Raw genomic sequence first — 115343 nt, forward strand, 5'->3', positions numbered from 1 at the left:
TCCACTCACCAAGGTGTCGGTAACCACAACCAACTGGTGATTGGCAGGCACATTCAAAACCGCACCATCATCACCAATACCAAGCTCATTGGCTTGCAACCCTTTGGACAAAGGCAGAAAACAACTGTTTATTAATTCAAATTCTGAAGCCATCTATCCATACTTCTTCTAGTTACCACAAGACCTTTTCATAAAATCAATAACGGATATGCAGTCAAGATTTCTCTGAACCTCGTTCAAAACACTCTCAATCACACTAATACCATTGAACAATTTAAAGGCCTAAATAAAAAAAGCCCCGCACCGAATGCGAGGCTTTGAAAACAAGGCGAAAGCCAAACTGTTTTAACATCTAAAAATCTACGTCAGTTAAGCGAATTCTGCGGCACGCAACTGTTTAGCCGCCTTATCCAAGATTCCGTTAACATACTTGTGACTTTCTTCAGCGCCAAAACGTTTGGCAAGCTCAACACTTTCGTTGATGACGACTTTATACGGAATTTCAATCTTAGACTGCAACTCATACACACCCATACGCATAATCGCACGCTCAACAGGGTCGATACGCGCTACCGATCTATCAAGATAATCAGCATACAGAGCATCAAGAGCTTCAGAACTTTGAGAGACTTCTGAAATAAGCTCTTTGAAGAAATCAAACTCTAAACCTTCTAGAAGCCCGTCCTCATTGAACTGCTTAATGATTTGAGGAATTTCTTCATTCGTCATTTGCCATTGGTATAAGGCCTGCAAAGCTACACGACGTGATTGAGTTCGCGGAGCGACCTGACCTTCATTCTCAACCACTTCTTCGCCTTGACCAGGCTGGATATCCTTAATTGTCTTCATTAAAGCTTCTTCAATACGTTAACCATTTCAATTGCCGAAAGCGTTGCTTCCTCACCTTTATTGCCCATTTTGGTACCGGCACGTTCAATTGCTTGTTCAATTGAGTTCACCGTCAAAATACCAAATGCAACAGGAATACCATGCTTAAGCATCACACTGCTAATTCCTTTAGTCGCTTCACCAGCCACATAATCAAAGTGTGGCGTACCACCCTGAATAACAGCACCTAACGCAACAATCGCATCATATTTACCAGAAGCAGCCATTTTCTCAACGGCCAAAGGAACTTCAAAAGCCCCTGGAACCATAACTTGAGTGATGTTATCCGAAGAACCACCGTGTCTTTCAATGGTTTCAATGGAACCCTTTACCAAGTGATCAACGACAAAACTATTCCATCTCGTTACGACAAACCCGATTTTCATACCATCGGCGTTTAGGTTTCCTTCTACCATTTTCATATTTTTTCTCTTAATCTATTTTATATTAGCGATTTAATCCGCTATTTTGCCACATTTCCCGGAATTAAAAAACCGAATCAATTCAACATTCCAATCCAACCATGTCAGCAGAGTTCCGTTAATCTTTTTTCTCAACCACTTCGGTAATCTCAAGGCCGAAACCGCTTAAAGCCGTCATACGCCAAGCTGAACCGATGATTTTCAACTTCTTAATTCCAAGATCAGCGATGATTTGCGCTCCTAAACCATAGGTTTTGGTGTCATCTTCTGCGATTCTGTCAGGTGATTTCACGCCTAAATCCTTCATCTGATATTGTTGAATCTTATCCAACAACTCTGCGGCTTCCTCATGCTTACGTAAAACCACAATGGCGCCACAACCCTCTTCCGCCACCTGCTTCATAGCCTTATCTAAAGACCAACCACACTCTTGACGCTGAGAGCCAAACACATCACATAAAGTATCCAGCATATGCACACGTACTGCCGTCGGTTTTTCACTATCGATAGTGCCGTAAACTAAAGCGAAATGCGCTTTCTGCTCAAGTACATCCTGATAACCGATCAGCTTAAAATCACCAAACTGTGTTGGCAATTTACATTCAGAAACACGTTCAATGGTTTTCTCATTTTGCAAACGGTACTCAATCAAATCGGCAATCGTACCAATCTTCAAATCGTGTTCGGCAGCATAACTTTCCAAATCTTCACGACGCGCCATTGAACCATCTTCATTCATGATTTCAACAATGACAGAAGCCGGCTCGAAGCCCGCTAAACGTGCCAAATCGCAACCTGCTTCGGTATGGCCTGCACGGGTCAAAACCCCACCTGGTTGAGCCATCAATGGGAAAATATGTCCTGGAGTGACAATATCCGCCGGTCCCGCACCTGGAGCAACCGCCGTCTGTACCGTAACCGCTCTATCGCCAGCAGAAATCCCGGTTGTCACCCCTTCAGCTGCTTCGATGGAAACCGTAAAATTAGTACCGTTTTGATCGGTATTATTCGTCACCATCAAAGGCAAATGCAGTTGGTTACAACGCTCTTTGGTTAAAGTTAGGCAAATTAAACCTCTACCGTATTTCGCCATAAAGTTAATATCAGCGGCATTGCAAGTGCTTGCCGGAACCAAAAGGTCACCCTCATTCTCACGGTCTTCATCATCCATTAGAATGACCATTTTGCCTTGTTTGTAATCCGCGATAAGTTCTTCTATTGTATTCAATGGCATTTTTATTTAAATCCGTTTTCTGCTAAAAATTGTTCGGTTATTGTACCCGTTTGTTTGGCTTGTGGCGCAGTCATCATGCGCTCTAAATAACGAGCCAACAAATCCACTTCCAAATTGACGCTTGAACCTACTTGCAGATGTTTGATTGTGGTTTCTTGGCGGGTATGCGGCACAATATTCACCCCAAAAACGCAACCCTCCACCTGATTCACCGTCAAACTGATTCCGTTGATGCAAATCGAGCCTTTAGCGGCAATATACTTGCAAATTTCAATAGGTGCTTCAACCTCATAACGCCATGAACGTGCATCTTGAGAAATTGACTTCACATGCCCTACACCATCAACGTGGCCGCTAACCAAGTGGCCGCCCAATCTATCCTGCAACGTCAGCGCCTTTTCCAAATTCACAGGCGTACCCACTGACCAATCACCGGCGTTCGTCACCGTTAAGGTTTCTCCAGAAACATCGGCGACATAGTAGTTGTCGCCAAACTCAATTGCCGTTAAACAAATACCATTGGCGGCGATACTATCGCCAATCTGCACATCACTCATATCAAGCTTACCCACTTGAATTGTGATACGCCAATCTCCATCACGAGGTTCTATCTTAGAAATCGAACCCTCTGCTTGAATAATTCCTGTAAACATGAATTCAGTCCTTTAATGCCAAAACGATTCGAGCATCATCACCAAAACGATCGATGGATTGGATACGTAAATTGATTTTATCGGCCATCGTTTCAATACCAGGCAGAACAAACATCGGTTTAGCCATATTCCCCATTAATGAAGGAGCAATAAAACAGTGCAACTCATTCACCAAGCCCGACTGTATAAATGCGCCGGCAACAATCGCACCCGACTCAACCATAACATCATTAATCTGCTCTACTTCAGCCAAATAACGCAAAATAGATTCGATATCCAAACGATCATCCTCTGCGGCAACCGCGACCATATCAACACCTTTAGCATCAATCGCTTCTACGATTTCCGGACTGCGTTCAGCGGTTTCACGCGAAGTCATTAAAATCGTCCTACCTGGTAAACCTAACATCTTGGCATCTAACGGCATGCTTAAATTAGGATCCAACACCACCCGAATTGGATGACAATTATCTTGGGTTAAATTTAACTTAGCCAGTTCTTCATCGCTTAAACGCACCGTTAAACTCGGGTTATCGGCCAATACGGTCCCAATTCCGGTAATGAGGGCGCCACAACGAGCACGCATTCTATGCACCTCTAATCGAGACTCTTCGCCAGTAATCCAGTGGCTTTCGCCATTTTCCATGGCGGTACGGCCATCTAAACTACTGGCCATTTTCAATCTAACAAAAGGTAGCTGCTTTTCCATCTTTCTAATAAACCCTAAATTAATTTGTTTAGCCTCCGCTTCCAAAACTCCGACCAATACCTCAATACCGGCGTTTCTAATGCGTTCTATGCCTTGCCCCGCGACCATAGGATTAGGATCTTGCATCGCCACAACCACACGAGCCACTTCAGCCTCAATCAAACCGTCGGCGCAAGGTGGTGTTCTTCCAAAATGGGAACAAGGCTCTAAAGTGACATAAGCGGTTGCGCCTTTGGCATTAACACCTGCTTGAGCAAGCGCCACCCTTTCCGCATGAGGCTGACCTGCCCGCTGATGCCAACCCTCTCCCACAACCTGTCCATCTTTGACCAAGACACATCCGACAGCCGGATTCGGTTTGGTCGAATACAAACCTTTTTTCGCCAAATCGATAGCTTGCTGCATATAGCGCAAATCGGAAGAGGTTGTGGCAGACACGTTTAATCCTTGATAAGTTTGATTGGAGTTTTTACTTTGCGGTAGTCATCTTAACTAAACGCTCAATCTCTTCCCTAAAGGCGTTTACATCCTGAAAAGAGCGGTAGACTGAAGCAAAACGGACATAAGCGACTTGATCCAAATCGCGTAAAGCATCCATAACCCATTCACCTAGTTGTGAAGATGGAATCTCCCGAACCCCTTCTGACATCAAACGTTTGGTCATTTGACTGGCTACCTGGTCAATGGCGTCGCTCGATACCGGACGTTTTTCCAAGGCCTTAATCAACCCACGACGGATTTTATCCTCATCAAATTTCTCGCGATTACCATCACTTTTCACTACACGAGGTAAAGACAATTCCGCAGACTCATAAGTCGTAAAACGTTCCGAGCACTCGATACACTCTCTACGACGTCGAACCTGCACCCCTTCCGTTGCCAAGCGTGAATCAATCACCTTAGTATCAGATGCATTACAAAAAGGACAGTGCATAAAAACTCCCTGAGTTTGTCTTATCACATTTAATTTAACGCTAATTGATTACCCATTCAACGCGAAATTAAATCTAATAATTTTTTATCAATTCTTCTATAAATTTCTTTATATTTTTTGAAAAAATTCTAAATTTTAAAAACTAAAAAACCACCAGGCCTGGTGGTTTTTTATATTCTGTTTAGGCGATAATCAACCTATATTCGATTTTATAAAATGAATCGAAATCAGCCGACATTATCTGTAAACAGGCTTGGCTTCACATAAAGCAGAAACTTTTGCGCGAACATCCGCAACAACCGTTTCATCCCAAGTTTCATTTGCTTGGTCACAAGCATCAATCACATCACACATCCAAGTCGCTAAGTTTGTGCAATCTTCTTCATTGAAACCACGAGTGGTTGCCGCTGCCGTACCCACACGAATACCAGACGTCACAAATGGTGACATAGGGTCATTTGGTACAGAGTTTTTATTGATTGTAATATGCGCCGCATCTAATGCCGCATCAACCAACTTACCTGTCAAACCTTTTTCAATTAAGCTAACCAAGAACAGGTGGTTCTCTGTCCCGCCTGAAACCACATCACAACCACGAGCCATAAACACTTTTGCCATCGCCTTAGCGTTAGCAATGACATCTGCACAGTAAGTTTTCCACTCAGGCTCTAGACACTCTTTGAATGCCACCGCTTTTGCCGCCATAACGTGAACCAAAGGACCACCTTGACCACCAGGGAAAATAGCAGAGTTTAGCTTTTTCTCTAACTCAGGATTCGACTTACAAAGAATCAAACCACCACGAGGTCCACGTAATGTTTTATGGGTAGTCGTCGTTACCACATCCGCGAATGGAACAGGGTTTGGATATTTACCACCTGCAATCAAACCTGCAACGTGAGCCATATCCACGAATAAGTAGGCACCAACCGAATCGGCGATTTCACGGAATTTAGACCAGTCGATTACTTGAGAATAAGCAGAGAAACCAGCGATGATCATCTTAGGCTTATGCTCGTTCGCTAATGCCTGAACTTCATCATAATCAATCTGACCAGAAACTGGGTCAATTCCGTATTGAACCGCGTTATAAATTTTTCCAGAGAAACTTACGTGAGAACCGTGAGTTAAGTGGCCACCGTGTGCCAAACTCATCCCTAAAACCGTATCACCTGGGTTTAACAACGCCATATAAACTGCGGCATTTGCTTGAGAACCCGAGTGTGGCTGTACGTTTGCATAGTCAGCGCCGAATAGTTCTTTTGCACGATCAATCGCAGCTTGTTCAACTACATCAGCAAATTCACAACCACCGTAATAACGCTTGCCAGGGTAACCTTCAGCGTACTTATTTGTGAAATAAGAGCCTTGGGCTTCCATTACACGTGGACTTGTGTAGTTTTCAGATGCAATTAACTCAATATGAGATTCTTGGCGATTTTCTTCATTTTTAATCGCATCAGCAATTAAGTCATCATAGCCAGCGATGGTCATTGATTTTGTGAACATTTTTACGGTTCTCCGTTTCAAAAAGATCGAATATTTTCAAAGAAGACGATTTTACCTGTTTTACTCCAAATAGCCAAATGTATTCTTAATTTGACCACTATATGTAGTGTTTTTATAACATCGTCGTTGATTTAAAGCTTTATATAATGGCTTTTTTTAGGTAAAGTTTCTTAAATTAAATTTATACATATCATTAACAAATCATATATAGAAAAATAATTAGGAAATCACATGGCTCAGTTTGTTTACACCATGAACCGCGTGGGAAAAGTTGTCCCGCCTAACCGTCACATCCTTAAAGATATCTCCCTATCGTTTTTTCCAGGCGCCAAGATCGGTGTTTTAGGTCTAAACGGTTCTGGTAAATCAACCCTACTAAAAATCATGGCAGGCCTGGATACCGACATCGTAGGTGAAGCAAGACCGCAGCCAGGGATTAAAATCGGTTATCTCGCACAAGAACCGCAACTGGATGAAACCAAAACCGTTCGTGGAAACATTGAAGAAGCGGTTTCTGAAGTGAAAAATGCCTTGGCTGAGCTGGATGCGGTGTATGCCGCATACGCTGAACCGGATGCGGACTTCGATGCCCTGGCAAAAAAACAGGCTGAAATCGAAGACATCATTCAAGCCAAAGATGGACACAATATCGACCGCACTCTAGAAATTGCCGCTGACGCTCTTCGCCTACCCGACTGGGATACGGATGTTTCTGTGCTTTCTGGTGGTGAGAAGCGTCGTGTTGCTCTGTGCAAACTTCTGCTTGAAAAGCCTGACATGTTATTACTGGATGAACCAACCAACCACTTGGATGCGGAATCCATCGCTTGGCTGGAACGTTTCTTACTGGATTTCCCAGGTACGGTGGTCGCCATCACGCACGATAGATACTTCCTAGATAACGCCGCGCAGTGGATTTTAGAATTGGACCGCGGTGAGGGAATCCCTTATGAAGGCAACTACTCTTCTTGGCTTGAACAAAAAGAGAAACGTTTAGAGCAGGAATCCAAGTCTGAAGCGGCACGCATGAAAACCATCAAGAATGAACTTGAGTGGGTTCGTTCTAACGCCAAAGGCCGTCACGCCAAATCTAAGGCACGTATGGCTCGCTTTGAAGAATTAAGCAGTCAAGAAAACCAGAAACGTAATGAAACCAGTGAAATCTTTATTCCGGTTGCGGAGCGTCTGGGTGAAAAAGTCATCGAAGTGAATCATATATCCAAAGGTTTTGGTGACCGCCTATTGATCGACGATTTGAACTTCCGTTTACCGCAAGGTGGAATTGTCGGTATTATCGGTGCTAACGGTGCGGGTAAATCGACACTATTCAAAATGTTAACAGGCCAGGAAAAACCAGATAGCGGTTCTATCGAATTTGGGGAAACGGTCAAACTTTCTTACGTTGACCAGAGCCGTGATGCCCTGGATGATAACAAATCAGTTTGGGAAGAGATTTCTGAAGGTGATGAAATCTTTATGGTCGGCAATACCGAGGTGAACTCACGTGCATACTGCAGTCGTTTTAACTTCAAAGGTGGCGACCAACAAAAGAAAATCGGTCAACTTTCAGGTGGTGAACGTAACCGTGTGCATCTAGCCAAAACATTGAGAAGTGGCGGTAATTTACTATTATTGGATGAACCAACCAACGATTTAGACGTAGAAACCTTACGAGCGCTTGAAGAAGCTTTACTAGAGTTTGCCGGTTGTGCGGTGGTCATCTCCCACGACCGTTGGTTCTTGGACCGTATTGCCACACATATGCTTGCATTCGAGGGTGATTCCCATGTAGAGTGGTTTGAAGGTAACTTCTCAGACTATGAAGAAGACTTAAAACGCCGCAAAGGGGCTGATGCCGCGCAACCTCACCGAATCAAATACAAGCCGATTTCAAAGGATTAAAGCATGACTGAAATTCATACTACTGCATCACATTTAGAAGCCATTGCCAACGCGATGCCCGACCCTATCTTTGTGATGGGTCAAGACGGTACCTATTTAGATATCGTTGGTGGTCAAGCACGCAACCTTTATGCGGATGGCTCAGGATTGATTGGGAAAAAATACCATGAAGTATTGCCCGAGCAAATGGCCAACCGTTTTTTAAAAGTGGTGCAGAGAGCGATTGCCTCAGGTCAACTACAAGAAATTGAATATCAATTGGCCAATGATGAGGTTGAAGGCATTCAAGAAGGCCCTAAAGGTGGTCAATGGTATGAAGCACGCGTCTATCCTGTAACCGATGGTACTTATGAGCAACCTGCCGCTATCTGGCTTGCTATCAATATTACCAGCCGTAAACACATGGAAGAGCAGATTGAACATCTCTCTTCTACCGACCCTCTTACGGAACTGTTCAACCGCGACTTCTTTTTAGGTCTTGTTGATGAAGAATTGAATAAAGCCCGCTTGAACAACAAATCACTCTCTCTGATTAAAATCAACTTAGACTGTTTTAAACGTGTCACCGATGGTTATGGTCATGAAATCGGCGATAAAGCAATCCTGACTGCCGCGCATGCGATTAAAAACGTGGTCAAGGAACTCGGTTATATTGGTCGCTTGAGTTGTGATCAATTTATGGTGGTGTTGCCTGAAGTGAAAGCGGTTGATGCTTTCCGTATCGCCAAACTTGCCCAAGAAACCATCGCTGCGCAAAAAATCAAGCTGGACGATGGACAGACTACCTGTTTAACCAGCCATGCAGGTGTGACAGAACTGCGTGCTAAAGAAGAGGACAGCCAAGTCTTGTTTCAACGTGTGAATGCGGCAATTCAGGCTGCGGAAGGTACTCGTGATATTACACGTATAATGTAATATCAAAAATTTGACTGCTTGTTTATTGTTAGGAGAAATATCATGTTCAGAACAATCACTAAACTTATCGGCGCTTTCGGATTAAGCCTGTTAATGGCATTTTCGACAACCGCAAATGCTGCGGATGACGGTGCCAAGGTCGTCTACCATGTCGACTTTAAGGATCCAACGCGTTATTCCGCTACCTTGACCTCCATTAACAATATCATGAACTTTTATGAGTCTGAATTGATGGAGGCGGATGTACACTTGGTGTTTGTAGGCTACGGTTTACGTTTTACAACGGATGATGCTCTAAAAGGAACTCCCTATGAAGCAGATGAAGCACTCTTGAAGCGCCGAGATGAACTTAAAGGCCGTCTAGATGCATTGATTAATACTCGTGGCGTTAAAGTGCATTTATGTGATAAAACCCGTGATGAAGTCGGGTTACCACAAGACAAGGTTTACAAAGGTATTCAGTTTGCGCCCTCTGGTGTAGCCAAAATCGCTATTCTACAAAGCGAAGGTTACTCTTACCTTAAAGTACAATAATGCATCAACCAGCTTAGATAGCTAACCCATCAATATGAAAACTAGCAAGACCATTATAAAACCGATAACGATAAACTTATTAATGGTCTTCTTTCTTTTTGGCTGCTCGAGTACAACGACACAACCTCCTCAACAACTCCCTCCTCTTGTAAAGCCTGATTATGATGTTGAAAACCCCAGCAAAAGCAACAGTTACAATTTAATCAATACACTCAATCGACTGTTAAACAACCAATTCAATGGTGACAGAATAGAAGGGATTGAACGGGTTTCGACCATCCAGAAAAACCGACAAATCATCATTCAAGTCATCCACGACCCGGAAATTTGTTACAGCAACCTTATAAAAGAGATTGCACAATCTGCCGGCCGAGTGAATGGCATCAACTTTCAAAACAGCATGACTTTAAATATTGTTGATCGCTTTTGCGATACAAATCTGTTCTACATCATGCGAAACCAAGCCCTAAAAGAAGAAATCATAGTTCAATATAAAGACCTCAATGGTAATCAAGTTGCGACACATACAATCAATCAACAACTCTGCAAAATTTAATTGAACTTACCAGGCCTGGTTAACTTTAAGTTATATATCTCAAGCCCGATAAACGCTCCATACAAATTTCCAGCTAAACCTCCCTTATTGCTATATTTCTAAGACTAGATGCATTTAAATACTCGTGGTTTTAAGTAATAGCTGCAGTTTTTAACAAATAGCTAGGTTTGTCAAAATTGGATTTAGACCGCTTTTATTAAGCCGACCAAGCCAAATCCCGTCTGGCTAATTCAAGCCAACTCCACCAGGTTCTCTCAATCATAAAAAGATACTCATTCACTAAGCCGGTTAAATGAAGTGACCCCAAAAAGTTGGACATTTTAGTTAAGCGGCACTTAAGGCCTGATTTCGATATTCTATCGGAGTCAGGCCTTTTAGTTTCACCTTGATTCGTTTTGTATTGTAATACTCAATATAATCTTTAATCTCTTCCATCAGATGCTCAGCACTATTGAATTTCTTGCGATGGTACATCTCTGTTTTTAAAATCCCAAAAAAGTTCTCAGCAACTGCATTATCTAAGCAGTTCCCTTTTCTTGACATACTCTGAGTTAATCCATTTTCTTTCAGTAGCTTCTGTACATCACTATGCTGATACTGCCAGCCTTGATCACTGTGGAATATGGGTTTGACTTTGCCTGTTAACTTATTGATTGCTTCTTTAAGCATGTCGGTCACCAGTGGTAGCCGTGCACTCTTAGCCACTCGATAACTAATCACTTCTTGGTTAAACAGGTCAATCACCGGGGATAAGTAAACTCGCTGTTCTCCGACTTTAAACTCCGTGACATCGGTGACCCATTTTTTATCCGGTGCATCAACATGGAAGTTTCTTTGAAGCACATTCTCGGCAATTCGGCCTACTTGACCTCTATAGGATCGGTAACGCTTTGGCCTGACGAATGACTTCAAGTTCAGTTCTTGCATTAAACGTTGAACGGCCTTCTTGTTTAAAAAGTGACCTAAGCGTCTTAACGCATAGGTCATGCGTCGATACCCATAACGACCTTTATGTTCATTAAAGAGTTGTTGAATCGCTCTTTTAACGTCCGCATAACGATCAGGCAGCGCACTGCGCGCCTGATGGTAATAAAACACACTTCGTGCAAGCCCTGCGGCCTTGAGAAGATGTTTAAGTGGATAGAACTTTCTAAGCTTATCTATGAGCCCTGCTTTTTCTTGCTTTGGCGTTCTTTTTCCTGAAGCAGGGCATCGAGCTTTTTTAAATAGGCATTCTCCGCTCGACGGTATTCGAGTTCTTCTCGTAACTCTTCTAGGCTCATTTGTTCGGTTGGTTTAATGGTTTCTTGCTTTTGGTTTTTTTTCATTTTTCTACCCTGCTTTTTAGGTTGTAAGCCTGAAAGGCCGAACCGTTCGAATTGAGTGAGCCAAGTAGAAATCGTACCCGCAGAACTCATGTTATAGACAATACTGGTATAACTAATAGACCAGTGATTTTCACGCATGTGTTTTAGGATACGATATTTGTCTTCAAAAGAGTATGGTGTGTTACGTTTGATAAACGCATTTTGACCATGGAAACGATAGACTTGTGTCCAGTAACGGATATAGCGATCTGGAATACCGAGTCGCTTGGAAATGGACAGACTGGATTCATGAGAAAGGCATTGCTTAGCAATCGCCAGTTTAAATTCTCGATTGTATTTGGACATGAAAAACCCCCAAAGTTGGTGTCCAACATTTGGGGGTCACTTCAAAACACCAAATTTCAGACATAAAAAAACCGGCATATAGCCGGCTTTTTATTGCGTGTTAAACAACTTAAAGAATTAAGCCATTTCACCTGGGTATGCTTCGATACCTGGATTGTTTTTAACACCCTTAAGCTTAGGATGGTTAACTTTCTTAAGCTTAGTCGAACCTTTATGGTTACGTAGGTAATCAGCTGCAACATCCCACATTAGGCGACCTTGACCAACTGCTTCAACCTGCGCCCAACCAGCAACAGTGTATGTTTTGTTCGCTTCTAAAGGAGTTCCATCATCTAGACGCATTTCAGAGATACGGCTACCGAACTTACCGTTTGGCTCACAAGTATAGTCCATACCACCTAGACGAACCATATCACCACCTGACTGTAGGTATGGGTCTTTTTGGAATAGGTTCTCACAGATACCTTCAAGGATATCCTTCATTTGCGCACCAGTCACTTCTGATTTGTAAGTCTCACCATAAGTCATAGATGTTTCATCCATAACACGTTCCATAGTGATCATTTCGCCAGCTAGTACAGAAGTACCCCAACGAACACCTGCAGACATAGCGATTTGAGTATCGTGCTCTTCACGTAGAGAGTTTACGATGATCTGATCCCAAGTCCCCATGAAGTTACCACGACGATATAGAGTATCTTCTGCCACAGCTAGTTCTTCACCAAGAATCTCACCATAAGTTTTACCTAGACGGTCTTTGTTTACAGCGCGATCTGGGTTACGTGATTCAACGATGTTTTCATCATACTTTTTAGTGTACAAATGATCGATGAAAGTTTGTACTTCAGCATCTGCAGCAAGAACATTAGAGAATACAGGAAGTAATTTGTAGTCAACACCACGTAATTTACCATTCTGGATATCTAAATCCATGCAACCTACGAACTTACCGTTAGAACCCGCGTTAGTTACGTGACATACACCACCTTCTGGAGTCTTAACAGGAGTTGTCTTAGGAATACCATCGTGTGTGTGACCACCAAAGATAGCGTCGATACCGCTAACACGTGATGCCATCTTGATATCAACATCCATACCGTTGTGAGAAATCATAACGATAGCCGCTACTTTTTCTTTTTCACGGATCTTGTCAACTAGCTCTTGTAAAGCATCTTCACGAAGACCGAAAGACCAATCTGGGAAGTTTGACTGAGGGTTAGCGTTAGCAGTACGAGGGAACGCTTGACCAACAACCGCAATACGCTCACCGTTTACAATTTTAATAGTATAAGGCTTGAATGCACGAGCTTCGTCTTCATCATAAAGACCAACACCATTGTGTGCCGCTACCATTTCACGGTAATCATCACCGAATAAAGAATCTTCTTTGATACGTACGTTTTGCGCTAAGAACTCACCTTTGAATGCGTTAAGGTTTTTAAGAACCTCTGCTTCACCGTATGTGAATTCCCAGTGACCAGTCATAATGTCCACACCTAAAAGGTTAGAGGCTTCAACCATGTCCATACCACGTGTGAATAACGCAGTACCTGAACCGTGCCATAAATCACCACCATCCATAGTTAAAGTGTTATCACGTCCACCAGCTTGTTCACGTAACTTATCTAATAAAGTCTTAACGTGGGCAAAACCACCAACTTTACCATACTGCTCAGAAGCATCTTGGAAGTTCATGTAAGTGAAAGCATGCGCTAAAGGCGTATTTTCCTTAACACCGATCTCTTTTAATAATTTTGTACCAACAACGTGTGGTAATTTACCAAAAGCAGGACCAGTTCCTAAGTTAACGTTAGGCTCACGGAAATAAATTGGCTTTAACTGAGCATGTGTATCAGTAATGTGTAATAGACGAACCTTACCTTTCATAGGCTGGTTATAAATCTCATCTGATGCCTTCAGAGCAGCAGCTTTATCAGCTCCACCAGACATTGCACTAGCTGTACCAGGTAACATCCCTGCTGCTGCAGCCATTGACATTACATGAAGAAATTCGCGGCGATTTAAAGACATAGGTCTCTCCGTTTTTATGAAAAATACGCCCTTTTTCAAGGGCATTAAAATTTTAGTCAGACAAATTTAAGGGCAAGCCCATATAAAGTCAAATAAATGTAAGTTATCCGCTATTAGAAAATTCTTATTAGCATTTACTAATAAAGTAACTTTTGAAAATTTTCTTTAAATTCTAGAACTTAAAGAATATACGCTATTTATCCTACCCACTTACGTGCATTTCTGAATAGACGCATCCAAGGTGCATCTTCCAACCAGTCATCAGGATGCCATGAGTTTTGTACGGTTCTAAATACACGCTCCGGGTGTGGCATCATGATCGTCACACGCCCATCAGGCGTGGTCAAACCAGTCATACCAGCTTCTGAACCGTTAGGGTTAAATGGATAAGCTTCCGTCGGCTGACCGATGGCATCAACATAACGCAGACCAACCAAACCATCCACATCACTTGCAGAACCCGAACCAAAGTCCATTCGCCCCTCTCCATGAGCAACCGCTACCGGAATTCGAGTCCCTTCCATGCCTTTCAAAAGGATAGAAGGAGATTCTTGAATTTCAACTTGTGAGAAACGGGCTTCAAACTGCTCAGATTCATTACGAACGAATGCAGGCCAACTTTCAGCTCCAGGAATGATGTCTTTTAGATTCGAAAGCATCTGACAACCGTTACAAACCCCTAAAGTGAAGGTATCGTCGCGATTAAAGAACGCTTCAAATTCCGCGCGAGCTGTTTCATTGAATAGGATTGAGTTTGCCCAACCTCTACCCGCACCCAACACATCTCCATAAGAGAATCCACCGCAAGCGACCAGCCCTTTATAGTCTGCAAACTTGACTTCACCCGATAGGACATCCGTCATATGTACATCGATGGCATCAAAACCGGCTTTAGTGAATGCCGCTGCCATCTCTTGCTGCCCGTTTACACCCTGTTCACGCAGGATAGCGACCATTGGTCTTGGCTTACCGGCAAATTCAGCGGTAATATCCTCGTTAATATCAAAGGTGACGACTGGTGAAATCTCGGTGTTTTCACAATTCTGAATCGCATCAAACTCTTGTTTCGCACAGTTCTCATTATCACGCAAAGCCTGCATACGATAAGAGGTTTCCGACCACCAGGCCTGGAGCTTTTTACGTGGCATATCAAGCATGATTTTACCATGCGCAGCAATCTGAACTTGATCATCCGTAGAGGTTGAACCGATCCAGTGTGACATTGAAGATAACGCATATTTATTCAGGATTGCTTCAACCGCTGATTTATCAACACTCTTAACCTGAATTGCAACCCCGACCTCTTCAGCGCATAATGCAGCAATGGCTTCAGAACCAAGAGCGCTAACATCAACGTTCAAACCACAATGACCTGCGAACGCCATCTCTAATAACGTGACCAATAAACCACCATCAGCACGGTCATGATAAGCCAGCATTAAGCCATCTTCCAACATATCTTGTGTGGCATTGAATAGGTTCAACAAATCTTCTGAGTTATCTAAATCTGCAGCAACATCACCAATCTGGTTGTAAACCTGCGCTAAACAGCTTGCTCCAACACGATTCTGTCCTTTACCTAAATCGATAACCAATAATTCAGTTTCACCCAAATCGGTACGTAATTGCGGCGTTACCGTTTTACGCACATCTTGCACAGGTGCAAAAGTCGTGATGTTCAAAGATACCGGAGAGATAACCGCTTTGGATTCATCCCCCTCTTGCCAAACGGTTTTCATCGACATCGAGTCTTTACCGACCGGAACTGCAATCCCCAACTCTGGACACAATTCCAAACCTACCGCTTCAACCGCATCATAAAGCGCGGAATCCTCACCAGGGTGACCCGCTGCAGCCATCCAGTTAGCAGAGATTTTAATATCACTCATTTTTTCAATTTTCGCACAAGCGATATTGGTAATCGCTTCGGCAATCGAAAGGCGTGCAGAAGCCTTAGGGTTAATCAATGCAACAGGAGGACGCTCACCCGAAGCCATAGCTTCACCAGTATAACCATTATAATCCGCACAAGTTACCGCAGCATCGGCCACCGGAACCTGCCAAGGACCGACCATTTGATCTCGCGTTACCATACCCGTAATACTTCTATCACCAATGGTGATTAGGAAGTTTTTGCTGGCGACCGTCGGTAACTTTAACAAACGCTCGGTCACATCATTAAAATCTAAATTGGCGGTTTCAAAACCTGCTTGAGGAATATTACGGGTTTCCGCCGTTCTATGCATTTTAGGTGGTTTACCTAACAACACATTCAAAGGCATATCAACCGGATTATTATCAAATACGGTATCATTTACGATCAACTCTTGTTCCTTAGTCGCTTCACCAACAATCGCGTACAAACAACGCTCACGTTTACAAATCGCTTCAAACTGTTCGATTTTATCCGCATGAACCGCAATGACATAACGCTCTTGAGATTCGTTGCTCCAAATTTCCATTGGTGACATACCAGGTTCGTCATTTGGTACCGAACGCAAATCAATTTTTCCACCTTTACCCGCGTCATTAACCAACTCAGGGAAAGCATTGGAAATACCACCCGCTCCTACATCATGAATCGATGCGATTGGCGTGTCCTCTCCTAAATAAGTACAACGGTCGATAACCTCTTGGGCGCGACGCTCCATTTCTGGGTTCTCACGCTGAACCGAAGCGAAATCCAAAGCCTCAGAACCTGCTCCGGTATCGACAGAAGAAGCCGCACCACCACCAAGACCGATCAACATCGCTGGCCCACCCAGGATAACCAGTTTTGCACCGACAGGGATATCGCCTTTTTGTACATGCTCTTCACGGATACTACCTAAACCACCTGCAAGCATAATCGGCTTGTGGTATCCGCGAATTTCTTCACCTTCATGGGTAACATAGGCATTTTCATAAGTACGGAAATAACCGTTAATTGCCGGACGACCAAACTCATTGTTAAATCCAGCAGCACCCAACGGCCCTTCAATCATAATCTCAAATGGCGTTACGATTCGGGCAGGCTTACCATAATCACGCTCCCAAGGCTGCTTAAAGCCAGGAATATTCAAGTTAGACACGGTGAATCCGGTTAAACCAACCTTAGGTTTGGAGCCTTTACCCGTTGCACCTTCATCACGGATTTCACCACCAGAACCGGTTGCCGCACCTGGCCAAGGTGAAATAGCGGTTGGGTGGTTATGGGTTTCCACCTTAATCTGGAAATGAACATTTTCTTCATTAAATTCATATTGGCGGGTTTGCGGATTCGGGAAGAAACGTGATGCCGGATAGCCTTTAATGACCGCGGCATTATCACTATAGGCCGACAAAACCCCTTCCGGACTCTTCTGATAGGTATTGCGAATCATACCGAACAATGAATTCGGCTTATCTTCACCATCAATAGTCCAATCGGCATTGAAGATTTTATGACGACAATGCTCTGAGTTTGCCTGTGCAAACATCATTAATTCAGCATCCACAGGGTTTCGATTCAACCCTGTAAAAGCGTTGATCAAGTAATCGATTTCATCATCACTTAAGGCCAACCCCATTTCGGCATTAGCATCAACCAAAGCCTGGCGACCACCACCCAAAATATCGACCGTTGAATAAGGTTTTGGCGATTGATGAGAGAACAAACCTTCAAGGGTTTCAAAATCGTAGGAAACCTGTTCAACCATTCGGTCATGCACAACCGCAAGCATAGCGGCTTTATCGTCAGCATTGACACCCTCAAAGGTATAGACTACGCCGCGTTCAATTCTGTGCACACGTCCAATACCGCAAGTATGGGTGATATCGGTCGCTTTTGAAGACCAAGGAGAAATCGTACCCAAACGCGGGGTCACAATACAGCTGTCGGCTGAAAGAGCTGAACTTTTATCTTCTTCAGAATTATTTAACAGCACCTTCAAGTGCGCTAATTCAGTACTGGTTAACTCTCCCTCCAAATCTACAAAGTAGACATATTGAGATTGAACATTTTGAATAGTTCCAACTTCTTTTAACTTAGTTAAAAGTTGATTTAAACGATAAGCTGAATGAGCTGGATTTCCCCAGATAACTTGCATACTTTTGACCCTTACTGCAGAGACCTAAAATTTATTAAGACTCATAAAAAACAAAGCCCTCTTGAAATGAGGGCAAAATAATATGTGATTATTGTGTTAACAATCCAAGACTTTCAAAAACATAACGTCTCTGCTTCTCATTAAGTGGAGAAGAGCCTTCTGGAGCAGAAACGGTAAGAATAACCTTTTCAGTCTCTTTTTCGGATTGGGTTAACTTCAATTTAAGCAGATCCGGCAAGGCTTTTTTACCTGAATCACGCCAAAACGCTAAACTTGAAAGGAAAGAATCATCTTCTTTAACTGATTTAGGAACTTGAACCCATAGTTCATTATGTGAAGCCTTGACCTTGTCAATTGACCAACTTGCACGATAAATCATCGCTTGCAAATAACTCCAACTCTTATCCATACTGGCTCTGAAAGCTAAACCTTCTAACTCTTCACCTTCAACCACTTCAACCATTTGTTCTGTTACTTTTAATTGGGCGAGTGCTTTTTCGCTACTAGATCCAAAGAACACCATGGCTTGATACAACGCTTGAGCTTCCATAACCGGATTATAAGGCTTGATACGCCATTGACGATTTATCTCACGTGCTTCATTGGCATCCGGCGAATAAAGTTCACTATGATTGATATACACTCTAACAACACCTGATGCTGGATCAGTTTCAACACGCGCCGTGTATTTATCATAGACACCATCGGCCAACTCTGGACGCCAGCTATTCAACAGTTTGGTGATTGGACCAACGTCATCCAACGGTACCAATTCGGTACGCGCTTGATAATCGGTTTTCATCACACCAATATCTTTACGCTCCTCAGCTATAGCGAAACCTGTAGAGATGAAAAAACGTTTTAAACTTGACCAAACTTGCTCGCTATTAGTTGACTCTATCTCCATCCAACGCTCAGACAAGTTGTTTTTAATTGCCAGCCCTTTAGCCTTGAAATTCGGAATATAGTCATAGGTATCTTGTTCTGCCAATGCATCTTGCTCTGCTTTTTTCAAAGCTAAAGACATCTCCGTTTGTGGCTTAGCGGGGTTAAATAAATTTGGTGGCATCTCGAGTGTTTTCACCAACTTACCTTCACTATCACGATAACTTCCATCCGAACCAAACATATTTGAAATTGTTGAACAGCCACTTAAACTCAAAGTCGCTAAAGATGTAGTTAACACAAACGTTTTTGCATAAAGACGCATAAAACTTTTACCTTTAATTGGAGACATTATTTTTTTATCTCGATAATATGAAACATGAATTATTTTAGTGTGACGCCAGCCTCTAAAAGAGCTTTACGCACAACCGGCTGACAAGCAGGAGATAATGGAGTAAGAGGTAAACGAAGAGCCCCGCCCATCAATCCCATCTCAGCGACAGCCCACTTCACAGGAATTGGATTAGATTCAATAAAGATATCTCTATGAATGGCTTGTAAAGGTGCATCTAGTTCTCGCGCCTTCTGTTCATCACCTGCCAATGCCGCTGCATACACATCATGCAACTGTTTAGGCACGACGTTAGCGGTTACCGAAATCCCCCCATGACCACCAGCTAAAATAAAATCTACCGCAGTAGCATCATCGCCAGTGTACAAATCAAAATCATCCGGTACACCCGCTTTAATTGTCGCTACACGACTGATATCTCCAGTCGCTTCTTTGATACCAATAATATTTTTCACCTTAGCCAAACGAATCACCGTTTCTGGCAACAAGTCACACGCGGTACGACCAGGAACGTTATACAAAATCTGCGGGATATCGACTGTTTCAGCAATTTTCTTATAATGTTGATATAAGCCTTCTTGAGTTGGCTTATTGTAATAAGGCGTGACTAGCAGGCAAGCATCCGCTCCAGCCTCTTTAGCACATTGAGTCAAAGCGATTGCTTCACTTGTTGAGTTTGCACCGGTTCCGGCAATTACTGGAATACGGCCATTGACCTTTTCAACAACGAAACGAACTACTTCACAATGCTCATCAAAATCCAATGTTGCTGATTCACCGGTTGTACCCATTGCGACAATGGCATCGGTTTCTTCAGCTATATGAAATTCCACCAATTTCTGCAAGGCGTCAAAATCTACAGATTCATCTTCTAACATAGGTGTGACTAATGCCACCATACTGCCTCTAAACACGGTGAAGTTCTCCAATCATTTTACAGTAATATAAAAAGTGTAATATTAACCTTTCCACCCTGACACTTCAACCAAATAATAGCCTTATTCAATTCCTCTTTAAAGCCCTTCTCCAGCTTTCAGCTTTGTTACAAAATTTTCATATTATTTGCGGTTGCTTAGGTTCGTAAAAGTCGGCATACTTAAAGCGTATATTTAGAACTAGGATATTTTAATGAGCATAAAAATTGGTGAAAAACTCCCTCCTTTCTCTGTAGTAGCAACATCAAATAAAACCCTTACCGAAAACGACCTGTTAAACCATTACACCGTCATCTATTTCTACCCAAAAGACAGCACACCTGGATGCACTACCGAAGGGTTAGACTTTACCGCCCTATCACCGGAATTCACTAAATTAAATACACAAATCTACGGCGCATCACTTGACTCAATGAAGCGTCATGACAACTTTATCGCCAAACAAAACTTTAGCTTTGATTTGATCTCAGATCCAGAAGGTGAGTTTTGCGACCTGTTTGGTGTTTACCAGATGAAAAAGAATTTCGGTAAAGAATATATGGGTATCGTTCGTAGCACCTTTATTTTTAACGAATCAGGAGAACTTATCAAAGAGTGGCGCAACGTCAAAGTGAAAGGCCACGCACAAGAAGTACTGGACACTATCAATAGCTTACAAAACAATTAACTAAAGCTTGCAAGGATCTCTGATGACGAATGAATCTAAAAGACTATTTATTCTCGATACCAATGTGCTGATGCATGATCCGATGGCACTCTTCAACTTTGAAGAGCATGACATCTTTTTGTCGATGACGGTTCTTGAAGAACTGGATGCGGGCAAAAAAGGCATGTCCGAAGTGTCACGAAATGTGCGTGAAACAAACCGCTTAATTGACCAAATCATTAGTGATGCAAGCTTTGAAGAGATTAAGGCCGGCCTATCCTTAGAGCGCATCCACCCTAACCCTAGCCAAGACACCCTTCATCTTGGAAAACTGTTTTTTGAAACTGAACCTCTGGCGGTTGACCTACCGGACTACCTACCAAGCCACAAAGCGGACAACCATATCCTGCAAACAGGTCTTGCTTTAAAAGAGAAATACAGCAATCGCAATGTCACCTTGGTAACCAAAGACATCAACATGCGAATCAAGTCTTCCGCAGTAGGCTTGCATTCTGAAGACTATTTTAATGACCGCGTTTTAGAAGATGCTGATCTACTTTATACCGGCTGGGAGCATCTAGAAGATAATTTCTTCGAAACTCATGGTAAAAACATGAAATCCTGGCAGGAAGGCAGTCGCACATTTTATGAACTCGAGATTGATAGCAAATGCAGATGGTTTCCAAACCAAGGACTTATCAGTCAAAACGATGCCGGTTTTAACGCCATTGTCAGAAAAATCGGACACGGTAAAGCCACTTTGGAATACATGGAAGATTTTGAGAACCCTCACCACTCCATCTGGGGAATTAACGCAAGGAATACAGAACAAAACATTGCCCTCAACTACCTAATGGATCCAGAGATTGATTTTGTATCTTTACTCGGAACCGCAGGTACCGGTAAAACATTACTTACCCTAGCCGCAGCTCTCGAACAAACCTTAGATCAAAACATCTATAACGAAATCATCATGACTCGTGCCACCATACCAGTAGGTGAAGACATAGGCTTCTTACCTGGGACTGAAGAAGAAAAAATGACCCCTTGGATGGGTGCGTTAATGGATAATTTGGAAGTCTTAACGGATTCTGATGGTTATACCGACTGGGAAAAGGAGAGTACTCAACAACTTCTCAGCAAACGTATCAAAATAAAATCCATGAACTTCATGCGTGGACGAACGTTCCAGAAAAAATTCATCATCTTAGATGAAGCACAGAACCTAACCCCGAAACAGATGAAAACGTTGATTACTCGTGCCGGGGAAGGAACCAAAGTGGTTTGCCTGGGTAACATTGGTCAGATTGACTCACCTTACCTTACAGAAACCACAACGGGACTGACCTATGTGGTAGACCGCTTCAAACAATGGGAACATAGCGCCCACATCACACTTCAACAAGGTGAAAGATCAAGGCTTGCTGAGTTTGCTTCTGACAACCTTTAAACCTATCTTGTAAAACCATCAAAAACAAAAAAGGCCCTTTCGGGCCTTTTTCATATCTTTGACAACAACCGCTATTCACAAACCGTTATCACCAACTCATATCAAAATCTACTACTTAGAACGGCCTAATGACTGTTCATCATCCGTAGGAATTCTAAAACCAAGCTCTGTAGCTCTTTCACGGCAATAAGTTACCGCAAACTCTAGCAACTCTCCAACCGCTCTATGACGGAACTTATGCTTTTGACGAACATGAGAGAATGGGCGCAGGATAGGTGGATCCAACGGAATCGCTTTCAAAGTTCCAAGACGAAGTTCTTTAGACAGGGTCGTACGGGAAACCACCGCTAAACCAACTTCTGATTCCACCGCCATCTTCACCGCTTCAGGACTACCAAGCTCCATAACCACATTAAGATCGCTGTAGCTAAAACCTTGCTCACGGATATAAGAATCTATTACCGCTCTAGAACCAGAACCCTCTTCACGAGAGATATAGCCAAATTTACGGAAATCTTCAACCGTCACCTTATCGCGTTTTGCCAAAGGGTGATCTAAAGGACAAATTAGCTGCATTTCATCAATACGACAAACATCAACTTCCAAGTTCTTGTTTTGGACAGGCGCTTCTACCAAACCAAGGTCAATCATATTATTCTCGACCATGGATACAATCGCATCAGTATTACCAACCTGAAGACGAATGTTTACATCTTGAAATTGTTTTTTAAATGCACCCAGCAAACTCGGCAACATATATTCAGCAATAGTGGTACTTGCACCAATAACCAACGTACCCGTTACTTCACCAGTCAATTCACGAACTTCACTATTCATCTTTTCATAATGTTCAAGAATTTGATCTGCGTAGTCATAAACCACTTTACCAGCTTCTGTTAAGGTAATCTTGTTATGAGTACGGTCAAAAAGACGAGTATTAAAGAAGTCTTCTAATTGTTTAACCTGGAAAGTCACCGCCGGCTGAGTCATATGAAGGGTTTCTGCTGCTTTAGTGAAACTCATTACCTTTGCAACAGTGTGGAACACCTGAAGACATCTATCTGCCATCCGTTATTTCCTTTATGGACTATAAATTTATTTTGGTGCAGTGAATATAGGACTTTACCCCCTAAAAGTCAAATAACTTAATTGCACTATAAGTCATTTTTGTTCTTTTCATTACTTTATAGGTAAAACCACTTACCAATTAAGACTTAAAATTAAATAAAATCCAACCCCATCAAAGGATCAAGATTCATTCTTTTCATCAACATCACTGGAAACGGTTTGCTGATGTAACAACTTTATTTCACGACGCAACTGTTCGATTTCAGCACTCATATGAACAATTATCCGGTCGACATGCTCGTCATTTAAGGTCTGCTGTTCGGCCAATCTTTTCTCAGTCGCCTTCATATAAGAAAGGATATCGTCTTCAACTTTTCTTTGGTCCGAACCAATCAGAAACGCCGAAATATTTGCCGTGACCAGTGAGAAGAAAACCACGCCGAATAAAATCAGCATCACACCAAAAATTCTACCGGCATCTGAAACCGGTACTACATCACCGTAGCCTACCGTGGTGATAGTAACCAGCGCATACCAAATCCCATCCCAAATCTTTCTATCTTCAATATAAGCAAATAATGCCCCTGCTCCAATAATAATAAAAGCGAAAATAGATAAGATTTGACCAAAACGATTGCGCCCTAAAACGGTAATGACGTCTTTAAAAAACCCGTTAAAAAACCGTATGAAAAGCACGAGACGAAGAGAACGAACAATAACCGCCCAATCATTACCCCAATCAATGGCTGGAAAGGCAATCAATACAATCAGGACATTTAGCCAGTTTTCTTTTAGGTAACGTAATCTATTCTCCACATTGTATAAATTAACAACCAACTCGAGTAAAAACACCAACCAAATCGCACTGGTTATCCAATCTGTTTTGACAACACCTTCATTGTAAAAAGTCAGCAAGCGTGCAAACACCACTAAAAGCGCGATTAAAACCAAAAACTCAAAAACACGCCCAATCTGCCGCGCCTTAACGCTCTCAGCCGCATTGACGCCAGCCACACCTAAAAAAGCGTTTATTCTGTGTGTATTAATGATCATTAAACCCTACTCAAATCCAGAAACAATTGCCAAGCTTTAAACCAACCTTAAAACCAACTTAATTCTTCACCAGCGTTTTAGCCAGCTTAGGCAGAGCTTCACGACCATTGAGCGCCTGCCCCATCAACCAGTTTTTCACCCATGTCAACTTGTTCGCCAAAGGTAAAAGAGGTTTACGAATGATCGCCTTCAGAGAAGCGTCTTGTTTGAAAAGCCAATCAAAACCTTCCATAGATCTTTGTACTAAAGCGTTGTCGCCACGACGCCAACGCTCATACTTCCTCAAAACCGAAAAACTTCCCCAAGCCTTATCAGCCTGCTTGGCGTTTAGCACCGTTTCAACCAAAGCGGCGGCATCCAACAAACCTAGATTAACCCCTTGACCGGCTTGAGGATGAATCGTATGTGCCGCATCCCCCACCAAGGCTAAATTTGGCTTAACATAGTGCTCGGCATGCCTTCTTACTAAAGGAAATGCACCACGTTCGGCAACCTCAACCACCTGGCCTAATCGGTAATCAGAGGCTTTAGCTATTTCTTTAGCGAACTCTTCATCAGATAAATTTAACGCCCACTGCTGTTTATCCGTCGGTAAATACCAGGCGATTGAACTCACATTATTCCCCATCGACAAGTATGCAAACGGGCCGTTACTTGTATAACGCTGCCAACAAGTATCTTGATGGGAAAGTTCGGTTTTAACACAACCTACAACCGCACTTTGCTCATAATCATGGGTATCTAAACCGATATTCGCTAACTGTCTTATTTTAGAGAATGCGCCGTCAGCCCCTACCACTAACTGTGTTTTCAGAATCCCAATACCCTCTATCGATAACCAGGCCTGGTCATCTTCAAACGCCAACCCTTCTATTTTCGAATCAACCAATGTCGTAATGTTTTCACAGGCGATGGCTTGCTCCCATAAGGCCGCCTGAATGACATTGTTTTCAACCGTATACCCTAAATTCGGCTCCTGCATATCTTGGGCGGAAAAATGAACTTCACCAGGCGTAATTTCATCCCAAACATGCATTGCAACAAAAGGATGTAAACGCCGATCTTCAATCCCTTGCCAAGCACCAAGATTCTTAAGGATTTTTTCTGAAGCTCTGGTTAAGGCGCTGACCCGAACCTGGTAAGGAGAATCTGCTTGCCAGGAAATATCGACTGCTTGTTTTTCCAGCAGAAGAACCCGCATCCCATTTTGAGCCAAACCTAAAGCAGTGGCGGATCCGACCATTCCACCACCGACAACAATCACATCCCAAATGGTGTTCGTTAAATTGGCGTTACTCATGCACGACTCCCTCGCATAGCAAACTTTGAAAAACGGCGCTTCACACCTGGCATGGCTTGCATCGCCATCAGTCCAAGACCTCGTAAATGCCCGACCAAAGGTGAGGTATGTTGGAATATTTGAATCAAGCTATCCGTCAATCCCATGACCTTTTGATGGTCAGGCTCACGACTTTTGGCATATTCATGTAACCAGGCCTGGTCACCTAAATCAGTCGTCGTATCGTTATTTTTCAAAAATACTTCTATATCCCTAATCCCTAAATTTAAACCTTGCGCAGCAACCGGATGCTGGGTGTGGGAAGCATTGCCCATCAATACAGCTCGACCTTTAGTCATTTGCGGCACATAAGTTTCTTTAAGTGGATAGACAATTCTCGGACTCACTTTGGTAAATCGTCCCAAACGCTCGCCCATCTTGGCGGCAAACAAATCCATATATTCGACATCATTCAAAGCTTTAATCGCATCAACTTCTTCAGAAGAACACACCATAACCGCCTTATGCGCATGGCCATGCATCGGTAGCAACGCAACCGGGCCATCCTGCGTAAAACGCTCATAGGCCCAACCATGCGGATGCTGCTCGGTTTCAATCTGAGCCAGCACCCCAAAGGCATCATAGGACTTTTCTTCGATGGGTAATTCCAGAATCTCACGCACTTTCGATTGTGTGCCATCGGCACCCACAATCAATTGCGCATGGATGGTCTGCATCCCCCCTTTTGATTCCCCTTCCAAAGAGACTTCAACCTTTACGCCTGTTGCAAACTCGGTAAAGCTTTCCAATTGCGCGGGACACAATAAGCTAAGGTTATTCTCTTGCTCGGCAATACCCCAAAGAACCTGCCCCAAATCACTCGACTGCACACTAAAGCCTAAAGCATCGACATCCACCTCTTCCGCATGCAAAGTAGTAATACCTAAATAGCCTTTTTGGGAAACGTGGATATGTTCTATCGCTGTGGTATAGGGTTTCAGTTGAGACCAAACACCGATTTGCTCTAGAAAGCTTTGCGATCCCTTTGAGAGAGCCAGTACACGACCATCAAATGAGTTTTGCACACTCTCAAGCTGATTCGTTTTAGGGGCAAAACGTTCTGCGATGACCACCTTTTTACCCAAACGAGATAAACCGATTGCCAGCATCAAACCGACAGGCCCACCACCGGAGATAAATACATCACAAGAAAGATCATCGTTCAGCTTATCGATATTTGGTTTTGCCGTTGTCATGGTTAAAAAATACTCTTTATGAATTTATTAAGGTTTGTAAAATGACCAAACTTTCGATGCGGTCATCTCATCACAAACAAGAGGAGCCTACTTAATCAACGATGTGTAGCCATCCAAGACTCAATCTCTGCAACCGTTCTAGGCAAGCCAAACGTTAAGACCTCATTACCGTTTTCGGTTACCAAAACATCATCCTCAATTCTTATGCCGATATTATGCCATTTTGCATCAACATCCCGATGTTCAGCCGAAATATACAAGCCAGGCTCGACGGTCACCACCATACCTGGCTCAAAATCACGCCATTGTTGGTTGATTTTATACTCACCGACATCATGCACATCCATACCCAACCAGTGCCCGGTACCGTGCATAAAAAACGCTTTGTAAGCTTCAGCAGCAATCAATTCATCCACCGAACCCTGCAAAATCCCCAACTCAACCAAGCCGGTAGTCAAAACCTTTAAAGTCGCTTGATGCGCTGAATCATAAGAGACACCGGGTTTAATCACTTTTATTGCGGCTTGTTGAGCCTTGAGCACCAACGAATACAGACTGGCCTGTTCATCAGAAAAGGTTCCGCTGGCGGGAAATGTGGTTGTAATATCTCCAGCGTAACCGTCCACTTCCGCGCCAGCATCAACCAGCACCAAAGCATTTCTGTCAATTTTGCTGCGGTTTTCCGTGTAATGCAGGATACAAGCATTCTCTGCAGAGGCCACTATAGAATTGAAAGCAACCCGCGGTGAGCCTTGTTGCATAAATTCAGCCTCTAAAGCGGCTTGTACCTGATACTCATAATCAGAGGATAAAACAGCTCGCATGGCCGCCAAATGACCTTTGACAGAAATCTGAGCGGCACGACGCATACGCTTAATTTCTTCTGCCGATTTGAACACTCGCATCTCATGCAACAGTTTATCCAAATCCCTAATTTGAGATGGTGCGGAGATTCCTTTACGCACCTTTTGTTTCAACTGGGCAATCCAACTATTTATGGATTCACTCCATTGAGGTAGATGTGCAAAACTCACAAAAACAGAATCGATGTTCTCTAATAAGACCACCGCTTGTTCGTCTAATTCCTCAATTGACCAGGCCTGGTCAACCTGTAACGTTTTACATGCCGATTCCACCCCTAAACGCCTTCCCTGCCAAGTTTCTTGCTCAGGGTCTTTAGGTCGCAAGAACAACGCCGCTCGATTCTGCTGCTGTTTTATTAAAAACAGAACCGAATCGGGTTCACTGAAGCCCGTTAAATAAAAAAAATCACTCTCAGCTCTAAAGGCAAATTCGACATCGCGGTTGCGAATATGCTCCTCACCCGAAGCGATGATAGCCAGGCTATTATCTGGCAGTTGATTAAAGAGTTTGTCTCGGTTCTTAGAGTAAAATGAACTCATCAATTTCTCGTTTCAATATTCGTCTAAAGGGATTAAAAATCAGTGCAAGGTATCCGTTTCTGGCGAGGCATCCATAATAGGAGGCGCTTGAGTAGGGTTAAGCTCTTCGTTGATCGTCAAAATCCCCACTCGCACAAATTCAACCAACTCCATAAAATCGGACTCTTCAACATCCGTTAAAGATTCAGAATCACTTAAATCGCCGATATCAATACGTGCAATTTGTCCCAAATCTTCAACCAACTCTTGAACTTCACGCGGAATCTCCCTTTCAGCGTCATTTAAAGCGCCAATCAAACCTAAACCGTACAGAATCCCTTCGCATAGCTGACCCAACATAGCCGCCCTAAACACCAAAGATTCACTGTCATCCGGAATGCATAAATTCAGCTCAAAACCGGAACCGTTCATTCCCTTATTGGTTTCTTGAAAAACCTCATCTAAAACCTTTAAAAACGACTCTTTTACCGATTTGATTTGAGCCTCTTCAATCAACTTTTTCACCCAAACGGCTTCTTGGATATCATTGTCGCCACAGAGCAGCCCAATTAACATTCCTTGAATAAAAGCGGGTGATTCCAATTCCGGAAAAGGCGCAATCGCCTCATTGACTTGTTCAAAATCCATTACAACTATCTCTTGTTAAACGTGTATGATTGGGGAATAATATCACAATTGAAATGGATACTGCCGAATCAAGCTCGGCTCTTGATTGAAGATAAATTATTTTCGCTGAAAATTCATTCAAACTTCATAAAGACGACTTAAAAAACTTTAAGAAACAACTCAAGACCAGGAGTACCACTGTGCTAACGCTAACCTTAATGAATCACACGTTTGAAATTCCCTGTGAAGCCCATGAGCGTGACAAGTTAATAGAAGCGGCCACCCTGCTTGAAGACAAGCTTGATCAACTTCCTGGTTTAAAAGGTGAAAGCAAAGTTTTGATGGTTGCACTCAACCTCTGTTTTGACTACCTTCAACTAAAAGACGACACCACACAATACAGCCTTCGCCTAGAAGACCAACTTGATAATGTGATCAATCAAGTTGCAAATGAAGCCTCTACAGAAAACACAACAAACTAAACCCGCCCCACCTAAACAACCTTAAGCTATTACTCTAAACCACTAAGCAGTATCACTACTTTAGTGTGTTTTTTAGCTTTATTTATTAAAAAAATTGATCAAAAAACCTCAACTCATTGCATTTTCTCGAGCAGCCTTTTGTTATAATGAAGTCGGCACATGGTTACCAGGCATAAACCCCGTTCCGATAATTACAATATTGGGGTCAGATACTTGAAATGGTGCGCATCTCGTTAGCTTTGCTAACCCGAGAAGCCTAAATTTCTTGAGGAGACTGCCACCTGGACTCTCTCGGTCTAGGGCTTTTAGTCTGGTAGCTTGTGCTCCTTATTATTTGCGAGGCGAACAAATAGCCAAACTCAAGGGTTTAAATCAAGCATGACACCTTCCGAAATTCGCAAACATCTCCGTGTACAACGCAACAATCTCAGCAATTCAGATCAAACCTTACACGCAAAACAAGCTTTCAACCATTTCAAGCAGCTGCTTCAAACAGAAACTGCTTTTCAAACCCCACAAAAAATCGCATTATTTTTGTCGCAAGATGGCGAATTGAGCACTCAAGAAACCATTGAATATCTTTGGCAAAAAACACATCATCAAGTCTATCTTCCTGTATTAGAAACACGTGACGAATGGCATATGGCATTTGTGCACTACACCGCACAAAGCACCATGATAAAAAATCAATTTGGTATTTTAGAACCGGCCGCACCTCATGAAGACCATTTGAGCGGTGAAAAAATAGACTGGGTGTTCATGCCATTAGTCGGTTTTGATTTAAAAGGAAATCGTCTTGGCATGGGCGGTGGATACTATGATCGAACCTTTGCCTTCAAGCTGAATAACCCAATAGAAACAACAAAGCTTATTGGTTGGGCGCATCAGTGTCAACAAGTTGAAAACCTACCTGCAGAAGATTGGGATGTGCCACTTGATGGCATTTTGACAGAACAAGGGTATCGCGAATTCTAATCATCCATCTTCAGTGGAGACTTTCTTCTCCCGTCAGATAAAGAGCCTAATTCAATCAAGAGCTTTTACGCATACCGACAAATACTTCAAATACCAAAAAGGCGCTTAAAAGCGCCTTTTTAACAATCAATGTATTATTTAAACAGTTCAAAGTCCGGCAACCAACTTCTCAGAAACAGGTATTTTCAACTTCTTACCGACATAAAGTGAATTGGCATTTTTAATACCATTTAACTTCTTAAGCGTTTGCGTCGAAACCTCATAATTCTCTGCAATCTGTGAAAGGGTATCACCTCTTTGTACTTTGTACTGCACATAAAGCGTTTCGCCCCAACGAGGTTTTTTCGTATTCTGTTCAACATACTTAGCCAACCCATCCACTATGGCACTCGCCATTTTAGTCTGGAATTTCCGGCTCATTAGATTACGCGCTTCATGAGGATTTGAAATAAAGGCCGTTTCAATCAATAACGATGGCATATCAATCGACTTCAATACAGCAAAACCAGCTGACTGTACCGAATGTTTATGCATTTTGACTTTTTTCTGCATTTCACCCAAAACCGTTTTAGCCAGTTTACGACTCTCCTTAACGGTTGCAGCTCGAGATAAATCACTCAAAGCAAACGCAACATCGTCATCCAAACCTTTCAAGCTAACCTCATCCAAAGATGCATTTTCACTTCTTGCCAGAAGTTTAGCCATAGTACTACTCGCACCACGCTCAGAAAGGATATAAACCGAACCCCCTCTTACCGAGTTATCATGAAACGCATCCGCATGAATCGAGATAAAAAGATCCGCATCTTTCTCTTTGGCAATCTGCACACGCTGCGATAAAGGAATAAAAACATCTTTATCACGTGTTAATACCGCGTGCATACCTGGCTGACGATCGATAATCTCTTTTAACGCCTTAGCCATATTCAGAGTGGCCTCTTTCTCGTAGATATGATTATGGCCTATCGCACCGGTATCCTTACCACCATGCCCTGCATCGATAGCCACGACAAAATCATGTTTCACTGCAAAAACGGAACTCTCTTGGTCCAATAAACTTTGTGTCGCTTTGTTGGCTGTTGAGTTTTTATCTTCCGATGCTTTACTCAACTGCACCAATGGCGTTACTTTACTAGACTCTTTAACCAGTGATTTAGCCACAGTCGTTTTATGCTCTAGGGTTTTTCTCTCGGCTGTATTGCCACTAGCCTGTTGGCTGGCGACGTTTTTTTCTACAGCAGGTTTTGCATTGACAAGCTGTTTTTTCGACTCTTTTACCACAGTTTCTGGTTTAGATAGAGACAGACTCTTAGAGGAAGGTTTTTTAGCCATCGTTGCAGGCTTATCGGTGATATCCAACACAAGACGTTGGTTACCCTTGGTATTAAGAATAAAGGTTTTATAACTAGGGGTTTTATGGAGATCTAAAACAACACGTACACGTTTAGAGTTGTCGGAAACACGAATTTTGAATAAGCGGGAATCGGTGATATGTTTGCTTTTAAAGGAAAGTCCATTTTTTGCATCCGTGAAATCGACAACCAATCTTGAAGGGTTGCTCAATTCAACAATCTTATAATCCTGATAATCCTGAGTTTGCTTTAAGTCAAAAACAACCCGAGTTTTATCGGCAGCCTGCCCGATGCGCATACTAGACAACTGCCCATTTGCAAATACCGTTTCCATCCAAAGCAGTAATAGAACACCCAAGGTTGCAGAGATTGTTTTACGAGTTAAATCTAGCGATTTCATTAGGTTAGCCTTTAATAACGTTTTTTATAACTTTACTTTCGCTTACTTTATTACCAAAAACCGTGCCAAATAAAACGTCAATTTAACGTCAACTCAAAGTTAAACGCCCTTTTGTTCGATTTTACGACGATGTTTTTGACATGATTTGCTCTACAAGAGATTTACCTTTTTGTGAAACGGATTGAATCTTAACGGTTCGTCCACAATCAGCATAAACAAACTCAAACTCAATATCCGCGCTCGGTAAAATCGGCACCCCTTTTTGCGGCCATTCGATTAATGCCACAAAATTTTCATTGAATAAATCCCTTATGGCTAAATACTCTAACTCTTCTGGATCGCAAAGTCTATATAAATCAAGGTGATGTATCGTATTTATAGAAAAATTGTAACTTTCTACTATAGTATAGGTTGGACTTTTAACTTTTTGCCCCGGTATGAAGTGTTGAATAAATGCTCGAGAAAAGAAGGACTTACCGGCACCCAAATCACCGTATAGGTAGAAAATCAGCCCTTTTTCAAAACCACCGTTCTCAGCCACCAAATTTGCAATCAAACCAGCAAATTCAATACTTTCAGCCTCGTCCAGCAATTGTATTTCGGTATGTAATTGAGACATTTTCACCCTTAAACACTATCTAATAACTATGTTATATCTACCAACCCTACAAGATAAACCATAGGGAAACCCAGCCAATTCTAGATCAAGCAACGACACACTTAAATGCCGGCTCATCCAGAATCGAGTTCTTTTATCCAAGTTTTACTAATTTGATACACTATGCGACATGAATCAAGCCTCCAACCCTTCTCAGCCAAAACTTTCTGGCAAAACTCTTGCAGACCAAATCAAGATTTGGGGTCAAGAACTTGGCTTTGCCGACATCGGTATTTCCGATACCGACCTATCAAACTACGAAGTGCAGTATTTTAACTGGATAGGTGAAAATTTTCATGGCGAAATGGATTACATGCAGCGTCACGGCACCAAACGCACCCGCCCTAACGAACTTGAACCCGGCACTTCAAGCATTATCAGCGTTCGTTTAAACTACTTTGACAATGATGCCGAACAGGCCACCCAACAACTACACAACCCTGAAAAAGCCTATGTTTCCAGATATGCATTAGGTAAGGACTATCACAAATTAATCCGTAAACGCCTACAGGCATTGGCCGACAAAATCCATGCTGTTTGTGATAACTTTCATTACCGGGCTTTTACGGATAGCGCTCCGGTGCTAGAACGTCCAATCGCTGAAAAAGCAGGCTTAGGGTTTATTGGCAAAAACAGCTTAATCATCCACCCACGAGCAGGTTCATGGTTTTTTCTAGGGGAAATCTATACCAACCTGCAACTTCCGGCCGATGAAACCTTTCATAAACAGGGTTGCGGACCTTGCACCGCCTGCATGGATGAATGCCCCACTCAAGCTATTGTTGCCAATACCGTAATTGATGCTAGGCGTTGCATCTCTTATCTAACCATTGAATATAAAGGCTCTATTCCGACAGAACTGCGTCCTTTGATGGGTAACCGCATTTATGGTTGTGACGACTGCCAACTGGTGTGTCCTTGGAATAGATTCACTCAACCTACTGCAGAGACGGCTTTTAAAGACCAACAACATTTAGACTCTGCCAGCTTAATTGACTTATGGTCATGGAGCGAACCGCAATTCATGAAAAACCTAGAAGGCTCTCCAATCCGCAGAATTGGTTATGCACAGTGGAATCGTAACTTAGCCATTGCCATGGGTAATGCAAAAGCGGAAAACCTTCTTTTGGAAACATTTATAACGCATTTAAAATCCAAGCTTGGCAAAATCAGTCTTTTAGTGGATGAACATATTGAATGGGCCATAATGCAGCTAACCACCAGAGTAGCCGCCAATTCAAGCCAAACAGAAACGACCAGGCCTGGTCACATTGAAAAAGATTCAAATATCTCAATCAAACCATATGTTGTAAAGAAATACTATTTACCAAAATAGGTTTATAAATTTGATCGTCTAAACAGCCATCAACCAAGCTGACAGGCCGTTAGCTTGGTTAGTTTTATAGAGCAATGCTTTATAAACGATCGAAAATAGAGCCTTGGGTTGGGGTGAACAACTTGGCATATAACCTGGATGCATAGGTATTGGTCATGCCCGCGATGTAATCTGAAATCACACGTTGTTGCGCTTGTTCATCCGCGGCTTTTTGGTATTTTTCATAGGAGCTTGAAGGCAGTAAAGCACCAGGGTTTGCACGTAAAGACTTAAACAATTCAAGCACGATAAGCTGGCCTTTATATTCCATCTGTTTTACCTCTGGAATGGTAATGACATTTTTGAAGACAAACCTTTTCAACAGCTCTAACACTGCTGCCTCGCCCTCTTTTAAAGCGGCTTGATAACGTAATAAAGGATGTTCGAAATCGGTATTCTCATCCATGTAAATGGATTCGACCATAATCCCCACCATTTTACTGACGGCATGTTTACGCCCTTTCGAGGAATTACTGAAGAGTAAATCCGTCATGTCATCATCCCAAAGCGCATACTGTTTAAAAACCGGATTCTCCATCACCTCTGCTTGCCAGAGATCGCGAGCGACCATTTTCATCGCCACGGCGTCTTCTAAATCATGAATCCCATAGGCGATATCATCCGCCAATTCCATGATGGTGGTATCCAGCGCCTTGTATTGAGTCTGGCGATGACACCCTTTGCAGTCCACCAATTGGGTAAAACGCAATTTATCCTCGGTAGAAAACGGTGCCAACACCCAATCAAACAACGCTTTTTCTTCAAGGTATAAACTTTTTGGCGGAGACCAGCGGTTCATTTGCAAGGTTCTAAAATCATCCACCTGGGATTCTTGCAACTGCGCCAAATAGGTTGTATTGGCGGCAATCACATCGTTATAAATGGCCGGATATTTCATCACCCCCAAAGCGGTTCTGCGTGATAAATCCAAGCCATTGCTCGCAGTATATTCACCCAACTTCGCCAATATTCTCAAAGTCTGTGCATTGCCTTCAAAACCACCGTAATGACGCATCATGTAATTCAACGCCACTTCACCACCATGGCCATATGGAGGATGCCCCAAGTCGTGCGCTAAACAAATCGCTTCAATCAGGTAAAAAGAAGGCAGCCACTCTAAATAATCGGCGTCCTTGCCGTTTTCATTCATACCGACGGTAATCAACTGCTCGACCAGACCTGAGCCAATCTGCGCCACTTCCATAGAATGGGTTAGGCGAGTCCGATAAAAATCCGATTCACTGAGGCCAAAAATCTGTGTTTTGGCTTGCAAACGTCTAAACGAGGCGGAATGAATCACTCGGGCTCGATCTCGCTGATAAACGATACGGGCCGGTCTTGACGGTAATGACTGTAAATAATCAGAATATCGTTGTGTCCACTGTTGCGTTTCGATGGAATCCATATTGGCTCTTTAAATAAGTGTTTGAAATAATCAATCACTATAATACTGAAAAAAAACCCAATAGGGTTACTGAAAACATCAAATTCCTTTGCAAAACACCTGTTTGTATCCTCTAGCAAATAGACCTTTTAAAATTTAAGCGTTATGCTTATTCTAAGAAAAAGTTTGGTTAAGGTGATATTCATTGGTTCTGAATAGATTCAAAACCGATCAGGCTTGAATCTTAAGTTAATTGACGAGGGTATTAAAGAGGGTATTTATATGCAAAGGATTTCAGGTTACCTATCTAGCAAAACAGCTTTACAGTTTTTTTCGGGCATTAAGTTAGCATTTATGCCTTTAATGTTGCTCATGATGATGAGTACTGCATTAACAGGTTGTGAAAAATCTGCGGTTGAAAAGTGTATTGATAAACAAAGCTATCTTTGGGATAACAAAACCAATGACAAAAATGCCAATAAAGCGTATTGGGATGCGGTAGCCAAATGCAAACAACAAAACTAATTTCACCAAGCCGGGCAAGCACCACCTTTTATTTGTTAGCTCCCACCTAAAATGGCCAATGATTAAGAGGGGGCATCCTATACAAATGAAATGGTTAAAACGTTTTGGTCTCACGCTGCTTATAGTATTGATTATGGCAATCAGTTTATTCATGTTTGCACGCCTATGGATTGATAACAGCCTTAAAGAACAGCATATCACCGATATCAAATGGCAAGTCGGTTCCATAGGGATTAAAAACACCCATATCACCGCCTTGGAGTTCACCTTACAAGACCGTTTCAAGTTTCAAATCCAAAACCTGGATATTCTATGGTCTTTTAGCCAAACGCCAGCAGATGGCTATCGTCAATTTATTGATGCCCTTTCAATACAGGCTCTCACAATCAATAACCGTTCCAACGACCAACCCAATCAAGCGATGTTCAGAGATACCGCTAGCAATATCTCAGGCAATACCCCGCTTGTTGAGCATCTGAATTTAATCATTGCAGTAATCAAACAAAGCTCACAACCGAGTGAACCTCTTGCCCACAACCTCGCAACAAACTTAGCACTTACGGACACTGAGTACTTGGCCTATGTTCCCAAAATCGTAAACATTGATAAAATCCAATACTCACAACCATGCATTCCATCCAGTACTGGAACATCGAGTGCACAACCTCCCACAACAAAAAGTTGTACGGCAATCGGAAATTTAAAATGGGTTAATCAAATAACAGAGCCGGAAATTTCCAGCAAGCTGACTTTCAAACTACAAGATGCCTCCCAGCAAAACTTGCTTATCGATACACAACTGAATTTAACCGCCAAACTTGAAGACCGCAAATTGATGCAAACACGGTTAAATGCTGCGCTCAACTTAATCGATAAAAATTTATCCGCTGAACAATCGGTACTTAAACTCCAATGGCACAACCAGACCTCAAACCTTGCAAAAAACCAGTTACACACGAATTTTCAGATTCAAACCCAACCAGGCCTGGTCACAGAGGATTTTGCGACTCGTTGGCAGGAAGTTAACTCGATTTATCGCAACTGGTCTGGCAAAGATTTAGCTTTTTCACCCAAGGTCCAACCGCAACTCGATTTGGCGATTGAAGCGCATTTTGATTTAAGCCAGCTGAATGGGCCTGATGAATCGAATCCTCCTCAAGCTTTGCAAGCTTTATTAAATAACCTAATGAAACACTCCGATTTCAACCTGCACTTTGCTGCGTCCAGCAAACAACCTTTGGAAATCAAAAACCAGGCTGAAATCAACGGCAATCTACAAGCAGAACTGACGGCCAAACACGGTGAAATAAAACAATATCAACTCCAAGGTAGCGGCAAACTTGCCTTCATTAACGATTCAGCCGCTGACAACTGGCTCAACAACCATAAAATCAGCCTTCCAGAAATGGCGTTTGAGATTAAAAGCCAAAATCAGCTGGCACTTAAGTTAGACCAGCTGGACAATTTAAACGCAACACAAAGCCAATTTCCTTTTAGCGTGTTGCTAAACAGTATCAACAACCAAACCACGCCCTCTCAAAAAGTCAACGGTTTCAAGCTGGATTTACAAGGCCGTCTACAGCTAAAACAGCAACCAACCATTGAGATAACCAGCGGAAAACTGCTTGCTGAGTTGCCGTACATACAATTCAACCCATCCAATCAATCCGAACACAACCGTGCCGAACTGGAATTTACCGCTCAGGCTAATCTGGATTCTTGGAAAATCCTTTCTAAAACAGGTTCTTTAAAAAGCAACTTAACAACCCAGTTAACGACCAACTCAACAACCGCTGACAAAAAGCGAGCGGATAAACTAGATATCCGCCAAGCAACCCTGGTTTGGCAAGATCTTGAGCTAACCGCAAACAAAAAACCAATTAACCCAAAAATCAACCTCACCCAAACCTCAGGGGTTTTCAATAGCACAATTGAATCCATGGCATTGCAAGCCAATATTTCACACCCGCTTGTGCAAGCGGAAAAACTCCAACTCAATATAAAACAATTCGCCTTAACGCCGGTTATTGCCAACCAAAAGACCGCCAATCCGAACCTGGGTGGCTATCAAATAGACGCTCAATATCAATTAGCCAGCAGTAAGGTTGTTGAACCACATCTGTTAACACAATCATGGAAAGGATTCGGCAAAACGAAGGTGAACTACCAATTTGAAGACCGTGAAATAAGCCAAATCCAGTTACAAGGTAGCATTTCAAATAAAGCAGGCCTGGTTGTTTTTCATAATGCCTTTTACACCCCTTCTCAAATCTACAGTGATTGGTTTATCCCCCCCATCTATTTTTTAGCGGGTAATAGCTTGCAAAAAACCTTTAAAGACTGGCCAAAACTGGTTAACGTCGGGAGCGGAAAAATCCAGGCCAAAGGTACAACAAAACTCCGTTTTACCGATGCCGATGCGACAAAACCACTGCTTGATAATCTCTATAGCCAAGGTGAGGTTTCAGCGCAAAGTCTCAGCGGGATACTCTCTGAAACCACCTTTAATCAGATATCGACAGATATGACTTTTGAACTCAATAAGAATGCGCTGTCTTTGAATGTCAAAAAACTCGAGGCCTTACAGATTAACCATGGTGTCATCCTAGGCCCACTGGAGTTTGCCGCGGATTATCAGGCCAGTCTTCAAGCTTTATCCAAAGGCAAACTTAAAATCAAACAAGCGACCAGCCAAATCTTCAGTGGACAGGCCTGGTTGGATTCTCAAGACATTAACTTAGCCGAGCCTTTTGCAAGCCAACTGCACATCAATGCGCTTGATATTACCGCTTTGCTGAAACAATACCCGTCAGCTGAAATCAATGGCACCGGTACGCTTTACGGCGAGCTGCCTTTTAAAGTCAACCTGCTTAAAAAACCGTATATCACGATACAAAAAGGGTTTTTGAAAGCCAAATCACCGGGTGGCTTACTCAAATACCAACCTGCTTCAGGCGGATTGAAACAAACCCATCAGAGCATGCAACTGGTTATGAGTGTGTTAGAAGATTTTCACTATAATCTTTTGGAAAGCCAGGTCACTTATGAAAACGACAATAAGTTGCATTTGAAACTTAAATTACAAGGTAAAAATCCTGCGGTTGAATCGGGTAGGCAAGTTAACTTCAACATCCAACTGGAAGAAGATTTACCCGCTTTGATAACCAGCATGCAAATCAGCAACCAAGTGAGTGAGACCATCAAAAAACGGATTCAGAGCAAGTTGGAAAACAGTGAAAACAACGGAGATAGCCGTTGATATCCTGCTTCTATCAGTAGTTTTTAAACACAGGAAGCAGAATATTAAAAGACTATGAATTCATTCTTAAGCATCCAAGTTTAGCGATGCTTTCTCATGGACTTCTGCTAAACTGATTACTCAAAACCGATTACTAAGAACTAAAGTCCCATACTGGAGTTTATTATGCTCTCACAAAATATTTTTCATAATGTCAGGCTACCCCAAAAATCATTCATCGCCTTTAGCCTGGTGTTTACCATGGCTGGCATATCGGCGTGCACACCATCTGTTCAAGTGGCATTACCCAATGAACCGATCAATATCAATTTAAACGTCAAGATTCAGCATGAAATACTGATTAAAATTGATAAACAACTCGATAATATGTTTAGTTCATCCAGCGGATTATTTTAAGGAGAGTCATTATGAGAATTTTAAAACCCATCAACATATTGATTATCAGTTTATTACTCACCCTCTCGTCTTATGCTTGGTCAATGGATTTGTCTGCAGCTATGGCTCAGCTCAGCACGGTAAAAAGCCAAGGTCTGGTAGGAGAACAGCAAAATGGCTATTTGGGAGTGGTCAAGAATCAAAACAATGCACAAAGCGTAGTGCAGTTAATTAACCAGGCTCGTAACGAACAGTATCAAAAAATGGCGCAAACCCACAATGTGAACTTGTCTGAGATTGAAGCTTTAGCCGGGAAAAAAGCCATCGAAAAAACCCCTTCAGGGCAATACATCAATATTGATGGAAAATGGATGAAAAAACCTTAAATCATTCACTCTGATTAAAACATGCAACTGCTTGACACAGCTTTGCATGTTTACCTAAACACCAGCTCCTGTCGCTAATCAAGTTTTCTGCTTTTTTACTTAAAATCCCCAAACTAAATATTGATTCACCCCATCCATCTGTTAACATTAATTCTGTGTGTTCGCATAATTACGGTGGAGTCTAACAATGAAAGCTTTTGGTCTTATTCTAAAAATATTATTGGGTTTAATTACGATCGTCGTGATTGCGATAGGTGTGGTGATTGCAACCGTTGATCCGAATGATTATCGTGATGAGATTACCGGCCTGGTCAAAAAAGAAACCGGGCGAGACTTAACCGTCGAAACCATGAGTTTGTCATTTTTTCCGCATCTATCTATCGATTTAGAATCCGCCTCATTAAGTAATGCACCAGGTTTCAGCGACTCCCCATTTGTTAGCATCGATAAAGTTCAAGTGGGTGCAGCGATATTACCGCTACTTAGTCAAAAACTGGAAGTAGACACTCTTACCCTGCATGGTTTGTCCTTGAATTTAGAACGCAATAAAGATGGCCAAAGCAACTGGGATGATTTAGTCAAAGCCAAAGACGAAAACGATCACCACGAAGATAAAAAAGATGATGAAGAGCACAGCAATCCAATGGATAAGCTTGCGGCTTTGAACTTTGGCGGGATTGACATTCAAAACGGTAAAGTCGTTTGGGATGACCAGCAAAGCCAACAAAAAGTGACACTTGAAAATCTAGACTTCACCAGTGGTGCGATTACCTTTGGCGAGTTCTTCTCTATCGCGTTATCTGCCGATAGTAGTGTTAGCCAGCCTCAAATCAACAGTAATTTTGCCATCAACTTAGAAGCCAAACTTGAAAAAGATGGCCAGTATGCCATTCGTAATTTACATGTTAGCAATACGACGTCAGGCCAAGGCATTCCGGTCAAGCAAGCCACCACTAAAATAGACTTGCCGAGTTTCGCCTTGGAAAACAACACCCTATCCCTTCCGAGCCTCGCTGTCGATTACGACATTATTGGTGGAAAAGATTTCCCTTTGGATACCATTAAAGGCCAGTTAACCTTAAGTGAATTTACCGGTAATCTCGACACCCAAGCATTCAAAGCGAATCAAATTGTATTAAATTCCGACGTAACCGGTGAAACCATTCCAAATGGTAAAGCCACCATTGGTTTGAATACTTCAGCCGATATTGATTTAAAAGCACAAACGGCTAAACTGCCAAAACTGACTGTTAAGGTATTAGACTTAACCGCTAACGGTGATGTGCACGCAAGTCAAATCACTGGCGACGCACTGGTCAATGCCAATATCAATATCGCACAAACCAACCTAAGAGCCCTGTTAAATCAATTGAAAATCACCCTGCCTGAAATGGCTGATAAATCAAGTTTAACCAAGTTTGCCGCTTCATTTGGTGTTGTCTTTGCCAGCAAAAACCAAGCGCTTAAAGTCAATGACCTCAAGTTGGCTTTGGACGACAGTTCATTAACCGGTAATGCCGCGGTAAGCCAGTTCAGCACCCCAAATATTCGCTATGATTTAACACTAAACCAAATTGATGTGAACCGTTATCTTCCTCCTAAAAAAGAGCAGCCTGCCAACACCCCAGAACCACAAGCCGATGCCGACGCTAAAATTGAATTGCCGGTTGAATTACTACGTAAGCTGACTATCGACGGCACAATCAAGGTAGGCAAAGCTTCTTTTGACAAGCTAAAACCACAAAATATTGTGATGACCACCAAAGGCTCTAAAGGCAAGTTACAAGTTAATCCATTAAAAGCCGACATTTTCAAAACACAAGTATTAGTTAATGCTGGTCTAGATGTCACAGGCAAAATGCCAAAATACAGCGTTAAAACCAATACCAATAACCTACCAATAGGTGAAGTCTTGCTCGCCTTTGCCGATAGCGACAAACTCTCTGGTACCGGAACAATGAAGGCTGATATCACCACGGCTGGCGAACGTGTTTCCGAGTTCAAGAAAAACCTGAATGGTACAGCCTACGTTGACTTGAAAGATGGCGCCATCAAAGGCTTTAACCTAGCACAATCCATTCGTGAAGCCAAAGCCAAACTCAGCGGAAAAACCCTGCCTAAAACCGATGAAATCCCACAAACCGATTTCAGTTCTTTAGTTGCCGATGTCACGATCAAAAACGGTGTGGTAAACACCAATAGGCTGTCAGCTCAAGCTCCTTTCATGCGTGTCAATGGAAGTGGTACGGTTGACTTACCTAAAGAGACTTTAGACTATTTAGTTAAAACTAAAATCGTTGCCAGCGATAAAGGTCAAGGCAGCGAAGACTTCAAAGACTTGGATGGACTGACCATTCCGGTAAAACTAAAAGGTGCTTTAACCAGCCCTGGTATTTCTTTAGATTTAGAGTCATTAATGTCACAAAAGGCTCAAGCGGAAATAGAGAAGAAAAAAGACGAAGTGGTCAAAGACGTTCAAAAGAATGTCGAAGACAAGTTGAAAGATGTATTTAAAGGCTTCAAGTTCTAAATGCAACGTGGGAGAGCGAATCCATGGGATTAGTAAAGACACTTGTCAGTAAAAGTTTCGCTCGCCCTTTTATCTATAGCATCATCATAACGAGCCTAACCGCTTGTGGTGGTGGCGGTGGGAGTACAACACCTGTTATCCCGGAAGATGATGGACCTGTTGTCATTTATGTTGACGATAATCCATTAGTTCCGGTTCAATATGCTCCTTTTGGAACCTCTACGATAGCGGGAACCTTAGAACAGCAATCGGTTACCAATGCCACTGTGGCTTGGGATGCCGGTTTTAAAGGCCAAGGAATAACAATTGGCGTAGTTGACTCTGGAGTCAATCCAAACCATATTGAATTTTATGATGATAATGGTATTTCCAGAATCAACTGGACTGATGCCAGAAGCATTGAATACAATCTTGCTTCAGATACCCTTATCTACACTAACGATTATAGAGATATCGATAATCCAGACTATCATGGAACTCATGTTTCATCTATTGCCTTAGGGCGTGAATATGGCGTAGCACCCGAAGCAACACTTTTGCCCGTAAATGTGTTTCTAGATAATTCAACGGCCTACAATATCGCTATTTACGAGGCTGTCGACTACATCGCCTCAAAAGCTCCCATTGTAAATTCCTCTATTAGTGGAATGGTTAACCTATCTACATTAGGTGGAGCCAATAGTGAACTTAACGATTACTTAACCACTTTAACAAACAACACTACAGCCCTTGTTGTAGCTGCTGGAAATGAAGGCAATGCTGTTGGTGCTGAACATTTCATTCACTACAATTCAGCGCAAAACCTGGCAATTCAACCCGGCATTGAAAACCAAGTTTTATCTGTAATCGCTTTAGACGATAGCGGTAGCCTTGCCAGCTTCTCTAACTATCCTGGTAGCTGTAGTGATGTAACAGGAACTCCTGACATCGCTTGCGATGGAACTGTGATGTCAGCTATACAAAACAGCTTTATATCGGTTCCAGGCGTGACGATTGAAGCGGCTTATGGTGGCGATACGACAAGCACCATTGAGTACAGCGGAACTTCTATGGCCACCCCGATTGTCAGCGGTGGTTTAGCGCTACTGCTTTCTTCTTGGGACCAATTAACCATTCAGCAAGCCGTGCAGATTTTAAAAGATACCGCCAATGATACTGGAGCCTATGCCGATGCCTCTTTGTATGGTGTTGGACTTATGGATATCGCAGCGGCTTTAACCCCAGTTGGCGACCTAAAATCAAGCGCACTAAGCTCAACCACCACTTCTTACACCCTTGGAGAATCTTCTGTCTCAATCCCCGCTTCCCTGAGTGGTTTAGCCAGTTTAGCAGGACTTAAGAATGTAGCTTTTTTTGATGACTATAGCCGAGAATTTTTAGTCGATATCACTCCCGCGATTCAAATTGAACAAACACCGCTTGACTGGAATGCATTCTGGTCTAACTCTCAACCTTACCAAATAAACCAAATTGAGCTGGGCGACTATCGACTATCAATGAGTTTTGATAACCTTAAATCGTCTTCCCCTTTGAAAAATTTCAGCTTGCAGAATGACCGATCTCGTTTTGACTATATGCAAAACAGCTCTGATGATTTAATGCAAAGCCAGCTCAATCCGTTGATGAACCTTTTCTACTCCAGCAACCAAAAGGAGTTTGGTAATACCTTAGCCATGCAACAAGCTTTGGGTGCAAATTTATCGCTTTTTAGCTCAATGCAAGAGCAAGATAAAAACTTTGCCAAAGTGGTCAATAATCAAAATGATATTCTGGCGCAAGTACAGACCATCGGTTTAAGTTATCAACCTTCAAAAAACTGGTCAGTGGCGCTTTCCACACAACTTCGCAAAGAACAAGATGGTTTAATGGGGCTACAAGGTAGCGGAACCTTTTCTTTTGGTGAAAGCAATCTCTCGCAAATTAATAGTTTAGCGGTTCAATATTCACAAAATGGCACCCGGATATACAGTCAGCTTCAACAAGGTGAACTGCTGAACTCGCAACATGCCGCAGGCAGTTATATTCAGGTAGATAAGGCACAAATCGGTCAATTCAAAGTCGGAATCATGCATAAAACCTCAGCACAATCAGCTTGGGGTTTGCAAGCCTATAACTACAACCCATTGATTGATTCAGAACTGCGTCTTACCGTTCCAACAGGCATGAGTGCTAATGGAGAGATTGAGAGCCAAACATTTAGCTATCAACAAAAAGGCAGTTTACAACCTGACACAATTGAACTGTTTTATAAAAAAGGCTTGAACAACACGCTTCAGTATCAGTTCAATGCAATCAAATCACCGGAAGATTCCGGCTTTGGTTTAAGACTCAGCCGAATCTTTTAAAGATTTACACTGCCAATCATGTCTGACAACACCCCACTAAAAAGAAGTCTTTCACTACCGCAAATGGTTCTCTATGGTTTGGGAACCACGGTTGGCGCTGGGATTTATGCGCTCGTTGGTGAACTTGCTGGCATCTCAGGTTATCTGGCGCCGATTGCGTTTTTATTTGCGGCGTTTTTAGCCGGTTTAACCGCTTTTTCCTTTGCCGAATTGTCTTGCCGTTATCCTAGAGCCGCTGGCGCCGCTTTATACACCCAGAATGGTTTTCACTCACATAGACTGACGGTTACCATCGGCTTGCTGGTGGTTGTCGCGGGCTTAGTCTCTTCAGCCGCTTTGATAAGCGCTTTTTCAGGTTATTTAAATCAAATCACCCCTTTAGACACATCGACCTCTATTATTTTATTGTGTGCATTCCTCACCGCTGTCGCCTCTTATGGAATAACCGAATCGATCATACTCGCTTCACTGATAACCGTCGTCGAGGTAGGCGGTTTAGTATGGATCATATACATTAGCCATGGTGCTTTAACAGAGCTACCAGGCCTGGTTGATTTAATGATTCCAGAGTTGAACTCAACTAGCTTTAACCTGGTTTTCGCTGGTGCTTTGTTGGCCTTTTATGCCTTTATCGGTTTTGAGGATATGGTGGATGTCGCCGAAGAGGTTAAGGATGTGCAACGCACCTTACCGCTAGCAATTTTGCTTACCTTAGGCATCACCACCCTGCTTTATATGAGCATTATGGTGATAGCACTGCTATCCATTCCGCCACAAGAATTGGCCAAAAGCGATGCGCCACTCGCCACCCTATTCAGTTTCCATACTGGACAGTCGCCTCATGTCATTTCACTCATCGGCATGTTTGCGATTATTAACGGCGCATTGATCCAAATCATTATGGCATCTAGAGTCCTTTATGGCTTGAGCTGTCGTCACCAACTTCCCGCCTTACTCAGTTATGTTCAACCGCAAACCAAAACGCCTATTGTGGCAACCTTTTTAGTCGGCCTGAACGTGACGATATTGGCATTAATCGGCAATCTATCCTCTTTAGCAGAACTCACCTCTTTTATTATGTTGATAGTGTTTTCTGTGGTTAATTTAGCCTTATGGCGAATTAAAAAACTTGAACCCAAGGTTGAAAACTGCCTGTGTTTCCCCCGTTGGATGGCGCTAATGGCATTTTTGGTCAGTTCAGGTTTTGTGATATTAGAAATCAGCAAAGCTCTTTTTTGATGTAATTCAAGCAAATAAACCGAAACAGCCGAGATGAATTCTATTGAGAAACTTGCGACTTTTTTAGAGCTCTCTACAATAAACACCATAAAAATTATCCGGAAACGCCCCCAATGAAAAATCAAGTTGCTTTAATTACCGGCGCCTCAACAGGAATAGGCAAAGCCACCGCGCAAAAACTGGCTTTGGAAGGGGTAAAACTGATTCTACTTGCCCGCAGAGAACCCCTGTTAAAAACCTTGCAAGCAGAATTATCCGAGCTAACGGATTGCCATATTATCGCTTGTGACATCAATGACCACAAAACACTCCTGACTGAATTGAACCAGCTTCCGGAAAACTTTCGGAACATTGACATCTTAATCAACAACGCGGGTTTGGCTTTGGGGCTGAATCCGGCTCATGAAACCGATTGGTTAGACTGGCAAACGATGATTAACACCAACTGCCTTTCTTTGGCCTTTTTGACCCGTCAAATCTTACCAGGCCTGGTAGAACGCAATCATGGCCATATTATCAACATTGGTTCTATTGCCGGCAGTTACGCTTATAAAGGCGCCAATGTGTACGGCGCAACCAAGGCGTTTGTCGAACAGTTTTCAAGCAATTTACGTTCGGATTTATTAGGTACGGCGATTAGGGTGACCAACCTAGAACCTGGCATGTTGAATGAGAGTGAATTCTCTTTGGTGCGTTTTAAAGGTGATGAAAGCCGAGCCGACGATGTTTATGCCGGGTTAACCCCTCTCAATGCGGAAGACGTCGCCGAAACCATTCGCTGGATTTTAACCCAGCCAGCCCATGTTAATATTAACCGCATAGAAATCATGCCCGTACATCAAGCTTTAGCGGGCCCGACCACAATCAAAAACCTTTAATTAATTACATTATCAATCGAAAGGTTATTTATTAGGCTATTCTGATATACTTGTCAAATGATTCGATACCTTAAACTCAAAATGCACAAAATTGGCCGAGCCACCAAGCGCTCGGTTTTTTTGAACAAGTATTTTCCCAAATTCAATGACCGCATCTATTGGGCTGGCGATAGGTTTTCATTTGCGCGTGCGGGCTTTATCGGTTCATTTAGCATGATGCTACCCATTCCATTTCAAATGGTATTAGGATCCGTTTTAGCCTACTATTTTAGAGCCAACATTCCACTGGCGACTGCCTTGGCCTGGATTACCAATCCATTAACCATGTGGCCAATCTGGTATGGTGGTTATGTGTTCGGTACTTGGATTTTAGGAACTCCCGATCTTTTTGAAGCCTCGGCACACATCACGATCGGTTCACAACTTTGGTTTGATGAAATCTTTCCGCTTATCTGGAAACCGTTTTATATCGGTAATATGCTTTTGGGCACCATTATCGGTAGTTTCATGTATATCTCTATCGCCCATTTCCACTGGGCAAGTATTATTGGCCTGCTACGTCGACCTTTTATCAAAAACTAGGCTAAGCGGCTCAATTGCTATTGGCTCACAGGCAATCCAAGCAAAAGCCACCAGGCCTGGTAATAGCAAATTCAATCAAAACCCCCTTTACTTAAAACAGATTACAGCAATCACCTTATTTTCAAAACTCAAACCACTTTAGCGTGCTAAAATACGCGCAAATTAATGCATCCAAAATTCAAGGTAATATCCAATCATGAGAACCTCAAATTTACTTATCTCAACCACACGTGAAACCCCTTCTGATGCGGTTGTCATCAGTCACCAATTAATGTTAAGAGCCGGTATTATCCGTCCTTTAGCGGGTGGCTTATATAACTGGTTGCCATTAGGGGTACGTGTTTTAAGAAAAGTAGAAGCCATTATTCGTGAAGAGATGAACCGTTCCGGCGCACAAGAAGTCTTAATGCCAGTGGTTCAGCCAATGGAATTATGGGAAGAATCAGGCCGTGCGCAAGATTATGGCCCAGAACTGTTACGTTTCAAAGACCGTCACCAACGCGATTTTGCCTTAGGCCCAACCCATGAAGAAATCATTACCGATTTAGTGCGTAAAGAGATTCGTAGCTATAAACAGCTACCTGCCAACTTCTTTCAAATTCAGACCAAATTCCGTGATGAAATCCGTCCGCGTTTCGGGGTAATGCGTTCTCGTGAATTCATCATGAAAGACGCCTACTCTTTCCATATGGATCGTGAGAGTTTGCAACAAACTTACGATGAAATGTTTGACGCTTATAACCGTATTTTCACACGTTTAGGTTTGGATTTCCGTCCTGTTCAAGCAGACACCGGTTCAATCGGTGGTGATGGTTCACATGAGTTCCACGTTTTGGCGGAATCAGGTGAAGATGATATCGCTTTTTCAACCGCTTCAGATTTTGCGGCCAACGTGGAGTTAGCCGAAGCGGTTGCACCAAAAGGCGAACGTGCAGCAGCAACCGAAGCGTTGACTGAGGTAGCCACACCAAACAAACACAGCATTGAAGAAGTGTGCGATTTCTTGCAACTTAAGAAAAAGAAAATCGTTAAAACCTTATTGGTTAAGGGTGCTGATGAAAAACATCCTGTAGTGGCTTTGGTTGTGCGTGGTGACCATGAACTCAATGAAATCAAAGCGGAAAAATTGGATTTAGTTGCCGAACCGTTTGAAATGGCCAGCGACGAAGAGATTCTTGCCGCGGCCGGTTGTAATGCTGGCTCAATTGGCCCAGTGGGTTTAAACATTCCGGTGATTGTAGACCGCACTGCGGCTCACATGAGCGACTTTGTGTGTGGTGCCAATAAAGATGGTTTCCATGTCACTGGCGCAAACTGGGATCGCGATGCGACAGCGACATTAGTGGCCGACATCCGTAATGTGGTAAAAGGTGATCCAAGCCCTTGCGGTAACGGAAAAATCGAAATCCGTCGCGGTATCGAAGTGGGCCATATCTTCCAACTAGGAAATAAATACTCGACTGCCTTAAACGCCACCGTGCAGAACGAAAATAGCCGTTCGCAAATACTTGAGATGGGTTGCTACGGAATTGGGGTAACACGTGTGGTCGCGGCCGCAATCGAGCAGAACTTTGATGACAAAGGGATTATCTGGCCAGAGTCCATCACCCCTTTCCAGGTGTGTATTGTGCCAATGCAAATGCACAAGTCACCACGCGTTAAAGAAGCGGCTGAAGCGATGTATCAAGAGTTGACCGCAAAAGGTATTGAAGTACTGTTTGATGACCGTTCTGAGCGCCCTGGTGTAATGTTCTCTGATATGGATTTGATCGGTATACCACACCGTATCGTTATCGGTGAACGTGGTTTGGATAACGGTCAAATCGAATATAAATATCGTCGTGATGAACAGGCTCAAGACGTCGCTACGGAAGGTTTTATGGACTTCTTAATGGCCAAACTGGAAAAGTAGTTCACCCTATAGTCTAGCCATCAAAAAAGCGCTACGGTTTTATTACCCTAGCGCTTTTTTTGTATATGCAACATTTAAGCTAGCCGCAATAGTTTTCTACACCGCGCCCTCACTGAAACTCTAATCAAACTGGCATCGACAACTAGCGATGGCCGCCAAACGCATTCATTATTCAAAATCAAAAAAAATGCCGATTTTGTATGCTAACCGTTCATACCAATTTACTTATTGAACCGACTGATTTATCCTTGAGATTAACGGATAAAACACTGTTTTCGATTATAAAGGAATTTGTTTTATGCAACTCCCTATTCCAAATCGCTGTGTCGCCGGTCAATGGTTGGCAGAACTATTACAACAAGAACCCCAGATTGAAAACCCAGTGGTACTTGCTTTACCTAGAGGTGGTGTTCCAGTGGCTTATGAAATAGCCTCGGCCTTTAAGGCACCACTTGACCTTATCTTGGTTCGCAAATTGGGTGCACCACACTTTCCGGAACTTGCGATGGGAGCGATTGCAACCGGCAATATCAAATTCATCAACCCGAATGTCGTTAACGCATACCAAATCAGCGAAGATGATATTGCCGAAGTAGAAGCCCATGAACGTCAAGAACTAGAAAGAAGAGAGATTGCCTACAGAGGAAATCGCCCCCACGTCAATTTAACAGGGCGTAATGTCATTATCGTTGACGATGGCTTAGCGACAGGAGCGACTATGCATGTAGCCATTGATGCGGTGCGTCTGAAATTGCCCAACTCCATCACTGTGGCCGTTCCTGTCGCATCTCCAGACACTGTCGCGGCAATTTCAAAAACGGTCGACAATATCATCTGCCCTTTCCAACCTTACAATTTGTCATCTATCGGCCAATGGTATAGTGATTTTTCACAAGTGAGCGATAGCCAAGTCAAACAACAATTAGACCAGGCCTGGCAGCAATGAAGAATGTTGCCGACACCCGTTCAGTAAAAGAGTTAGCGGTACAAATATCGGCTGGCGACGCATTGCTTTCCGGGCAACTGCAAATACCAAACAATCCAAAAGGTTTAATCCTCTTTGTGCATGGCAGTGGCAGCAGTCGTTTCAGCCCTCGTAACCAATATGTCGCTGAACTGTTCAACCAAGCGGGTTTGGCAACCATACTCTTCGACTTACTCACTGCAGAAGAAAGTCAAATAGATGAAATAACCCGGGAATACCGTTTCGATATCGAATTACTCAGCCGAAGAACCGTTTGTGCTATCGATTGGGTTTGCCAACAAACTGAGATTCAAGACATGTCTCTTGGCCTGTTTGGCGCAAGTACCGGTGCGGCAGCGGCCTTGTTTGCTGCATATTCTCGTCCCAAACAAGTCGGCTGTGTGGTTTCCAGAGGCGGGCGTCCAGACTTGGCAATCAAAGTGTTAAAAAAGGTGCAAGCCCCTACCTTATTGATTGTTGGAGCGTTGGATTATGAAGTGATTCAACTCAATGAATTAGCCAAACAGGCCATGCAAACCGAATGTAAGTTGACGATTGTTCAAGGAGCGACCCACCTGTTTACAGAAGCCGGCACCTTAGACGTTGCTGCCACGGCAGCCAAAAATTGGTTTTTACAAAAACTTACTGGCAAACAATAAGCAAGCAAACCTTTTATTTATCAGACAGTTAACCCATATATGATTACAGGTCATGAATAATAGATTTTAATGCGGTTTGATTTAATGCATAAAAAATTACTGTACGCCATTCTTACAACAGCGTCTCCCCTATCAACCCAAAATTTATTTTATGCCCGATTATTTTTTTCATCACTTTAAAGGGATTAGCAGGATATAATTATTCATATTATCTTGTATTAACAGGTGTTAAACATGCGGCCTATACTTCTATTTATAACTCGTCCCATCGTCATTTCCATATTATGGTTAGGCCTTGCGGTGAGTGCATGGTACACACTATCTCCTTTTGTTATATTCGAAGATATTGCGCAAGCCATTCCTTGGCATTCTGAACATGTTGTTATCGCAATTTTTCTGATTCTTTGGTTGATTTCATTATTATCCCCTAGAATCACCAATCAGCTCCACGATGAGATTAAACAACAGGCTAAAGAGCATAAACAGGCGATAAAATCCCTACAGAAAGAGCATCAAGAAGAAAATTGTCAAATACAGCAATTAATGCATAGTGAACAATTTGCCTTTTGGGAGTGGAATATAAAGACCAATGAAGTGCAATTTTCGCCACAATGGAAAAAAATGATTGGCCTGGCGGACTATGACGCACTCAACAATCTGCGTGACCTTCAGCAACGTGTACACCCAAAAGATGAACAGGCTGTACAACATGAAATTTTAAAGGTATTGAGCGGCAAACAAAAGCTATTTGAATGCACACACCGTGTTCAACATGAAGATGGTCATTACATTTGGGTACATGATAAAGGCCAAGTATTCGAAGGTGCAGATGGCCATATTGAAAAACTTTTTGCGATCCGTTTGGATGTCAGCGAACAGAAATGGATAGAATCTGAACTGGAAATCGATTCAATCCTGATTGAACACGCTTCGGAAGGCATCGCGGTGGCGCGTGAAGACATGAAAATCCTGCATTGTAACAAAGCGTTAAGCCAAACCTTAAAGAAAACCAAAGAGCAGCTAGAGAATTCCGATTTAATCGACTTGGTAAATAGCCTGCAAAATAAACCCGATGATTCAATTGTTAAGGCCCTAGAAACCCAAGGTTTTTGGCGTGGTGAACTCAGTTTGTTTGATGATAAAAATGAAATCCTGTTGGCAAGTCGTGTCAGTATTAAAAAAATCTTTCACGATACAACGCAAACCATCAATTACAGTTTTATCCACTCAGATATCACCGATTTGAAACGAACCCAAACCGCATTGGATACCCTGGCCAATGTCGACAGCGTCACGGGGTTGGCTAACCGTCACAAACTCTACAATATCTTGGAAACCGCCTTAAAATCAGAGCACGAAGTCACGTTGATGTTCTTGGATTTGGATAATTTTAAAAACGTCAACGACTCTCTGGGGCATGACATTGGAGACCTGTTGCTGAAAGCAGTCGGTAAAGAGATCCGTAAACTTATCCCAAGTAAAGCCTTATTGGCTCGTGTGGGTGGTGATGAATTTGTCTTTTACTATGAGCAAGGTTTAAGTAGCCTAACGTCCACTGAAATAGCGCAACGTATCACCGATAGGCTAAAACAGCCTTTCCATATAAAAGGCCATGAAATCAGAATCGGTTCGAGTATCGGTATTGCCCATTACCCACAGCAAAGTTTTGACCGTCAATCACTTCTTAAAGCCTCCGACATGGCGATGTACCATGCTAAACGAGCCGGTAAAGGTCAATTTTGTGAATTCTCCGATCATTTGGATGAAGATGATAATGAAACCACTTAACAAACCTTTAAGGTTCAACCAGGCCTGGTGAATTTACATTATTTCAAGAAATTAACTACAATTTAAACACAACTTAAAACAGGGTTCTTGTCGTCCATGGATATCTTTCAAAAAATCTTTTTGTATTTAGGCGCTTTAATTGCGGCGAGTTTTTTAATTGTCGCGCTGATCGCCCTATCCAACGCCGAGAACGGACAACTGACGGTAGAAGGTCTTTCACATCTAGAAGCTCAATTTGTCTCCTTTTATGAGTTCTTTCGTTGGATTGTCTATGTATGGATGATTTCGGCGATTTTTCTTTTTGCACGCTTTCTATTCAGAATGTTTGGCAGATAATTCAATTTGGCGGCCAAGGCTTAACGACTGACTAGCCGACTGGCCAATTCAATCAATCGTTTATCATGGCACGACCAAAATCGAACGCGATTTCTACAACGGCTGAGAGCAAGCTTGCTCGCTTCTAATTCCAGCCTAATCTTGCCAATCAATACCCAAATCAATACCCTATTCAATCCCCAGATAGATAATCCATTAAGTGGATATAGAGTTTTTCCAATCTTTTGATATTGTGCAATGTCTTTTCCCTATCGCAGTCGATACACTGTAATGCCGCTTTGTTTTCATACCATAAACGCTTACAAGTCTGAATCGTAAGCCGTAGCTCATAAGGTGTTGGATCACCTACTTCTGCCCATTGACCAGGCATCATATCAATCTCTTTTTCTCTAAAACGATATAGATTTCCAGCGGAGTGTGGTGTAGCTTGCTTTACCTCATTGACACCTGCACCCTTAGGCTGTTTTACTACGACATCCTTCTGCTCAAACAATTCAAACTGCAACAAACTTCCCATAATACACACTCCCTGGAATAACCCATTTCAAGTTGTGATAGGAACCATAAACCTATTGATATTGGCTTTCTTTGAAAACCCCCATATCAAGTTTACAACCATCTCCAAAAAAGGGTTCAGCAAAGGATATGCCATAGAAATGCCAAGAAAAGAGGAGGTAAGACCATTACAACCATTACATTCTTGACTAACAAGTTGATAAATATGGGGTTTACCAGGAAATATTGTTTGTGATTAGATTACATTTGAAATGGAGGTTAAAAAGGATTCACTCCCCCGCCTGCCCTATTGAGGTGCAGATATGAACTTTTAGAATATTTGAATGATTGGCTATCTTTACCAAACCAAATCGTCAGGAATCGCAAATTTAGCGTAATATTCCTGGTCCTCCTTGGAAAGTGAATCGTCAATACCCGAAGATTCCGCAAGAGGAATCAACACACTGTCATCACGTTGCTCAATTTTTTGGGCGGCTTCAGCGGAAATGAGAACATACGCACTCCCTACTCGGGCGATACGAATCGATTCATTGCTCAAGCCTTTATGGATTTTTTGATTGACCGACAAGGTTTTCACGCTATTGCCATCAGCGAAATTGTAGGCCAGCTCCCCCTCATATCCACTTATTTTATTGGATTCAATGATCTGTTTTACTTCCGCTTGCTGGGCTTTTTGTGCCTGTTCTTGCTGACGCTGTAAGTTCAATAAACGGTCGCGTTCGGCTTTTTCCGCGGCGGCCTTAGCGGCAAGCTGAGCGGCTTCACTAACAACCGCTTCACCCTTTTTAGCTTTATTCGCACGATTTTTCTTGTTTTGTAGATGCTGCTCTTGTTTGGCCTTTCTGGCCTTTTTATCATCCACCAAACCCGATTTTTTCAGTTGATCAAATAGTGATCCCGCCATGATTATCAAACCCTTTAAAAATTGATGCGCTATTCTAACCCATCTTTTTGCTTCACGACAGCAAGCCTCACTATCGGCAGAGGTTAATCCTAATGACCATTGGTCACTCTAACAACCCCTCATTTTAAGAATTAAAGTCATTCAAGCCGCTAAAACGCTATAATTCTCACAATCAAGCGTTTTAAGGAAAATACAATGGCCATACAATGGTACCCGGGACACATGCACAAAGCCCAAAAAGAGGTGCGTGAAATCTTTAATCAAGTCGATGTCTTTATTGAGGTTTTAGATGCCCGCATTCCTTTTAGCAGTCAAAACCCATTGATTGAAGAGATTCGTCAAGATAAGCCTACTATTAAGATTCTCAGTAAAACCGACTTGGCAGACCCGGCTATCACCGAAATATGGCAAACACACATGGAAAAACAGAGCAGTGTAAAGACCTTGGCCTTCAACACCCAAAACTCCGACAAACGTGAGCAACTGCTGAGCCTGATTAAAAAAATGGTACCTGAAAAAGCCAATAGCGTTAAAACCATTCATGCCTTGATTATCGGTATTCCCAACGTAGGTAAATCGACACTTATCAACAGCATCACCGGACGAACCATCGCTAAAACAGGGAATGAACCGGCGGTCACTAAAAACCAGCAACGCATCAAGCTTGAAGACAATATCACCTTAATCGACACTCCGGGCATGCTTTGGCCCAATATCGAAAATGAAAACAGCGGTTACCGTTTGGCGATTACCGGCGGAATCAAGGAAACCGCATTTGAATTACCCGATATTGCCTCTTACGCGGCAGAGTACTTTTTGGAAGCCTACCCTGAAAAAATTAAGGAACGCTTTAACTTGAAGGAACTGCCTGCCACGGATATGGAACTTTTAGAGGCCATTGGAAGACAACGCGGTTGCTTGCGTGGCGGCGGGCATGTCGATTTAGACAAGGTTTCACGTATCTTGATTATGGAATACCGTGATAACTCCATTGGCAATCTCTCTTTGGAAACACCTGAGATGATAGAGCAAGAGTGGGTTCAAGTTGAAATCCAACGCAAGCTTAAAGAAGAAAAGAAGCAGGCCCGAGAAGAGTTGAAGAAACTTCGCCGTGCACGCCATAGAAAGAACAAACGTTAAAAGGGTTTTGCCATGCTGAGTTATCTACACTCATTTCATGCCGGTAACTTCGCTGATGTCTTGAAACACAGCATTAGTGCACATATTCTGGATTATTTGACCGAAAAACCCAAACCGGTTTTTTATTTAGATACCCATTCCGGGACAGGAGCCTTTTCATTACATGACAATGAGGCGCAAAAAACCCAAGAATACTTGAGTGGTATCGGCAAACTATGGGATTTAACGGCACAAGAAACGGAGAACCTACCAGGCCTGGTTAAATTCTATATTGGGTTAATCCGAGACTTTAACCTAAATGAACGATTGGACACCTACCCAGGTTCACCGTGGTTTGCACAACACCTACTCAGGGAACATGACCGTTTATCACTGTTTGAACTTCACCCAAGGGAGTTCAAGACATTGCTGCAGAACATTCGTGGCGACCGCCGTATCAAGGCCTTTCAAAAAGACGGCTTTCACGCCTGTATGAGCCAGCTCCCTCCCAAGGAAAGACGTGGTTATGTCTTGATGGATCCGCCTTATGAAGTCAAGCAAGACTACCAAACCGCAACCGATACCCTGATTAAGGCTCACGCTAAGTTTGCCACCGGTACCTATGCTTTATGGTATCCGGTGGTTGACCGCTATCGAATTGATAAAATTGAAGCGGATTTCGTTAAAAGCGGTATTAAGAATATTCAGCTATTTGAATTGGGCATTGCCGATGACAAAGAAAAAGGCATGACCTCAAGTGGCATGATTGTCATCAATCCCCCTTGGACCTTGATGAAACAAGCTCAAGAGGCGTTGCCTTATTTGGCAAAAAAACTGGCTGGCGACCAAGGACATTACCGCTGTATCCAGTTGGTTAAGGAGTAAACAGGCCTTAGCTACAGATCCGTTTTAGCTTTAAAGTTCGGCAAGGTAACTTTTGGCCAATTTGAGCGCCTCTTCGGCAGTCAGTCCTTGATGCATAAAATCGTAGGCGATTTGCTGCTCTTCCGTTAAAAAGCGCGATTCAAAATCAGCAACCAATGTTTTCCAGGCCTGCTTATCTTGTTCATTATTGGGGGTATGCGCCAATAGTTTGGCGAGCATGCCTAAAGCGACTGTCGTGTCACTGATATGTTCATAGTATTGCGAAAACTGCTGAAAAAGTTTACCGATTTCTGCTACATCAACACGTTCATCTTGAGCGGAACTTAGGGTATCCGCAATATCTTTCAGTAAGGTTTTTCCCCAATCACGGCTAGACTGCAGTTGTGAAACCGCCAAATTCAATGCCATGCTTGCCTCTTGGAAGTCCGCTTCATCTGCCGAAAGTTCGGAACCGTCTTCAATAAAGTCGAATTCATTCAATTCGGTATTTTGCATCGAAATCAATGCCGTGTTGGCATCGGTCATCACAATCCGGTGATGCGCTAATAGCTGTGAACTGGTCACTTGTGCAATATGGCAACCGCATAGAAAACGTTCGCCTTCCTGGCGTTGATGGACCACCTCAATGCCTTCTAGACAATAGACCTCTTGGGTATCCGTGTTTTTCACGCAGACACTAATCACCTGGCCTGGTAGAAAAAAATCACTATCATCCACCCAAAAGCTTAGGCCGGTCAAATTGACATCGAAGCCCATAAAAGGAGAAGAAAAATCACGGTCTTCATGATTGGTAACCAGAAAAGGTCGAGAGAAACGAGAAGATTGACGTTGTTCTAAATCCATTTGAATCATGCGGTCTCCCTTCTCATTCAAGTTTTGGTTAACGAATCAAAGCAAATATCAAGATAAGAGCTATTATGCTTTTGGTTTGAACCCAAGGGCTAAGCACTCTGCTTCAGGCAACCAACCCAAGCAGCTACGAACCTTAAGAGATTGGTAATTTCTGACGATGGGCATAATGGTTAAAATACCAAATATGATTTGATACCAATGCCAACCAATCGCTGACGGCTGCTGTGACCACCAAAGATTATTCACACCAAAATGTTTGGTTTTAAAAATCAAGTGAATCGCTAAACGCCAATATTTCACAGCGTATTGAAAACGGGTTTGCAGCATAATTTTCCTTAAAACGGTTATTTCTAATTGGTTTTTAATCGGTTCAGTTTACAGTTGTTGACGCTATTGTAGTAATTATTGCACTTCCAACTCAAGCATAATGGTGTTCTCTTTATACACCGTAGTGCCGACTGGCGCCAATACCTTGCTTATTTTACCTTTTACCGGCGCTTTAATATAAACATACTTCGACCAGGCCTGGTGAACCGCCACTTCTGCACGAGCTTTATCATAATTAGCCTTAGCCATATCATAACGTAACTGCGAAGCATCACGCGTTCGTTTCGCCGTGACCGTTCTGTCATATAAGTCCAATGCTTGGTCCAATTCAATTTTGGCATCATCCATATTCAACTTAGCGGCTTTTTGCTGAGCTTTAAGTAACGCAAGTTTTGCTTGATAACGTGCGCCATCTAAATTCAGTAGCTTCTGTCCGGCTTTGACTGTTTGCCCTTCTTCAACAAACAACTCGGTCACTTGTCCAGAAACCAACGAACCGATTTTAACCGTGGTCGTTTCCGCTTGAGCTTGACCACTAGAGATCAATAATAGGCTTGAAACGAATAGAACTTGGCCGACATTTTTTAAATTAAATCTTTGATTAAAATATTGCATATAAACTCTCAAACACTCTCGAAATTAGCGGTTATGGGTTATTTGTAGAATTGGTATCAGAGCTGGCTAGCGTTGTTTTTGGTGCTTGCAAGCTCACGGCTTTACCTTGTAAATAATCTAATTGCAACCATAACAAGGCTTGTTTAAATTGCCAGGCCACCATAGCGTAGTTGGCTTCTGAAAGACGCACCATCGCATCCCCCAAGTCCGTAGAACTTTCATTTTCGTACAAGGCGCGGCTGTAATCTAAATATAAATCCGCATAGTCACCAAATACTTGATGTTGCTTCTTCTCAGCATCCAAAAGCTTGAGCTGAAAATAGATATCTGCCACTTCGGTTCTTAACGCTTGTTGAAGCTGTAACTGCTCGGCTTTCAACTTAGCCAATTGAGCTTGAACCTGGTTTGTCGCCGAACTTTCCGCACCACCATCATACAATGGGATATCGACCGATAAGGTCGCTTTCCAGCTACCCTCACGCAATTCAGGATAACTCGATAATTGCCCAACCCATGCATCGGCCCTAACGGTAGGACTTGACGTGTTCTGTGCTTTTTGCAAAGCATAAGTTTGTGCTTGCTGGGCTTGTTCAAGGACTTTTAACTGCTGGTTATTGGCTAAAACCTCAGCCTGCAAAGCCTGCAAACTGACATCTTTAATGGAACGGGCTTTGAAGCTATCCAACTTTGGAAAGCGTAACTCATCGGGTCTTTCACTCGGCAAACCTAACGTATTGGCTAACTCGACACGGGTTTTCAGCTGCATCTGTTCAGCTTGCATACGTTTAACCAAGGCATTTTGATATTTTTGCTCTGCAGATAACAGATCCACATCGGATAATTGTCCTATCGCATGCCTATCTTTTACTTTATCAAACCCGACATACTCTACCGCCATCCCCTCGTCATCGATACGGTACTGAAAATCCGCTAAAAGCACATTCAAATACGCTTTTACCACATTGAGGCGCTGTTTATTTTCTACCAGTTGCAGCTTTACTTTTTGTTGTTCAACACTTAAAGAATCGGCTTGCAGCTGGTTGTCTGCTTGATCAAAATCGTAAATCACCTTACCCACATGCAGCGCTAAAAGGTTATGCGGCTGAGTCTCTTCAGCAAACTCACGTTGCCCTAAGCGTCCTTGAATATTCGCCTGCCAACGGTTACCTACCTGGTTGTTGTCCAAGGTGGCTTTTGCCATATCGATATTGGCTAATTGCAAGGCGATTTCCGGAGACTGATTTGCATAATTTTCAAGCAAAACCGACAAGGTCAATGGATTCGGTAGTGGATTACCTAGCGGCTTAGGCTGTGAATTAAGCTGTGAATTAGGCAAACCATTAGACGAAGAAAGTGCTTGGCTCTCTAACACAGGCGTATTGTCTGCTTCCTGTGCAAGACCTTGAATGCTATAGCCTTGCCCGATTAACAGCAGAGATAGGGGTAAGAGTTTTAAAAACATGCCTTTTGATTGGCTACTTGGCTTTCTCAATTGTATAACCTCTTTATACATACAGCTTTACACATACAGCTTTACACATCCAAAACTTGAATATCCAATTCAGTGATGAATTGGCTTGTTATCGAGCCGCTTGTTTACGAGCTCGTTTGTAAGCCGTAAAAGATTGGGTTTTATAACTGCCATCAATCACATACTCGGCCAACCATTTAAACTCTTCTTTGGTGCGAGTTGGCCCGGTATATTTCACGATGGGATTTCCCTGTAAATCAAAAATCATCATCACAGGAGTCGCACGTACACGATATTTTTTTTCGGCAATGCTTTGTGCCGTCCCTTTAGTGCCATCAAAATCGACAATCTCATTACTGCCTTCAATATCATGCATGACATTCATAAAATTACTTTTATAAAGTTTGATGACATCCGGCTCGGTCATAATCGTTGAGCGCATACGGTGGCAAAAAGGACACTCATCCATATGGAAGAAGACAAAAACCCCTTTTTTCCCTTCATCTTTAGCGGTTTCCAAGTCTTCTTGATAATTACCGAAAGTTTCATCAAAAAATGCATCGGCCGACCAGGCCTGGTGAGTTGTTGTGATGAGCATCGTGGCCAACAGCATCATCAACAGTTGTTTAAATTTATTCATCATCTTCATTTTGAGCACCTTAAAAATTCATGAAATCGTTAACAAAAATCATTTAGTATCCGTCGTTTTTTTAGCTTGAATAGCGCTGTAACGTTCAATAAACGTTTCTAACATCTTCTGGTCAACCATACCAACACGCGCTGCAACCAAATCACCTTCTGGTGTCACCATATAGGTAGTTGGCAAGCCTTTCAAATCTCCAAAAGGGGTGGTTCGTCCATCGACTTTGCCTTTGAATCGTACCACAGGATAATTAATCATTTGTGATTCGGCAAACGCTTTTACTTTTTGCGGATCATTCGCCTCATAATTAACGCCAATCACCACCGCATCTTTGTCTTTATGCTCTTCATGAAACAAAACCAAATCCGGAATCTCAACCAAACAAGGAGGACACCAAGTCGCCCATAGATTGATAATGACCCACTTGCCTTTATAATCTGATAGAAAGCTTGATTTACCATCTAAATCGACAAACTCGACATTTGTTGCTGAATCGGTGTTCGACTCTTGCGCATAAGCATACTGTACACTGGCAAACAACGAAAATACCGCTATTGAAAGAGTTAATACCCACTGTTGAACTTTCATTCTAAATCCTTGTTTTCTTTATATATATTTTTTTTGCAAAACCCGTCATTTCATTAAGACTGACTAATTTTGTTTTAATACCTGTTTCACAAACGGCAGCGTCAAACGTCTTTTTTCAACCAATGTAGCTTGTTCTAAAAGCTTTAATACCGCCAGTAACTCTTGTAGATCGGTTGAAAATTGTTTGATCAGAAAATTGCCGACTTCATTGGGTAATTCAAATCCCATTTTGGCGCTGTGGCGCTGCAAAGCGACAACCACTTCCGCTTTATCTTCTAAGCCTTGCATTTGAATCGGCAATACGTTCATTAAAGCTTTTGCCAGCTCCTGGGTGACGATATTCCAATCATTGATCGCCGTTGTGCCTGACAGCAACACGGTATGCCCTTGGACACTCGACTTGGTTAACAGATTGGCCAAGGCCAACTCCCATTTCGCATCACCGATTTTGTCGTCGATATCATCCAAACAAACCAATGGCATCTGCTCCAAGCCCATTAACACATCGGCAATCAACGGTAGGCTAGCATCGCTAATCGGCAAGAACACACTGGTTTTATTGTGTTCGGTCACAAAACGACAGGCCGCCTGCAATAAGTGTGTTTTACCGACACCACCATTACCGTAAAGATAGTAAGCACTGCCGCTGTCTTTAATCAATGCGGATTGCAAAGCATTTAATGCCAAGGCTAATGACTCTTTTTCGGTCACAAAGGTTTCAAAACAAGCATCATCTCTTAAACCAATTTTAAGTGGCATTTGTACAAACATTATTGAACCTTTGGGTTTTCAGCCGAGCTATCCGACTGAGATTTATTGTTAAATTGTGGATGGAAATGCTGATAAAGCGCATTCACATCAATCTCTTGCCTATTGCTTAATGCGTTAACAACAGAGACTTTTGACCAAGATTTCATCCAGTTTAAAACCGCCTGATAATCACCTTGATATTCGATATCAAACTGTACCTCATCCGCTTGTAATTTCACCAATGCGACTTTACGGATCATCGGTTGCTGTGCTGTAAGGTCAGCTTCAAGCTGATTGACTTGATCACCATAAGTCAACTGATGCACATTTAAATACAGGTGGTTTTTACGAATGCTTTCTACCGCCGACAACTTAACATACTCTTGCATCACCGCAACAAACATCTCTTGCATCAAGGCCTGACGATCGCTTCCCGTTAATTTGTTTTGCGCGATGTTTGAACCATTTAAGGCGAACAAATACCAAGTCAACTCATATTGGGAATTACCTAAAGCCACCAGCTTAAAACTTAGTAAGTTATGTTGATTAGCCGCGATAAGAATTTCTTGAACCTTTGAATCACCCGGACTCACTTCAACAGGAAAAACCCATTGTCCTCTATCTTCCGGAATCGCTATCGGCAAACCGAATTGTTGGGGGTAAGTTCGATAGTCGACATCCACTCGATAATCCAAAATCTCCTGGTTCAACTTGACCAAACGTCCTTGCTGCACAAAGCTTCCCATTACCAAGGTCTTTGGACGCTGGTTTACCGCCCATAATTTGATATGCTGCTCACTAAAGGATTTCTTGAGTCGTTCCGCATCAAAATGCAGTTCGATGTTTTGTCCGACAGTGACACCATCTTCCATTCTAGGTTTGATGTAGTAACTTGCCAGCCAGTTTTTAGCATGCTGAATGTAATCTTGACCGATTTTTGAGCGAATCAATTGGTTACGTCCGGTTAGGCGTAACAATAAAACCTGCATAGCAGCCTGAGTTTGATTGGCCAATAAATCTTTCGCTTTAGAGGTACTTACGCCCCCTTTTTCAACGGTTGAAAGCGGTGCATCGGGTAAAGCGTCATAAGGTAAAGTGACCTTGAAAAAAGACTCTGGCATGGCGATTGAATCATCGGATTGAACTTGTTGTACCAACAACAAACTCATAATTACTAATAATAGCTGAAAACTTCTCATATAAGACTCATAAAATTTCGTTACAATATCATAATATTTTTTCGTAAAGTCAGTACAGACTTTTGCCTGACAAGGTCAGCTTTTTTCAAGGGTTGCTTACTTTAACAAGTTATCGCCCTCAAAAGCGCGAATCAGTACCAAGCTTATGTTGCCAAACACAAGTAGCCGTACAATCAACCAATTTATTTTTAAAAGTTAGATTTGAGATTATGACAACAAATACACAATCCATTAGTTATAAAGATGCCGGTGTTGATATCGATGCTGGTAATGCCCTAGTTGAAGCGATCAAACCGATCGCTAAAGCAACTACTCGTCCTGAAGTTCCTGCATCTTTAGGTGGTTTTGGTGCCTTATTTGAATTGGACATGAGTAAATACAAAAATCCAATCTTAGTGTCTGGTACAGATGGTGTCGGTACTAAATTACGTTTAGCCATCGACAGCGGTAAGCACGATAAAGTGGGTATCGATTTAGTTGCGATGTGTGTAAACGACTTGATTGTACAAGGTGCAGAACCACTATTTTTCTTAGACTACTACGCAACCGGTAAATTGGATTTACCCGTGGCAACGGATGTTGTTAAAGGAATTGGTGAAGGTTGTCTACAATCTGGTTGCGCATTAATTGGTGGTGAAACCGCTGAAATGCCTGGCATGTATCCTGATGGTGACTATGACCTAGCGGGCTTCTGTGTTGGTATTGTTGAAAAAGCGGACTTAATTGATGGCACTAAAGTCAAGGCCGGTGATGTCATGCTTGGTTTAGCCTCAAGTGGACCACACTCAAACGGTTACTCTTTAATCCGTAAGATTTTAGAAGTCAGCAACGCTGATTTGCAAATGGACATGGATGGTCAGCCTCTGATTGATGCGTTGATGGCACCAACAAAAATCTATGTTAAATCTTTATTGGAACTGATGAAATCGGTTGATATCCATGCGGTATCACATATCACTGGCGGTGGTCTTCTAGAAAACCTACCTCGTGTTATGCCTGCCAATACCATGGCAAACATCGATACAAACAGCTGGAAACGTCCTGCGGTATTTGATTGGATTCAAGCCAACGGCAACGTTGAATTTGAAGAGATGCACCGTACATTAAACTGCGGTATCGGTTTAGTGATTGTAGTGGATGCCGCTGAACAAGACAAAGCGATTGAAGTCCTAACTCAAATGGGTGAAACGGTTTCCGTTATCGGTCAGATTGAAGCTTCAGAACAAGCTGAACCAACGGTTAAGTTAGTTCAAGGTTAATCCTTTTATCTTCTCTATTGCATCGGTTCCCATCCGATGCAATAAACCCTCTTTGAAATTCTTGATTAAAATTCTTTCACTATGACAACACCTAAACGTATTGCAGTCCTGATCTCTGGAAGCGGTTCAAACCTTCAAGCCATTATCGACCATCAAAAAGCACATGCCGATTTGTATGAAATCGTTTTGGTGATTTCTAATCGCCCAAACGCTTATGGTTTACAACGCGCCCAAGACGCCAATATTCCAACCCTGGTGGTTGACCATACCGAATATGACAATAGAGAGACTTTTGATCAAGCATTACAAACCGCAATCGATGCCCAATCTGCCGACCTGGTGGTTTTAGCAGGGTTTATGCGCATCTTAACTCCTGGCTTTACCAAACACTATCTAGGTAAAATGCTCAATATCCACCCCTCCTTACTACCGAAATACACCGGCTTGAACACCCATCAACGCGCGCTTGAAGCCGGTGATAAGAAACATGGTTTAAGCATTCATTTCGTCACCCCTGAATTGGACGGTGGCCCGGTGATTTTGCAAGCCGAGGTGGATATTGAAACGGGTGAAACCGAACAAAGCTTGGCCGATAAGGTTCATAAACAGGAACACATTGCATATCCATTAGTGGTGCAGTGGTTTGCTGAAGACAAACTCTTCTTAAAAGATAACCAGGCCTGGTTAAATCAAAACTGTCTTCATCATCCGGTATTGTTAAACCGGCTCGATTAAGGCTATGCTATCAAGTATATTTTTACGACTTTCTAAAAGGAGTCCGCTATATGCTTAAAGCTTTTCAATCCAAAACACGCATTGCAAAGAGCCGCCTTCATCGTTCCGCTAAATTAGGGATTGCGCTTTTATCTGCATTGCCTTTGTTATTCTCCCCGTCTGCCTATTCGGCTGAACTGCCAAACTTCAAAGCCGAGTTCAATGTACAGGCTTTGGGATTGAATCTTGGTCAAGCCAAACACAGCATGCAATGCACAGCAGGAAACTGCACCTTAAAAAGTGATGCCAAACCTTCTGGTTTGGCAGCGGCGTTCTTTAAAGACTCTTCTCACGAAACCATTCAACTAAAACAGACACAAGATACACTCTCTTGGCAAAGCTATCACAAATTAGGCATCAGCTATAAGGACGGTAAAAGCAAAGAGAAAGTTACCAACTTAAAGCTAGACCCTAAGCAGAATAAAGTCATTTACCCGGAAAAAAACCGTGAATGGCCTATGCAACCTCAGTTGTTCGATGTCATGTCTATCGCCTATGCCATCCAACACGCTAAGCTGAACAACGCATCATTGCAAAACTTTACCCTGCAAGATACCAACTTCCAAGATAAGCTGGTTTTAAAAAGCACCAATCAACATGATTTTGTTGGATTGGATTTTGCCGATAACAATTTAGATGCCGTAAAATATCACTTCACCAGTCAACATGCTGAAATTGAGTTGTGGTTATTACCAAAATATAATTATTTTCCAGGTAAAATACGCATCTTAAATAAAGACGAAAAAACGATTACCCTATCGCTTGCGGAGCCACCAAAACTATTATGAAACTAAGTGATAAAGACATTATTCAACATTTAAAAGTTGGCAAAATCGCTGTAACCCCAGAGCCGAGTCATGACAAAATCAAGGGAATCAGTGTCGATTTACGACTCGATAATCGCTTTAGAGTCTTTAATGACCATACCGCTCCTTACATCGATTTAAGCGGTCCAAAAGACGAAGTTCAAAAAATAATGGACACCGTAATGGGTGAAGAGATTCTGATTCCTGAAAATGAGGCTTTCTTTTTACACCCGGGTGAATTGGCATTGGCAGCCACCTTAGAGTCGGTCACTATCCCGGACGACTTGGTCGGTTGGTTGGATGGCCGCTCCAGCTTAGCAAGACTGGGGTTGATGGTGCATGTCACCGCCCATAGAATCGATCCAGGCTGGCATGGTCAGATTGTGTTGGAGATTTTCAATAGTGGAAAACTGCCATTGGCACTTCGCCCAGGCATGGATATTTGCGCCATTAACTTTGAAACCCTTTCCAGCGCAGCTTCAAAACCCTACAACAAACGGGCTGATGCTAAATACAAGAATCAATCCGGTCCGACCTCTAGCAGAATCAACGAAGACGCTAAACTGCATGACCGTCAGCTGGATTTATTGAATAATTAAAACCGGGGTAGCTATAGAGCATCCGGTTTAAAGGGCGAGTAAGATTCACACTTGCCCAAAATCACCTTCAATCAGTTCCCGCAACCAGGCATTTCATAAAAAATTCCATTTTGTTAAATCCGTATGACAATTAAGCGGCATTACCTTAATCGGCGTATTTTTTCTTTACTTTTTTTCAATTTCGCACATAATTCAAACCATTACATAAAACATTAAATATGGCTTAAGATGGTATTTACCCGACCTAGTAGATTGGGTGTTTATCCATGTAAATCTTGAACCACAATGATGTTATTCATCGAGACGCTAAGGAATATTTATGCATATAGGCTTCATGATTGAAGATTGGGCAAATATCGACCCCTCTAAAAACTCAACGATTCTTGTTATCCGTGAATGTCTCAAAAGAGGTCATAAGGTTTCCATTCTCTATCCTGAAAACTTAACGGTGCGTAACAATGTCGCCCATGGTTTGCTTAAGTTCATTGAGCCCATGGAGAAGATTCCAGACAACATCGTGCAATTTTACAAAAAAGTCACTTTCAAGAAGGTCTTAACACCGTTGCATTCGTTAGATAGTTTTATGATCCGTAAAGATCCACCGATTGATCCAATCATCTATAACTTCTTAGATTCGATTAAAAACGAGTGCATCATCATCAATGACATCGATGGTATCCGTAAGGCAAACAACAAACTTTATACCACCACTTTCAACGATCCGAGCAACAGCTTTTTACCAATTACTTACGTTTCTAAAAGCAAAGAATTCATTCGTCAGATGATTGACGAAATGCCGGGGGACAAAGTCATCTTGAAACCACTTGTCGGCTCTGGTGGCCATGGTGTAATTGTTTTGGAGAAAAATGCACAATCCAATATCAACTCCATTTTGGATTTCTATATTCATGGTTCTGGTGATGAAAACTACATCATCATCCAGGAGTACATTGAAGGTGCTGAACATGGCGATGTTCGTGTATTGATGTTAAACGGTAAGTTTATTGGTGCTTATAACCGCAAACCACCAGAAGGTGATATTCGTGCGAATATCCAAATTGGTGGCACAGCCCATAAATATGTGATGACAGACTCGCAGATGGCCGTCTGTCGTAAAATAGGCCCTCGCCTAGCTGCCGATGGTCTGTATTTTGTGGGTGTGGACATGATTGGCGATAAAATCCTAGAGGTTAACGTGCTTAACCCAGGTGGAATCAGCAACATCAATAAACTCGATAAAGTAAAACTACAATTGAATGTGGTCGACTTTATCGAAGAAAAAGTCCATGAAAAACATGAAAAACGAGCTGAACTTGAGTATCTACTTAAGCGTTTAAATGATTTGAAAAATTCAGAATCTTAATCTCTTAATCTATTGACGACTAGCCATTCAAGCTTGGCTATTTCTGCAATATCGAAGACCGCTATCAAGCGGTCTTTGTATATTCATAACAACCATTCCCATTCTTTAACACCCAAAAAATATTAGCAAACCAGAATATTAGATAAAACTTATTTGATGACCGATTAAATTTACTGAATTGATTCCTAGCAAAATAAACGCAATACTCTCACGGTCTACTTAATCGCTTTAAACTAAAAAGCCGAAATTAAAATCACTGATTACTCGCTTTTTCAGTTGAATTAAGTTAATTCATTTTTTAATAAGGAGCAACGCATGCTCGATATCGTTAAAAACTTATGGTTTAGAGATCCAAAAGAATCCCCGCTTTACATCAATGAAGTGGCGATGAGAATTCGTGCAGGAATGTTACTACTAATTCCTCTTTATATGGGCTTGACCCTGTATGATGTTGTCTATACGAGTAGCTGGGTAGTCGATGGCAATACAGCGGTAGACACCTATGACACCAACTGGGATGATCAGATCATTTATCAGGTGGAAGCCGTTAAAAGAACTTACGACTACACGGTACAAACTTGGTTATTGTTTTACGGCTTGTTTGAAATGATTGCCGGCATGTTTGTATTCACCTCTCGTTTCTCACCGACTATCTATCTAAGCACTTTTTTGGCGCGTAAAACGCCACCTGTATGGAAACCACTGGTTCCGAAACGTTTTGCTTGGACAATAGGTGCATCGCTCATTACGGTATGTTTAATCTTCTTTAACCCAGAAGTCTTTGCTGGCTGGGTCAATGCGATTTTTGGTGATGAAACCTTACCAACTACTGAAAACTTTATGCCTTACTGGATTCCTGTAAACCTAGTTTGGGTGTGTATGAGTTTTATGTGGTTAGAAGCGATTCTTGGCTTTTGCGTAGGCTGTAAAGTCCACTCGTTACTGGTATGGATGGGCATCATCAAAGAAGAGTGTCACGAATGTAACAACATTGACTGGGATGAAATCGCTCGAAAACATGCAGAGCGTCAACAATCGCAAGGCACAGCGAATTCTTAACGACCACCTCTATCAATGACAAAGCAATCGGTCGTTGAAAAAACAGTCCCTCCCAAAACAAACAGGCCTGGTAACTTTACAAAGCTACCAGGCCTGTTTACATTCAAGAGTGCTTAATTAAGACTGTAAACTAATATTCAATCTTTACTAATATTCAATTTTTGAACGTAAGCTTTTAATTTCACTGCGTTTATTCTTGGATTCCAAACGCCTTTTTTGAGAACCTTTGGTCGGCTTGGTCGCAATACGTTTTCTTTGCACAACCGTCACCGATTTGATTAACTCAATCAGACGCTCCACTGCAGACTCACGGTTTAAACTCTGCTCCCTGAACTCCTGAGCCTTGATGACAAGCACCCCCTCTTTATTGATTCGTTTATCTTTCAACTCAAGAAGACGGGTTTTGTAAAACTCAGGTAAAGAGGACGCTTTGATATCAAAACGCAGATGGATTGCAGAGGAGACTTTATTCACATTTTGACCACCCGCCCCTTGCGAGCGAACGGCAATAAATTCCAATTCGGAATCCGCTATGCAAACATTGTGAGAAATCTTAATCATCAGACATTATTCATCACTCAATGACACCCTCCAAATGCCAATCAACTTTTAGAGAGTTGAGTTTAATTCGTTGGTCGTAAAAACAATTGATAACCCGTATTATCTTGCTCATTCACAAATGGGTAACCTAACTCATGTAGGTAAGCCTCAAAATCCGCATGCTGCTCCGGAGGAACCTGCACACCAACCAACACTCGACCATAGGCCGCGCCATGGTTACGGTAATGGAACAAACTTATATTCCACTCTTCACTCATGTGCGTTAAAAATTGTAACAATGCACCTGGACGTTCCGGAAATTGAAAACGGTAAAGTAGCTCGTTCTCTACTCCTTTTGCATGGCCACCCACCATATAACGTAGGTGCAGTTTTGCCATTTCATTGTCGCTCATATCTTCAATTTGGTAACCACTATTTTGCAGCTCGGAAACAATGTGATTACGTTCGGCAATCCCACCTTCTGTTCTGACCCCTACAAATACCACCGCACTATTTGAATCTGAAAAACGATAGTTGAATTCGGTAATGGCACGTCGTCCACCAAGCAATTCACAAAATTTCTTAAAGCTTCCAGGCTGTTCAGGGATGGTTACCGCAAAAATCGCTTCTCGTTTTTCACCCAGCTCCGTTCTTTCGGAAACATGACGCAAACGGTCGAAGTTCATATTGGCACCGCTGACAATCGCCGCCATATTCAAACCAGAAACCGTGTATTTTTCTACAAACTTCTTTGCTCCCGCCACAGCCAAAGCCCCAGCAGGCTCGGCAATCGCGCGGGTATCTTCAAAAATATCTTTGATTGCCGCACAAATCTCATCGGTTTTAACGGTGATCATTTCATCCACACAGCTCTGGGCGATTCTGAACGGAATCTCCCCGACTTGCGCGACCGCAACACCATCGGCAAAAATCCCGACCTCTTCCAAAATCACTCGTTGGTTCGCCTTTAAAGCTTCTGTCATACAAGCCGCATCCTCAGGTTCAACACCAATGATTCGGGTTTTTGGCGAAACCTGTTTAATTACCGAAGCAATCCCCGCAATCAATCCACCCCCGCCAACACAGACAAAAATAACGTCCAGCGGTTTACTGAATTGGCGTAACATTTCCAAAGCCACCGTACCTTGCCCGGCAATCACGTCAATATCATCATAAGGATGGATATAAGTAAGCTTACGCTCCGCAACCAATTTTTTGGCATAGGCGGAAGCTTGGTCATAAGAGTCGCCCACCAAAACCACCTTACCACCTAAATCACGTACCGAATTGACCTTGATGGGTGGCGTCGTTTCAGGCATCACAATAGTGGCTTCAACCCCTAGTTTTGCTGCCGCCAATGCCACACCTTGAGCATGATTCCCTGCTGAAGCGGCAATCACCCCGGCTTTTTTCTCATCATCAGAAAGCTGAACCATCCGGTTATAAGCGCCACGTAACTTAAAGGAAAATACCGGCTGCAAATCCTCTCTTTTTAACCAAACATTATTCTGTAAGCGCTTGGAAAGTAATGGCGCTAACTCTAAAGGGGTTTCTTTCGCCACGTCATAAACAGGCGCGGTCAACACTTTACGCAAAATTTCTTCAGGCATTCGGTTTCCTAATTGAAAAGAATCTAAACTTTTAATAAAGGGCTAAGCTAACCGCTAAGATAAACCGATCCAACCGGCCATTAAAAGTCTGAATTTTAAAACGAAAATAAGCCGCATTATAACATTCAACACACTTAAACTTCTTCTAAGTTTTAGGCCTAAACGCCGTAAATTCAAGAGTGAAAAACACGGAGCTTATTGAGAAGCCTTTTGCTGAAAACGCCCATAAAACCGACTTAAAATTGACCATTATCAATTCTGCAAAACTTTCTAAAAATTTTATAACGGATATACCCCATATCTAGGTTAAACTTCAGCAAAAGTATGGATTTTTTTGTCCTGCAACGATTTAAATACACGCAATTCTCAATTAAAGGTTATTTCATGTTTACCCCCAAAAAGATTACCCTTGCCATCTTATCGGCTTGTTTAGTGCCAAACTATGCTTTTGCGACAGACTTAGCTCCCGTAGAAGTCCTATCTACTCAAGAAGCTACCCAGCAAGAAACGGTTGATGCAAAAAAACTGCTGCAAACAGGAAACTCAGAAACCGGTACAACACTTCGTCAAATCCCGGGGGTTGATGCCTCACGCATGGGTGGACATGGTGTCGACTTAGTCATTCGTGGCCAGCAGGCCAGCCAACTGAATGTACTGATTGATGGTGCCAAAATCGAAGGCGGTTGCCCTAACCGCATGGATCCTCCTACCGCCTATGCGGAAATGAGCAGTTTCGATGATGTGACGGTCATAAAAGGCGTTAATTCGGTAACTTATGGTTCGGGTGGTACCGGTGGAACGGTGCTTTTTGAACGTAATGCACCGACTTTTGAAGACGGTAAACCTTATAACGGTGAAATTAATTTAGGAACGACTAGCAACGGCTTGACTAAAGACATCAATGCAACGGTTTCTGCAGGTGGCGATAAGGGCTACATTGTTCTTCAAGGTTCAAAAAAGTCAGCTGATAACTATAAAGATGGAAACAACAATACCGTTGAATCTAGCTACGAAAGCCAGCAAGGTCACATCGATCTAGGATGGACACCGAATGAAAACCATGAACTACGTCTTTCCTATGAAAACACCCTAGTTGAAGATGCTTTATTTGCTGGCTCTACAATGGACTCACCTAAATCTGATGGTACAACCACTCGTATACGTTATAAGGGTAAAAATCTGTCAGAAAACATTCAAGCTATAGAAGCAGACATCTACAGTTCGAATGTTGACCATGTCATGAACAATTTCTCTTTCCGCCCTGCAACACCAGTGGGAATGAAAAGAGAGACTGTTTCCGACGTACAAACCAAAGGAGCCAAAATCAAACTGACAAGTATGATTGCTCATACGCAATTAGACTATGGTGTCCAGTTTGAGTCTGTTGAAAAAATGGCAACGTTGACGAATATGAATACCGGTAATACTTTATTCTTCATGTGGCCAAATACAATCCAAGAGACTAAAAGCGCTTTTGTAGAGTCCACATCACTTTTCAAGAACCAACAAAAATTGGTTATGGGCTTACGTTATGATTCGGTTACCACAGAAGCTAAAGATGCCGCTCTTGCCACAGATGAAGGCAATATAGCAACTGACGTTTATAACGGTGTTTATTATTATTCAGGGAACACCAAAACAGACGATGCCAATATCAATGCCTTATTACGTTATGAGAGAAAATACGATAACAACATCAATGTGTTTGCTGGTGTTAGCCGTACTCACCGTTATCCAGATGCCACCGAACTTTATATGAATAAACTAGGAATGGGTGACCACTGGATTGGTAATCCTGATTTGAAGCCAGAGCAACATAATCAATTTGATATAGGTATGTCACAAAATCAGAAAGATTCAAGCTGGTCTATCTCTGCCTACTACGACAAAGTCAATGATTATATATTGCGTGACTATGCAAAAAATCAAACCACTAGTTTGAGCGTTTCACCAGACAAAACGGTTATCTACCTAAACAAAGATGCTACTTTATTCGGTCTTGAAGCCTCTGGTACGGTTAAAGCGACACAGCACATCACCTTGGGTGGTAATGCAAGCCTTGCTAATGGAACCAATGAAACTGACAACCGCAATCTGAGCAATATCGCACCGCTTTCCGGTAGTGTGTTTGCTGATTACTCGGCTTCTAACTGGAACGTAGGTTCACGTTTTAACTTTGCCACTAATCAAGATTCCGTCAACGCCGAGTTTAATGAGCTTGCAACGCCAGGTTGGAATACCGTTGACTTATATGGTAATTACCAAATCAATAAAATGTTTAAGCTCTCTGCCGGAGTTGACAATATGTTTGACCATGCCTATTACACCTATATGAACCGTACTGATCCTGCTTCTGGTAAGACTTACAAAGTTTACGAACCAGGTCGTGTAGTTTGGGCCAAACTGAATGCTAAATTTTAATCGCTAGATTAATATTGAACAGCTAATCGTATTTAGCTTTTAATCGTAAAGCCATTCATTTTTGACAGATGAATGGCTTTATTTGCTTTAAGATAGCGTAAATCATTTAAACTTTCACCAGCTTCAACTCACGTTTACAAAGAGTACGATATGAACTCAAAAATCATCATTTTCATTTTGGCTTTAGGTGCCGTCCTGGCAACCGCTTGGATTGCTCAACCTTTGAACCAAAATACCAATAAAGAAACAAAAATCATTACCAGCAGTAAGCCGCAAGGTGGTAACTTTACTCTTACCGGCATAGACGGCAATAAACAACTGTCCGACTATAAAGGCAAACTGGTTTTACTGTATTTCGGATATACCTACTGCCCTGATATTTGTCCTACCAACTTAGGAAACTTATCGATCGCTTATCAGCAATTAACCGATGAGGAAAAAGCTGGCTTACAAATCATTTTTGTGTCAGTCGACCCAGAACGAGATACGCCGCAGCGTTTGCAGGAATATGCCAACTATTTTGATGCCAATATCGTTGGTTTAACCAGCTCTGACGAAACTATTGCTCAAGTTGCTAAGGAGTATGGTGTCGTTTACGCAAAAGTGGATGACCCAAACAACGGTAGCAATTATGCCGTAGACCATTCGGCCTTCACTTATGTCATCGATTTAGACGGCAAGCTACAAGACCAGCTGCCGCATGCCACTACACCTGAAATGTTTATTAAAACCATCAGACAGTACATTCATTAATAGAAAGGCCGTCGATGGTTACAATCCATTTGACACAACGTTTATTATTTATTTCTTAAAATCAAGGAAATCCCATGAAAAAAACGCTTAGTATTTTATCTTTAAGCCTAATCACCTCTTTAGCCAGTTTCGCGGTAATGGCAAACCAAGCGGATGATATTGATGTTTCAGCCCCTTTTGCACGTGAAGTCCCTCCTGGAGCGCCTGCCAGCGCAAGTTTCATGACTTTGGAAAATAAATCTGCTCAGGCAATCAAATTAACAGCGGCTAACTCAACGGTTGCCCAAACGGTTGAACTACACACTCATACAAATGACAACGGTGTCATGCGTATGCGTAAAGTAGAGTTTATTGAAATCCCAGCCTCGGGTACAACCGAACTTAAGCCAGGTGGATTACATATCATGTTAATTGGCCCTAAACAGCCGCTTAAAATGGGACAAGAAGTGTCTGTGGATTTAACCTTTGAGGATGGCAGTCACAAAACCGTTTCAATGCCTGTTAAATCGATTAAAGGCATGACCATGAACCACAAAATGCCGATGAACGAGCAAAATGAAATGCACAATGAAGAGCACAATCATGAACATATGATGGAGCATAGTCACGAGCACATGCATTAATCTTCTATTTCCTGTTAAAATCGTCGGTCAATGATTTTAACCCTTAGCGCTCTGTATAATGTGGCGCATAAATTTAAAGATAGAAGAGTTATATGAAAAAGAATATGAAAAATGCATCTATTGCAATCGGGCTAATGCTCTCTGCTTTGACTGTAACCTCGGTTCAAGCGCAAACCGAAGCTGCATCACGTATCATCGATCGTGAAGGGGCGCTTTCCAAAAATGGAACCCTGCAGCTTTGTATTGAGTATTCAACTTTAGAATCGGAAGCGGATCGTGAAGCTTACCGCAAAGAGTTGGATTTACGATCTCAGTTAAGTGAAGCCGACCACAAACACATACCGCTACACGAAGTAGCAACCAGTATGACCATGTGTGGCATGTATATGTCTAAAGGTAAGCCTTTAGCTGAACAGTCTAGACAGATTCGTCCGTTAACGTTCAAAACGGTACATGTTTATCCTGACATGTATTACGTGACGCAATCGGGTATTGTGGTAGATGCTTATGAACGTAAGGAAGGCTCCATGCCGCCAAAGCTGGTTCATGAAGCTCCTAAAGTTCAGGAATCACCTACCTTAAAGAAATAAGCTCGAATAAATGACCAGGCAACCTACCAGGCCTGGTTATTTCAATTCCGTATAGAGATACTCCCTTTCTTTAACTCGTTACTAAGTCCAATTGCCACACAATTCAACTTAGCAAGAATCAAGTTCAATTCGTAATATCTCCTATACAATCTGGCCGCAATTGATTAAAATTGACTGTTAGAAAAAAATTCCGTATAAAAAAATAAATAGAAGAGGTCGACTCATGACACAAGATGAACTAAAACAAAAAGTTGCTCAAGCCGCAATTGAATATGTTGTTCCTGATACTATCATTGGTGTTGGAACAGGCTCAACAGCCAACTTCTTTATCGATGAGTTAGCCAAAATCAAAGGAACTATCGAAGGTGCCGTTGCTAGTTCTGAAGCGACTGCAGAACGTTTGAAAGGTCATGGTATTCCAGTATTCGACTTAAACAGCGTTGCCCAAATGTCTGTTTACATCGATGGTGCTGATGAAGCCGATCCTGGCCTTCACCTAGTAAAAGGTGGTGGCGGTGCGCTGACTCGTGAAAAAATCGTCTTAGCCGTAGCAGATAAATTCATTTGTATTGCCGATGACAGCAAAAAAGTGGATGTATTAGGTAAATTCCCTTTACCTGTTGAAGTCATTCCAATGGCACGCAGCTATGTCGCCCGTGAAATCGTAAAACGTTTTGGTGGTGAGCCCGTTCTACGTGACGGTTTTACAACCGATAATGGCAATGTCATTTTAGACATCCATGGTTTAGAAATTGTTGACCCTGTCGCTATGGAAAACGAATTAAACAGTATTGTGGGTGTGGTCACCAACGGCCTGTTTGCAGCTCGAAAAGCAGATATTTTCTTATGTGGTACAGCCAATGGTGTTGAGACCATTACCGCTGAATAATTAAGAAATCATGACACTCTCATACAAGAGTTTGTCAAAAAATCAAAAAAGGGTCATAGTCATTCATGACCCTTTTTTATTGATTATCACAGAACTATTTGAGACTCATCATGGAAAACATTGGTAGTAAAATTTTTGGTCTGTTTGTCGTAGGTTTACTGTCTACCCTGCTTTATCTAACCGTATTTTCTGATGGTTTAGGGCAAGCACCAGAGGTGACGGTTACCGGCACTCAAGGGCAAAGCATCAATCTCAATAAACCGTTAAAACCTGTTTTGGTTAATTTCTGGGCAACCTCTTGCCCTGGTTGCATTAAAGAGATGCCTGATTTAGCCAAAATGAAACAAACACTGGGAGATCGATTTGAATTGGTCGCCATTTCAATGGATTACGACCCGGTTGCCCAAGTAGAGAAATTCATCAAAGCCAATCCTTATCCGTTTACTTTTGTTATGGATACTGACGGTAAATTGGCAAAAGCCTTTGGTGATGTATTGCTTACGCCAACCAGCTTCTTAATTGCCCCTAACGGCAAAATCGTTTATCAACAAGTGGGTGAAGTCAAATTTGACATGGTCAGTGAACGCATTAAGCAAATGAGCCCTCAACTCTAATTGCAACACGCCCCACTCTCGTTTTAAACGCCATGAAATCAACAATTCATGGCGTTTTTCATTGATACTCAAAACTCATTAATAAAAAGCGCTTTTCATATGGACTCCTCACTCACCAATCCCTCTAAAATATCGGGGCTTTACGTTATTACCGACACTAATCTTATGGATGAAAGCAACCTCATCGAAAAAGTCAGGTTGAGTTTAAAAGGTGGGGCCAAAATCGTTCAATTTAGAGATAAAGTCAGCAATCAAAACACCAAACTGAATCTAGCGAAACAATTAAAACAACTTTGTCAAAGCTACCAGGCCTGGTTCATTATCAATGACGATATACAGCTTGCAAAACAAATCGCAGCCGATGGTGTCCATATTGGCAAAGACGATCAAGATATTATTCAAGCCCGCAAACAATTGGGGGATAAAGCCATCATTGGCGTCTCATGCTACAACGATTTAGAACGAGCTTCACAAATGCAAGCGCTTGGTGCTAGCTATGTGGCATTTGGCCGTTTTTTTCCATCGAAAACCAAGCCCGATGCCCCGCAAGCGGATTTGGCAACCTTACAAAAAGCCAAAACATCCTTAACTATTCCGATTGTCGCCATTGGCGGAATTACCGCACACAACGCCCAGTCATTGATTGACGCCGGAGCCGATTCCGTTGCGGTGATTCAAGGGGTTTTTGCGTCAGAGAACATTCAATCGCAAAGCCAACAAATTCAAGACCTATTTTGCTAATAGATTTGCCAATAGAATTTACCCTAAGCCTAGCAAGTGCTTATCTTTACCTGAAAATAACGCTATAATACGCCATCTAAATTTTTAGCACTGTTTAGCGATTTATTCGAACTTAAAAAGGAATCTCCATGAGTAATTCACATGTTTTATTTGAAGCTGCCCAAAAACACATCCCAGGTGGTGTAAATTCACCTGTTAGAGCGTTTAAAGGTGTCGGTGGAGACCCTGTTTTCTTTAAAGCCGCTAAAGGTGCCTATCTAACCGATGCAGACGATAGACAATATATCGATTACGTGGGTTCTTGGGGGCCAGCTATTCTAGGGCACGCTCACCCCGAAGTGGTTAAAGTGGTTCAACAGCAAGCCGAAAAAGGCCTGAGTTTTGGTGCACCGACTGAAATCGAAACCACCATGGCGGATTTAGTGTGTGACCTGATTCCATCTATGGATATGGTTCGTATGGTGAGTTCGGGAACGGAAGCGACCATGACCGCCATCCGTTTAGCCCGAGGTTACACTGGACGCGACAAGATCGTTAAGTTTGAAGGTTGCTACCATGGCCACTCGGACTCTTTATTGGTTAAAGCGGGGTCTGGTGCATTGACTTTAGGTGTACCGTCTTCACCAGGCGTTCCAGCCGCATTAGCCGAACAGACCTTAACCTTAACCCACAACGACTCTGACGAAGTACGCAAAGTCTTTGCCGAAATCGGTGACCAAATCGCCTGCATTATTGTAGAGCCGGTTGCAGGTAATATGAACTGCATCCCACCAGAAGAAGGTTTTTTAGAAACGCTTCGAGAAGTCTGTGATGAGTCAGGTGCGGTACTGATTTTTGATGAAGTGATGTGTGGTTTCCGCGTTGGTCTTCAAGGTGCACAAGGTGTTTACAATGTTCAGCCAGACCTGACCACTTACGGCAAGGTTATCGGCGGTGGAATGCCAGTTGGTGCTTTTGGTGGTAAACGTGCCATTATGGAGTACATCGCTCCTTTAGGTCCTGTTTACCAAGCGGGAACTTTATCCGGTAACCCACTGGCGATGGCCGCTGGTTTAAAAACACTGCAATTGATTCAAGCGCCTGGTTTCTTTGAAAACCTAACGGCTAAAGCTGAAAAACTGTTAAGCGGTTTACAAGCAGCGGCAGACGAATTCAATATTCCTTTCACAACAAACCAAGTCGGTGGAATGTTCGGTTTCTTCTTCACTGAAGAGAAAAACATCCGTCGTTTTGCGCAAGTTGCTAAAGGGGATATGGATCGTTTCAGAAAATTCTACCACGGCATGTTGAATGAAGGGGTTTACCTAGCACCTTCCGCTTTTGAAGCGGGCTTTGTCTCTTCACAACACACCGATGAAGACATTGAAAACACCATCGCTGCGGCTCGTAGAGTGATGCCAACACTTTAAGAACTGCCCAATTTTTCATAAAACCATCAGGCCTTCATATCCCCTTGCGGGGTATGGTAGGTTTCAATATCGACCAGGCCTGCTGTCTTTGAAAACACACTACTCGTAAACATGAAGCACTCCCCAGAAACATTGGTTAAACTCTTCAATCAAACCTTTATTGACTCTTTCAATACCGAACTGGTTTGCTGCGAAGAAGAGCCTATATATCGCCCTGCGGACAATCAACACCCTCACCATAGAATCATCTTTGCCCACGGTTTTTTTGCCAGCGCATTGCATGAGATTTCACACTGGTGTGTTGCAGGTGAACAACGACGTTTATTAGAAGATTTTGGTTACTGGTACGAGCCAGACGGCCGTTCAGCAGAACGCCAGGCTGAGTTTGAAAAGGTCGAGGTCAAGCCACAAGCTTTTGAATGGATATTCTCTCAATCAGCTGGTTTTACCTTTCATTTCAGTGCCGACAACTTAAGTGGTAACTGTGGTGCCTCTGAGAGTTTTAAACAAGCCGTGCATCAACAAGTACAAAACTTTTTAACACATGGTTTGCCCACTAGAGCACAGATGTGGTCAGATGTTTTAATTGGGCATTATCGAGCAGACAATCCCCTAAAGATTGAAGAGTTCTGTTTACAAACCACCTGGTAGTCTTATTTTGAAAGTCTATTTTTTGGGCGGCTTGACCATCCACACAACCCATACGACGACAACGAGTAGAATGGCTAGTTCTAACAGAGCCCACCCCAAGATATAGTCCCTACCTATCTTTTAAAGCGGCAAACAGCTTTTGATGTAATCCGCCAAAACTGCCATTACTCATCATTACCACGGTATCACCAGGTTGAAGTTGTGCCACCAACTGTTCCAACAGCGCTTCATAGCTATTTTGGACATGAATCGGCTGGCTAAACTCGTCAACAGGCAGTTGCCAGTTCCAGGCATCATCAATAAACGCATAAACTTCATCGGCTTGATTGAAAGCCTGAGGCAAAGTCGCCTTGTGGATTCCCATACGCATGGTATTGGAACGCGGTTCAAATACGGCAATCAGTCTTCCAGAGTCACCAGGCCTGGTCGATTTGAGTAATTGGTTTTTAGCCCCTTTCAAGGTGGTATCGATTGCGGTTGGGTGATGGGCGAAATCATCATAAATTTTGATGCCATCCACTTCACCAATCAAAGTCATTCTACGGCGAATGCCTTTAAACTCAGACAACCCCTCAACGGCAATACGAGCCAGCACACCACAATGCACGGCAGCAGCTACCGCACTTAAAGCGTTACGGACATTGTGCAAGCCGGTTAATGGCCACTTAACACGCCCTAAACAACTGCCCTGATACATCACCTCGAACTCGGAGCCATCTTGTTCGTAAAGTCTATAACTCCACTGACCGTTAGAACCTTGTTTTTCAATCGGTGTCCAACAACCTTGCTGAATCACCTCATCCAAATTGGACTCATCGGTTGGCATCACAATCAGACCATTGCCTGGTACGGTGCGCACCAAGTGATGGAATTGCTTTTGGATGTCTTTGACGGAATCAAAAATATCGGCATGGTCAAATTCCAGGTTGTTCAACACGCAAGTTCTAGGATGATAATGCACAAATTTAGAGCGCTTATCAAAAAACGCGGTGTCGTACTCATCCGCTTCGACCACAAAAAAAGGGGGATCGCCCAAACGAGCGGACACCCCGAAATTCTCCGGAACACCACCAATCAAAAAGCCCGGATTGAGTTTGGCATACTCCAGAATCCACGCCACCATCGATGCGGTAGAGGTTTTACCATGTGTACCGGCTACAGCGACCACCCAACGGTCTTTTAAGATATGCTCCGCCAACCATTGTGGCCCCGAGGTATAAGACTGTTGTGCATTCAGGGTGGCTTCCACCGCAACATGGCCACGGCTTTTGGCATTACCGATCACGACATCATCCGGCTCGTGTTTTAAAAATTCGACAGCATCATCTTCCAAAACCCCAATTCCAGCTTGTTCAAGCTGGGTACTCATAGGAGGATAAATCGCTTTATCCGAACCGGTTACCTCATGCCCCATCGCTTTGGCTATTTGAGCGATACCGCCCATAAAGGTTCCGGCAATGCCTAAGATATGAATTTTTTGTGGTTTCACTGAATTATCCTTGCTCTGACTGTCGCTTACTCTTAAACTCTACGCCTATGAGTGAACAAACCTATCTATCGATTCTAACCGAATCACAACTAAATGATTACTGCCAACAGATTCTAGCAAATTCCGCCATTGGATGGATTGCGATTGATACAGAATTTGTACGTGTGGACACTTATTTTCCAGAATTGAGCTTGGTGCAAATTCAAGATTGTTTAGGCAATACCGCGATTATTGACCCAATTGCCATAAAAGCTAATGCACAAGATGAGAGACCGTTACATGCCCTGGTGGAACTGTTAAGCAGTAAGCAAGTGGTTAAGGTGTTTCATTCTGCACGCCAAGACATCGAAGTGTTATATCAGTTGGAAGGCATAATGCCCGCGGCGATATTTGACACTCAAATCGCTTCTATTTTTAGAAAACATGGCGACATTGCCGGTTTTGCGCGTGTTATCGAAAACGAATTGAATACCAAATTGGATAAAAGCCAGACTCGCACCAATTGGCACCACCGCCCTTTAACGGCTAAACAAATTGAATATGCGCTAGATGATGTACGCTTTTTAGCGCCTTTGTATGAAAAATACCAACAAGAACTTACAGAGAGCCAATTGCAGGCGGTAAAGCAAGACTCCGATGCTTTATTGGATGAAAACCTCTATAAACCAAATCCTGGTAAAGCTGGGGAAAAGGTCAAAGGCACTAAAGGCCTAAAAGGTAAAGGGATTGCGATTATCAATGCCTTGGCACAATGGCGTGAACAATATGCAATTGAGCATAATCGCCCCAAAAAATGGGTGATGAGTGACGAGGTACTTGTCTGCATTGCAAAACGTCCACCACAAACCGTGCAGGCACTGTATAAGGTACCCAATATCAAAGCTTCATCGGTCAAGGGATTTGGGGAACAATGGATTGCCTTAATTGACCAAGTTTTTGCCTTGCCCGCAGCAGAGCTACCCGTTCCCCAGAAAAGCATAGCTAAAGAAACCGCACAGGAGGAGGTGTTACTCCACTTTGCCAATGCTTTTATCCATCAAGTCGCCTTAGAATATAACATGACGGCAAGTCATTTAATTAACAAAACCCAATTGCTTCAAATGATTCGCCAACCGCAAACAAACATACTAGTCGGCTGGCGACAAGCCCTGTTCGGCAAGAATCTTGAAGCACTTTTACAGGGAAACAGCCAACTCAAAATTGAACAGAACCATGTTGTTTTGGCCAATAAAACGTAAAACAATCGACTTAAAAAATTAACCCACTACCAGCCCATTTTTTTCATAATAGATGATTAAAATCTCAAGGAATAGCCGTGAACGTAACACTTTCTGAACATTCTCCATCGGTCACAGATACTCAGCCAGCCCAACAAGCTAAAAATGTTCTCTATGCTCAAGCGGGTGGTGTAACGGCGGTCATCAACGTGAGTGCGGCGGCGGTCATCGAAACCATACAGCAACACCCAGAAAAATTCGGTAAAACCTATGCTGCAATCAATGGTATTAAAGGGGTACTTGAAGAAGAGTTGGTTGATTTAACCGACATATCAACAGCAACCTTAGCAAAGTTGAAATATCAACCGGGAGCCGCGTTCAAGGCTTGTCGTTTTGACTTGGACCCTTTGGAACACAACCCGGAACAATATCGCCGTGTATTAGAGGTGTTTAAGACCTATGAAATCGGTTACTTTCTTTACAATGGCGGCAATGGTTCTATGGTTACCGCACAGAAAGTGGCAGACTACTGTTGCCGTCATGGTCACCCGGTAACCTGTGTGGGGGTTGCGAAAACCATCGATAACGACTTGGCTTTATCGCACTGTAGTCCTGGCTTTGGCAGTGCGGCAAAATATCTGGCTACCAGTTTTTTGAATGCTACTTTAGATATCATCGCAATGCATGAAACCTCTACCAAGTTTTTTGTGTTGGAGGCTATGGGCCGAAATACCGGTTGGTTAACCCTTGCTACAGGGCTAATCAAAGACGTTATTCCAGATGCTCCAATTATTATCCTACCGGCAGAACGCCCTTTTAATGAACAAGCTTTTTTTGATAAAGTTGATCATTTTATCGCCACACAAGGCTACTGTGTTTGCGCGGTTTCCGAGGGACTCGTTAAGGAGAATGGCGACTATATTTCCATCGCCAACATAGAACACACCCATGAGCGTGACTATGTTCAGTTGGGTGGCGTTGGGGCAACTTTGGCGCATTTGGTGGGCAAACATTTGAACAGTAAAACCCATTACGCGATACCGGACTATTGCCAACGCTCAGCCAGCCACATGGTATCTCAGACCGATTGGCAGATGGCTTATGATGCCGGTAAAGAGGCCGTTAATGCGGCTTTTAGAGGTGAGCACGGCGTGTTACCAATAATTGAATTAACCTCTACTGAGCCATTTGAATATCGATTTAAAACGGTGGAATTAAATGCGGTAGCGGATTTAGAAAATACCGTACCTGACCACTTTTTAACAGAAGATGGCATGGATATCACTCAAGCGGCATTAGACTACTTACGCCCCTTAATTCAAGGTGAACATGGCGCACCTTTTAAGAAAGGTTTACCGGATATTGCTCCTATTGCGTTTACCCTTGTTGATAAACAGTTACCGGCTTTTAAGGCGCTCAAATAAAGCTAACTGAAGGGAATCTATTTCCAATCCGTTGCCTAACTTGAATACAAACCACCTTTTGAATACCGCTAATCCTGATTCCATTGTTGGATATATTTTAAAGTCTCCTCATTTGGCATAGGACGGGAATAGAAGAAACCTTGAATATGTGCACAACCACTTTCTAATAAGAAGTCTCTTTGTTCAGAAGTTTCAACCCCCTCGGCAAGCACATCAATCCCCAGGTTTTTCGCCATCATGATAATGATACGGGCAATCGTGCTGTCTTCATCATCTTCTGGTAGGTCTTTAATGAACGAACGGTCAATTTTCAATTTACTGACGGGTAAACGTTTTAAATAGGCTAAAGAGGAATATCCGGTTCCAAAATCGTCTATGGCAATACCAATACCTAAAGATTTAACTTGAACCAAAACCTGTTTCATCGCTTCAAGGTTTTTCATGATATCACTTTCAGTCAACTCCAGAGTTAACCACTCTGCACGACATTGAGTATGTAGGATACAATTTTGTAGAAAATCGATAAAATCCGCTTTTTGAACCTGTTTCACCGCTAAGTTAATCGATAAAACACCGGGGTTAAGGCCTTGAGAATACCAAATCGACCATTGTTTCATCGCACTTTTCATCACCAAACGATCTAAATCAACAATCATGCCGGTTTCTTCGGCTATAGGAATAAATTTATCGGGGGTTACAATCCCTAAGGATGGATGCTTCCACCTTACCAAAGCCTCCATGCCTATGATTTTATTTTCCAAAGCATTAATCTGCGGCTGATAATACACTTCAAATTCATTATTCAGAATGGCTTGCCTTAAACTGGCTTGCATGGCCACATGTTCAAATGCAACCTGTGTCATATCCTCTGTATAAAATTGAAAATTATCCCGGCCATTATCCTTGGCGCGGTACATCGCCGCATCCGCATATTTTAATAATGATTCGGCATTTTCCGCATCACTTGGATAGATGCTAATTCCAACACTGCTCGAAAGATAAAAAGTATCATTATTAATAAGAAACGCTTCTTTTGTAATATTGATAATCTTTTGAGCAAGAAGTGAAATATCACGAACATGCTCGATATCCTCCATGACGATGGTGAATTCGTCCCCACCTAATCGAGCAAGCGTATCTGATTTGCGAATGCTATTTTGTAATCTGCTCGCGACTTCTTTCAACACCAAATCGCCAACCTCATGCCCCATGGAGTCATTAATCTGCTTGAAGTGATCTAAGTCGATAAACAATAAAGCAAACTGGTTGTCATTTCGATTAGCCTGAAAAATGGCGTGCTTTAACCTGTCTTGAAGCAACAATCTATTCGGTAAGTTAGTTAAACTGTCATGGTGCGCTTGGTAATGTAAGATATTTTGTTGCTCTACAAGGGTGTTTTCAATCCTACGCCTTTCAGAAATATCTTCGTAGGTTCCTAAAATACCAATCACTTCACCATGCGCATTTTCTAAAGGTACTTTAGAAGTAGAAAGCACAATAGTTTCACCCTCTTCATTGGTTTGCTCTTCTTCAAAATGAAGTTTAGGAGTTCGACTCGTCATAACCGCCAAATCATCGATACGGTAGGCGTCACCGTCTGTTGCCGCCCAAGGCATCTCTTTGTCCGTTTTACCAATCAATTCATCTAAAGAGGCTAGCTGCGCATCTTCCAGAAATAATTTATTCGCGCCTAAATACCTTCCATCAATGTCTTTCCAGAAAATTCTGACGGGGACATTGTTAACAATATTTTGTAATAGATTGAATTGGTTTTGCAAAGCCTGTTCCGCATCTTTCAAATCTGAAATATCGGCGTCAAAAACAGCATAACAAGGCCTATTACGGTAATTAATTCTTTGCAATGTCCCATGCACAGGATAATAGGAACCATCCTTGCGACGATGCACAGAAACATTCTTCATCTTGTCAAGGTTTTTGCCTGCAGTTTTTAAACCTTGTACATTTTCAGGGGTCAAAAATGGATTGAGGTCGTAAACTGAAAAGCTTAATAACTCTTCAACAGAATAGCCGGTATTACTGCTGGCACTATCATTCACATAGAGATATTGATCGGTTTCATAATCAACGATATAAAGTTCTTGCTGAGCGACTCTAATCAACCGAGCGAGTTCATCATTTTCTTTCTGAAGTTGGGTTTTACGGGTGATATCAATGGTTGACCCAAACAGCTTAATTGGGGTGCCGTGCTCATCGAATATGGCTTTACCGAATATCTGCAGGGTGAGATAGCTATTATCACTTTTGGTGACATTAACAATCGTCTGTCTAGGTTCACCAGTTGTAAGAAGTAATTGCATCTCTTTTTGTATGTGCTTTACATCATCCCGGCCTAAACGCGAATAGAAGTCATCCATAGAAGGTTGAAAGGATTTTGGATCTTCACCATAAATCGTAAACATCTCCTCTGACCAACTTAATGAACCATCGATTAAATCTACCTCCCAACTACCAATCTGCGCATTTTTTTGGGTCTCTCTTAAAGCAAGTTCACTACTTTTTAGTCTTTCATTTTTCTGAATAAGCAATTCAGATTTCGCCTGCAACTCTAAAACCAGCTCTTCAGGTGTATCGATTTCAACAAAAACAACTAAGTGACAGTTATCTGCAATATTGCTTTCTATATGCGATGTGATTTGAAACCATTTTTCCGAGCCGTCTTTACAGGTAACTCTTGCCGGAATACCGAGTAAAGTTTGGTTATCCCGTCTTGCCTGCTTCAGTTCAGCAAACCACTCTTGGAAAATAAAATGTTGGTAGGATTTATCTGGATACGCAATCGTAAACCAATCACGATCCGTTGGAATATCTTGCTGGTTATATCCAATGCTTTGAGTAAACTCGGGATTTACATAAAGAATCTCATCGTACTCTTCCCCGTTTTCATCTACTCTGCGCCTATTCAAAGTGACTGGATTAGGAAAAAGACTTAACACCTTTTGAATTGTTTCTAAATCTACTTCCTCAACAAACAAACTCATTCAACAAACCTTAAATTTAAATATACTCGCAAACATCATACTTTTTTGCACGGAAAATCGATTATAGCCTTTCAATAAAGACCGTGTCTTAAAAATATCTATGCCTGGATTAACCAGGCCTGGTTAATTTCTCCTCTTTTTTAAGGCACAAAAAAACCCGCTTAAATGCGGGCTTGTTTTGACTCTATGTAAACTAGGTATTAGTGCATACCTTTAAATTCAGCCATTAATTCAGCAGGTTTATGCTTCTTGTTCTTTTTATTCAAGACATAGACAACCGTTTCACCTTTTGGACCAGCACCGATTTCAGTAAACATATAAACAGGTTCACCGACTTTACGTACGAAGTCCATATCGGCTTTATCATTGAATACATAAATTCTGTTGTTTTTATACATTTCACCATAGAATTTAGCTACTTCACTCTTACCATCCCAAAGCATTGCTGCTGGCGTGTTTTCACCTTTCTTCTTATCCGCTTTTGGTAAACCAAACACCACAGTTTCACCGTTAGGTCCAGCACCTATACGTGTTAAACGGAAAGCGGTTTCTCCTACCTCTTTATAAGAGGCAAATGTTTTGTAATCGTAAAATTGGTTAATACGACCTTCATCATGTGATTCAAAAAGGGTAATTGCAGAAGCTTGTTCTGTAGCCGCAGGTGCAGACATTTCAGCAGGCTTTACGTCTGCAGTTTTAGTTTCTGTAGAATTACACGCTGTCAACGCAAAAGAAGAAGCTACAACCGTCGCAGCAAATAAAGGTAATAAACGCATATAAAATCCTAAAAATTAAAGTGTTAAATTTTCTGTTCAACCACCAACAGCCAAACTTGATGTGGCTATTCTAATTTTGTAATTTAAAATTTAGATAACAACAAAATGACAGTTTTGTGACCAACCACCACAAAACAGAGATTATTTGGCTTAGCTCTTCACAAAAATGACATAAAACACCCAGCCAACCGTATTTTTAGATAACATAGCACATTGTTATAAAACCCAATCCTAAAGGAAAAATACATGTTGGTTACTCATTCTGGTCGTTTTCATGCAGACGAGGTATTCGCTATCTCAATGGTACAAATGGTTGAGGAACATGAAATAGTTCGTAGTCGTGATGACGAAGTCATCAAGCAGGCCAAGATTGTCTTGGATGTTGGTGCAGAATATGATCCAAACACATTACGCTTCGACCATCACCAAAACAGCTTTACCGAAGCTCGTGAAGATGGGACTCCATTTGCCACGGCTGGGTTAATATGGCGACACTATGCAAAACGCATTTTTGAATCTAAAGGTTTGAAAAGTGACTACGAAATTGCATTTGCCACCAAATGGGTTGATGACAAACTCATTAAGGATATAGACGCCGTTGATAACGGGCTTTTTCAAGAAGACCCTCGCCCTTCTGTTTCGCTGCTGATTGCCATGATGAATGAAAGCTCTGATGAACCTGAAAAGCAGGAGATTGCTTTTAATAAAGCGCTTGAGTTTACCAGCGGTATTTTAGAGAATTTCATTATCGCGGCGATCAAAGAAGCCGAAGTGGTCGTTGAACTGGAAGAGTATGCAAAAACCGTAGAAAACGGAATATTGCTGCTCGATAAAAACCTGCCTTTTAAGGACTTTATCCGTTCACACCCAGAAATCACTCGTGTTGTTTATCCAAGAAGTGAAGAACAATACGGTGTATTTTGCAATAGCCAACAAAACCATTTACCAGAACGTTTTAGAGGGTTAAGGGATAACGAGCTGAATGAAGTTTCGGGATTAACCGATACCATATTCTGTCACAAGTCTGGCTTTATGGCCGTTACCTTAAGTTTAGAAAGCGCATTGTTCTTAGCAAAAAGTAACTAAACAACAATCTTATACCCAACACAGTGACCACAAAGATAAAAAGAGACAAAAAGAGTTTACATATAAACTCTTTTTGAGCTAACCAACTTATCGTTAATTCCAGTCTTTTTTAAATCACTCAAGTCCATTTTCCGGCTTTACATAAAATAAAACAGGCATCTCATGTATATTGGTCAGCACAGAATGCTTAACGTTGGTTTTTATTTTGAAGTTCAATCAACAAAGCCTTTCGTTCATCATTTAAAGCGTTCAGTTTTTGATGATCCAATAAACCGCCTGAATTGCAAGTGATAGCCCTTAAAGGTCTAATTGACTCTATATCGATCTCCAGTAGCCGATCATTGATTTGATTTATTCTTTCAGGGGTCAATTCATAGACTTTCCTATCATCAACCTTCTCAAAGGTAGCCCCATCACTCAAACTCTCATATTCCATTTGAGAAATTTCAATCCAATCAATGTGTATCAAAAACTCTTGCTGGGCTGGAATAGCAAACACTTTTCTATTTTTATTATTTCTGAAATAACGCATAGTTTGCCCTCAATCTTATTGATTTATAGTTAAGAATTTCAGGTCTATCACCAAGTACAAAACCAATCTAACAAATAAAGCACATTATCCAATATAGCATTGAAAAATATAGAAAAAAATAAAAATAGATAATTTATATTTTCACCTTAATCAAGATTAACGATCAATTTTCTTAACTTGAAGCTATGATTTTTCAGGTTTACCATAAAAAAACACCCGTTTACCTAAACTAAAGGTAACGGGTGTTTATTTTGGAAAATTAAAACCTGATATCTGAACGTTAAATTTTATCCGTTAACCATCGGAATATTCAGTTTCAAGCTCGTCATCAATCAATTGTTGTACAGAGTCATCCGCAACAGGAGTATCTGCACTCATTCCAGTATCTAACGCTACCTGAGTTCCTGAAGCTGTACCCTCTTCACTAAATTCTCCAGCCTCTTGTTCATAGATAAGGTCTTCAACAGGAATTGGTGCACTTTCATCGTTTGCTTCTGTTTGTACAACGGTCTCTGTAACCACTTCCGTGACAATGATATTAGACAGATCAAGGTCTCCTTCCTGGTCAACTAAAGCGTCCACAACATGCTCTTCAAACTCAGAAGAATCGATATTTGCTAATTCCTCAAGCATATCTTGAACATGCGCCATCGCATCCTCTTCTGAAACAGGGGTTAATCCATTATCAATAAGAATGGTCTGTAACTCTTGCCCAGAAATAGAGCTTAAATCAAAGCTGTCATCACTAAAAGTTTCATGCATTTCTGCAGTAATCTGAATACCATCCTGCGCATCGGCATTGCTATCAAGCGTTTGCAACAATACCGCCATGTTTTCAACATATTCGTCATTCAAGTTGGTTTGCTCAACTCCGGCAATTTCTTGCAAGAATAACTTGCCATCAGACATGGCATCCGTTAGTTCATCGGCAGCAATACTCGCTAAAATAACATTACCTATTGAAAATGTAATGGTATCTCCTGCTTGATAGTTAAAACCACCATTAGCGGAGGTAAAACCTGTAATACCTGAGCTGGTTTCATAGGCAAGACCTCCAACAAAGCCATCAATAATTTGCCCATTGATAAGCACACCACTGACATCGTCTTGGTCAATACCGATAGTAATACTTGAATCGATAGAATCATTATCCGCATCCATACCGACAATACTCATATCAAAACTTAAATCACTTGGGTTGAGATAATCCAAGTCACCCGCTTGAATACTGAATTTATCGTCTGTACCGACAACTTTAACTGCAACGATATCGGTAACTACGTTACTTGAGCTAATTGATATCGAGCTCCCTTCAAGAATATTTTGATAACTACCGTATAGAGTTTCATTATTAGAAGAATCTATTACATAAACATCAAAATCAGCACCATCACCCGAATCTTGATAAACAACCAATTCAAAATTCACAATAGGCACCGGTTCAGGAGTACCGTCAAAGCTTAAAGTATCAGAAGAACCACTCAGGGTAGAGTTTGTATAGAATGAGATAGTCAACTCTTCACCTGAATTAATCCACTGATTACCGATACCAATATCTTGAGGAGTAGTGTTTACATTCCCGGTTCCGCTCACAACAATATCAACATTCGAACCGCCAATGTTTACCGCACCTGAATAATCTTTACTATTCGCAATAGTTAAAGCTGAGTTGACTGTAGGTAACGTCTCTCCAGGCGCTAAGAATGTACCGTCCGCATTCGAGACAGCACTGTAACTATCAGAACTACCATCCAAACTGACGGTAATCACTTCAGTGCCATTCACAACCCCAGTGGCGATAGTATTATTCGCACTTAATACCCAATCTATCTGTTCGATGCCATTGCCTGAATCAAAATACAGCTCAGGAGCATCCGCTAAATTGCCATTGATGTCTGTTTTGAAAGTAACTGAACCCAAGCCATCTGCACCATCAGCAATCGCAAAATTCAATGCGTCAGAATCAGTTGACGAACCATCGCTTTGAATAACAACCGCATCTGGGGTGAAACTTAACGGTGCATCATCGCCTATTTGCGCAATTTTCACCTCTACCCCACCCGTTGTGCCGTCATCGGTTCTAACAGTGACTGTGTCATCGTAATGAAGCACATCTAACTCGGCATTATCGTTTAAGACATAATTGTAATTTAATTGTGAACCATCAAAACTGGTGAAAACCAAAGTACCAAAATCCGTAGTTACCGAATTTCCAGTTAAAGAGCCATCTGGATTGACAACGGCAACGCCATCAATCCAATAACCATCGCCACCATCGACATCACTGATTGAGATGTAATTCCCAACAGTATCCGATAGCAAAGTTACATTCGGCTGAGTACCATCTGAAAGATTTGCTTCATCAACAGTTGCAAACACACCCTCAGAAATGACTGGTGGATCATTAACCGGATTAACATTCACGGTAACTGTCGCCGTTGAGGTTTCGCCGTCTTCATCGGTGATGGTGTATTGGAAAGTATCCACACCTTCGAAGTCGGTATTCGGAGTATAGACAATCTGGTCGCCGACGATTTGCGTTGTACCATTGCTACCTTGGGTGGCACTGGTTAGGGTCGCACCGTCAATCATAGAGTCGTTTTGCGTGACATCAATCGTGACCGATTGTTCTTCATCGGTGGTCGCACCATCATCCACGGCAACCGGCGCACCTTCGTCATTCACGGTGACCGTGACTGTCGCCGTTGAGGTTTCGCCGTCTTCATCGGTGATGGTGTATTGGAAGGTATCCACACCTTCGAAGTCGGTATTCGGAGTATAGACAATCTGGTCGCCGACGATTTGCGTTGTACCATTGCTACCTTGGGTGGCACTGGTTAGGGTCGCACCGTCAATCATAGAGTCATTTTGAGTGACATCAATCGTGACCGATTGTTCTTCATCGGTGGTCGCACCATCATCCACGGCAACCGGCGCACCTTCGTCATTCACGGTGACCGTGACTGTCGCCGTTGAGGTTTCGCCGTCTTCATCGGTGATGGTGTATTGGAAAGTATCCACACCTTCGAAGTCGGTATTCGGAGTATAGACAATCTGGTCGCCGACGATTTGCGTTGTACCATTGCTACCTTGGGTGGCACTGGTTAGGGTCGCACCGTCAATCATAGAGTCATTTTGAGTGACATCAATCGTGACCGATTGTTCTTCATCGGTGGTCGCACCATCATCCACGGCAACCGGCGCACCTTCGTCATTCACGGTGACCGTGACTGTCGCCGTTGAGGTTTCGCCGTCTTCATCGGTGATGGTGTATTGGAAAGTATCCACACCTTCGAAGTCGGTATTCGGAGTATAGACAATCTGGTCGCCGACGATTTGCGTTGTACCATTGCTACCTTGGGTGGCACTGGTTAGGGTCGCACCGTCAATCATAGAGTCATTTTGAGTGACATCAATCGTGACCGATTGTTCTTCATCGGTGGTCGCACCATCATCCACGGCAACCGGCGCACCTTCGTCATTCACGGTGACCGTGACTGTCGCCGTTGAGGTTTCGCCGTCTTCATCGGTGATGGTGTATTGGAAGGTATCCACACCTTCGAAGTCGGTATTCGGAGTATAGACAATCTGGTCGCCGACGATTTGCGTTGTACCATTGCTACCTTGGGTGGCACTGGTTAGGGTCGCACCGTCAATCATAGAGTCATTTTGAGTGACATCAATCGTGACCGATTGTTCTTCATCGGTGGTCGCACCATCATCCACGGCAACCGGCGCACCTTCGTCATTCACGGTGACCGTGACTGTCGCCGTTGAGGTTTCGCCGTCTTCATCGGTGATGGTGTATTGGAAAGTATCCACACCTTCGAAGTCGGTATTCGGAGTATAGACAATCTGGTCGCCGACGATTTGCGTTGTACCATTGCTACCTTGGGTGGCACTGGTTAGGGTCGCACCGTCAATCATAGAGTCGTTTTGCGTGACATCAATCGTGACCGATTGTTCTTCATCGGTGGTCGCACCATCATCCACGGCAACCGGCGCACCTTCGTCATTCACGGTGACCGTGACTGTCGCCGTTGAGGTTTCGCCGTCTTCATCGGTGATGGTGTATTGGAAAGTATCCACACCTTCGAAGTCGGTATTCGGAGTATAGACAATCTGGTCGCCGACGATTTGCGTTGTACCATTGCTACCTTGGGTGGCACTGGTTAGGGTCGCACCGTCAATCATAGAGTCATTTTGAGTGACATCAATCGTGACCGATTGTTCTTCATCGGTGGTCGCACCATCATCCACGGCAAGCGGCGCACCTTCGTCATTCACGGTGACCGTGACTGTCGCCGTTGAGGTTTCGCCGTCTTCATCGGTGATGGTGTATTGGAAAGTATCCACACCTTCGAAGTCGGTATTCGGAGTATAGACAATCTGGTCGCCGACGATTTGCGTTGTACCATTGCTACCTTGGGTGGCACTGGTTAGGGTCGCACCGTCAATCATAGAGTCGTTTTGCGTGACATCAATCGTGACCGATTGTTCTTCATCGGTGGTCGCACCATCATCCACGGCAACCGGCGCACCTTCGTCATTCACGGTGACCGTGACTGTCGCCGTTGAGGTTTCGCCGTCTTCATCGGTGATGGTGTATTGGAAGGTATCCACACCTTCGAAGTCGGTATTCGGAGTATAGACAATCTGGTCGCCGACGATTTGCGTTGTACCATTGCTACCTTGGGTGGCACTGGTTAGGGTCGCACCGTCAATCATAGAGTCGTTTTGCGTGACATCGATGGTGACCGACTGTTCTTCATCGGTGGTCGCACCATCATCCACGGCAAGCGGCGCACCTTCGTCATTCACGGTGACCGTGACTGTCGCCGTTGAGGTTTCGCCGTCTTCATCGGTGATGGTGTATTGGAAAGTATCCACACCTTCGAAGTCGGTATTCGGAGTATAGACAATCTGGTCGCCGACGATTTGCGTTGTACCATTGCTACCTTGGGTGGCACTGGTTAGGGTCGCACCGTCAATCATAGAGTCGTTTTGCGTGACATCAATCGTGACCGATTGTTCTTCATCGGTGGTCGCACCATCATCCACGGCAACCGGCGCACCTTCGTCATTCACGGTGACCGTGACTGTCGCCGTTGAGGTTTCGCCGTCTTCATCGGTGATGGTGTATTGGAAGGTATCCACACCTTCGAAGTCGGTATTCGGAGTATAGACAATCTGGTCGCCGACGATTTGCGTTGTACCATTGCTACCTTGGGTGGCACTGGTTAGGGTCGCACCGTCAATCATAGAGTCGTTTTGCGTGACATCGATGGTGACCGACTGTTCTTCATCGGTGGTCGCACCATCATCCACGGCAAGCGGCGCACCTTCGTCATTCACGGTGACCGTGACTGTCGCCGTTGAGGTTTCGCCGTCTTCATCGGTGATGGTGTATTGGAAAGTATCCACACCTTCGAAGTCGGTATTCGGAGTATAGACAATCTGGTCGCCGACGATTTGCGTTGTACCATTGCTACCTTGGGTGGCACTGGTTAGGGTCGCACCGTCAATCATAGAGTCATTTTGAGTGACATCAATCGTGACCGATTGTTCTTCATCGGTGGTCGCACCATCATCCACGGCAACCGGCGCACCTTCGTCATTCACGGTGACCGTGACTGTCGCCGTTGAGGTTTCGCCGTCTTCATCGGTGATGGTGTATTGGAAAGTATCCACACCTTCGAAGTCGGTATTCGGAGTATAGACAATCTGGTCGCCGACGATTTGCGTTGTACCATTGCTACCTTGGGTGGCACTGGTTAGGGTCGCACCGTCAATCATAGAGTCATTTTGAGTGACATCAATCGTGACCGATTGTTCTTCATCGGTGGTCGCACCATCATCCACGGCAACCGGCGCACCTTCGTCATTCACGGTGACCGTGACTGTCGCCGTTGAGGTTTCGCCGTCTTCATCGGTGATGGTGTATTGGAAAGTATCCACACCTTCGAAGTCGGTATTCGGAGTATAGACAATCTGGTCGCCGACGATTTGCGTTGTACCATTGCTACCTTGGGTGGCACTGGTTAGGGTCGCACCGTCAATCATAGAGTCATTTTGAGTGACATCAATCGTGACCGATTGTTCTTCATCGGTGGTCGCACCATCATCCACGGCAACCGGCGCACCTTCGTCATTCACGGTGACCGTGACTGTCGCCGTTGAGGTTTCGCCGTCTTCATCGGTGATGGTGTATTGGAAGGTATCCACACCTTCGAAGTCGGTATTCGGAGTATAGACAATCTGGTCGCCGACGATTTGCGTTGTACCATTGCTACCTTGGGTGGCACTGGTTAGGGTCGCACCGTCAATCATAGAGTCATTTTGAGTGACATCAATCGTGACCGATTGTTCTTCATCGGTGGTCGCACCATCATCCACGGCAAGCGGCGCACCTTCGTCATTCACGGTGACCGTGACTGTCGCCGTTGAGGTTTCGCCGTCTTCATCGGTGATGGTGTATTGGAAAGTATCCACACCTTCGAAGTCGGTATTCGGAGTATAGACAATCTGGTCGCCGACGATTTGCGTTGTACCATTGCTACCTTGGGTGGCACTGGTTAGGGTCGCACCATCTACCATAGAGTCGTTTTGCGTGACATCGATGGTGACCGACTGTTCTTCATCCGTTATAGCACTGTCATCAATCGCAACAGGAACCGCATTCTCTTCAATAGGCAGCGGATCTTGAGTAGCTGTAGGTTCAATCGTTGCTCCAGCAACAAATGTATCCGGAGAGTATTCTAAAGGAGTAACGTTTTCAACAACTCTCGCAACAATAGGAACCCCACCCGCTTCTTCATATTCAGCACCTTCGGATTCCGCCAAACTCAATAGGCGCAATGTCATTGCTCCACCTGCATCACCAGGACCAGCAATACCTGCAGCAGGAGCTTCAAGTTGCTCAGTTAAATCTCCACCTGCTTCTAAAATGGCGAGAACATCTTCTATACTCTGCTGCTGAATACTATCCGTTTGATCTGCAACTTTATCGGCCAAGACATTTTCATTCAATTCAATCAATTGATTACCTTGAATCGTTACCAAATCCTCGCTATTCAATTGCAGAACCACAAAACCATTACTTCCAGTTTTAATGGTTTCACCTTCATAAAGTTTATCACCAGCATCGAGAAGTCGTAACTCACCCGCTATGTTCTGAGCTAGAACCTCACCTTCTATTTCCATAATGGTTGCAATAACGTTACTCATGACATTCTCTCCTTAATAGAAAAATCTCTTAATTTAGATTCTATGCCTTAATTTTTTTTTAAACATCGTACTTAAGTATGAAATTTGTTTTTTAACGACCATACTTTTTTCTAAAGAGTTTCGTTGAAAAGCTATTGCCATAAGTATAAATTTTAAGTATTCTGAAGATTAAGAAACACTCTCAGGTTTTATCCTATTTAGGAGGTTTTATGTTTACTCGAACAGTTTCAGTCTTAAAACAAACAACCCGAATTTCATTGATTTACGGATTGTTTTTAACTCCATTAATCGCTAATTCAGCTACAACGGTTGATCAAGCCGTTAAACAAGCCATTGAAAAAAACCCCGAAGTCCAAGCTTCTTGGCATAATTTTTTATCTTCAAAAGAAAATACGTCTAGAGCATCTTCCGAATACGGCCCTACGCTTGATTTTTATGCCGATTACAGCTGGCAAAATAAAGATTACATACAAAATGAAAGCTTTAGCGGCGCGAGTGCAAAGTTACTTTTTTCACAAATGCTTTATGACGGTGAAAGAACAAAAAACAACGTCAAATTTTTCAAAAATGACGAGCTGGTCAGTTATTTCAGTGTTCTTGGGTCAGTGGAAAAAACTGCTTTAGATGCTTATATCGCTTATCAAGATGTTCTTAGATACCGAGCGTTGGTTAGGCTTGCCCAGCAAAACTATAACAACCATATGCTAGTGTATAAAAAAATCGTTTCCGGAGTTGAAACAGGTCATACCCGAGGCGCTGACTTAGAACAAATCAATGGTCGTTTAGCGCTTGCTAAATCGAACTTGCTTACTGAAAAAGCGAATTTGCATGATGTTAGCTCAAGGTATTTGCGAATTATTGGATTAACACCAAGTAAAGAAATGGAAGAAGCCGATTTACAAACTGACATTTTGCCGAATACTTTTCATGACGTGATGAATAATGCTTATGAGCATAACCCTAACTTCCATGCCGCCATCCGCAACATTCGTAGCAAACAATCCAGAGTTGAAACAGAACGTTCAGACCTTTATCCAAGATTGGATTTAACGGCTCAATATGGAGGTCAAACTTATGACCTACAAGGGAATGACAATGCACAAAGGGATGGTCGAGTGGCTCTTGAGTTTCGTTACAACCTATATAATGGTGACCGGACGAACTCGGCAATAAGAGGCGCCAAAGAAGAAGTCAGTCGTGCCATTTATTTACGTGAAAAAGCATGTGTGGACATGCGTCAAACTTTGCAGATTGCTTATAATGATGTCAAAAAGATAAGCGATCAATTACCAATTCTAGAACAACATAGAGATGCATCAAATAAGGTAAGAGTAGCTTTTAACGATCAGTTTTCTATCAACAAACGTACCTTACTTGATTTACTTGATACAGAAATTGAATACTTTCAATCAAGTAGAGCTTTTTCTAATGCTCACTACGATCGAAATATATCTGTAGCTAAAACCTTAGCCGAAATGGGAGGGTTACTTAGCTATCTAAAAGTCGCTCGAGGAGATTTACCAAGTTTAAGTGATTTAGGTGCCGAACCAATTGCCATTGACCCTGCATCGACCTGCCCTACAGAGGATTTGCCTGATTTAGGTATTGATATAGAAGAGCCTAAACCAGTGGTAATGCCAAATAAATTCTCAGCACCAAAACAGGATAATCTAGAAGGGAATACTTACCGTTTAGAAATTAAATTTACCAAAAACTCAGCGATTATCGATTCAAAATATCGTAGCGATATCGCAGAATTAGCACGTTTTATGAAGGATAATCCAAACACGCTTATCGAAATTCGAGGCCACGCATCATTAGAAGGCCCTGAGGCTTATAACCAAGATTTATCTGAGCGTCGTGCTAAAGCTGTGGTTAATGAGTTAATTACTAAGCATAAAATTAATCCAGATCGTTTAAGTGCAATTGGTTTTGGTGAAACTCAACCGTTAATCAATAACATGACTTGGGCTGCGCACAAAGCAAACCGCAGAATTGAGAGTAATATCAAGAATGCACCAAAAACAGAATAAATAAAACGTATATCGGTTTTTAAACTTAATTAAAAACGTGTAAAGGCTTGGTTTAAAAATCGATATATTCCTCTTTTGAGATACAAAGGATTGCTGTGATAAAAGCAGATATTATTAATCCATTAACTGAATGTTTATTAATGATCTGTAGGTATCATGGAAGAATTGTAACTCGCGAACACCTCATTAGCGGATTACCTCTTTCTAAAGGTGATTTAAGTCCATCTAATTTCAACCGAGCTGCCAACCGTGCCGACATGGCGAGTAAGGTCATTAGCCGCCCCATCTCAAAAATCAATCCAAACCTTTTACCAGCGATTCTTTTGCTAAAAGAGTCTGTTTCAGCAAATCAAGCCTGTGTCCTTTATGAAATTGATGAAGTCAATCATAAAGCCATTGTTGTGTATCCTGACCTTCCAGAAAGCCCTGTAGAAATCGAGTTAACACAGCTGGATGCCGATTATAGCGGTACCGTCATTTATGTTCGCCCTGAGTTTCAATTTGAAAATAGCGCGACAAATTTAAAACATAATCGATTCCATTGGTTTTGGGGAGTTATTAAAGATAATCGTAAACTTTATAGGGATATATTACTGGCCTCAATCTTTATAAATATTTTTGCATTGGCAATGCCCCTTTTTGTAATGAATGTTTATGACAGAGTGGTTCCTAACCATGCGATTGAAACCTTATGGGTACTCGCTATTGGTATCTCTTTAGTAATGTGTGCGGAACTGATTCTGAAGCTTATGCGTAGCTGGTTTATAGACCTTGGTGCCAACCGGGCTGATGTCAGAATATCTTCAGAAATTTTAGAACAAGTTTTGGGTATGAAGCTAGAAAACCGCCCTGAGTCCTCTGGTTCTTTTGTATCGAATATTCAATCATTTGAATCTATTCGTAACTTTATTGGTTCACTCACCATTACTGCTTTAGTAGATTTACCTTTTGTTTTACTTTTTGGGTTAATTATATTTTTGATAAATCCTATTCTTGTTATCCCAATTTTAATTGGGGTTTTTCTTATCTTTAGCTATGCCTTAATAACACAGAAAAAGATGCATCGATTATCTCTCGATTCGATGTACGCAAGTGCAATGCGTAATTCAACCCTATACGAAGGTATCTCCAATATTGAAACAATTAAAAGCTTTAATATTGAGAATAGAACCCAAGCTAATTGGGAAAAAGCGACCATCTTCATTACGCATAATGCTGCAAAATTGCGATTGTTATCTGCATCCATTACCCAAGGAGCACAATGGATTCAGCATATTGTTGGTATATCGGTGATTATTCTGGGTGTTTACTTGATTATTAAAGGTGATATTAGTCAAGGGGCATTAATCGCCTCTTACATGCTCAGTGCCCGAGCCATGACTCCTGTTAGCCATACTGCTGGTCTGCTTTCTCAGTATCACTATGCCGCAACCTCCTATGAAGCGCTTAATAACATAATGTCCCAAGAATTAGAAAGACCTTTTGATCACAACTGGTTTTCACCAGCAATCATAAAAGGTGAAATCGAGTTTAGAAATGTCTGTTTTCGTTATCCAAAAAATGAACAATTAGTGTTAGACAATGTTTCATTTAAAATTAATCCAGGAGAGAAAATTGCCATCTTAGGAAGAAACGGCTCTGGAAAAAGCTCCTTACAGAAGCTTATTTTAGGTCTTTATCACCCAGAATCTGGAAGTGTTTTAGTTGATGGTATTGATTTACGTCAATTTGAACCCGCTATTTTAAGAAGCCATATTGGTTATATTCCGCAAGAGCCTTCTTTATTTTCAGGCACATTAAAAGACAATATCTCTATCACCGCACCCTTTGCGGATGAAGAACAAATCCTTAATGTTATTAAACTATGCGGTCTAAATGAGATTATTCATAACCACTCTGAAGGAATTAACCTGCAGGTTGGTGAAAGAGGACAATTGTTATCTGGTGGCCAAAAACAAGCGGTAGCACTTGCCCGAGCTCTGATTAATGACCCTCCGATATTACTATTTGATGAACCCACGGGGGCTTTAGATTACTCGAGTAAGACCAATTTTAGTCATAACCTTGCAGCCATTTCAGAAGGCAAAACCATGCTGACGATTACCCACAGTATCAATTTAATTGATTTTGCGGAGCGCATCATTGTCTTGGATTCTGGGAAAATCATTGCTGATGGTCCAAAAGAAGATGTACTTGCCGCCTTGCAAAAGGGTCGAATTGGAGGCGTAAAAAAATGAAAACGCCAAAAACACCAGAAGAACTTTTATTTAAAAACCTTCATAGACTTGCTAAAGACAATATCAGTGAGCGTGATATCTTAATCAAAAAAGGCATTGTCAACACTCAATTAAACCATACTGACTGGGTTATTGACGCTGAGTGGGCAAAAATCCAACAACGCCCAATAAGAGCTTCTTCATTGCTGTACTTTACCCTCTTTAGCTTGATTTTATTATTTACCTGGTCTTTTTACGCCTCATTGGATGAAATCACTAGAGGTACTGGAAAAGTTATCCCTTCGCATAAACTTCAGGTTGTCCAATCCCTTGATGGCGGAATCATTAACAAGATACTCGTACGTGAAGGAGATTTTGTTGAAAAGGGTCAATTGCTTGTCCAAATTGATTCAACACGCTCAAAATCAACCTTAAATGAAAATATTGCCCAAGTTTCAGCCTTAAGGGCAGAAGTCATACGTTTACAATCCCTAATAAATCAAACCCTACCGGTTTTTTCAGATGACCTCATTACAAATGCAAGTGAGTATGTCGAGAGAGAAAAACGTCTTTACACATCAAACATGAATGAATATAACGAAAAAAAGAATATTTTAGAATCTCAATTATTTCAAAAAGAACAAGCGTTAGCCGAAGCTTTCGCGTACCAAAAACAATATCAACAAAATATAAGCCTTTTATCTAAAGAATTGGCAGCAGTTAAACCCCTGCTAAAATCTGGTGCGGTATCAGAAGTAGAGATTTACAAATTAACTCGAGAATTGAATTCACTTAAAGGTGATCTTGCTAAAACTAATGCGATAATTAAGCGCAGTCAGGGCGCAATTGAAGAGGCAAAAAACAAAGTTAGAGAGCTTGAAATCAGCACGATGAAAGTGTGGCGTGAACAACTATCAGAGTCATCAACCAAATTAGCGAGTTTAAGCCAAGCCGCAAAAGGCTTGGAAGATAGGGTTAAACAAACTGACATTAGAGCACCGATTAGAGGCACGATAAAGAGGTTATTTTATAATACGGTGTATGGTGTTGTATCACCTGGTCAAACCCTTTTGGAAATTCTTCCAAAAGATGACCAGCTGATTGTAGAAACGAAAATCCGTCCTCGAGACATTGCCTTTATCCATCCAGGTCAACGGGCAATCATCAAATTTAGTGCTTTCGACTTCGCGATTTATGGAGGGGTTGAAGCAACGGTAACCGATATCAGCCCAGATTCCATCACCGATGAGAACAACGAAACCTACTACATCGTTAAATTGAAAACGGATATGGCAAATGTTCATAAAGCCATTGAAATCATACCTGGAATGACCGCTCAAACTGATATTATTACAGGTAAAAAAACCGTTATTGAATACCTTTTCAAACCAATATTAAGAGCTTCATCGCAAGCCATGACTGAGAGGTGATATATGTTACTAATAACACAAACAGGCTTTAAATCCACAACATGGAAGACAGCCTTTCCAGATATTGAATTACATACAGACGATGGTATTCCTGGTAATTTACAACAACATCAAACAATCTGGATTGTCAGTCAAATATCCAATTGGCAAGACCGGGTTACACAGCTTTCAAATTCAGGAAAATCCGTAATTGTTTTAACACGTAAACCATCAACAGAAGAATTTAAGCTCGCTTTTCAATCAGGGGCTAAAGGCTATGTTGATGCGCTCGCTAACCCGCAAATATTACAAACCGTATATAAAAGCGTCAAAGCTGGCGGGTTATGGATTCCTGAAAATTTAATCAATCAAATGATTAACTTAATCGCCACTAAAATTGAGCATAAAAACATTCCTGACTTACATCAACTCACCGCTGCAGAGAAACTTGTCGCCGAAAAAATTTCGTTAGGAGAGTCAAATAAAGAAGTGGCCGAAGAATTGAAAGTCTGTGAAAGAACGATCAAATCGCATCTAACATCAATCTATCAAAAATTGAATCTTCGCGACCGCATGCACCTGATGCTATATATGCAAGGGAAAATCACTTAAGTAAGCTCAAAGAGGATTCAAGATGTATGTAAAACGAAGCGCTGACGGGGAAATTGTTTCATTAAGTCTCGAGCAAACCAATGGGTTCAATGAATCTTTAGACTTTGATACAGATGAAGTGCAACAGTTTTTGAATAAAGCCAAACCCACCAACGATAAACTCAAAGACACGTTCGTTGCATCAGATGAAGACTTTATTCGAGTCCTAGAAGACTTAATAAACCTATTGTCGGATAAAGGAATCATTCGATTTACAGAACTGCCAATTGAAGTGCAAAGAAAGCTACTCAAACGACAATCCATTAGGTCAAATGCAGATAAAATAAACCTATTTGATGAAGAGCAATTATCTAAATTGAATAAAGAATAGAGTTAAAGCATAATCCCTTGTTGTTCAATCTTAGCTAACACATGACTCCAACTTGATAAACGCTCAGTTGAATTGGAGTAATATTTCTGCTGTTCCCCCAACCAAAGCCCTTCTTTATTAAAACTATAAATCAATTTTAAATCCGTGCGTTGTGATACAGGTTTTACATCAGCAATCAAGCTATCCAAAATGTATGGTTCAGAATCCGTTTCATCATAATAAGCCAAAACAATATGAGATTCGTATACAGAATCCTTAGCGTTAGCCGTCTTTGCCTTGACATACATTAATCTTAAATTTGAATCTGAAATGCCTGCCAGCCTCAATGAAACGTATTTTGCAATTGCAAAATCTTCACAATCACCTTGTGAAATTGCTAAAGTTTCCCCTAAAGATGCCCAATAGTCATTTTTACCGTAAACAGATTTATCCATTCCATAATCTAATGTTTGCGTAAAAAAATCATTAATCTTCTCTACCTTTTCTAAATTCGGTAGTAGAGATAAATCGCCTAACATTCGCTGCCAACGCAAGACACTATCAGCCCCTGGTTGACCAAAATCTTTTAAAACCATGTTATACAATTGTTCTAAGTCTGAATTCACTTTTGCCATTGATGCTGTAGAAACTAGAAATAATAAAAACACCATTAATGCCTTTAGATGAAAATAATATTTTCTAGTTCTTAAAATAAATTGTATTTTCAATTTCTCAATCCTGACAACTCACAAAAAATTATTATTGAATTTACAACTCAAAAATAATTCAAACAGTGAGCATTGTATTAAAAACCACACAAATAGAAAGTGTAAATTCAAAATTAATGTGCAACTCGGATATCTCTGCACCTTATAACCAATAAGAACACCCAAACACTGTTGAATATTCGACACCTATGAATACGCCCAGCAATAAAATTACCAAGTTTTTAATTCGATGGAAGGAAACTAAAACAGACTGTCAATAAGGAGAGAGAACTTGAATCGATTTTAGTTCGTAATAGAGGAACTTATTATTTTGAAAAGAAGCTGAAGTTTTACTCCCTTACTCCACAAGCCACATTTTTTACTTCTGATAGCCAAATACATCGAAAACAAGCCCATCACAAGGTTCTAAGCTAAATACTGAAAAAGATGGTTCAGCAAGCATAAAAAGCGTTAAAAACAATGAAATCTAATGAACCATATAAACGTAGTTGAAAACTCACCAGGCCTGTTGAGTTATCAACCAAAAATAAATCGAGATAACCAGCCCGCATCTTACCTCTAAAATTTAGGCAATAAAAAAGCCAGACCTCATTCACTCGTAAGTGTTTAAATTGTCTGGCTTTAGAATGTGGTAGCGGGGGCAGGATTTGAACCTACGACCTTCGGGTTATGAGCCCGACGAGCTACCAAGCTGCTCCACCCCGCGTCAATTTGTAATTCGTAACGTTTCCGTTTCGATGTGGCGTATTATAGGGGGTTACAGAAATATTACAACCCCCTAATATGCTTTTATTTAAACTTTATTACTTTTAATGAATTGCTTAAGGTTATATCTATAAATAAAGCCCGGAAAAGCAAATATCATGAACATGAATAACGTGATTGTATAGAACTCCCACCCCTGATTGGCGACATGTCCCATGGTTTTATTTTCTAACAAATAGGCAAAAATTCCGGTAACGATGAAATACAAAAACCACTCTGCCAGGTTTATCCAAATGCTTTTCTCAGGAACTTTTAAGAATACAAAAATTCGATTTGAAAGAATAAATGGAATATTCGATAAAACGATTGCTGTAACCAATAAGAGCCAAACGGCTTGAGTTGAATCCATGTTATCTCCTAAAACGTAAAAAGCCCGTGACTCACGGGCTTTTGTTAATTATGAAAATGATTACATTACCTTTAAGCTTTGGTAACACAAGTCTATTAATGAACTTGGTACTAAACCTAAAACGAATAACGCTAAAGCAAAGAAACTGACTGCCCAATTGGAACCTGAACTGGTTGTTTCAATCGGTGATTCATCTTCTGGCTTATCAAAGTACATTGCCTTGACCACTTTAAGGTAGTAGAAAGCACTGATAACCGCCATGATGACACCGATTACAGCTATCCAAGTAAATCCAGCTTTGATGACTTCTTCTATTACAATGATTTTTGCCCAGAAACCGATAAATGGTGGAATACCTGCCATAGAGAACAAAATGACAAGCATCATTAAAGCTAACCAAGGGTTACGTGCATTTAAACCAGCAAAATCTGAAATTTTATCAAACTCGTTGCCTGTTTTTGAAAGCGCGACAATCATACCGAAACCAGCTACACCTGTTAGAGCGTAAACAATAACGTAGAACATGGATGCCGAATACCCTTCAGGAGTAGCAGCAATTACACCTAACAACATAAAACCGACATGCCCAATACCTGAATACGCAAGCATACGTTTTAGATTATCTTGGACGATGGCAATAAGCGACCCAACGACCATTGATAGGATTGAAATCATGATGATCAATGATTGCCAGTCTTTGACCAGGCCTGGTAAAGCTTCTTCAAGCAGTCGGTATAGCATGGCAAAACCGGCAATTTTTGGTGCTGTACCTAAATAAAGTGTTACCGCTGATGGTGAACCTTGGTAAACGTCCGGCATCCACATATGGAAAGGGACGGCACCCAGTTTAAAGGCCAAACCAATGACCACAAAGACCACACCAAAAGACAATACGACACTATCGACATTACCTGAAGCAATGACTTTTGCCATCTCAGGGAAAGTAATAGAACCTGTCGCACCATAAATCATTGAGAAACCGTATAGCAACATACCTGTAGCCAAAGCGCCTAATACAAAATACTTCATTGCCGCTTCTAAACCTTGCCCATAATCTTTTCGTAAGGCAATCATGGCATACATAGCTAAGGACATGATTTCTAGACCGATGAACATGGTAATCATGTTATGGGCCGAAATCATGACGAACATACCCAATACACCGAATAGTCCTAGAATAAAGAACTCACCGCTGTAGAATTTATGTTGCAGCAGGTATTCACGAGAGAATACAAATATTCCTAAACTCACCAAAATAGTGAATAACTTGAGAATATCGGCAAAACTATCGCGCACAAAGCTACCATCAAAAGTGATGACCTGAGTCGTTGCGAAACTACTTAAAATTAAATACCCCACCACTACAAGCGTGATTTGAGTCGCGTAGTAAGTCGCAAATTGGTAACGTTTTGACCAAAACGTATCTGCGACTAAAATAAAGGAAATAAGCCCTAAAAGCACCATTTCTGGGATAGCTGGCGCAAATGATGGAATGACAAAATTCATATTATTAATTCACCTTTATCCGTTTACAGTTTTGAAGTTGTGGCTTGAACCAATAGGTTCTCTACAGAAGTGTGCATCACTTCCATTAATGGCGCTGGGAAAACCCCTAACGCAACAACCGCAACCGCTAGAATTGCCATAATGGCGAATTCACGTTTATTTAAATCGGACAATTGTTCAACATTTTCATTAGTGATTGGACCGAAGTACACTCGTTTGACCATCCACAAGGTATAAGCCGCACCGATAACCAAGGTTAAAGCCGCTAAGGTACCAAACCATAGATTCGCTTTGAATGAACTGATGATAACCATGAACTCACCAACAAAACCTGATGTACCAGGTAAACCTACGTTCGCCATTGAGAACAAGACTGCGAAGAATACAAACCATGGCATTTTATTCACCACACCACTGTAGGCAGAAATCTCACGTGTATGCATTCGATCGTATAGAACACCGATCGCAAGGAACATAGCGCCAGAAATGAATCCGTGAGAAATCATTTGTACCATGGCCCCTTCCATACCGATTTGCGCACCTTGTAGAGAACCAGTATTTTCAAGAATGTCATACAGTACAAACATACCAAGGGTTACAAATCCCATATGTGAAATGGATGAGTAAGCAACCAGCTTCTTCATATCACTTTGAACCATCGCAACGATACCGATATAGACGATTGCAATAAGTGACAATCCGATGACTAGCCAATCCAAAGTCATAGAGGCATCAGGCGTGATCGGTAAGCTGAAACGTACAAAACCGTAACCACCCATTTTCAGCATAATCGCAGCTAGAACGACCGATCCGGCTGTAGGCGCTTCAACGTGTGCATCAGGTAACCAAGTATGTACCGGGAACATTGGGATTTTTACCGCAAACGCCAGTAAGAACGCAATGAAGATTAGAATCTGTACCGTCATACCCAATTGCATCGCCTGGAAATCTAGGATGGCAAAACTACCTGACTGATAATACATGTAGATGAAAGAGATCAACATGAAGACCGAACCGAAGAAGGTATATAAGAAGAACTTCATTGTCGCGTAGACACGACGTGGACCACCCCATTTACCAATAACGATGAACATCGGAATAAGCAACGCTTCCCAGAACACATAGAATAGGATTGAATCAAGCGCAACGAAAACACCGACCATGATACCGCCCATAATCAGGAAAGCACCCATATACTGTTCAACACGCTCCTTGATGACATCCCAGGCCGAAGCGATAACCAACACTTGGGTAAAGGTGGTTAACAACACTAACGGCATTGAAAGCCCATCTACCGCCAAGTGGTAGTAGATATTGAACATTGGAATCCACTCTACCTTTTCTTCGAACTGCATGGCAGCCGTAGTGGTATCGAAATTTGTCCACAATGGTATTGAAAGAACAAATGTTAACACTGCCACGGCAAGTGATAACCATTTTGCGACTGTATCGTTATTACGACCAGCAAATAAAACCAGCAGACCACCAATAATCGGTAGCCACACTAGTGTGCTCAAAATAGGATAGCTTGATAGCATGTATTCTATTCCCTTCTCTTATTCTTCTAATTACCACAGAGTCCAAACTAGCATGGCTAGTAGACCAAAAATCATCACGAACGCATAGTGATACATTAAACCGGTTTGTGACTGGCGCAGAGCTGAAGCTGAATTAGCCACAGCCATAAAGGTATTGGTAACCATACCGATATCAATTAACTTAACGTCAACCGATTTAGTAAAGAAACGACCTAACTTCTGCCCACCTTCAACAAACACAATTTCATTTAGACGATCAAAACCATAAGCGTTGTCAAGCATGTAATATCCACGTGGACACATCGCTTTAAGCTTACCCGGAATATTTGGCATCTTGATATACATCAACCAAGCCAGGAATACCCCTGAAAGCGCTAAGAATACCGGTAATGTCATGAATGAATGCACAATCATATCCATAACACCATGATAGAAAGTATTGAATAGCGTCATCATGACATCATTCTCAGGAAGAATGAAAACTGACTGGCCAAAATACTGTCCATTCAACATACCTTCAATCATCGGAATACCCATTACAACAGCTGGGATTGATAAAAGAATTAATGGAACCGTCACAACCCATGGCGACTCTTTAATTTCATGCGTTTTAACGTACTCGCTCTCCTCTCCGTGGAACACAAGGAAGAACATACGGAAGCTATAGAAAGCGGTAATGAAAACCCCCATCAACAACAACACATAAGAGAACGTAGCACCAAATCGATCTGAAGCATCTAAAGACAATAAGATAGAGTCTTTAGAGAAGAACCCAGAGAAACCAGGGAAACCGATTAACGCTAAAGAACCTATCAACATGGCTGCATAGGTGATTGGCATATACTTACGCATACCACCCATTTGACGAATATCTTGAATATGGTGCATGGCGATAATCACCGAACCTGCCGCCAAGAATAACAACGCTTTAAAGAATGCATGTGTTAATACATGGAACATACCTGCCGCATACGCCGATGCACCCATAGCCGCCGTCATATAACCTAACTGCGATAATGTTGAGTAAGCAACAACACGTTTGATGTCATTCTGTATCAGACCTAAAAGCCCCATCATAAAGGCGGTTAAAGCCCCAATAATCAATACAAAACTTAAAGCCACTTCCGACAGTTCAAACGCTGGTGACAGACGAGCCACCATGAAGATACCCGCCGTTACCATCGTTGCAGCGTGGATCAGAGCCGAAATAGGTGTAGGGCCTTCCATCGATTCTGGAAGCCATACATGTAAAGGCATCTGAGCAGATTTACCCATGGCACCAATAAATAACAAAATCAGCATCAGTGTAATCATCGACCATTCCACACCCGGAATGATTTCAATCATGACATCACGTTGACTTGAAAGCTGAGCAAAAAACTCTTTATAGTCCATTGTATTGAAGTAAACAAACACGACCGCAATACCAAGAATGAAACCAAAGTCACCTACACGGTTAACTAAGAAAGCTTTTAGGTTAGCTTGAATAGCCGATTCACGTTTCATGTAGAAACCAATCAATAGGTAAGAAACCAAACCTACCGCTTCCCAACCGAAGAACAGTTGTAAGAAGTTATTCGCCATAACCAATGAAAGCATTGAGAAGGTGAATAGTGAGATATAACTAAAGAATCGTTGATAGTAAGGATTGTCATGCGTGTAATCCTCATCGTGATCCATATAGCCAATTGTGTAGATATGGACCATCAACGAAACGAACGTCACCACCAACATCATAGTTGCTGAGAGTTCATCAATCATGAAACCAAGTTCAAACTTGACGCCATCACTAACCAACCAAGTATAAAGACTTGCGTTATAGGCAGATGCGCCATTAAGGACGAATTCTGAAAAAACATAGGCAGATAGCACAGTTGAGACTGCGACACCGGCAATTGTCGAATAGTGCGCACCTTTGCGCCCAACTTGACGTCCGAATAAGCCGGCAATAATGGAACCGACCAATGGCGCAAGCAGAATAACAGTAAGAATCGTATGCAACATCAACAACTACCCCTTCAGTGATCCAAGATCATCAACATTGATGCTCTTACGATTACGGAATACTAGAACAATAATAGCCAAACCAATCGCCGCTTCTGCAGCGGCAACCGTTAGGATAAAGAAAACAAAAATTTGCCCTGTTACATCATTTAGATAGTGAGAGAACGCAACTAAATTGGTATTGACTGCCAGAAGCAACAATTCAATTGCCATAAGCAACACAATCACATTCTTACGGTTTAAAAAGATACCCGCCATACTAATCATGAAAAGCACTGCACCAAAGATTAGATAATCCGATAATGCGATCATTTGTCATCCTCCTCTTTAGCTACAATTTCTTTTTCGACTACTGAACTCATCTTCACCATACGGAAACGATCAGCAGCTAATGTTTTATTCTGTTTATCGATATCCTGATACAAGACTTCCGTTGTAGGACGACGGCGTAATGTTAAAGCGATAGCAGCAACGATACCTAACAATAGTAAGACCGCTGCCAATACAAATGCGTAGGCATGAGTGGTATACAAAGGAATCGCAATCGCTTCGGTATTACTGTAGTTAGCAGGATGGGTAACCGGATTACCGGTCACTTCTAAACCAAAATGTTCAGGACCTAATACCATATACATCATGGCAAAGATAGCCGCTGCAGCCATAGCACCAAGAGGTAGATACTTGGTAAAGCCTTCCTTTAAGATTGCCATATTGATATCCAACATCATGACAACAAAAAGGAATAGCACCATTACAGCACCCACATAAACCAATATTAAAACCAACCCTAAGAATTCAGCTTGCGCCATAATCCAAATGCCTGCTGTAGAGACAAATGCAAGCACTAACCAAAGCGCAGCTTTAACTGGGTTTTTAACGGAAATCATCATCAAACCGGCAACTGTAGCAATAGTCGCTAGCAGATAAAAGATGAACTGTTCAAATGTCATAGCAATCTCTCTTTCTATTAACGATATTTTGCATCCACTGCTCTGTCTGCAGCGATTTGCTCTTCATGTTTATCACCAAAGGCTAATAAATCTTCTTTGGTACGGATATGTGGACCACGCTCATGGAATTCATATTCAAAAACGCGTGTTTCGACAATGGCATCTACTGGACAAGCTTCTTCACAAAAACCGCAGTAGATACACTTGAACATATCAATATCGTATTGAGTGGTTCGACGGCTACCATCAGCACGTTCTTCTGACTCAATGGTAATTGCATTAGCCGGACAAACCGCTTCACATAATTTACAAGCGATACAACGCTCTTCACCATTTTCATAACGACGTAGAGCATGGTGACCTCTAAAACGAGGTGATAGAGGCGTTTTTTCTTCAGGATAACGAACTGTTATCTTTCTTTTGAATAAATACTTACCGGTAACTGAAAGCCCTTTAAAAAGCTCAGTAAGACCCCAGGTTTTTATTTGATGTTTTAAAAATTTACCCATGTCAGCCTCTATTAATTAAACCAAGGACCAAAGCTGAAATATTGCATTGCACCAACAACGAATACCCAAACAATGGTTACTGGAATCAATACTTTCCAACCTAAACGCATAAGTTGGTCGTAACGGTAACGAGGGAATGTCGCACGTAACCACAAAAATACGAATAATAAGAAAGATACTTTAAATGCTAACCAACCTAACTGAGGTACCCATGCGAACATTGGCTCTAAAAATGGGATACCTTCAAATGGCGACAACCATCCACCTAAAAACATGATTGATGTCATGAAAGAGATCAAAATCATCATGGCATACTCGGCAAGCATGAACACACCGAATGTCATACCCGAATAATCGACATGGAAACCAGCCACGATTTCAGCTTCACCTTCGATAACATCGAAAGGAGTACGGTTGGTTTCAGCTAGACCAGAAATGAAATAGACAAAGAACATCGGTAACAAAGGTAATAAATACCAGTGGAAAACCCCACCCTTTTGGCCATTAACAATTTCGGTCAGGTTCATACTGCCAGCAATCATCAACACAGTCACTAGAGCGAAACCCATGGCAATTTCATAAGAAATTTTCTGTGCTGAACCACGCAAAGCCCCTAAGAAAGCGTACTTGGAGTTAGAAGCCCAACCTGCGATAATAATCCCGTAAACCAGAATCGAGGATACCGCTAATACATACAACACACCCGCGTTGATATCAGAAACCACCATTCCTTCAGAAAAAGGAATGACCGCCCATGCGGTAACAGCAGGAGCTAAGGCTAATACCGGAGCGATAATGAATAGGTATTTGTTAGATTGCGCAGGGAAAATAACTTCTTTCGTCATCAACTTCAACGCATCGGCAATCGGCTGTAACAAACCGATTGGCCCAACACGGTTAGGCCCCATACGAACCTGCATGTAACCAATCACTTTACGCTCAGCATAAGTTAGCCAGGCAACCACTAACATAATAGGTAGAACAACCGCTACCGCCTGTAAGACTAGCGTGATAACAATCGCTAACCAATCAAATAAAAAGCCAGATAAAAAGGCTTGCAGTGCATCAAACATCTATTTACCCTCTTCCCATTGTTTCAATATTCGCATCAGGAGTTGCCTGCAATGATGGTGAACGACGAACGATTGCGTCAACCTGATAAGGAGATACAATTTTCACAGTCGTATCGTTATTCTTAGAAGGTAATTTACAATCCAAATCACTTAGATTGACCTGCGATGCCACGTTATCCAACACTTCACTCAACACTTCATTTGAATGGGTATATTCAAATCCTTCAACATCGAACATGTTGCCTAGAACTCGAAGTACTTTCCATGCGGCTTTTGAATCCCCTTTTGGTTCAACAGACATTTTGAATGATTGTTTTAAACCATTTGCATTGACAAAAGTGCCTGCCGTTTCGGCAAAAGTGGCGATGGGTAACATGACATCAGCGAATTCACGCTGCGTTTTGCTATCAAAAGCAGTCAGATTAACGACAAAATCAGCCTCGTTCATAGCCGAGATTGCTGCGCTATCATTCGCAAAATCTTCTGGTTCAATATTCAGATTAATGAATGCTTTCATGCCACCTGCAATCATCTGTGAACTGTTTTTACCCGACTTCGGTAGGAAGTTCACTAGATGAGCGCCGACTTCATTAGCCGCTAAAGGCAACACATTGATTTCTGAACCCATCGCTTCCGCAATAATGCTTGCCAGCTTTTGGATTACTGCAAAATCTTCATGACCTTGTGCAATTTGTCCAAGCATGACACTAGAATTAGCAGCATCCAATAATGATTGGGCGATTTGTTTTTGCTCTTCGCTTGCTGTGATTGAATTCAACCAGGCCTGGTCAAGTTCTTTTAATTCACACGCCGCTTTAGCGATTCCTGCTAATTCAAATACCATTCCAGAATCATTGTGCTGATTTGAAATTTTATAGTTGAACGCAAAATCTAGCGGATTAACAACAAATGCTTTACCACCCGCTTGGACCGCTTTACGGACACGATGATTCAATATCGGTAACTCTTTACGTAGGTAAGAACCGACTAGCAGAACCGCATTCAATTTTTCTACGGCAGCCAAATCATGTTTTAAAGCTGGTGTATTGAATCCATGCTCATCGGCACTGAAATCAACCTGACGATGTCTATGGTCAATATTTTCAACACCAAGACCACGCGCCAACTTCTGCAATAGATGTAGTTCTTCAACGGTTGAGTTAGCGGAAGCTAAAACACCCATGTCCTTAGACGTTTTAAGGATATTCTGTAACCCTGAAACCGCAAATGCCAGAGCGGTTTCCCAATCTGTCACTTGCCAAGTTCCATTTTTCTTGATCATCGGTTGAGTCAAACGCGACTCACTGTTGATACCTTCATAGGCAAAACGGTCACGGTCAGATAACCAAACTTCATTGATTGCTTCATTTTCACGAGGGACAACACGTTTGACATCTTGTCCTTTAGCATGAATGGTAATATGCGACCCCATGCTGTCATGGGCGGCAATCGATTTATGCGCCTTTAATTCCCAAGAACGTGCTGTATAGCGGAATGGTTTTGACGTTAAAGCACCAACAGGACATAAGTCAATCATATTTCCTGACATTTCAGAAGTGATCGATTTTTCGATATAAGTACCGATTTCCATCCACTCACTTCGACCTGTTGCACCCAATTCCATCATACCGGCCACTTCCTGACCAAAACGAACACAACGTGTACAGTGGATACAACGTGTCATATCGGTTTTAATCAAGGAACCCGCTTCACGGTCACTTACTACACGTTTAGATTCTGAATAGCGTGATACATCATCACCGTAATCCATAGCGACATCTTGAAGTTCACATTCACCACCTTGGTCACAAATTGGACAATCCAAAGGATGGTTAATCAATAAGAACTCCATAACAGACTTCTGTGCTGCAATCGCTTTAGCCGATTTAGTATGGACTTTCATACCATCTGTAACAGGCGTTGCACAAGCAGGTAGAGGTTTCCAAGCACCTTCTACCTCAACTAAACACATACGACAGTTAGCCGCAATAGACAGTTTTTTGTGGTAACAAAAACGGGGAATGGCAATCTGAGCGTCATCAGCGACATCTATTAACATGTCACCTTCATGCGCTTCAATAACTTGACCGTTTATTTCAACTTTTACCATAATTCTTAACCTAAGTTTTCTAACTTATTTGCTAGTATCTAATCAACTGTGATTAGGTACGATCGAAAATACTACAACCATGTTCAATGTAGTGCTGGAATTCGTGTTCATAGTGATCTAATGCACTGGTTAACGCGATTGTTGCTGCATCACCTAAACCACAGATAACATTACCCATGATTTTGCCTGACACATCTTTTAACGCGGCAATGTCTTCTGGACGTCCCTTGCCTTCAACAATACGTGTTAATACACGATATAACCAACCCGTACCCTCACGACAAGGAGTACATTGGCCACAAGATTCATCCCAATAGAAATGGCTCAAGTTTTGCATAACTTTTACGATGTCGGTTTGGTCATCCATAATGATGACCGAACCTGCACCCAAGAAAGAACCTGCTTTAGCAATTGAATCGTAATCCATATTCATTGCCATTGCTTTTTCAGCTGGGATAATAGCGGTTGATGCGCCGCCAGGAATGACCGCTTTGAATTCACGTCCTTT

The 115343-nt window shown here is 42.2% G+C and carries 99 protein-coding genes and 1 tRNA gene (2 of these 100 cut by a window edge); 48 read left to right on the forward strand and 52 right to left on the reverse strand.

Annotated features, from left to right (window positions below):
• The 8 genes from thiL to glyA all read right to left on the reverse strand — a co-directional run.
• On the reverse strand, positions 1-153 hold the 5' end (the start) of the coding sequence (gene thiL / locus L6421_RS07095; RefSeq protein WP_237260867.1) for a thiamine-phosphate kinase. It extends 840 nt beyond the left edge of the window; the window shows 153 of its 993 coding nt (coding positions 1-153); the start codon lies at positions 151-153; its stop codon lies beyond the left edge, outside the window.
• Between the two features lie 216 nt (positions 154-369).
• Positions 370-849 carry a transcription antitermination factor NusB gene (nusB, locus tag L6421_RS07100; protein ID WP_237260869.1) on the reverse strand — a complete coding sequence of 160 codons (480 nt, stop codon included), beginning with the start codon at positions 847-849 and terminating at the stop codon, positions 370-372.
• Positions 849-1310 carry a 6,7-dimethyl-8-ribityllumazine synthase gene (gene ribH / locus L6421_RS07105; RefSeq protein WP_237260871.1) on the reverse strand — a complete coding sequence of 154 codons (462 nt, stop codon included), beginning with the start codon at positions 1308-1310 and terminating at the stop codon, positions 849-851. The genes nusB and ribH overlap by 1 nt, the downstream gene beginning before the upstream one ends.
• A gap of 118 nt (positions 1311-1428) precedes the next feature.
• The gene (ribBA, locus tag L6421_RS07110; RefSeq protein WP_237260873.1) at positions 1429-2544 is read right to left on the reverse strand and encodes a bifunctional 3,4-dihydroxy-2-butanone-4-phosphate synthase/GTP cyclohydrolase II; all 1116 of its coding nucleotides are present in this window, start codon (positions 2542-2544) and stop codon (positions 1429-1431) included.
• A gap of 2 nt (positions 2545-2546) precedes the next feature.
• Complete coding sequence (locus L6421_RS07115) at positions 2547-3197, reverse strand: riboflavin synthase (protein WP_237260875.1); 651 nt, start codon at positions 3195-3197, stop codon at positions 2547-2549.
• A 4-nt stretch (positions 3198-3201) separates the two neighbouring features.
• Positions 3202-4344, reverse strand: a complete 1143-nt coding sequence (gene ribD / locus L6421_RS07120) for a bifunctional diaminohydroxyphosphoribosylaminopyrimidine deaminase/5-amino-6-(5-phosphoribosylamino)uracil reductase RibD (RefSeq protein ID WP_237260876.1) — start codon at positions 4342-4344, stop codon at positions 3202-3204.
• Between the two features lie 31 nt (positions 4345-4375).
• The gene (nrdR, locus tag L6421_RS07125; RefSeq protein WP_237260878.1) at positions 4376-4840 is read right to left on the reverse strand and encodes a transcriptional regulator NrdR; all 465 of its coding nucleotides are present in this window, start codon (positions 4838-4840) and stop codon (positions 4376-4378) included.
• Between the two features lie 237 nt (positions 4841-5077).
• Positions 5078-6349 carry a serine hydroxymethyltransferase gene (gene glyA, locus L6421_RS07130; RefSeq protein WP_237260880.1) on the reverse strand — a complete coding sequence of 424 codons (1272 nt, stop codon included), beginning with the start codon at positions 6347-6349 and terminating at the stop codon, positions 5078-5080.
• 231 nt (positions 6350-6580) lie between these two features.
• On the opposite strand from glyA, the gene ettA reads away from it, so the two are divergent.
• The 4 genes from ettA (at position 6581) to L6421_RS07150 (ending at position 10256) form a co-directional block, all read left to right on the forward strand.
• Positions 6581-8251 carry an energy-dependent translational throttle protein EttA gene (gene ettA / locus L6421_RS07135; RefSeq protein ID WP_237260882.1) on the forward strand — a complete coding sequence of 557 codons (1671 nt, stop codon included), beginning with the start codon at positions 6581-6583 and terminating at the stop codon, positions 8249-8251.
• A gap of 3 nt (positions 8252-8254) precedes the next feature.
• Complete coding sequence (locus L6421_RS07140) at positions 8255-9166, forward strand: GGDEF domain-containing protein (RefSeq protein WP_237260884.1); 912 nt, start codon at positions 8255-8257, stop codon at positions 9164-9166.
• 42 nt (positions 9167-9208) lie between these two features.
• On the forward strand, positions 9209-9700 hold the full coding sequence (locus L6421_RS07145; RefSeq protein WP_237260886.1) for a DsrE family protein: 492 nt from the start codon (positions 9209-9211) through the stop codon (positions 9698-9700).
• An 82-nt stretch (positions 9701-9782) separates the two neighbouring features.
• Positions 9783-10256, forward strand: a complete 474-nt coding sequence (locus tag L6421_RS07150; RefSeq protein ID WP_237260888.1) for a hypothetical protein — start codon at positions 9783-9785, stop codon at positions 10254-10256.
• 324 nt (positions 10257-10580) lie between these two features.
• Here L6421_RS07150 and L6421_RS07155 read toward each other — a convergent pair whose 3' ends face one another.
• The 6 genes from L6421_RS07155 to dapA all read right to left on the reverse strand — a co-directional run bounded on the left by L6421_RS07155 (position 10581) and on the right by dapA (position 20178).
• Entirely contained in the window at positions 10581-11507 is a 927-nt protein-coding gene (locus L6421_RS07155) for an IS3 family transposase (RefSeq protein WP_237264432.1), read from the reverse strand.
• Complete coding sequence (locus L6421_RS07160; protein WP_237260710.1) at positions 11417-11929, reverse strand: helix-turn-helix domain-containing protein; 513 nt, start codon at positions 11927-11929, stop codon at positions 11417-11419. The genes L6421_RS07155 and L6421_RS07160 overlap by 91 nt, the downstream gene beginning before the upstream one ends.
• Positions 11930-12046: 117 nt before the next feature.
• A complete protein-coding gene (locus tag L6421_RS07165; RefSeq protein ID WP_237260890.1) occupies positions 12047-13960 on the reverse strand; it encodes a 5'-nucleotidase C-terminal domain-containing protein in 1914 nt (637 codons plus the stop codon).
• A 197-nt stretch (positions 13961-14157) separates the two neighbouring features.
• The gene (purL, locus tag L6421_RS07170) at positions 14158-18027 is read right to left on the reverse strand and encodes a phosphoribosylformylglycinamidine synthase (RefSeq protein WP_237260892.1); all 3870 of its coding nucleotides are present in this window, start codon (positions 18025-18027) and stop codon (positions 14158-14160) included.
• 88 nt (positions 18028-18115) lie between these two features.
• Entirely contained in the window at positions 18116-19264 is a 1149-nt protein-coding gene (locus tag L6421_RS07175; protein ID WP_237260894.1) for an outer membrane protein assembly factor BamC, read from the reverse strand.
• A gap of 32 nt (positions 19265-19296) precedes the next feature.
• On the reverse strand, positions 19297-20178 hold the full coding sequence (gene dapA / locus L6421_RS07180) for a 4-hydroxy-tetrahydrodipicolinate synthase (protein WP_311195272.1): 882 nt from the start codon (positions 20176-20178) through the stop codon (positions 19297-19299).
• A gap of 214 nt (positions 20179-20392) precedes the next feature.
• Here dapA and L6421_RS07185 point away from each other — a divergent pair, with 214 nt between their 5' ends.
• Both L6421_RS07185 and L6421_RS07190 read left to right on the forward strand, forming a co-directional pair.
• Positions 20393-20866 (forward strand): peroxiredoxin, encoded by a 474-nt coding sequence (locus tag L6421_RS07185; protein ID WP_237260898.1) that lies wholly within the window; start codon positions 20393-20395, stop codon positions 20864-20866.
• Between the two features lie 22 nt (positions 20867-20888).
• Entirely contained in the window at positions 20889-22295 is a 1407-nt protein-coding gene (locus L6421_RS07190; RefSeq protein WP_237260900.1) for a PhoH family protein, read from the forward strand.
• A gap of 111 nt (positions 22296-22406) precedes the next feature.
• Here L6421_RS07190 and L6421_RS07195 read toward each other — a convergent pair whose 3' ends face one another.
• The 6 genes from L6421_RS07195 to L6421_RS07220 form a co-directional block, all read right to left on the reverse strand.
• On the reverse strand, positions 22407-23363 hold the full coding sequence (locus tag L6421_RS07195) for a LysR family transcriptional regulator (protein ID WP_237260902.1): 957 nt from the start codon (positions 23361-23363) through the stop codon (positions 22407-22409).
• 180 nt (positions 23364-23543) lie between these two features.
• Positions 23544-24416 (reverse strand): potassium channel family protein, encoded by an 873-nt coding sequence (locus L6421_RS07200; protein WP_237260904.1) that lies wholly within the window; start codon positions 24414-24416, stop codon positions 23544-23546.
• Between the two features lie 58 nt (positions 24417-24474).
• Positions 24475-25716, reverse strand: a complete 1242-nt coding sequence (locus tag L6421_RS07205; RefSeq protein WP_237260905.1) for a UbiH/UbiF/VisC/COQ6 family ubiquinone biosynthesis hydroxylase — start codon at positions 25714-25716, stop codon at positions 24475-24477.
• Positions 25713-26951, reverse strand: a complete 1239-nt coding sequence (locus L6421_RS07210) for an FAD-dependent monooxygenase (protein ID WP_237260907.1) — start codon at positions 26949-26951, stop codon at positions 25713-25715. Before L6421_RS07210 ends, L6421_RS07205 begins: the two co-directional genes overlap by 4 nt.
• Before the next feature lie 95 nt (positions 26952-27046).
• Positions 27047-28354, reverse strand: coding sequence for an aminopeptidase P N-terminal domain-containing protein (locus L6421_RS07215; protein ID WP_237260909.1), 1308 nt, complete (start codon positions 28352-28354; stop codon positions 27047-27049).
• 39 nt (positions 28355-28393) lie between these two features.
• A complete protein-coding gene (locus tag L6421_RS07220) occupies positions 28394-28981 on the reverse strand; it encodes a UPF0149 family protein (RefSeq protein WP_237260911.1) in 588 nt (195 codons plus the stop codon).
• Between the two features lie 197 nt (positions 28982-29178).
• Here L6421_RS07220 and L6421_RS07225 point away from each other — a divergent pair, with 197 nt between their 5' ends.
• Positions 29179-29442, forward strand: coding sequence for a cell division protein ZapA (locus tag L6421_RS07225; RefSeq protein WP_237260912.1), 264 nt, complete (start codon positions 29179-29181; stop codon positions 29440-29442).
• A gap of 378 nt (positions 29443-29820) precedes the next feature.
• Positions 29821-30417 carry a 5-formyltetrahydrofolate cyclo-ligase gene (locus tag L6421_RS07230; RefSeq protein ID WP_237260913.1) on the forward strand — a complete coding sequence of 199 codons (597 nt, stop codon included), beginning with the start codon at positions 29821-29823 and terminating at the stop codon, positions 30415-30417.
• Positions 30418-30564: 147 nt separating this feature from the next.
• Here L6421_RS07230 and L6421_RS07235 read toward each other — a convergent pair whose 3' ends face one another.
• Positions 30565-32169, reverse strand: a complete 1605-nt coding sequence (locus tag L6421_RS07235; RefSeq protein WP_237260914.1) for an N-acetylmuramoyl-L-alanine amidase — start codon at positions 32167-32169, stop codon at positions 30565-30567.
• Positions 32170-32290: 121 nt separating this feature from the next.
• Positions 32291-32788, reverse strand: a complete 498-nt coding sequence (gene tsaE / locus L6421_RS07240; RefSeq protein WP_237260915.1) for a tRNA (adenosine(37)-N6)-threonylcarbamoyltransferase complex ATPase subunit type 1 TsaE — start codon at positions 32786-32788, stop codon at positions 32291-32293.
• 169 nt (positions 32789-32957) lie between these two features.
• Between tsaE and queG the strand changes: the two genes are divergently transcribed.
• On the forward strand, positions 32958-34163 hold the full coding sequence (gene queG, locus L6421_RS07245) for a tRNA epoxyqueuosine(34) reductase QueG (RefSeq protein ID WP_237260917.1): 1206 nt from the start codon (positions 32958-32960) through the stop codon (positions 34161-34163).
• 79 nt (positions 34164-34242) lie between these two features.
• On the opposite strand, the gene L6421_RS07250 is transcribed toward queG, so the two are convergent.
• On the reverse strand, positions 34243-35607 hold the full coding sequence (locus L6421_RS07250; RefSeq protein WP_237260919.1) for an anti-phage deoxyguanosine triphosphatase: 1365 nt from the start codon (positions 35605-35607) through the stop codon (positions 34243-34245).
• A 261-nt stretch (positions 35608-35868) separates the two neighbouring features.
• Between L6421_RS07250 and L6421_RS07255 the strand changes: the two genes are divergently transcribed.
• The 14 genes from L6421_RS07255 (at position 35869) to L6421_RS07320 (ending at position 53364) form a co-directional block, all read left to right on the forward strand.
• The gene (locus tag L6421_RS07255; protein ID WP_237260921.1) at positions 35869-36111 is read left to right on the forward strand and encodes a hypothetical protein; all 243 of its coding nucleotides are present in this window, start codon (positions 35869-35871) and stop codon (positions 36109-36111) included.
• 133 nt (positions 36112-36244) lie between these two features.
• Positions 36245-39370 (forward strand): intermembrane phospholipid transport protein YdbH family protein, encoded by a 3126-nt coding sequence (locus L6421_RS07260; RefSeq protein WP_237260923.1) that lies wholly within the window; start codon positions 36245-36247, stop codon positions 39368-39370.
• Between the two features lie 165 nt (positions 39371-39535).
• Positions 39536-39766: a YnbE family lipoprotein gene (locus tag L6421_RS07265; protein ID WP_375540375.1), complete on the forward strand. Its 231-nt coding sequence runs from the start codon at positions 39536-39538 to the stop codon at positions 39764-39766.
• 11 nt (positions 39767-39777) lie between these two features.
• Entirely contained in the window at positions 39778-40131 is a 354-nt protein-coding gene (locus L6421_RS07270; protein WP_237260925.1) for a YdbL family probable chaperone protein, read from the forward strand.
• 187 nt (positions 40132-40318) lie between these two features.
• Positions 40319-42661, forward strand: a complete 2343-nt coding sequence (locus L6421_RS07275) for an AsmA family protein (RefSeq protein ID WP_237260927.1) — start codon at positions 40319-40321, stop codon at positions 42659-42661.
• A 23-nt stretch (positions 42662-42684) separates the two neighbouring features.
• Positions 42685-45006 carry a S8 family peptidase gene (locus L6421_RS07280; protein WP_237260929.1) on the forward strand — a complete coding sequence of 774 codons (2322 nt, stop codon included), beginning with the start codon at positions 42685-42687 and terminating at the stop codon, positions 45004-45006.
• Positions 45007-45024: 18 nt separating this feature from the next.
• Complete coding sequence (locus L6421_RS07285) at positions 45025-46245, forward strand: APC family permease (protein ID WP_237260930.1); 1221 nt, start codon at positions 45025-45027, stop codon at positions 46243-46245.
• A gap of 113 nt (positions 46246-46358) precedes the next feature.
• Positions 46359-47123, forward strand: coding sequence for an SDR family NAD(P)-dependent oxidoreductase (locus tag L6421_RS07290; protein ID WP_237260932.1), 765 nt, complete (start codon positions 46359-46361; stop codon positions 47121-47123).
• Between the two features lie 120 nt (positions 47124-47243).
• Positions 47244-47705 carry a DUF2062 domain-containing protein gene (locus tag L6421_RS07295; RefSeq protein ID WP_237260934.1) on the forward strand — a complete coding sequence of 154 codons (462 nt, stop codon included), beginning with the start codon at positions 47244-47246 and terminating at the stop codon, positions 47703-47705.
• Positions 47706-47901: 196 nt separating this feature from the next.
• A complete protein-coding gene (locus tag L6421_RS07300; protein WP_237260936.1) occupies positions 47902-49617 on the forward strand; it encodes a proline--tRNA ligase in 1716 nt (571 codons plus the stop codon).
• A 298-nt stretch (positions 49618-49915) separates the two neighbouring features.
• A complete protein-coding gene (locus L6421_RS07305) occupies positions 49916-50563 on the forward strand; it encodes a phosphoribosyltransferase (RefSeq protein WP_237260938.1) in 648 nt (215 codons plus the stop codon).
• Positions 50560-51240 (forward strand): dienelactone hydrolase family protein, encoded by a 681-nt coding sequence (locus L6421_RS07310; protein ID WP_237260940.1) that lies wholly within the window; start codon positions 50560-50562, stop codon positions 51238-51240. Before L6421_RS07305 ends, L6421_RS07310 begins: the two co-directional genes overlap by 4 nt.
• Before the next feature lie 234 nt (positions 51241-51474).
• Entirely contained in the window at positions 51475-53028 is a 1554-nt protein-coding gene (locus tag L6421_RS07315) for a sensor domain-containing diguanylate cyclase (RefSeq protein WP_237260942.1), read from the forward strand.
• Between the two features lie 96 nt (positions 53029-53124).
• Positions 53125-53364 carry a hypothetical protein gene (locus L6421_RS07320; protein ID WP_237260944.1) on the forward strand — a complete coding sequence of 80 codons (240 nt, stop codon included), beginning with the start codon at positions 53125-53127 and terminating at the stop codon, positions 53362-53364.
• Positions 53365-53536: 172 nt separating this feature from the next.
• Here L6421_RS07320 and L6421_RS07325 read toward each other — a convergent pair whose 3' ends face one another.
• Both L6421_RS07325 and L6421_RS07330 read right to left on the reverse strand, forming a co-directional pair.
• The gene (locus L6421_RS07325; protein WP_237260946.1) at positions 53537-53881 is read right to left on the reverse strand and encodes a hypothetical protein; all 345 of its coding nucleotides are present in this window, start codon (positions 53879-53881) and stop codon (positions 53537-53539) included.
• Between the two features lie 336 nt (positions 53882-54217).
• A complete protein-coding gene (locus L6421_RS07330; protein WP_237260948.1) occupies positions 54218-54784 on the reverse strand; it encodes a DUF2058 domain-containing protein in 567 nt (188 codons plus the stop codon).
• A gap of 195 nt (positions 54785-54979) precedes the next feature.
• On the opposite strand from L6421_RS07330, the gene ylqF reads away from it, so the two are divergent.
• Positions 54980-55924 carry a ribosome biogenesis GTPase YlqF gene (gene ylqF / locus L6421_RS07335; protein WP_237260950.1) on the forward strand — a complete coding sequence of 315 codons (945 nt, stop codon included), beginning with the start codon at positions 54980-54982 and terminating at the stop codon, positions 55922-55924.
• Positions 55925-55936: 12 nt separating this feature from the next.
• Positions 55937-56788, forward strand: a complete 852-nt coding sequence (locus L6421_RS07340; protein ID WP_237260952.1) for a 23S rRNA (adenine(2030)-N(6))-methyltransferase RlmJ — start codon at positions 55937-55939, stop codon at positions 56786-56788.
• Between the two features lie 30 nt (positions 56789-56818).
• Here the strand turns inward: L6421_RS07340 and L6421_RS07345 are convergent, their stop codons facing one another.
• The 8 genes from L6421_RS07345 to L6421_RS07380 all read right to left on the reverse strand — a co-directional run bounded on the left by L6421_RS07345 (position 56819) and on the right by L6421_RS07380 (position 63233).
• Positions 56819-57640, reverse strand: a complete 822-nt coding sequence (locus tag L6421_RS07345; protein ID WP_237260953.1) for a PilZ domain-containing protein — start codon at positions 57638-57640, stop codon at positions 56819-56821.
• Positions 57641-57703: 63 nt separating this feature from the next.
• Positions 57704-57967: a hypothetical protein gene (locus tag L6421_RS07350; RefSeq protein WP_237260954.1), complete on the reverse strand. Its 264-nt coding sequence runs from the start codon at positions 57965-57967 to the stop codon at positions 57704-57706.
• 75 nt (positions 57968-58042) lie between these two features.
• Positions 58043-58582 carry an efflux RND transporter periplasmic adaptor subunit gene (locus L6421_RS07355; protein ID WP_237260955.1) on the reverse strand — a complete coding sequence of 180 codons (540 nt, stop codon included), beginning with the start codon at positions 58580-58582 and terminating at the stop codon, positions 58043-58045.
• 31 nt (positions 58583-58613) lie between these two features.
• Entirely contained in the window at positions 58614-60074 is a 1461-nt protein-coding gene (locus tag L6421_RS07360) for a TolC family protein (RefSeq protein WP_237260956.1), read from the reverse strand.
• 88 nt (positions 60075-60162) lie between these two features.
• Entirely contained in the window at positions 60163-60702 is a 540-nt protein-coding gene (locus L6421_RS07365; RefSeq protein WP_237260958.1) for a thioredoxin family protein, read from the reverse strand.
• A gap of 39 nt (positions 60703-60741) precedes the next feature.
• Positions 60742-61284, reverse strand: a complete 543-nt coding sequence (locus L6421_RS07370) for a TlpA disulfide reductase family protein (protein ID WP_237260960.1) — start codon at positions 61282-61284, stop codon at positions 60742-60744.
• Between the two features lie 63 nt (positions 61285-61347).
• Positions 61348-62055, reverse strand: coding sequence for a DnaA regulatory inactivator Hda (gene hda, locus L6421_RS07375; protein WP_237260962.1), 708 nt, complete (start codon positions 62053-62055; stop codon positions 61348-61350).
• Entirely contained in the window at positions 62055-63233 is a 1179-nt protein-coding gene (locus tag L6421_RS07380; protein ID WP_237260964.1) for a DUF2066 domain-containing protein, read from the reverse strand. The genes hda and L6421_RS07380 overlap by 1 nt, the downstream gene beginning before the upstream one ends.
• 209 nt (positions 63234-63442) lie before the next feature.
• Between L6421_RS07380 and purM the strand changes: the two genes are divergently transcribed.
• The 6 genes from purM (at position 63443) to L6421_RS07410 (ending at position 69093) form a co-directional block, all read left to right on the forward strand.
• Complete coding sequence (gene purM, locus L6421_RS07385) at positions 63443-64492, forward strand: phosphoribosylformylglycinamidine cyclo-ligase (RefSeq protein WP_237260966.1); 1050 nt, start codon at positions 63443-63445, stop codon at positions 64490-64492.
• Between the two features lie 81 nt (positions 64493-64573).
• Complete coding sequence (gene purN, locus L6421_RS07390; protein ID WP_237260968.1) at positions 64574-65227, forward strand: phosphoribosylglycinamide formyltransferase; 654 nt, start codon at positions 64574-64576, stop codon at positions 65225-65227.
• Positions 65228-65277: 50 nt separating this feature from the next.
• On the forward strand, positions 65278-66054 hold the full coding sequence (locus L6421_RS07395; RefSeq protein ID WP_237260970.1) for a DUF3108 domain-containing protein: 777 nt from the start codon (positions 65278-65280) through the stop codon (positions 66052-66054).
• Positions 66051-66671, forward strand: coding sequence for a dCTP deaminase (gene dcd / locus L6421_RS07400; protein ID WP_237260972.1), 621 nt, complete (start codon positions 66051-66053; stop codon positions 66669-66671). Before L6421_RS07395 ends, dcd begins: the two co-directional genes overlap by 4 nt.
• 319 nt (positions 66672-66990) lie before the next feature.
• On the forward strand, positions 66991-68034 hold the full coding sequence (gene gshB, locus L6421_RS07405; protein ID WP_237260974.1) for a glutathione synthase: 1044 nt from the start codon (positions 66991-66993) through the stop codon (positions 68032-68034).
• 315 nt (positions 68035-68349) lie between these two features.
• Positions 68350-69093, forward strand: coding sequence for a DUF4395 domain-containing protein (locus tag L6421_RS07410; protein WP_237260975.1), 744 nt, complete (start codon positions 68350-68352; stop codon positions 69091-69093).
• A 147-nt stretch (positions 69094-69240) separates the two neighbouring features.
• On the opposite strand, the gene arfB is transcribed toward L6421_RS07410, so the two are convergent.
• Both arfB and ilvA read right to left on the reverse strand, forming a co-directional pair.
• On the reverse strand, positions 69241-69654 hold the full coding sequence (gene arfB / locus L6421_RS07415) for an alternative ribosome rescue aminoacyl-tRNA hydrolase ArfB (RefSeq protein WP_237260977.1): 414 nt from the start codon (positions 69652-69654) through the stop codon (positions 69241-69243).
• A 62-nt stretch (positions 69655-69716) separates the two neighbouring features.
• Entirely contained in the window at positions 69717-71243 is a 1527-nt protein-coding gene (ilvA, locus tag L6421_RS07420; RefSeq protein ID WP_237260979.1) for a threonine ammonia-lyase, biosynthetic, read from the reverse strand.
• A 384-nt stretch (positions 71244-71627) separates the two neighbouring features.
• Between ilvA and L6421_RS07425 the strand changes: the two genes are divergently transcribed.
• The 9 genes from L6421_RS07425 to L6421_RS07465 all read left to right on the forward strand — a co-directional run bounded on the left by L6421_RS07425 (position 71628) and on the right by L6421_RS07465 (position 79934).
• Positions 71628-73664: a TonB-dependent receptor domain-containing protein gene (locus L6421_RS07425; RefSeq protein WP_237260981.1), complete on the forward strand. Its 2037-nt coding sequence runs from the start codon at positions 71628-71630 to the stop codon at positions 73662-73664.
• 150 nt (positions 73665-73814) lie between these two features.
• The gene (locus L6421_RS07430; protein WP_237260983.1) at positions 73815-74417 is read left to right on the forward strand and encodes an SCO family protein; all 603 of its coding nucleotides are present in this window, start codon (positions 73815-73817) and stop codon (positions 74415-74417) included.
• 74 nt (positions 74418-74491) lie between these two features.
• Positions 74492-75040, forward strand: a complete 549-nt coding sequence (locus L6421_RS07435; RefSeq protein WP_237260985.1) for a copper chaperone PCu(A)C — start codon at positions 74492-74494, stop codon at positions 75038-75040.
• A 92-nt stretch (positions 75041-75132) separates the two neighbouring features.
• On the forward strand, positions 75133-75630 hold the full coding sequence (locus L6421_RS07440; RefSeq protein ID WP_237260986.1) for a hypothetical protein: 498 nt from the start codon (positions 75133-75135) through the stop codon (positions 75628-75630).
• 223 nt (positions 75631-75853) lie between these two features.
• Complete coding sequence (gene rpiA, locus L6421_RS07445; protein ID WP_237260987.1) at positions 75854-76519, forward strand: ribose-5-phosphate isomerase RpiA; 666 nt, start codon at positions 75854-75856, stop codon at positions 76517-76519.
• Between the two features lie 110 nt (positions 76520-76629).
• A complete protein-coding gene (locus L6421_RS07450) occupies positions 76630-77133 on the forward strand; it encodes a peroxiredoxin family protein (RefSeq protein ID WP_237260989.1) in 504 nt (167 codons plus the stop codon).
• 99 nt (positions 77134-77232) lie between these two features.
• Positions 77233-77874, forward strand: a complete 642-nt coding sequence (gene thiE / locus L6421_RS07455) for a thiamine phosphate synthase (protein WP_237260990.1) — start codon at positions 77233-77235, stop codon at positions 77872-77874.
• A gap of 128 nt (positions 77875-78002) precedes the next feature.
• Complete coding sequence (gene hemL, locus L6421_RS07460; RefSeq protein ID WP_237260992.1) at positions 78003-79283, forward strand: glutamate-1-semialdehyde 2,1-aminomutase; 1281 nt, start codon at positions 78003-78005, stop codon at positions 79281-79283.
• A gap of 111 nt (positions 79284-79394) precedes the next feature.
• Positions 79395-79934: an elongation factor P hydroxylase gene (locus L6421_RS07465; RefSeq protein WP_237260994.1), complete on the forward strand. Its 540-nt coding sequence runs from the start codon at positions 79395-79397 to the stop codon at positions 79932-79934.
• A gap of 109 nt (positions 79935-80043) precedes the next feature.
• Here the strand turns inward: L6421_RS07465 and mpl are convergent, their stop codons facing one another.
• Positions 80044-81423 (reverse strand): UDP-N-acetylmuramate:L-alanyl-gamma-D-glutamyl-meso-diaminopimelate ligase, encoded by a 1380-nt coding sequence (gene mpl, locus L6421_RS07470; RefSeq protein WP_237260996.1) that lies wholly within the window; start codon positions 81421-81423, stop codon positions 80044-80046.
• Between the two features lie 47 nt (positions 81424-81470).
• On the opposite strand from mpl, the gene L6421_RS07475 reads away from it, so the two are divergent.
• Complete coding sequence (locus L6421_RS07475) at positions 81471-82661, forward strand: ribonuclease D (protein WP_237260998.1); 1191 nt, start codon at positions 81471-81473, stop codon at positions 82659-82661.
• A 77-nt stretch (positions 82662-82738) separates the two neighbouring features.
• Complete coding sequence (locus tag L6421_RS07480) at positions 82739-84064, forward strand: 6-phosphofructokinase (protein ID WP_237261000.1); 1326 nt, start codon at positions 82739-82741, stop codon at positions 84062-84064.
• Between the two features lie 68 nt (positions 84065-84132).
• Here the strand turns inward: L6421_RS07480 and L6421_RS07485 are convergent, their stop codons facing one another.
• Together L6421_RS07485 and L6421_RS07490 are read right to left on the reverse strand one after the other, a co-directional pair.
• Positions 84133-87063: an EAL domain-containing protein gene (locus tag L6421_RS07485; protein ID WP_237261001.1), complete on the reverse strand. Its 2931-nt coding sequence runs from the start codon at positions 87061-87063 to the stop codon at positions 84133-84135.
• Positions 87064-87263: 200 nt separating this feature from the next.
• A complete protein-coding gene (locus L6421_RS07490) occupies positions 87264-87839 on the reverse strand; it encodes a hypothetical protein (RefSeq protein ID WP_237261003.1) in 576 nt (191 codons plus the stop codon).
• A 246-nt stretch (positions 87840-88085) separates the two neighbouring features.
• Here L6421_RS07490 and L6421_RS07495 point away from each other — a divergent pair, with 246 nt between their 5' ends.
• Complete coding sequence (locus tag L6421_RS07495) at positions 88086-88925, forward strand: MYG1 family protein (RefSeq protein ID WP_237261005.1); 840 nt, start codon at positions 88086-88088, stop codon at positions 88923-88925.
• 187 nt (positions 88926-89112) lie between these two features.
• Here L6421_RS07495 and L6421_RS07500 read toward each other — a convergent pair whose 3' ends face one another.
• Complete coding sequence (locus L6421_RS07500) at positions 89113-89457, reverse strand: hypothetical protein (protein WP_237261007.1); 345 nt, start codon at positions 89455-89457, stop codon at positions 89113-89115.
• Positions 89458-89751: 294 nt separating this feature from the next.
• Positions 89752-96684, reverse strand: a complete 6933-nt coding sequence (locus L6421_RS07505) for an Ig-like domain-containing protein (protein ID WP_237261009.1) — start codon at positions 96682-96684, stop codon at positions 89752-89754.
• Between the two features lie 209 nt (positions 96685-96893).
• Here L6421_RS07505 and L6421_RS07510 point away from each other — a divergent pair, with 209 nt between their 5' ends.
• From L6421_RS07510 to L6421_RS07530, 5 genes are all read left to right on the forward strand, one after another.
• Positions 96894-98717, forward strand: a complete 1824-nt coding sequence (locus tag L6421_RS07510) for a TolC family protein (RefSeq protein ID WP_237261011.1) — start codon at positions 96894-96896, stop codon at positions 98715-98717.
• Positions 98718-98812: 95 nt separating this feature from the next.
• A complete protein-coding gene (locus L6421_RS07515) occupies positions 98813-100954 on the forward strand; it encodes a type I secretion system permease/ATPase (protein WP_237261013.1) in 2142 nt (713 codons plus the stop codon).
• Complete coding sequence (locus tag L6421_RS07520) at positions 100951-102363, forward strand: HlyD family type I secretion periplasmic adaptor subunit (protein WP_237261015.1); 1413 nt, start codon at positions 100951-100953, stop codon at positions 102361-102363. The genes L6421_RS07515 and L6421_RS07520 overlap by 4 nt, the downstream gene beginning before the upstream one ends.
• Positions 102364-102366: 3 nt before the next feature.
• Positions 102367-102954, forward strand: coding sequence for a response regulator transcription factor (locus L6421_RS07525; protein WP_237261016.1), 588 nt, complete (start codon positions 102367-102369; stop codon positions 102952-102954).
• Between the two features lie 22 nt (positions 102955-102976).
• The gene (locus L6421_RS07530) at positions 102977-103324 is read left to right on the forward strand and encodes a hypothetical protein (protein ID WP_237261017.1); all 348 of its coding nucleotides are present in this window, start codon (positions 102977-102979) and stop codon (positions 103322-103324) included.
• A 2-nt stretch (positions 103325-103326) separates the two neighbouring features.
• Here the strand turns inward: L6421_RS07530 and L6421_RS07535 are convergent, their stop codons facing one another.
• The 12 genes from L6421_RS07535 to nuoF form a co-directional block, all read right to left on the reverse strand.
• Entirely contained in the window at positions 103327-104031 is a 705-nt protein-coding gene (locus L6421_RS07535) for a transglutaminase-like cysteine peptidase (protein ID WP_237261019.1), read from the reverse strand.
• Positions 104032-104660: 629 nt separating this feature from the next.
• Positions 104661-104737, reverse strand: a tRNA-Met gene (locus L6421_RS07540).
• An 87-nt stretch (positions 104738-104824) separates the two neighbouring features.
• Positions 104825-105145: a DUF2818 family protein gene (locus L6421_RS07545; protein WP_237261021.1), complete on the reverse strand. Its 321-nt coding sequence runs from the start codon at positions 105143-105145 to the stop codon at positions 104825-104827.
• 60 nt (positions 105146-105205) lie between these two features.
• The gene (gene nuoN / locus L6421_RS07550) at positions 105206-106651 is read right to left on the reverse strand and encodes an NADH-quinone oxidoreductase subunit NuoN (protein ID WP_237261022.1); all 1446 of its coding nucleotides are present in this window, start codon (positions 106649-106651) and stop codon (positions 105206-105208) included.
• 23 nt (positions 106652-106674) lie between these two features.
• On the reverse strand, positions 106675-108189 hold the full coding sequence (locus L6421_RS07555) for an NADH-quinone oxidoreductase subunit M (RefSeq protein WP_237261023.1): 1515 nt from the start codon (positions 108187-108189) through the stop codon (positions 106675-106677).
• A gap of 30 nt (positions 108190-108219) precedes the next feature.
• On the reverse strand, positions 108220-110193 hold the full coding sequence (gene nuoL / locus L6421_RS07560; protein ID WP_237261024.1) for an NADH-quinone oxidoreductase subunit L: 1974 nt from the start codon (positions 110191-110193) through the stop codon (positions 108220-108222).
• 6 nt (positions 110194-110199) lie between these two features.
• Positions 110200-110505, reverse strand: coding sequence for an NADH-quinone oxidoreductase subunit NuoK (gene nuoK / locus L6421_RS07565; RefSeq protein WP_029407865.1), 306 nt, complete (start codon positions 110503-110505; stop codon positions 110200-110202).
• Positions 110502-111143 carry an NADH-quinone oxidoreductase subunit J gene (locus L6421_RS07570; RefSeq protein ID WP_237261026.1) on the reverse strand — a complete coding sequence of 214 codons (642 nt, stop codon included), beginning with the start codon at positions 111141-111143 and terminating at the stop codon, positions 110502-110504. The genes nuoK and L6421_RS07570 overlap by 4 nt, the downstream gene beginning before the upstream one ends.
• A gap of 17 nt (positions 111144-111160) precedes the next feature.
• A complete protein-coding gene (gene nuoI, locus L6421_RS07575; protein WP_237261027.1) occupies positions 111161-111652 on the reverse strand; it encodes an NADH-quinone oxidoreductase subunit NuoI in 492 nt (163 codons plus the stop codon).
• A gap of 11 nt (positions 111653-111663) precedes the next feature.
• Positions 111664-112725 carry an NADH-quinone oxidoreductase subunit NuoH gene (gene nuoH, locus L6421_RS07580; protein ID WP_237261029.1) on the reverse strand — a complete coding sequence of 354 codons (1062 nt, stop codon included), beginning with the start codon at positions 112723-112725 and terminating at the stop codon, positions 111664-111666.
• Between the two features lie 4 nt (positions 112726-112729).
• Entirely contained in the window at positions 112730-114835 is a 2106-nt protein-coding gene (gene nuoG, locus L6421_RS07585; RefSeq protein WP_237261031.1) for an NADH-quinone oxidoreductase subunit NuoG, read from the reverse strand.
• A 52-nt stretch (positions 114836-114887) separates the two neighbouring features.
• Positions 114888-115343, reverse strand: partial view of an NADH-quinone oxidoreductase subunit NuoF gene (gene nuoF / locus L6421_RS07590; RefSeq protein ID WP_237261033.1) — the end only. The gene runs 825 nt beyond the window's last position; the window shows 456 of its 1281 coding nt (coding positions 826-1281); its start codon lies off the right edge, out of view — the gene reads right to left on this strand; its stop codon occupies positions 114888-114890.

The organism is Thiomicrorhabdus immobilis, assembly GCF_021654855.1.
GTDB classification, from domain to species: domain Bacteria; phylum Pseudomonadota; class Gammaproteobacteria; order Thiomicrospirales; family Thiomicrospiraceae; genus Thiomicrorhabdus; species Thiomicrorhabdus immobilis.

Coding starts and splice junctions, on each gene's coding strand:
- nusB (WP_237260869.1), bottom strand. CDS start 849: ATGAAGACAATTAAGGATATCCAGCCTGGTCAAGGCGAAGAAGTGGTT.
- ribH (WP_237260871.1), bottom strand. CDS start 1,310: ATGAAAATGGTAGAAGGAAACCTAAACGCCGATGGTATGAAAATCGGG.
- ribBA (WP_237260873.1), bottom strand. CDS start 2,544: ATGCCATTGAATACAATAGAAGAACTTATCGCGGATTACAAACAAGGC.
- L6421_RS07115 (WP_237260875.1), bottom strand. CDS start 3,197: ATGTTTACAGGAATTATTCAAGCAGAGGGTTCGATTTCTAAGATAGAA.
- nrdR (WP_237260878.1), bottom strand. CDS start 4,840: ATGCACTGTCCTTTTTGTAATGCATCTGATACTAAGGTGATTGATTCA.
- glyA (WP_237260880.1), bottom strand. CDS start 6,349: ATGTTCACAAAATCAATGACCATCGCTGGCTATGATGACTTAATTGCT.
- ettA (WP_237260882.1), top strand. CDS start 6,581: ATGGCTCAGTTTGTTTACACCATGAACCGCGTGGGAAAAGTTGTCCCG.
- L6421_RS07140 (WP_237260884.1), top strand. CDS start 8,255: ATGACTGAAATTCATACTACTGCATCACATTTAGAAGCCATTGCCAAC.
- L6421_RS07145 (WP_237260886.1), top strand. CDS start 9,209: ATGTTCAGAACAATCACTAAACTTATCGGCGCTTTCGGATTAAGCCTG.
- L6421_RS07150 (WP_237260888.1), top strand. CDS start 9,783: ATGGTCTTCTTTCTTTTTGGCTGCTCGAGTACAACGACACAACCTCCT.
- L6421_RS07160 (WP_237260710.1), bottom strand. CDS start 11,929: ATGTCCAAATACAATCGAGAATTTAAACTGGCGATTGCTAAGCAATGC.
- L6421_RS07165 (WP_237260890.1), bottom strand. CDS start 13,960: ATGTCTTTAAATCGCCGCGAATTTCTTCATGTAATGTCAATGGCTGCA.
- purL (WP_237260892.1), bottom strand. CDS start 18,027: ATGCAAGTTATCTGGGGAAATCCAGCTCATTCAGCTTATCGTTTAAAT.
- L6421_RS07175 (WP_237260894.1), bottom strand. CDS start 19,264: ATGTCTCCAATTAAAGGTAAAAGTTTTATGCGTCTTTATGCAAAAACG.
- L6421_RS07185 (WP_237260898.1), top strand. CDS start 20,393: ATGAGCATAAAAATTGGTGAAAAACTCCCTCCTTTCTCTGTAGTAGCA.
- L6421_RS07190 (WP_237260900.1), top strand. CDS start 20,889: ATGACGAATGAATCTAAAAGACTATTTATTCTCGATACCAATGTGCTG.
- L6421_RS07195 (WP_237260902.1), bottom strand. CDS start 23,363: ATGGCAGATAGATGTCTTCAGGTGTTCCACACTGTTGCAAAGGTAATG.
- L6421_RS07200 (WP_237260904.1), bottom strand. CDS start 24,416: ATGATCATTAATACACACAGAATAAACGCTTTTTTAGGTGTGGCTGGC.
- L6421_RS07205 (WP_237260905.1), bottom strand. CDS start 25,716: ATGAGTAACGCCAATTTAACGAACACCATTTGGGATGTGATTGTTGTC.
- L6421_RS07210 (WP_237260907.1), bottom strand. CDS start 26,951: ATGACAACGGCAAAACCAAATATCGATAAGCTGAACGATGATCTTTCT.
- L6421_RS07215 (WP_237260909.1), bottom strand. CDS start 28,354: ATGAGTTCATTTTACTCTAAGAACCGAGACAAACTCTTTAATCAACTG.
- L6421_RS07220 (WP_237260911.1), bottom strand. CDS start 28,981: ATGGATTTTGAACAAGTCAATGAGGCGATTGCGCCTTTTCCGGAATTG.
- L6421_RS07225 (WP_237260912.1), top strand. CDS start 29,179: ATGAATCACACGTTTGAAATTCCCTGTGAAGCCCATGAGCGTGACAAG.
- L6421_RS07230 (WP_237260913.1), top strand. CDS start 29,821: ATGACACCTTCCGAAATTCGCAAACATCTCCGTGTACAACGCAACAAT.
- L6421_RS07235 (WP_237260914.1), bottom strand. CDS start 32,169: ATGAAATCGCTAGATTTAACTCGTAAAACAATCTCTGCAACCTTGGGT.
- tsaE (WP_237260915.1), bottom strand. CDS start 32,788: ATGTCTCAATTACATACCGAAATACAATTGCTGGACGAGGCTGAAAGT.
- queG (WP_237260917.1), top strand. CDS start 32,958: ATGAATCAAGCCTCCAACCCTTCTCAGCCAAAACTTTCTGGCAAAACT.
- L6421_RS07250 (WP_237260919.1), bottom strand. CDS start 35,607: ATGGATTCCATCGAAACGCAACAGTGGACACAACGATATTCTGATTAT.
- L6421_RS07255 (WP_237260921.1), top strand. CDS start 35,869: ATGCAAAGGATTTCAGGTTACCTATCTAGCAAAACAGCTTTACAGTTT.
- L6421_RS07260 (WP_237260923.1), top strand. CDS start 36,245: ATGGCAATCAGTTTATTCATGTTTGCACGCCTATGGATTGATAACAGC.
- L6421_RS07265 (WP_375540375.1), top strand. CDS start 39,536: ATGCTCTCACAAAATATTTTTCATAATGTCAGGCTACCCCAAAAATCA.
- L6421_RS07270 (WP_237260925.1), top strand. CDS start 39,778: ATGAGAATTTTAAAACCCATCAACATATTGATTATCAGTTTATTACTC.
- L6421_RS07275 (WP_237260927.1), top strand. CDS start 40,319: ATGAAAGCTTTTGGTCTTATTCTAAAAATATTATTGGGTTTAATTACG.
- L6421_RS07280 (WP_237260929.1), top strand. CDS start 42,685: ATGGGATTAGTAAAGACACTTGTCAGTAAAAGTTTCGCTCGCCCTTTT.
- L6421_RS07285 (WP_237260930.1), top strand. CDS start 45,025: ATGTCTGACAACACCCCACTAAAAAGAAGTCTTTCACTACCGCAAATG.
- L6421_RS07290 (WP_237260932.1), top strand. CDS start 46,359: ATGAAAAATCAAGTTGCTTTAATTACCGGCGCCTCAACAGGAATAGGC.
- L6421_RS07300 (WP_237260936.1), top strand. CDS start 47,902: ATGAGAACCTCAAATTTACTTATCTCAACCACACGTGAAACCCCTTCT.
- L6421_RS07305 (WP_237260938.1), top strand. CDS start 49,916: ATGCAACTCCCTATTCCAAATCGCTGTGTCGCCGGTCAATGGTTGGCA.
- L6421_RS07310 (WP_237260940.1), top strand. CDS start 50,560: ATGAAGAATGTTGCCGACACCCGTTCAGTAAAAGAGTTAGCGGTACAA.
- L6421_RS07315 (WP_237260942.1), top strand. CDS start 51,475: ATGCGGCCTATACTTCTATTTATAACTCGTCCCATCGTCATTTCCATA.
- L6421_RS07320 (WP_237260944.1), top strand. CDS start 53,125: ATGGATATCTTTCAAAAAATCTTTTTGTATTTAGGCGCTTTAATTGCG.
- L6421_RS07325 (WP_237260946.1), bottom strand. CDS start 53,881: ATGGGAAGTTTGTTGCAGTTTGAATTGTTTGAGCAGAAGGATGTCGTA.
- L6421_RS07330 (WP_237260948.1), bottom strand. CDS start 54,784: ATGGCGGGATCACTATTTGATCAACTGAAAAAATCGGGTTTGGTGGAT.
- ylqF (WP_237260950.1), top strand. CDS start 54,980: ATGGCCATACAATGGTACCCGGGACACATGCACAAAGCCCAAAAAGAG.
- L6421_RS07340 (WP_237260952.1), top strand. CDS start 55,937: ATGCTGAGTTATCTACACTCATTTCATGCCGGTAACTTCGCTGATGTC.
- L6421_RS07345 (WP_237260953.1), bottom strand. CDS start 57,640: ATGATTCAAATGGATTTAGAACAACGTCAATCTTCTCGTTTCTCTCGA.
- L6421_RS07350 (WP_237260954.1), bottom strand. CDS start 57,967: ATGCTGCAAACCCGTTTTCAATACGCTGTGAAATATTGGCGTTTAGCG.
- L6421_RS07355 (WP_237260955.1), bottom strand. CDS start 58,582: ATGCAATATTTTAATCAAAGATTTAATTTAAAAAATGTCGGCCAAGTT.
- L6421_RS07365 (WP_237260958.1), bottom strand. CDS start 60,702: ATGAAGATGATGAATAAATTTAAACAACTGTTGATGATGCTGTTGGCC.
- L6421_RS07370 (WP_237260960.1), bottom strand. CDS start 61,284: ATGAAAGTTCAACAGTGGGTATTAACTCTTTCAATAGCGGTATTTTCG.
- hda (WP_237260962.1), bottom strand. CDS start 62,055: ATGTTTGTACAAATGCCACTTAAAATTGGTTTAAGAGATGATGCTTGT.
- L6421_RS07380 (WP_237260964.1), bottom strand. CDS start 63,233: ATGAGAAGTTTTCAGCTATTATTAGTAATTATGAGTTTGTTGTTGGTA.
- purM (WP_237260966.1), top strand. CDS start 63,443: ATGACAACAAATACACAATCCATTAGTTATAAAGATGCCGGTGTTGAT.
- purN (WP_237260968.1), top strand. CDS start 64,574: ATGACAACACCTAAACGTATTGCAGTCCTGATCTCTGGAAGCGGTTCA.
- L6421_RS07395 (WP_237260970.1), top strand. CDS start 65,278: ATGCTTAAAGCTTTTCAATCCAAAACACGCATTGCAAAGAGCCGCCTT.
- dcd (WP_237260972.1), top strand. CDS start 66,051: ATGAAACTAAGTGATAAAGACATTATTCAACATTTAAAAGTTGGCAAA.
- gshB (WP_237260974.1), top strand. CDS start 66,991: ATGCATATAGGCTTCATGATTGAAGATTGGGCAAATATCGACCCCTCT.
- L6421_RS07410 (WP_237260975.1), top strand. CDS start 68,350: ATGCTCGATATCGTTAAAAACTTATGGTTTAGAGATCCAAAAGAATCC.
- arfB (WP_237260977.1), bottom strand. CDS start 69,654: ATGATTAAGATTTCTCACAATGTTTGCATAGCGGATTCCGAATTGGAA.
- ilvA (WP_237260979.1), bottom strand. CDS start 71,243: ATGCCTGAAGAAATTTTGCGTAAAGTGTTGACCGCGCCTGTTTATGAC.
- L6421_RS07425 (WP_237260981.1), top strand. CDS start 71,628: ATGTTTACCCCCAAAAAGATTACCCTTGCCATCTTATCGGCTTGTTTA.
- L6421_RS07430 (WP_237260983.1), top strand. CDS start 73,815: ATGAACTCAAAAATCATCATTTTCATTTTGGCTTTAGGTGCCGTCCTG.
- L6421_RS07435 (WP_237260985.1), top strand. CDS start 74,492: ATGAAAAAAACGCTTAGTATTTTATCTTTAAGCCTAATCACCTCTTTA.
- L6421_RS07440 (WP_237260986.1), top strand. CDS start 75,133: ATGAAAAAGAATATGAAAAATGCATCTATTGCAATCGGGCTAATGCTC.
- rpiA (WP_237260987.1), top strand. CDS start 75,854: ATGACACAAGATGAACTAAAACAAAAAGTTGCTCAAGCCGCAATTGAA.
- L6421_RS07450 (WP_237260989.1), top strand. CDS start 76,630: ATGGAAAACATTGGTAGTAAAATTTTTGGTCTGTTTGTCGTAGGTTTA.
- thiE (WP_237260990.1), top strand. CDS start 77,233: ATGGACTCCTCACTCACCAATCCCTCTAAAATATCGGGGCTTTACGTT.
- hemL (WP_237260992.1), top strand. CDS start 78,003: ATGAGTAATTCACATGTTTTATTTGAAGCTGCCCAAAAACACATCCCA.
- L6421_RS07465 (WP_237260994.1), top strand. CDS start 79,395: ATGAAGCACTCCCCAGAAACATTGGTTAAACTCTTCAATCAAACCTTT.
- L6421_RS07475 (WP_237260998.1), top strand. CDS start 81,471: ATGAGTGAACAAACCTATCTATCGATTCTAACCGAATCACAACTAAAT.
- L6421_RS07485 (WP_237261001.1), bottom strand. CDS start 87,063: ATGAGTTTGTTTGTTGAGGAAGTAGATTTAGAAACAATTCAAAAGGTG.
- L6421_RS07490 (WP_237261003.1), bottom strand. CDS start 87,839: ATGCGTTTATTACCTTTATTTGCTGCGACGGTTGTAGCTTCTTCTTTT.
- L6421_RS07495 (WP_237261005.1), top strand. CDS start 88,086: ATGTTGGTTACTCATTCTGGTCGTTTTCATGCAGACGAGGTATTCGCT.
- L6421_RS07500 (WP_237261007.1), bottom strand. CDS start 89,457: ATGCGTTATTTCAGAAATAATAAAAATAGAAAAGTGTTTGCTATTCCA.
- L6421_RS07505 (WP_237261009.1), bottom strand. CDS start 96,684: ATGAGTAACGTTATTGCAACCATTATGGAAATAGAAGGTGAGGTTCTA.
- L6421_RS07510 (WP_237261011.1), top strand. CDS start 96,894: ATGTTTACTCGAACAGTTTCAGTCTTAAAACAAACAACCCGAATTTCA.
- L6421_RS07520 (WP_237261015.1), top strand. CDS start 100,951: ATGAAAACGCCAAAAACACCAGAAGAACTTTTATTTAAAAACCTTCAT.
- L6421_RS07525 (WP_237261016.1), top strand. CDS start 102,367: ATGTTACTAATAACACAAACAGGCTTTAAATCCACAACATGGAAGACA.
- L6421_RS07530 (WP_237261017.1), top strand. CDS start 102,977: ATGTATGTAAAACGAAGCGCTGACGGGGAAATTGTTTCATTAAGTCTC.
- L6421_RS07545 (WP_237261021.1), bottom strand. CDS start 105,145: ATGGATTCAACTCAAGCCGTTTGGCTCTTATTGGTTACAGCAATCGTT.
- nuoN (WP_237261022.1), bottom strand. CDS start 106,651: ATGAATTTTGTCATTCCATCATTTGCGCCAGCTATCCCAGAAATGGTG.
- L6421_RS07555 (WP_237261023.1), bottom strand. CDS start 108,189: ATGCTATCAAGCTATCCTATTTTGAGCACACTAGTGTGGCTACCGATT.
- nuoL (WP_237261024.1), bottom strand. CDS start 110,193: ATGTTGCATACGATTCTTACTGTTATTCTGCTTGCGCCATTGGTCGGT.
- nuoK (WP_029407865.1), bottom strand. CDS start 110,505: ATGATCGCATTATCGGATTATCTAATCTTTGGTGCAGTGCTTTTCATG.
- L6421_RS07570 (WP_237261026.1), bottom strand. CDS start 111,143: ATGACATTTGAACAGTTCATCTTTTATCTGCTAGCGACTATTGCTACA.
- nuoI (WP_237261027.1), bottom strand. CDS start 111,652: ATGGGTAAATTTTTAAAACATCAAATAAAAACCTGGGGTCTTACTGAG.
- nuoH (WP_237261029.1), bottom strand. CDS start 112,725: ATGTTTGATGCACTGCAAGCCTTTTTATCTGGCTTTTTATTTGATTGG.
- nuoG (WP_237261031.1), bottom strand. CDS start 114,835: ATGGTAAAAGTTGAAATAAACGGTCAAGTTATTGAAGCGCATGAAGGT.